General features: G+C 66.7%; 98 protein-coding genes and 7 pseudogenes (2 of these 105 only partly in view). 36 read left to right on the top strand and 69 right to left on the bottom strand.

Annotation, left to right across the window (positions count from 1 at the left end; all coding sequences use genetic code 11):
• The 6 genes from MPSD_RS11065 to MPSD_RS11040 form a co-directional block, all read right to left on the bottom strand.
• Nucleotides 1–596 carry the 5' portion of an HNH endonuclease signature motif containing protein gene (locus tag MPSD_RS11065; RefSeq protein WP_020787831.1) on the bottom strand. Its footprint begins 874 nt before the window's first position, so the window shows 596 of its 1,470 coding nt (coding positions 1–596); its start codon is at nt 594–596; the stop codon falls past the left edge of the window.
• A gap of 45 nt (nt 597–641) precedes the next feature.
• Nucleotides 642–1,295: a hypothetical protein gene (locus MPSD_RS11060; protein WP_086084668.1), complete on the bottom strand. Its 654-nt coding sequence runs from the start codon at nt 1,293–1,295 to the stop codon at nt 642–644.
• A 19-nt stretch (nt 1,296–1,314) separates the two neighbouring features.
• Nucleotides 1,315–1,785 (bottom strand): PH domain-containing protein, encoded by a 471-nt coding sequence (locus MPSD_RS11055; protein WP_020787832.1) that lies wholly within the window; start codon nt 1,783–1,785, stop codon nt 1,315–1,317.
• Complete coding sequence (gene ribH / locus MPSD_RS11050; protein WP_020787833.1) at nt 1,782–2,264, bottom strand: 6,7-dimethyl-8-ribityllumazine synthase; 483 nt, start codon at nt 2,262–2,264, stop codon at nt 1,782–1,784. The genes MPSD_RS11055 and ribH overlap by 4 nt, the downstream gene beginning before the upstream one ends.
• Entirely contained in the window at nt 2,261–3,538 is a 1,278-nt protein-coding gene (locus MPSD_RS11045; RefSeq protein ID WP_086084667.1) for a bifunctional 3,4-dihydroxy-2-butanone-4-phosphate synthase/GTP cyclohydrolase II, read from the bottom strand. The genes ribH and MPSD_RS11045 overlap by 4 nt, the downstream gene beginning before the upstream one ends.
• A 138-nt stretch (nt 3,539–3,676) precedes the next feature.
• The gene (locus tag MPSD_RS11040) at nt 3,677–4,300 is read right to left on the bottom strand and encodes a riboflavin synthase (protein ID WP_011739904.1); all 624 of its coding nucleotides are present in this window, start codon (nt 4,298–4,300) and stop codon (nt 3,677–3,679) included.
• A 108-nt stretch (nt 4,301–4,408) separates the two neighbouring features.
• Between MPSD_RS11040 and MPSD_RS11035 the strand changes: the two genes are divergently transcribed.
• Both MPSD_RS11035 and MPSD_RS11030 read left to right on the top strand, forming a co-directional pair.
• A complete protein-coding gene (locus MPSD_RS11035) occupies nt 4,409–5,110 on the top strand; it encodes an LppX_LprAFG lipoprotein (RefSeq protein WP_036426705.1) in 702 nt (233 codons plus the stop codon).
• The gene (locus tag MPSD_RS11030; protein WP_020787835.1) at nt 5,110–6,663 is read left to right on the top strand and encodes an MFS transporter; all 1,554 of its coding nucleotides are present in this window, start codon (nt 5,110–5,112) and stop codon (nt 6,661–6,663) included. Before MPSD_RS11035 ends, MPSD_RS11030 begins: the two co-directional genes overlap by 1 nt.
• A gap of 7 nt (nt 6,664–6,670) precedes the next feature.
• Here the strand turns inward: MPSD_RS11030 and ribD are convergent.
• From ribD to fmt, 4 genes and pseudogenes are all read right to left on the bottom strand, one after another.
• Nucleotides 6,671–7,687: pseudogene (gene ribD / locus MPSD_RS11025) on the bottom strand (bifunctional diaminohydroxyphosphoribosylaminopyrimidine deaminase/5-amino-6-(5-phosphoribosylamino)uracil reductase RibD); the annotation flags it as partial.
• Nucleotides 7,688–7,694: 7 nt separating this feature from the next.
• Nucleotides 7,695–8,393: a ribulose-phosphate 3-epimerase gene (gene rpe / locus MPSD_RS11020; protein ID WP_086084666.1), complete on the bottom strand. Its 699-nt coding sequence runs from the start codon at nt 8,391–8,393 to the stop codon at nt 7,695–7,697.
• 57 nt (nt 8,394–8,450) lie between these two features.
• The gene (locus MPSD_RS11015; RefSeq protein ID WP_262491669.1) at nt 8,451–9,896 is read right to left on the bottom strand and encodes an RsmB/NOP family class I SAM-dependent RNA methyltransferase; all 1,446 of its coding nucleotides are present in this window, start codon (nt 9,894–9,896) and stop codon (nt 8,451–8,453) included.
• A complete protein-coding gene (gene fmt, locus MPSD_RS11010) occupies nt 9,893–10,831 on the bottom strand; it encodes a methionyl-tRNA formyltransferase (RefSeq protein ID WP_020787838.1) in 939 nt (312 codons plus the stop codon). Before fmt ends, MPSD_RS11015 begins: the two co-directional genes overlap by 4 nt.
• 201 nt (nt 10,832–11,032) lie before the next feature.
• Here fmt and MPSD_RS11005 point away from each other — a divergent pair, with 201 nt between their 5' ends.
• Nucleotides 11,033–11,857 carry a class I SAM-dependent methyltransferase gene (locus MPSD_RS11005; protein WP_086084665.1) on the top strand — a complete coding sequence of 275 codons (825 nt, stop codon included), beginning with the start codon at nt 11,033–11,035 and terminating at the stop codon, nt 11,855–11,857.
• 123 nt (nt 11,858–11,980) lie between these two features.
• On the opposite strand, the gene MPSD_RS11000 is transcribed toward MPSD_RS11005, so the two are convergent.
• Nucleotides 11,981–12,463, bottom strand: a complete 483-nt coding sequence (locus MPSD_RS11000) for a MarR family winged helix-turn-helix transcriptional regulator (RefSeq protein WP_020787839.1) — start codon at nt 12,461–12,463, stop codon at nt 11,981–11,983.
• A 223-nt stretch (nt 12,464–12,686) separates the two neighbouring features.
• Between MPSD_RS11000 and MPSD_RS10995 the strand changes: the two genes are divergently transcribed.
• The gene (locus MPSD_RS10995; protein ID WP_086084664.1) at nt 12,687–13,511 is read left to right on the top strand and encodes a class I SAM-dependent methyltransferase; all 825 of its coding nucleotides are present in this window, start codon (nt 12,687–12,689) and stop codon (nt 13,509–13,511) included.
• A gap of 17 nt (nt 13,512–13,528) precedes the next feature.
• Here the strand turns inward: MPSD_RS10995 and MPSD_RS10990 are convergent, their stop codons facing one another.
• Together MPSD_RS10990 and MPSD_RS10985 are read right to left on the bottom strand one after the other, a co-directional pair.
• A complete protein-coding gene (locus MPSD_RS10990; protein ID WP_020787841.1) occupies nt 13,529–15,475 on the bottom strand; it encodes a primosomal protein N' in 1,947 nt (648 codons plus the stop codon).
• A 110-nt stretch (nt 15,476–15,585) separates the two neighbouring features.
• A complete protein-coding gene (locus MPSD_RS10985) occupies nt 15,586–16,323 on the bottom strand; it encodes a lysoplasmalogenase (protein ID WP_020724949.1) in 738 nt (245 codons plus the stop codon).
• Between MPSD_RS10985 and MPSD_RS10980 the strand changes: the two genes are divergently transcribed.
• The 4 genes from MPSD_RS10980 to MPSD_RS10965 all read left to right on the top strand — a co-directional run bounded on the left by MPSD_RS10980 (nt 16,322) and on the right by MPSD_RS10965 (nt 20,591).
• A complete protein-coding gene (locus MPSD_RS10980; protein ID WP_012393973.1) occupies nt 16,322–17,296 on the top strand; it encodes an alpha/beta hydrolase in 975 nt (324 codons plus the stop codon). The two genes, MPSD_RS10985 and MPSD_RS10980, sit on opposite strands and share 2 nt — an antisense overlap.
• A gap of 27 nt (nt 17,297–17,323) precedes the next feature.
• Complete coding sequence (locus tag MPSD_RS10975) at nt 17,324–18,295, top strand: alpha/beta hydrolase (protein ID WP_012393972.1); 972 nt, start codon at nt 17,324–17,326, stop codon at nt 18,293–18,295.
• Nucleotides 18,296–18,445: 150 nt separating this feature from the next.
• Nucleotides 18,446–19,924: a flavin-containing monooxygenase gene (locus MPSD_RS10970; protein ID WP_085981920.1), complete on the top strand. Its 1,479-nt coding sequence runs from the start codon at nt 18,446–18,448 to the stop codon at nt 19,922–19,924.
• Between the two features lie 91 nt (nt 19,925–20,015).
• On the top strand, nt 20,016–20,591 hold the full coding sequence (locus MPSD_RS10965) for a pyridoxamine 5'-phosphate oxidase family protein (protein ID WP_015355816.1): 576 nt from the start codon (nt 20,016–20,018) through the stop codon (nt 20,589–20,591).
• Nucleotides 20,592–20,672: 81 nt separating this feature from the next.
• On the opposite strand, the gene metK is transcribed toward MPSD_RS10965, so the two are convergent.
• The 12 genes from metK to pyrR all read right to left on the bottom strand — a co-directional run bounded on the left by metK (nt 20,673) and on the right by pyrR (nt 34,446).
• Nucleotides 20,673–21,884 (bottom strand): methionine adenosyltransferase, encoded by a 1,212-nt coding sequence (gene metK, locus MPSD_RS10960; protein WP_012393969.1) that lies wholly within the window; start codon nt 21,882–21,884, stop codon nt 20,673–20,675.
• Between the two features lie 128 nt (nt 21,885–22,012).
• Nucleotides 22,013–23,254 (bottom strand): bifunctional phosphopantothenoylcysteine decarboxylase/phosphopantothenate--cysteine ligase CoaBC, encoded by a 1,242-nt coding sequence (coaBC, locus tag MPSD_RS10955; RefSeq protein WP_020787842.1) that lies wholly within the window; start codon nt 23,252–23,254, stop codon nt 22,013–22,015.
• Nucleotides 23,255–23,269: 15 nt separating this feature from the next.
• Nucleotides 23,270–23,602, bottom strand: a complete 333-nt coding sequence (gene rpoZ, locus MPSD_RS10950) for a DNA-directed RNA polymerase subunit omega (protein WP_012393967.1) — start codon at nt 23,600–23,602, stop codon at nt 23,270–23,272.
• Between the two features lie 86 nt (nt 23,603–23,688).
• Nucleotides 23,689–24,282 (bottom strand): guanylate kinase, encoded by a 594-nt coding sequence (gene gmk / locus MPSD_RS10945; protein WP_020787843.1) that lies wholly within the window; start codon nt 24,280–24,282, stop codon nt 23,689–23,691.
• 129 nt (nt 24,283–24,411) lie between these two features.
• Complete coding sequence (gene mihF, locus MPSD_RS10940) at nt 24,412–24,729, bottom strand: integration host factor, actinobacterial type (RefSeq protein ID WP_015355818.1); 318 nt, start codon at nt 24,727–24,729, stop codon at nt 24,412–24,414.
• A 973-nt stretch (nt 24,730–25,702) separates the two neighbouring features.
• A complete protein-coding gene (gene pyrF, locus MPSD_RS10935) occupies nt 25,703–26,539 on the bottom strand; it encodes an orotidine-5'-phosphate decarboxylase (protein WP_086084663.1) in 837 nt (278 codons plus the stop codon).
• Nucleotides 26,536–29,901: a carbamoyl-phosphate synthase large subunit gene (carB, locus tag MPSD_RS10930; protein WP_015355819.1), complete on the bottom strand. Its 3,366-nt coding sequence runs from the start codon at nt 29,899–29,901 to the stop codon at nt 26,536–26,538. Before carB ends, pyrF begins: the two co-directional genes overlap by 4 nt.
• Before the next feature lie 91 nt (nt 29,902–29,992).
• Nucleotides 29,993–31,120, bottom strand: a complete 1,128-nt coding sequence (gene carA, locus MPSD_RS10925; RefSeq protein ID WP_020787847.1) for a glutamine-hydrolyzing carbamoyl-phosphate synthase small subunit — start codon at nt 31,118–31,120, stop codon at nt 29,993–29,995.
• Nucleotides 31,117–31,638 carry a PH-like domain-containing protein gene (locus MPSD_RS10920; RefSeq protein WP_012393961.1) on the bottom strand — a complete coding sequence of 174 codons (522 nt, stop codon included), beginning with the start codon at nt 31,636–31,638 and terminating at the stop codon, nt 31,117–31,119. The genes carA and MPSD_RS10920 overlap by 4 nt, the downstream gene beginning before the upstream one ends.
• The gene (locus tag MPSD_RS10915; protein ID WP_020787848.1) at nt 31,635–32,927 is read right to left on the bottom strand and encodes a dihydroorotase; all 1,293 of its coding nucleotides are present in this window, start codon (nt 32,925–32,927) and stop codon (nt 31,635–31,637) included. The genes MPSD_RS10920 and MPSD_RS10915 overlap by 4 nt, the downstream gene beginning before the upstream one ends.
• Nucleotides 32,924–33,886, bottom strand: a complete 963-nt coding sequence (locus MPSD_RS10910) for an aspartate carbamoyltransferase catalytic subunit (protein ID WP_020787849.1) — start codon at nt 33,884–33,886, stop codon at nt 32,924–32,926. Before MPSD_RS10910 ends, MPSD_RS10915 begins: the two co-directional genes overlap by 4 nt.
• A complete protein-coding gene (gene pyrR / locus MPSD_RS10905; protein ID WP_020787850.1) occupies nt 33,883–34,446 on the bottom strand; it encodes a bifunctional pyr operon transcriptional regulator/uracil phosphoribosyltransferase PyrR in 564 nt (187 codons plus the stop codon). The genes MPSD_RS10910 and pyrR overlap by 4 nt, the downstream gene beginning before the upstream one ends.
• Nucleotides 34,447–34,620: 174 nt before the next feature.
• Here pyrR and MPSD_RS10895 point away from each other — a divergent pair, with 174 nt between their 5' ends.
• Entirely contained in the window at nt 34,621–35,265 is a 645-nt protein-coding gene (locus tag MPSD_RS10895; RefSeq protein WP_085981921.1) for a class I SAM-dependent methyltransferase, read from the top strand.
• A 6-nt stretch (nt 35,266–35,271) separates the two neighbouring features.
• Here the strand turns inward: MPSD_RS10895 and MPSD_RS10890 are convergent, their stop codons facing one another.
• The 5 genes and pseudogenes from MPSD_RS10890 to MPSD_RS10870 form a co-directional block, all read right to left on the bottom strand.
• Entirely contained in the window at nt 35,272–36,285 is a 1,014-nt protein-coding gene (locus tag MPSD_RS10890) for a sulfotransferase domain-containing protein (protein WP_167470895.1), read from the bottom strand.
• Entirely contained in the window at nt 36,285–37,220 is a 936-nt protein-coding gene (locus MPSD_RS10885; RefSeq protein ID WP_232022810.1) for a sulfotransferase domain-containing protein, read from the bottom strand. The genes MPSD_RS10890 and MPSD_RS10885 overlap by 1 nt, the downstream gene beginning before the upstream one ends.
• A gap of 157 nt (nt 37,221–37,377) precedes the next feature.
• Nucleotides 37,378–38,559, bottom strand: a pseudogene (locus MPSD_RS10880) (type III polyketide synthase).
• The gene (locus tag MPSD_RS10875) at nt 38,556–40,019 is read right to left on the bottom strand and encodes a fatty acid desaturase (protein WP_086084662.1); all 1,464 of its coding nucleotides are present in this window, start codon (nt 40,017–40,019) and stop codon (nt 38,556–38,558) included. Before MPSD_RS10875 ends, MPSD_RS10880 begins: the two are co-directional and overlap by 4 nt.
• A 266-nt stretch (nt 40,020–40,285) precedes the next feature.
• A complete protein-coding gene (locus MPSD_RS10870; RefSeq protein ID WP_036427401.1) occupies nt 40,286–41,164 on the bottom strand; it encodes an LppX_LprAFG lipoprotein in 879 nt (292 codons plus the stop codon).
• Nucleotides 41,165–41,572: 408 nt separating this feature from the next.
• On the opposite strand from MPSD_RS10870, the gene MPSD_RS10865 reads away from it, so the two are divergent.
• The 3 genes from MPSD_RS10865 to MPSD_RS10855 are packed head-to-tail and all read left to right on the top strand — an operon-like array spanning nt 41,573 to nt 44,632.
• Nucleotides 41,573–42,778: a serine hydrolase domain-containing protein gene (locus tag MPSD_RS10865; RefSeq protein WP_020787858.1), complete on the top strand. Its 1,206-nt coding sequence runs from the start codon at nt 41,573–41,575 to the stop codon at nt 42,776–42,778.
• A 15-nt stretch (nt 42,779–42,793) separates the two neighbouring features.
• Nucleotides 42,794–43,366 carry a GNAT family N-acetyltransferase gene (locus tag MPSD_RS10860; protein WP_011739869.1) on the top strand — a complete coding sequence of 191 codons (573 nt, stop codon included), beginning with the start codon at nt 42,794–42,796 and terminating at the stop codon, nt 43,364–43,366.
• Between the two features lie 45 nt (nt 43,367–43,411).
• Complete coding sequence (locus MPSD_RS10855) at nt 43,412–44,632, top strand: FAD-dependent monooxygenase (RefSeq protein WP_015355831.1); 1,221 nt, start codon at nt 43,412–43,414, stop codon at nt 44,630–44,632.
• Nucleotides 44,633–44,637: 5 nt separating this feature from the next.
• Here the strand turns inward: MPSD_RS10855 and MPSD_RS10850 are convergent, their stop codons facing one another.
• The 5 genes from MPSD_RS10850 to MPSD_RS10830 form a co-directional block, all read right to left on the bottom strand.
• The gene (locus MPSD_RS10850) at nt 44,638–47,469 is read right to left on the bottom strand and encodes an aminotransferase class I/II-fold pyridoxal phosphate-dependent enzyme (RefSeq protein WP_020787860.1); all 2,832 of its coding nucleotides are present in this window, start codon (nt 47,467–47,469) and stop codon (nt 44,638–44,640) included.
• A gap of 181 nt (nt 47,470–47,650) precedes the next feature.
• A complete protein-coding gene (locus MPSD_RS10845; protein WP_012393948.1) occupies nt 47,651–48,058 on the bottom strand; it encodes a hypothetical protein in 408 nt (135 codons plus the stop codon).
• Nucleotides 48,058–48,579 carry a transcription antitermination factor NusB gene (gene nusB, locus MPSD_RS10840; protein ID WP_015355834.1) on the bottom strand — a complete coding sequence of 174 codons (522 nt, stop codon included), beginning with the start codon at nt 48,577–48,579 and terminating at the stop codon, nt 48,058–48,060. The genes MPSD_RS10845 and nusB overlap by 1 nt, the downstream gene beginning before the upstream one ends.
• A 2-nt stretch (nt 48,580–48,581) precedes the next feature.
• Nucleotides 48,582–49,145, bottom strand: coding sequence for an elongation factor P (gene efp / locus MPSD_RS10835; RefSeq protein WP_012393946.1), 564 nt, complete (start codon nt 49,143–49,145; stop codon nt 48,582–48,584).
• A gap of 14 nt (nt 49,146–49,159) precedes the next feature.
• Nucleotides 49,160–50,278, bottom strand: a complete 1,119-nt coding sequence (locus tag MPSD_RS10830; protein WP_020724921.1) for a M24 family metallopeptidase — start codon at nt 50,276–50,278, stop codon at nt 49,160–49,162.
• 33 nt (nt 50,279–50,311) lie between these two features.
• Here MPSD_RS10830 and MPSD_RS10825 point away from each other — a divergent pair, with 33 nt between their 5' ends.
• Entirely contained in the window at nt 50,312–51,070 is a 759-nt protein-coding gene (locus MPSD_RS10825) for a B-4DMT family transporter (RefSeq protein WP_015355836.1), read from the top strand.
• Here the strand turns inward: MPSD_RS10825 and aroQ are convergent.
• From aroQ to MPSD_RS10775, 10 genes are all read right to left on the bottom strand, one after another.
• Complete coding sequence (gene aroQ, locus MPSD_RS10820; RefSeq protein WP_012393943.1) at nt 51,067–51,507, bottom strand: type II 3-dehydroquinate dehydratase; 441 nt, start codon at nt 51,505–51,507, stop codon at nt 51,067–51,069. The two genes, MPSD_RS10825 and aroQ, sit on opposite strands and share 4 nt — an antisense overlap.
• Complete coding sequence (gene aroB, locus MPSD_RS10815) at nt 51,504–52,592, bottom strand: 3-dehydroquinate synthase (protein ID WP_012393942.1); 1,089 nt, start codon at nt 52,590–52,592, stop codon at nt 51,504–51,506. The genes aroQ and aroB overlap by 4 nt, the downstream gene beginning before the upstream one ends.
• Nucleotides 52,589–53,143 (bottom strand): shikimate kinase, encoded by a 555-nt coding sequence (locus tag MPSD_RS10810; protein WP_015355839.1) that lies wholly within the window; start codon nt 53,141–53,143, stop codon nt 52,589–52,591. Before MPSD_RS10810 ends, aroB begins: the two co-directional genes overlap by 4 nt.
• Before the next feature lie 8 nt (nt 53,144–53,151).
• Nucleotides 53,152–54,375, bottom strand: coding sequence for a chorismate synthase (aroC, locus tag MPSD_RS10805; protein ID WP_020787863.1), 1,224 nt, complete (start codon nt 54,373–54,375; stop codon nt 53,152–53,154).
• A 76-nt stretch (nt 54,376–54,451) separates the two neighbouring features.
• On the bottom strand, nt 54,452–54,895 hold the full coding sequence (locus MPSD_RS10800) for a prepilin peptidase (protein ID WP_012393939.1): 444 nt from the start codon (nt 54,893–54,895) through the stop codon (nt 54,452–54,454).
• Nucleotides 54,896–54,906: 11 nt separating this feature from the next.
• A complete protein-coding gene (locus MPSD_RS10795) occupies nt 54,907–55,740 on the bottom strand; it encodes a shikimate dehydrogenase (protein ID WP_086084661.1) in 834 nt (277 codons plus the stop codon).
• A complete protein-coding gene (gene mltG, locus MPSD_RS10790) occupies nt 55,737–56,993 on the bottom strand; it encodes an endolytic transglycosylase MltG (RefSeq protein WP_086084660.1) in 1,257 nt (418 codons plus the stop codon). Before mltG ends, MPSD_RS10795 begins: the two co-directional genes overlap by 4 nt.
• Complete coding sequence (gene ruvX, locus MPSD_RS10785) at nt 56,986–57,498, bottom strand: Holliday junction resolvase RuvX (RefSeq protein ID WP_011739856.1); 513 nt, start codon at nt 57,496–57,498, stop codon at nt 56,986–56,988. Before ruvX ends, mltG begins: the two co-directional genes overlap by 8 nt.
• The gene (gene alaS / locus MPSD_RS10780) at nt 57,499–60,204 is read right to left on the bottom strand and encodes an alanine--tRNA ligase (protein WP_086084659.1); all 2,706 of its coding nucleotides are present in this window, start codon (nt 60,202–60,204) and stop codon (nt 57,499–57,501) included. It abuts the gene before it with no gap.
• A gap of 118 nt (nt 60,205–60,322) precedes the next feature.
• On the bottom strand, nt 60,323–60,724 hold the full coding sequence (locus MPSD_RS10775) for a secondary thiamine-phosphate synthase enzyme YjbQ (protein ID WP_012393935.1): 402 nt from the start codon (nt 60,722–60,724) through the stop codon (nt 60,323–60,325).
• A gap of 212 nt (nt 60,725–60,936) precedes the next feature.
• On the opposite strand from MPSD_RS10775, the gene MPSD_RS10770 reads away from it, so the two are divergent.
• Nucleotides 60,937–61,560 carry a hypothetical protein gene (locus MPSD_RS10770; RefSeq protein WP_086084658.1) on the top strand — a complete coding sequence of 208 codons (624 nt, stop codon included), beginning with the start codon at nt 60,937–60,939 and terminating at the stop codon, nt 61,558–61,560.
• Between the two features lie 45 nt (nt 61,561–61,605).
• Here MPSD_RS10770 and MPSD_RS10765 read toward each other — a convergent pair whose 3' ends face one another.
• Entirely contained in the window at nt 61,606–62,964 is a 1,359-nt protein-coding gene (locus tag MPSD_RS10765; protein WP_012393933.1) for a replication-associated recombination protein A, read from the bottom strand.
• A gap of 190 nt (nt 62,965–63,154) precedes the next feature.
• Here MPSD_RS10765 and MPSD_RS10760 point away from each other — a divergent pair.
• From MPSD_RS10760 to MPSD_RS10750, 3 genes and pseudogenes are all read left to right on the top strand, one after another.
• A pseudogene (locus MPSD_RS10760) lies at nt 63,155–64,287 on the top strand (hypothetical protein).
• Between the two features lie 153 nt (nt 64,288–64,440).
• Entirely contained in the window at nt 64,441–67,776 is a 3,336-nt protein-coding gene (locus MPSD_RS10755; protein ID WP_179953035.1) for a transglutaminase family protein, read from the top strand.
• 45 nt (nt 67,777–67,821) lie between these two features.
• A complete protein-coding gene (locus tag MPSD_RS10750) occupies nt 67,822–70,497 on the top strand; it encodes a circularly permuted type 2 ATP-grasp protein (RefSeq protein WP_020724911.1) in 2,676 nt (891 codons plus the stop codon).
• A 23-nt stretch (nt 70,498–70,520) separates the two neighbouring features.
• On the opposite strand, the gene MPSD_RS10745 is transcribed toward MPSD_RS10750, so the two are convergent.
• Nucleotides 70,521–71,576: a zinc-binding metallopeptidase family protein gene (locus MPSD_RS10745; protein ID WP_015355849.1), complete on the bottom strand. Its 1,056-nt coding sequence runs from the start codon at nt 71,574–71,576 to the stop codon at nt 70,521–70,523.
• The gene (locus tag MPSD_RS10740; RefSeq protein ID WP_086084675.1) at nt 71,569–72,513 is read right to left on the bottom strand and encodes a transglutaminase family protein; all 945 of its coding nucleotides are present in this window, start codon (nt 72,511–72,513) and stop codon (nt 71,569–71,571) included. Before MPSD_RS10740 ends, MPSD_RS10745 begins: the two co-directional genes overlap by 8 nt.
• Before the next feature lie 133 nt (nt 72,514–72,646).
• Here MPSD_RS10740 and MPSD_RS10735 point away from each other — a divergent pair, with 133 nt between their 5' ends.
• Nucleotides 72,647–73,045: an MmcQ/YjbR family DNA-binding protein gene (locus tag MPSD_RS10735; protein WP_020787873.1), complete on the top strand. Its 399-nt coding sequence runs from the start codon at nt 72,647–72,649 to the stop codon at nt 73,043–73,045.
• A 6-nt stretch (nt 73,046–73,051) separates the two neighbouring features.
• Here MPSD_RS10735 and MPSD_RS10730 read toward each other — a convergent pair.
• The 3 genes and pseudogenes from MPSD_RS10730 to aspS form a co-directional block, all read right to left on the bottom strand.
• Nucleotides 73,052–74,111: pseudogene (locus tag MPSD_RS10730) on the bottom strand (FUSC family protein).
• A 19-nt stretch (nt 74,112–74,130) separates the two neighbouring features.
• Nucleotides 74,131–74,566 (bottom strand): annotated as a pseudogene (locus tag MPSD_RS10725) (nitroreductase family deazaflavin-dependent oxidoreductase).
• Complete coding sequence (aspS, locus tag MPSD_RS10720) at nt 74,563–76,344, bottom strand: aspartate--tRNA ligase (RefSeq protein WP_012393924.1); 1,782 nt, start codon at nt 76,342–76,344, stop codon at nt 74,563–74,565. Before aspS ends, MPSD_RS10725 begins: the two are co-directional and overlap by 4 nt.
• A gap of 91 nt (nt 76,345–76,435) precedes the next feature.
• Here aspS and MPSD_RS10715 point away from each other — a divergent pair, with 91 nt between their 5' ends.
• From MPSD_RS10715 to ypfJ, 3 genes are all read left to right on the top strand, one after another.
• Nucleotides 76,436–77,323: an oxidoreductase gene (locus MPSD_RS10715; RefSeq protein WP_231395687.1), complete on the top strand. Its 888-nt coding sequence runs from the start codon at nt 76,436–76,438 to the stop codon at nt 77,321–77,323.
• Nucleotides 77,324–77,341: 18 nt separating this feature from the next.
• Complete coding sequence (locus MPSD_RS10710; protein ID WP_086084656.1) at nt 77,342–77,857, top strand: SRPBCC family protein; 516 nt, start codon at nt 77,342–77,344, stop codon at nt 77,855–77,857.
• Nucleotides 77,858–77,918: 61 nt separating this feature from the next.
• Entirely contained in the window at nt 77,919–78,803 is an 885-nt protein-coding gene (gene ypfJ / locus MPSD_RS10705) for a KPN_02809 family neutral zinc metallopeptidase (RefSeq protein ID WP_086084655.1), read from the top strand.
• A 49-nt stretch (nt 78,804–78,852) separates the two neighbouring features.
• On the opposite strand, the gene MPSD_RS10700 is transcribed toward ypfJ, so the two are convergent.
• Entirely contained in the window at nt 78,853–79,743 is an 891-nt protein-coding gene (locus MPSD_RS10700; RefSeq protein WP_020787879.1) for a dihydrodipicolinate synthase family protein, read from the bottom strand.
• Between the two features lie 37 nt (nt 79,744–79,780).
• Nucleotides 79,781–80,566, bottom strand: a complete 786-nt coding sequence (locus tag MPSD_RS10695) for an aldolase (protein ID WP_020787880.1) — start codon at nt 80,564–80,566, stop codon at nt 79,781–79,783.
• Nucleotides 80,567–80,658: 92 nt separating this feature from the next.
• Here MPSD_RS10695 and MPSD_RS10690 point away from each other — a divergent pair.
• Nucleotides 80,659–81,201 (top strand): annotated as a pseudogene (locus MPSD_RS10690) (helix-turn-helix domain-containing protein).
• A gap of 11 nt (nt 81,202–81,212) precedes the next feature.
• Here the strand turns inward: MPSD_RS10690 and MPSD_RS10685 are convergent.
• A complete protein-coding gene (locus tag MPSD_RS10685) occupies nt 81,213–81,695 on the bottom strand; it encodes a hypothetical protein (RefSeq protein ID WP_174524046.1) in 483 nt (160 codons plus the stop codon).
• A gap of 28 nt (nt 81,696–81,723) precedes the next feature.
• Here MPSD_RS10685 and MPSD_RS10680 point away from each other — a divergent pair, with 28 nt between their 5' ends.
• Both MPSD_RS10680 and MPSD_RS10675 read left to right on the top strand, forming a co-directional pair.
• Nucleotides 81,724–82,569 (top strand): patatin-like phospholipase family protein, encoded by an 846-nt coding sequence (locus MPSD_RS10680; RefSeq protein WP_036427405.1) that lies wholly within the window; start codon nt 81,724–81,726, stop codon nt 82,567–82,569.
• Between the two features lie 38 nt (nt 82,570–82,607).
• Entirely contained in the window at nt 82,608–84,191 is a 1,584-nt protein-coding gene (locus MPSD_RS10675; RefSeq protein ID WP_086084654.1) for a purple acid phosphatase family protein, read from the top strand.
• A gap of 7 nt (nt 84,192–84,198) precedes the next feature.
• Here MPSD_RS10675 and MPSD_RS10670 read toward each other — a convergent pair whose 3' ends face one another.
• The 4 genes from MPSD_RS10670 to MPSD_RS10655 form a co-directional block, all read right to left on the bottom strand.
• Nucleotides 84,199–85,227: an Rv2578c family radical SAM protein gene (locus MPSD_RS10670; RefSeq protein WP_020787885.1), complete on the bottom strand. Its 1,029-nt coding sequence runs from the start codon at nt 85,225–85,227 to the stop codon at nt 84,199–84,201.
• 280 nt (nt 85,228–85,507) lie between these two features.
• Nucleotides 85,508–86,971: an HNH endonuclease signature motif containing protein gene (locus tag MPSD_RS10665; protein ID WP_020787887.1), complete on the bottom strand. Its 1,464-nt coding sequence runs from the start codon at nt 86,969–86,971 to the stop codon at nt 85,508–85,510.
• Nucleotides 86,972–87,035: 64 nt separating this feature from the next.
• The gene (hisS, locus tag MPSD_RS10660; RefSeq protein WP_015355863.1) at nt 87,036–88,298 is read right to left on the bottom strand and encodes a histidine--tRNA ligase; all 1,263 of its coding nucleotides are present in this window, start codon (nt 88,296–88,298) and stop codon (nt 87,036–87,038) included.
• Nucleotides 88,295–88,969, bottom strand: coding sequence for an MBL fold metallo-hydrolase (locus MPSD_RS10655; protein ID WP_020787888.1), 675 nt, complete (start codon nt 88,967–88,969; stop codon nt 88,295–88,297). Before MPSD_RS10655 ends, hisS begins: the two co-directional genes overlap by 4 nt.
• A 140-nt stretch (nt 88,970–89,109) precedes the next feature.
• Here MPSD_RS10655 and MPSD_RS10650 point away from each other — a divergent pair, with 140 nt between their 5' ends.
• Nucleotides 89,110–89,997 carry a peptidylprolyl isomerase gene (locus MPSD_RS10650; RefSeq protein WP_020787889.1) on the top strand — a complete coding sequence of 296 codons (888 nt, stop codon included), beginning with the start codon at nt 89,110–89,112 and terminating at the stop codon, nt 89,995–89,997.
• A gap of 56 nt (nt 89,998–90,053) precedes the next feature.
• Here the strand turns inward: MPSD_RS10650 and MPSD_RS10645 are convergent, their stop codons facing one another.
• From MPSD_RS10645 to yajC, 6 genes are all read right to left on the bottom strand, one after another.
• The gene (locus MPSD_RS10645) at nt 90,054–92,417 is read right to left on the bottom strand and encodes a RelA/SpoT family protein (protein ID WP_020787890.1); all 2,364 of its coding nucleotides are present in this window, start codon (nt 92,415–92,417) and stop codon (nt 90,054–90,056) included.
• A gap of 76 nt (nt 92,418–92,493) precedes the next feature.
• Nucleotides 92,494–93,063 (bottom strand): adenine phosphoribosyltransferase, encoded by a 570-nt coding sequence (locus tag MPSD_RS10640; RefSeq protein WP_015355866.1) that lies wholly within the window; start codon nt 93,061–93,063, stop codon nt 92,494–92,496.
• Entirely contained in the window at nt 93,045–94,757 is a 1,713-nt protein-coding gene (locus MPSD_RS10635) for an ABC transporter substrate-binding protein (RefSeq protein ID WP_232022809.1), read from the bottom strand. Before MPSD_RS10635 ends, MPSD_RS10640 begins: the two co-directional genes overlap by 19 nt.
• Nucleotides 94,758–94,762: 5 nt before the next feature.
• Nucleotides 94,763–96,103 carry a protein translocase subunit SecF gene (secF, locus tag MPSD_RS10630; RefSeq protein ID WP_020787893.1) on the bottom strand — a complete coding sequence of 447 codons (1,341 nt, stop codon included), beginning with the start codon at nt 96,101–96,103 and terminating at the stop codon, nt 94,763–94,765.
• Nucleotides 96,104–96,107: 4 nt separating this feature from the next.
• Nucleotides 96,108–97,955 carry a protein translocase subunit SecD gene (secD, locus tag MPSD_RS10625; protein ID WP_020787894.1) on the bottom strand — a complete coding sequence of 616 codons (1,848 nt, stop codon included), beginning with the start codon at nt 97,953–97,955 and terminating at the stop codon, nt 96,108–96,110.
• Between the two features lie 111 nt (nt 97,956–98,066).
• Nucleotides 98,067–98,399, bottom strand: a complete 333-nt coding sequence (gene yajC, locus MPSD_RS10620; protein ID WP_015355869.1) for a preprotein translocase subunit YajC — start codon at nt 98,397–98,399, stop codon at nt 98,067–98,069.
• Nucleotides 98,400–98,628: 229 nt separating this feature from the next.
• On the opposite strand from yajC, the gene gabT reads away from it, so the two are divergent.
• The 4 genes and pseudogenes from gabT to MPSD_RS28400 all read left to right on the top strand — a co-directional run bounded on the left by gabT (nt 98,629) and on the right by MPSD_RS28400 (nt 105,862).
• Nucleotides 98,629–99,969, top strand: coding sequence for a 4-aminobutyrate--2-oxoglutarate transaminase (gene gabT / locus MPSD_RS10615; protein WP_020787896.1), 1,341 nt, complete (start codon nt 98,629–98,631; stop codon nt 99,967–99,969).
• A gap of 180 nt (nt 99,970–100,149) precedes the next feature.
• Nucleotides 100,150–103,674: a carboxylic acid reductase gene (gene car / locus MPSD_RS10610; RefSeq protein ID WP_086084652.1), complete on the top strand. Its 3,525-nt coding sequence runs from the start codon at nt 100,150–100,152 to the stop codon at nt 103,672–103,674.
• 153 nt (nt 103,675–103,827) lie between these two features.
• Nucleotides 103,828–104,840 (top strand): annotated as a pseudogene (locus tag MPSD_RS29205) (PE family protein); the annotation flags it as partial.
• Nucleotides 104,841–105,694: 854 nt separating this feature from the next.
• Complete coding sequence (locus MPSD_RS28400; protein ID WP_020724894.1) at nt 105,695–105,862, top strand: hypothetical protein; 168 nt, start codon at nt 105,695–105,697, stop codon at nt 105,860–105,862.
• A 37-nt stretch (nt 105,863–105,899) separates the two neighbouring features.
• Here the strand turns inward: MPSD_RS28400 and MPSD_RS10595 are convergent, their stop codons facing one another.
• Both MPSD_RS10595 and MPSD_RS10590 read right to left on the bottom strand, forming a co-directional pair.
• Nucleotides 105,900–106,586, bottom strand: a complete 687-nt coding sequence (locus MPSD_RS10595) for a hypothetical protein (protein ID WP_086084650.1) — start codon at nt 106,584–106,586, stop codon at nt 105,900–105,902.
• A gap of 89 nt (nt 106,587–106,675) precedes the next feature.
• On the bottom strand, nt 106,676–107,062 hold the full coding sequence (locus tag MPSD_RS10590) for a DUF1304 domain-containing protein (protein WP_036427408.1): 387 nt from the start codon (nt 107,060–107,062) through the stop codon (nt 106,676–106,678).
• 194 nt (nt 107,063–107,256) lie between these two features.
• On the opposite strand from MPSD_RS10590, the gene MPSD_RS10585 reads away from it, so the two are divergent.
• Both MPSD_RS10585 and MPSD_RS10580 read left to right on the top strand, forming a co-directional pair.
• Complete coding sequence (locus MPSD_RS10585) at nt 107,257–108,486, top strand: PE family protein (RefSeq protein ID WP_232022807.1); 1,230 nt, start codon at nt 107,257–107,259, stop codon at nt 108,484–108,486.
• A gap of 363 nt (nt 108,487–108,849) precedes the next feature.
• Nucleotides 108,850–110,565: a PE family protein gene (locus MPSD_RS10580; protein WP_086084673.1), complete on the top strand. Its 1,716-nt coding sequence runs from the start codon at nt 108,850–108,852 to the stop codon at nt 110,563–110,565.
• Between the two features lie 25 nt (nt 110,566–110,590).
• On the opposite strand, the gene ruvB is transcribed toward MPSD_RS10580, so the two are convergent.
• The 3 genes from ruvB to ruvC are packed head-to-tail and all read right to left on the bottom strand — an operon-like array spanning nt 110,591 to nt 112,776.
• On the bottom strand, nt 110,591–111,628 hold the full coding sequence (ruvB, locus tag MPSD_RS10575; RefSeq protein WP_012393880.1) for a Holliday junction branch migration DNA helicase RuvB: 1,038 nt from the start codon (nt 111,626–111,628) through the stop codon (nt 110,591–110,593).
• Nucleotides 111,629–111,631: 3 nt separating this feature from the next.
• Nucleotides 111,632–112,225, bottom strand: a complete 594-nt coding sequence (gene ruvA, locus MPSD_RS10570; protein ID WP_011739821.1) for a Holliday junction branch migration protein RuvA — start codon at nt 112,223–112,225, stop codon at nt 111,632–111,634.
• Nucleotides 112,222–112,776 (bottom strand): crossover junction endodeoxyribonuclease RuvC, encoded by a 555-nt coding sequence (gene ruvC, locus MPSD_RS10565; RefSeq protein WP_011739820.1) that lies wholly within the window; start codon nt 112,774–112,776, stop codon nt 112,222–112,224. The genes ruvA and ruvC overlap by 4 nt, the downstream gene beginning before the upstream one ends.
• Nucleotides 112,777–112,990: 214 nt before the next feature.
• Between ruvC and MPSD_RS10560 the strand changes: the two genes are divergently transcribed.
• The 5 genes in view from MPSD_RS10560 to MPSD_RS10540 are tightly spaced (at most 33 nt apart) and all read left to right on the top strand, a layout consistent with a single transcriptional unit that may run on beyond the window.
• Nucleotides 112,991–113,599 carry a DUF4178 domain-containing protein gene (locus MPSD_RS10560; RefSeq protein WP_020787902.1) on the top strand — a complete coding sequence of 203 codons (609 nt, stop codon included), beginning with the start codon at nt 112,991–112,993 and terminating at the stop codon, nt 113,597–113,599.
• A 9-nt stretch (nt 113,600–113,608) separates the two neighbouring features.
• Nucleotides 113,609–114,121: a DUF2617 family protein gene (locus tag MPSD_RS10555; protein WP_012393878.1), complete on the top strand. Its 513-nt coding sequence runs from the start codon at nt 113,609–113,611 to the stop codon at nt 114,119–114,121.
• Entirely contained in the window at nt 114,118–114,549 is a 432-nt protein-coding gene (locus MPSD_RS10550; RefSeq protein ID WP_020787903.1) for a DUF4247 domain-containing protein, read from the top strand. The genes MPSD_RS10555 and MPSD_RS10550 overlap by 4 nt, the downstream gene beginning before the upstream one ends.
• Nucleotides 114,550–114,582: 33 nt before the next feature.
• Nucleotides 114,583–115,053, top strand: coding sequence for a DUF350 domain-containing protein (locus MPSD_RS10545; protein ID WP_086084649.1), 471 nt, complete (start codon nt 114,583–114,585; stop codon nt 115,051–115,053).
• On the top strand, nt 115,050–115,343 hold the 5' end (the start) of the coding sequence (locus tag MPSD_RS10540) for a polyamine aminopropyltransferase (protein WP_086084648.1). It continues 1,287 nt past the right edge of the window; the window shows 294 of its 1,581 coding nt (coding positions 1–294); its start codon is at nt 115,050–115,052; its stop codon lies off the right edge, out of view. Before MPSD_RS10545 ends, MPSD_RS10540 begins: the two co-directional genes overlap by 4 nt.

Genomic DNA, 115,343 nt, shown 5'->3' with positions numbered 1-115,343 from the left:
CCCGCGGTCGCGAGCACGCTTCCGGCCAGCGCGGCCAAGCCCGAACCGTCGGCGATCACATCCACATCGACGAATCGACCGTCGGCCGCCTCGGCAACGCGGCGCACGGCATCGCGATCGACATCGGCCACCACTTGATCGATCGCAACGGACAGCCGACCTCGAGTTACCGCAGGACATCGCGCCAACAGCGCGGCGAGCTGTGCGTCCACCTTCGCCAGCACCTCGGCGTCGGTGATGAGGTCGGTGCGAAACACGATCGTCTGGAATGCCCGGTAATCGATATCTCCGGCGCGAAAGGCCTGCCCCACCTTCGGCAATCGGTTGCGCATCGCCATCGCATAACGCAAATAGCTCGAGCCTATCGCCACGCTGGTTCGCAATGCGGCAGCCACCTGCGCGGCGACCGCCTCCCAAGTATCCGTCGCCCATTCGGCACGGTCGCCGGACTCCCGGCACCGCAGCACGAACAATGCACCGACCACGTCCAGCCGTTCGGCCGCGGCCGCAGCCTCCCGGCGAGATGCCTCTCGCGCCCTCTCCAACAGCGCATTCGACTCCGCCGTCGGACGGGAGGCATACCAGTACTCGAACATACGTTCGACCCTAGCGGCCGATGGCGACACTTCCCCCGACTCGTGTCAGACCCGGTCGTCGAGCTGCGCCCGTCGGGTGACCGCCCACTCCGCCATCGGAAATCCGGAATTTTGGTCACACGCGGATATGACCAGAGCGGCCCGCGGCACCACCGCCAGTCCGTAGTCGCAGTTCCAATCCGAACGGCCCATGCTCCACACCAGCACACCCTCAGCCGGAGTGCCGAAGGACTTGAGCGTGATCGGCCCGAACTCCCCCGCCGGATACCCGGCAAATGCATCGCCATGGCATTGCGACACCGTGCGGAATCCGTTCTGCACCACGTCGTGAGGATTCAACGGGCTGTTGTAGACATCGACCGACTCGGCATACATCGCCGTAGCCTGCACTCGGTATGCGGACTCGGCGAAGTCCGCCGAGCCCGGTGGCCGTAGCGGCGAACCTTTGAACAACACCGCGGCCGTGCATTCGGGTGGCCGGGCGCTGGTGAAATAGGTTTCGCCCACCCGAGTCGAAGACGCCGGCCCCAGCGGCGTGTTGTCCCCATCCTGCAACAACAAGTCACGAGCCGAGATGTGGGCACGCGGCTGACCGGAGGCCCGAATCGCGCGACCGGCAACGGAATTGGTGCACGCGGCCATCGCCACCACCACGACGAGCAACACCACCGCCGCGCAGCTACGCCCAAGACGCGTCATCGGTAGATCGTAGCGCGGCTCAGCGGGTGGGCAGGTCCGGGCGATATTGGGTCAGCAGGGAGCGCACCGCGTCCATTGACGCCACCGCACGCTCCTTGTCCACGGCCTGAATCGCCATCACCGGGATGTACTCGTCATCGGGCAAGTCGATTCGCGCCCAGCGACTCCCCCCAGGAAACGACACACCGACCACGTCTTTCCAAGGAATCAGCTTATAGCCCAACAGATTACGCACCGAGATGCCCGCAGCACCGATCCTTAGCAGCGGTCGGGTGAACAGCAGCACAGCACCGGCGAGAATGAGCCCGAGGGCGCCCATCGCCACTTGATCACCGGTCTGAAATATCATCCCGCTCGAGCCTACCTTGAGGAACAATCCACCGGCTACATGCGCCGCCACGATCAGGATCGCCGCGGTGTACGCGACAACCGGTGTCCAGTAGGGACGCAAGACGACGTCCCACTCGGCGCGTTGTGCTTCGTCGGTCATGACTCAGCACGCAGCTCGCGCAGGGTCAACGCGGTGGTCAACGCCGCCGCGGTCGCCTGCGCGCCCTTGTCCTCATCTGAGGTTGGCAGGCCAGCCCGGTTGAGCGCCTGTTCCTCGGAGTTGGTGGTCAAAACCCCATTGGCCACCGGCGTGGAGGAGTCCAGCGAGACCCGGGTCAGACCCTGGGTCACCGCATCACAAACGTAGTCGAAATGCGGTGTCTCACCACGTATTACCACACCCAACGCGACCACAGCGTCGTGATTTCGAGTCAGTTCCTGTGCCACCACCGGAATTTCCATCGCCCCCAGGACGCGCACCACCGTCGGGTTGTCGATTCCGGAATCGGCAGCCGTGTTGCGCGCACCGGCGAGCAGGGCATCACAAATCTTGGTGTGCCAGGTGCTGGCGACGATAGCCAGCCGAACGCCGGAAGCGTCGAACGCCGGCACGTCCGGAATGCCGGCGCCACCGCTCACAAAGCACCACCGAATTCCCCTGGCAGGTGCACCGATTCGTGAAAGTCGTCTAATCCGGTCAAGTCATGTCCCATCCGGTCGCGCTTGGTCATCAGATAGCGAATGTTCTCCGCATTGGCCCGCACCGGCAACGGGACCCGCTCGATGATGTGCAAACCGTAACCGTCCAGCCCTACCCGCTTTGCCGGGTTGTTGGTCAGCAGCCGCATCGAACGGACCCCCAGATCAACCAGAATCTGGGCCCCGATCCCATAGTCGCGTGCATCAGCGGGCAGACCGAGCTTGAGGTTGGCGTCGACGGTGTCATCCCCGGCGTCCTGGAGTTGATAGGCCTGCAGCTTGTGCAACAACCCGATGCCGCGGCCCTCGTGTCCGCGCATGTACAGCACCACCCCACGCCCCTCCCTGGCGACCATGGCCATGGCCGCGTCGAGCTGGGACCCGCAGTCACAACGACGTGACCCGAAAACGTCGCCGGTCAGACACTCCGAGTGCACCCGCACCAATACGTCGTCGCCGTCGCTGCTCGGCCCGGCGATCTCGCCGCGCACCAGTGCAACGTGCTCGACGTCTTCATAGATGCTAGTGTATCCGATGGCGCGAAACTCCCCGTGCCGGGCCGGAATCCGGGCCTCGGCAACGCGCTCGATGTGTTTCTCGTGCTTACGCCGCCATTCGATCAGGTCGGCGATGGTAATCAGTGCCAGCCCGTGTTCGTCGGCGAAGACCCGCAGCTCGTCGGTCTGGGCCATCGACCCTTCATCTTTTTGGCTGACGATCTCACAGATCGCGCCCGCGGGCTGCAGGCCAGCCATCCTGGCCAGGTCCACCGCGGCCTCGGTATGGCCCGGGCGGCGTAACACCCCGCCGTCCTTGGCGCGCAACGGAACGACGTGACCGGGACGGGTGAAGTCTTCGGCCACACTCGCCGGATCCGCAAGCAGCCGCATCGTGGTCGCTCGGTCGGAAGCTGAAATACCAGTTCCCACGCCATTTTTCGCATCCACCGTAACGGTGTAGGCGGTACCGTGCTTGTCCTGGTTGACCGCGTACATTGGCAGCAGTCCCAGCCGGTCACACACCGCTCCATCCAGCGGGACGCACAGGTACCCAGAGGTGTAGCGCACCATGAACGCCACCAGCTCCGGTGTTGCCTTCTCAGCGGCGAAGATCAGGTCGCCCTCGTTCTCGCGGTCCTCGTCATCGATGACGATGACAGCCTTGCCCGCACCAATGTCGGCAACCGCTCGCTCGACGGAGTCCAACCTCGTCATCTTTGCTACCTTGCTGTCAGACCTACTCACACGAGATGTTTCACGTGCTGCAATCAGTATGGACTACCGCACCGCCACAGTTACTGTCTTGCGGCTTTGAGGTCCCTGCCCGCTGATTCTGACCGGTTTCCTACCGCGCTAGTGCGCCGGGTCGGCTGTCGGTCCGGATTGCATCAGTCGTTCGACATATTTGGCGATCACGTCCACCTCCAGGTTTACCTGCGTACCCACCGGCGCTTGTCCCAGCGTGGTGAGCTCTCGGGTGGTCGGAATCAGCGAAACCTCGAACCAGTCCCGAGGCTGCGCACCTAGATCGGAGACGGTCAGGGAAATGCCGTCGACGGTGATCGATCCCTTCTCCACGACATAGCGGGCCACCGTCGCTGGGACCTGAATGCGCACCACTTCCCAGTGCTCCGACGGGCTCCGGGCGATGATCTCGCCGGTCCCGTCGACATGGCCCTGGACGATGTGCCCACCGAGGCGGCTGTTGACGGCCGCGGCACGCTCCAAATTGACCTGGCTACCGACCTGTAGTTCCCCCAGGTTGGACCGGTTCAGCGTCTCGGCCATCACATCGGCGGTGAACTGGCCGTCGGCGAGCACCTCCACCACCGTCAGGCAGACACCGTTGACTGCGATCGAATCACCATGACCGGCGTCGGCGGTAACGATCGGGCCACGAATGGTCAAGCGTGCCGCATCGGTGAGGGTGCTCCGGTCGGTGATTTCGCCGAGTTCCTCGACTATTCCGGTGAACATTGCACCAGGCTAATTGGCCCTCGCGGGCCGCGACAAACGCCGTTGTGTAGCGCGCTGCACACCCCGCGTTGCCCGACCCGGTCGGCGGCCCCCTCTACGATGCAGGGTATGCAGACCCGCCGCCGTCTATTCGCTGTCCTCGCCGCCCTCGGCACCGCCACCGCCCTGGTTGCCGGCTGCTCGTCGGGCACGAAGGACAGCGGCGGACCACTACCCGATGCGACACCGTTGGTGAAGCAAGCAACCGAGCTCACCAGGAACCTCAAGAGCGCGCACCTGGTCCTCACCGTGAACGGCAAGATCCCCGGCCTGTCGATGAAGACGCTCTCCGGCGATCTGACCACCAACCCGACCGCCGCGAAGGGAAACGTCGAGCTCACGCTCGGCGGATCTGCGATCGACGCCGATTTCGTGGTGGTGGACGGAACCCTGTATGCCACCCTCACCCCGAACAAGTGGAGTGATTTCGGCCCGGCTGCCGACATCTACGACCCGTCGCAGATCCTGAACCCGCAAGTTGGCCTGGCCAATGTGCTGGCCAATCTCCAGGACGCCAAGGCCGACGGTCGCGACACCATCGACGGACAGACCACGATCCGGATCACCGGAAAGGTCACTGCCGAGGCGGTGAACCAGATCGCGCCCCCGTTCAATGCAACAGAACCCGTGCCGGGCACCGTGTGGATTCAGGAGAACGGTGACCATCAGCTGGTGCAAGCCAAACTGGATCGCGGGTCGGGCAATTCCGTCGAGATGACCTTGTCCAAGTGGGGCGAGCAGGTCAGCGTCAGCAAGCCCCCGGTGAGCTGATGAGCACGCAGACAGGGCGCCGCGTCGCCATCAGCGCCGGCAGCCTGGCGGTATTGTTGGGCGCCCTCGACACCTACGTCGTGGTCACCATCATGCGCGACATCATGGGCAGCGTCGGCATCCCGGTTAACCAATTGCAGCGGATCACCTGGATCGTCACCTGGTATCTGCTCGGCTACATCGCCGCGATGCCGCTGCTGGGACGGGCTTCCGACCGGTTCGGCCGCAAGCTGATGCTGCAGGTCAGCTTGCTCGGCTTCGCCGCCGGCTCGGTGGTCACCGCGCTGGCGGGGCATTTCGGCGATTTCCATATGCTGCTCGCCGGCCGGGCACTTCAAGGTGTGGCCAGCGGTGCGCTGCTGCCGATCACCTTGGCGCTGGGTGCGGATCTGTGGGCACAACGAAACCGCGCCGGCGTCCTCGGCGGTATCGGAGCCGCCCAGGAACTCGGCAGCGTGCTGGGGCCGCTCTACGGGATTTTCATCGTCTGGTTGTTCCATGACTGGCGAGACGTCTTCTGGATCAACGTCCCCCTGACCGCGATCGCCATGCTGATGATCCAATTCAGCCTGCCGGCGCACGACAAGAACGCAGAGCCGGAGAAGATCGACCTGGTTGGCGGTGCGCTGCTGGCAATCGCGTTGGGGCTCGCCGTCATCGGGCTGTACAACCCCAACCCGGACGGCAAAGAGGTGTTGCCGAGCTACGGACTACCGGTGCTGACCGGCGCGATCGTGGCCGCGGTGGCGTTCTTCGCCTGGGAGCGGTTCGCTCGAACCCGGCTGATCGACCCGAATGGGGTGCACTTCCGGCCGTTCTTGGCCGCCCTGGGTTCATCGGTGGCCGCGGGTGCCGCGCTGATGGTGACTCTGGTGAACGTGGAGTTGTTCGGCCAGGGCGTGCTGAGCATGGACCAGACCCAGGCGGCGGGGATGCTGCTGTGGTTCCTGATCGCCCTTCCGATCGGCGCGGTGACCGGCGGGTGGATTGCCACCAGAGTCGGCGACCGGGCGGTGACGTTTGTCGGGCTACTGATCGCCGCCGGCGGCTATTTGCTGATTTCGCATTGGCCCGTCGATCTGCCGGATTATCGGCACATCATCTTCGGCTTGTTCACCGTGCCCGCCATGCACGCCGACCTGCTGGTGGCCGGCCTAGGGCTTGGCCTGGTGATTGGGCCGCTGTCGTCGGCCACGCTGCGAGTTGTACCGGCCGCCCAACATGGCATCGCCTCGGCGGCGGTGGTGGTCGCGCGGATGACCGGCATGTTGATCGGTGTGGCCGCGCTGAGCGCCTGGGGTCTGTACCGGTTCAACCAGATCCTGGCGGGATTGTCGGCGGCCGTACCGCCCGACGCGACCTTGCTCGAGCGCGCGGCCGCGATCGGAGCCCAATACCAACAGGCATTCGCCTTGATGTACGGCGAAATCTTCACGATCACCGCGTTTGTGTGCGTCTTTGGTGCGGTGCTGGGTCTGCTGGTCAGCGAACGCAAGGAGCACGCGGAAGAACCGGAGATCTCGGAGGAACCGGCCGTAGCGCCCCGGCCGTGAGTCGCTCGCGCGACACCAGGCTGAGCAACAGGTCGGGGCCGCACCGCTCGACGCCGTCGAACTGCCAGCGCAATGCGTGCGCGATGCTGGACACGCCCACGTCGTCAACGGCGGTGACCGGGCCGCCGAGCAGGATCGGCGCCACGTAGGCCAGGATGCGGTTGATGGCTCCGGCCCGTAAGAAGGCCCCGGCCAGGGTCGGACCCCCTTCTAGCAACACGTCGGTGCGGTCGGAGAGGGCTCGCAGGACCTCCACCGGCTCGTGGGTCTTGATCATCATCGTTCGCGCATCGTCGTTGAGCACCTTGGCTTCGGGCGGAATGTCACGCTTGCCCACCACCACGCGCAGCGGCTGCTCGGCCGCCAAGGAACCATCCGACAGCCGGGCGGTCAGGGTTGGATCGTCAACCAGCACGGTGCCGGTACCGACCACGATCGCATCGGAAATGGCGCGGCGCCGATGCAGATCCGCACGGGCCGCCTCGCTGGAAATCCACTGGCTGGAACCGTCGGCGGCAGCGCTACGGCCATCGATACTCGTGGCGTACTTCCAGGTCACATGCGGCAACCCGGTGCGCTGCTTGTGCAACCACTCCCGCAACGGTCCGGCCGCCACATGATCGGCCAGCACGCCGGATCGCACCTTCAGGCCGGCGGCCGACAGCCGCCCCGCGCCCCCACCTGCGATCCCATTGGGGTCGGCGACGCCGTATATCACCGTTCCGACCCTGGCTTCGATCAACGCGTTCACACATGGCGGAGTCTTGCCGAAGTGGTTACAGGGCTCCATGGTGACCACCGCTATGGCGCCGGCCGCCAAGCCACCCGCCTTGCGCAGCGCCACCACCTCGGCATGATCACCACCGGAGGGCTGGGTGCCGCCGATGCCGACGACCCGGCCTTCCTGGTCGACAATGACAGCGCCGACCGGCGGGTTCGGGTACGTCGCGCCTTTGACCAGCATCGACTGCTCGATCGCCAGACGCATCGCCTCTTCGAGGCTCTTGACCTGTTCGACTGTCATCTGGCGCTCACCGGCCGTGATGGCTGGAAACGGCCCCGGCCTGTCGCCGAAGTGCCTCCACCGCGGCAGCGGGATCCTGGGCCCCATACACCGCCGACCCGGCGACGAAGCAGTCCACGCCGGCCTCCGCCGCTTGCTCGATGGTGTCTGCGTTGATGCCGCCGTCGATCTCGATCAGGATCGTCAACTCACCCGAATCGACCAGCTTGCGTACCGTCCGCACCTTGCTGAGCACCTCGGGAATGAAACTCTGTCCGCCGAAGCCGGGCTCCACCGACATCACCAGCAGGGTGTCGAAGTGCGGCAGGATCTCGAGGTAGGGATCCAGCGGGGTTCCCGGTTTCACACTGAACCCGGCTTTCGCACCGGCCGCGCGAATGTCGCGGGCCACCGCGATCGGGTTGTCGGTGGCCTCGGCGTGAAACGTGACGTTGTAAGCCCCGGCCTCGGCGTAGGGCGGAGCCCACCGATCCGGGTTGTCGATCATGAGATGGCAATCCATTGGAATGTCGCTGGCCGCCAGCAGACTCTCCACCACGGGAAGCCCGAGCGTCAGATTGGGCACGAAGTGACCATCCATCACGTCGACGTGCAACCAATCGGCACCGCGCACCGCAGCGGCTTCGTCGGCTAGCCGGGCAAAGTCAGCTGACAGGATCGACGACGCGATCATGGGACCCCCGATGCTGTTAGGCATGAGCGACACACTACTGAGCCGCGCGGCGCGACGCGCGACGCACGTCGGCGATTCGCTCCCGCTGCCTCATGCCCGCCTGCGCAGCGCCGCGGCGAACATGGCGTCGGTGCCGTGCCGGTGCGGCCACAGCTGCACGTACGGCCCCTCCCCCAGGCCCTCGGTGATGGGCTCGAAGAGTGCTCGGGTATCCAGCGCATCCACCGGGTGCCGGCGTAGCGCGTCGGCGACGACCCCGACGGTTTCGGCCAGGTGCGGCGAACAGGTGGCATAGAGCACCACCCCGCCCGGACGAGTCAGGTTGATCGCCGCGGCCAGCAGCTCACGCTGCAGCTTGACCAGGGTGGGCACGTCCGACGGTTGCCGGCGCCAGCGGGCTTCCGGCCGCCGGCGCAAGGCGCCCAGGCCGGTGCAGGGCGCATCGACGAGCACCCGGTCGAAAACCGGTTCCAGGTCGGTGTAGCGCCCGTCACCACGGACGAGATCCACCGGCAGCCCGCCGGTGTTGTCCGCCACCAGGTCGGCGCGATGCGACGACGGCTCCACGGCGGTCACCCGGGCCCCCGTTGCCACGCCCAGCGCGGCCAGCAGCGCCGTCTTGCCGCCCGGCCCCGCGCACAGGTCCAGCCACCGGCCCGAGTCGCCCTCGACCGGGGCCAGCGTCAACGCCCGCGCCACCAATTGACTGCCCTCGTCCTGCACCAGCGCCTGACCGTCGCGCACGGGCGCCAGCAGCCCCGGGTCACCACCGAGCAGGTACACGGCGTACGGCGAATACCTGCCCACGGTGCCGCGCACCTCATCGGCCAATGCGGCGGCCGTCAGCACCCCCGGACGAGCCGCCAGGTGCACTTGTGGACGCTCGTCATCGCTGGCCAGCACCGCATCGAGTTCCGCCGCCGACGGGCCCAGCGCGTCAGCGAAGGCCTGCGCGATCCAGCGTGGGTGAGCATGGACGAAGGCCGCGTGCCCGACGGGGTCGCGGCGCGGGTCTGGCGCCAGCTCCTGGACCCACGATTGCTCATCGCGATCAGCGATCGTGCGCAGCACTGCGTTGACAAAACCCGCCCGCGCCGAATCGAATTCGATGCCGGCTTGTTCGACCGTGGTGGACACCGCGGCGTGGGCGTCCACCCGGGTGCGCAACAGCTGATAGGCACCTAGCCGCAACAAGTCCAGCAGGAAGGGGTCGATCGCCTCGGGCGAACGTCCGGCCGCCGCTCCGATGATGGCGTCGAGCAGTCCCCTGGCCCGGCAGGCGCCATAGGTCAACTCGGTGGCGAAGGCGGCGTCGCGGCCGGTGATGCCGCGCTCCCTCAGCAGCGCGGGTAGCACCAGGTTGGCGTAGGCGTTGCGCTCACTCACCGCCCGCAAGGCGTTGAACGCGGCGCCGCGCGCCGGGTCCAGCGGCCGCCGGCGCGGGCCCCTGCGCTGGTTCGGCACGCCCGTGCCCTCGGAGCGTCGCGGCTTTCGGTCCGGCCGATTTCGCTGTCGTTTGTCCTGGCCGGGGCTCATGATGCACGCACGCTGGGGTCCAGGCGGGCACCGCGTGCCCAGTCGGCGGCGTTCATCAGCTTCTTGCCCGGCGGCTGGACCTGGCCCAATCGCAAAGGTTCCGAGCCAGTGCCGACCCACACGTGCTTGCGATCCACCTGAATCGCACCTGGGGGCAAGGGGCCGGGAGGTTCGACCGCGGCATCGAGATACACCGGCCCCAACTTGACCCGCAGGTCACCGATGAGCGTCCAGGCGCCCGGATTGGGAGTAACGGCCCGGATCCGACGCTCGATGATGGGCACCGGCAACTCCCACCGCACCCTGGCCTGCTCGACGGAGATTTTCGGCGCCAGCGTGACTCCGTCCGCAGGTTGCGGGCGCGCTGTCAAAGCCCCCTCGGCGATCCCGTCCAGGGTGGCCGAGAGCAGCTCGGCACCCGAAACCGCAAGTCGCCCAAGCAGATCGCCAGCGGTATCGGTGGGCCGGATGGTCTCGGTGACCACCCCGTACACCGGTCCGGAGTCCAGACTGGGCTCGATCTGGAAGGTCGTGGCCCCAGTGACCGCGTCACCCGCGGCAATGGCGGCTTGCACCGGCGCCGCACCACGCCATGCCGGCAGCAGCGAAAAATGCAGGTTGACCCAGCCCTGTGGCGGCACCCCGAGCAGCGCGTCACCCAGGAGCGCGCCGTAGGCGACCACCGCACAGCACTGTGGCGCCAATTCGGATAGTTCAGCGACAAACTCCGCCGAGTTCGGCCGTGACGGCCGCAGCACCGGGATGCCCCGTTCCAGCGCCGCACGCGCCACGGGCGACGGTTCTGGCTTACCGCGCCGACCCGAAGCGGCATCGGGCCTGGTCAACACCGCGATCACCTCGTGTCGCGGCGAATCGATGAGCTGATGGAGCGCTGGCAGCGCAGTTTCGGGGGTACCGGCAAAAACGAGACGCACCGGGACAGTCTAGGAAGTGCCTGTAAAGTGGCGTGGACCACAATCTTCAATGGCCAGATTCTCAGCCGTTTATAAACTTGCTATTGCATACTATGTCCTGCGGAAACGTTCTGCGAGCAAGCAGTCGAGTTTTCCCGCCGCGCCTGCGACGACGATGTCGAAGTAACGCAGCCCTTTCCCTTTCCTTTTGAGGAGCTCTGAATGACTATCGACACACCCATCCGCGAGGACGTATCGCTCGCGGCTACACACCGGGCGATGTGGGCACTGGGCGACTACGCATTGATGGCCGAAGAGGTGATGGCTCCGCTCGGCCCGATCCTGGTCGCTGCCGCCGGCATTGGGCCCGGCGTGCGCGTGCTCGACGTTGCGGCCGGCTCCGGCAACATCTCGCTTCCGGCGGCCAAGTCGGGCGCCACGGTGGTATCGACGGACCTGACACCCGAACTGCTGCAACGGTCCAAGGCGCGCGCCGCAGCCCAGGGATTGACCCTTGACTACCAGGAGGCCAACGCACAGGCACTGCCGTTCGGCGACAGCGAGTTCGACACCGTGATCTCGGCGATCGGCGTGATGTTCGCCCCGGATCACCAGTGCTCAGCCAACGAACTGGCCCGCGTCTGCAAGACCGGCGGAACCATCGGCGTGATCAGCTGGACGCCAGAAGGTTTCTTCGGCCGCATGCTGGCCACCATCCGGCCCTACCGCCCGAGCCTGTCGGCGGCCCTGCCCCCGTCTGCGCTATGGGGACGGGAAGCCTACGCCCGCGGCCTGTTTGGGCACCACGTCTCCGACATCCAAACGCAGCGCGGACAGTTGGAGGTCACACGCTTCCAAACGGCGCAGGCCGTGCACGACTACTTCAAGAATCACTACGGCCCGACGATCGAGGCCTACGCGAACATCGGCGACAACGCGGTGCTGGCGGCCGAACTCGACGCCCAGCTGGTTGAACTCGCCGACCAATACCTGACCGACGGCGTCATGGAATGGGAGTACCTGGTTCTGACCGGCACCAAGAAGTAAGCCGCTCCGCAACCGGGCCGGGGCCGCCCGCCAATTCGGCGGGCGGCCTGGAACGGCTGAATCCCGACGTCTTCGAGAGGACCCCAAAGACCCAAAGCCCAAATGGGCACCAAAAGGCTGAGCCTATAGATCCATCTCGACATTTGCGTCCGGCTCACCGCCGGCCGCGGTGAACGCGGTCAGCGCGCGAACCAACCCCTGCCGTTCGGCCGGCGGCATCTGCTCGACGATACGAGCGATTTCGTCGCGCCGGTGCGCGGTGACCCGGCGGACGAGATCACGACCACGCTTGGTCAACACCGCGAGTAGTTCACGACGCGAGGTCGGGTGCGGCTGTCGGTCGATCATCCCGGCGCTGACGAGACGGTCGACCATCCGGCCGGTCGCCGACAGCTGCACCCCAAGCAGGTTCGCCAGCGTGGCCAGATTGACCGGTCCCCGATTGGACAGAATGACCAGGGTCCTAAATTGCGGGATGGTGATGTTCTCATCGACCTGCGCGATCGAATGCGCCGAGATGCCTACCAACAGCCGAGACGCCGTTAGCAGCGCATCGGTAATCATGTCCAGTGACTCTTCAGCTGCCGTCGCGTTCTCGGTGGACATTAATGGCCCCCTTCCCCGGATTTCGCTGGGCTTTTCAAGTTCGTTGTCGCACAAAACAGGCTGCAGCAAGGGAAGAATCTAGCAGCGCCCTACATTCGTAGACAGCGATTATTGATCACGTATACAATTGCCGCCGGGCAACGATCGGAAGTGGTTTCCCTGCGCCTGCCTTGCGCCGACGATGGTGTCGCAGCAAATTTCCCGAATTCGGTCAGGAGGGGCAATGGCTCTTGACACACCAATCAGCGATCGGCGGGCCCCGGCAACCACGCATCGGGCCATGTGGGCGTTGGGCGACTATGCGGTACTGGCCGATGAAGTACTGGCCCCGCTGGGGCCAATCCTGTTCTCCACCAGCGGCATTCGCCCCGGAGGTCGCGTCCTCGACGTTGCCGCGGGTTCGGGGAATGCGTCGATCGCCGCGGCGGTTGCGGGTGCTCATGTCGTCGCCTGTGACCTCACGCCGGAACTGCTGCGCAGCGCTCAGCGACGCGCCGCGGCAGCGGGAGTACACCTCAGCTGGCGGGAAGCCAATGCCGAGACCCTGCCCTTCGGGTTCAACGAGTTCGACGCGGTGCTTTCGACGATCGGGGCGATGTTCGCTCCGCGTCATCAGCGCACGGCCGACGAGCTGGCCCGGGTATGTCGCAGGGGCGGCAAGATCAGTGTGCTGAGTTGGACGCCGGAGGGGTTCTACGGCCAGTTTCTCTCCACCCTCCGGCCGTACCGGCCGACGCTGCCGATGGGCGCCCCGCATGAGGTGTGGTGGGGGCGCGAAGAGTACATCGGCGACCTGTTCAGCGACCACGTGTGCGATGTCCGGACGCAGCGGGGCTCGTTGCGGGTAAAGCGGTTCGGGCAACCCGAAGAATGCGTCGATTACTTCAAGGATTACTACGGACCGACGATCAACGCCTACCGCAATATCAGCGACGACCCCCAACGAGTTGCCCAGCTCGACGCCGAACTCATCGAACTCAGCCGCGAATACCTCACCGACGGCGTGATGGAGTGGGAGTACCTGATTTTCACCGCGCGCAAGCGCTGACGATGGATCAATGCAGGTTAGCCGATGTGCAGCGGGTCGATCTGTACCCGGACCGGTTCATGAGTCTGGCGTGCGCTGAGCACACCGACTCCGCGGCGCAGACACCCGGCTAGTTCCAGACCCTGTTCCCGGCGTACCCGCACCAGCATCCTGGTCACGGGCACGCCGTCGGGGGTGCCTGCCGGGCGGCGTACCCCCGGCGGCAGGTCGACCGGGCCGAGCATGTCTGCGTCTTCGGGCAACCGGGCCTGATCCAGCAAGGCCAGGACCGCCTCCGCGGTGCCATCGATGGCGGCGATGTGCACGCTCGGCGGCAGCCCGACTTCGCTACGGGCCTCCAGCTCGGCTTCGGCGTGCCCCACCGGGTCCCAGCGGATCAGCGATTGCACCGTCGGGATAGACGATTCGGCGACCACCGCCACCACGCCTCCGTCGGCACGCGAGCGCACCAGGGCCGCTGCAGCCATCCAACGGCAGAGCGCTTCCTCGGCCGCGCGCAGATCTTGACGGCCCAACAACGCCCAGGTATCCAGCAACAGGGCGGCCCCGTATCCCCCGGCTGCCCGGGGCTCAGCGCCCGGGGTGGCCACGACCAGCGCCGGGCGAGCATCGACGTCGGGCACGATCGCATCGCCCGCCGAGGTGATCACCGACGTACCGGGGAAGGCGCGTCCCAGCTCTTCGGCGGTGCGCCGGGCTCCAACGACGACGGCCCGCACGGTGTCCGACCCACAGCGCGTGCAGCGCAGCAGCGGTTCCCCATGCCCGCACCATCGACAGACCGCGCCGGGCGCGCCGCGTTCCGGCAGGGACAGCGGCCCCGTGCAATGTCGGCACCGCGCGATTGCCCGGCAGCGCCCACAAGCCAGGGAGGGCACGTACCCGCGCCGTGGCACCTGGACCAGTACGGGCACCCCCGCCTGCAACGACGAGCGGGCGGCGTGCAGGGCGATCGATGGCAGACGCGCGGTCCGTGCGGCCGGGTCGCGTTCGTCGGCGTAGCCGCTGTCATCGAGGGCAATGACGCGCGGGGTGCGCGCCCGAACCACCTGCCGGGCCGCGACGATGTCATGCGCCCACCCGCTTCGCACCAGGGCGTAGGCCTCGGCGGTTCGGGCGTAGCCGCCGATCAACGCCGCGCACCGGGCTTGATGTGCCCGCAGCATCGCCACCTCCCGGGCGTGCGGGTAGGGCGCCCGCGGCTCGGCCAGGGTGTCGTCGCCGTCCGCCCAGACCATGACCAACCCCAGGTCGCTCAGCGGCGCGAACACGGCGCTGCGGGTACCGATCACCAGTCGTGCACCACCCCGCAGCGCGGCCAACCAGCGTCGGTAGCGGGCGGCCGGACCCAATCCGGCCGACAATGCCGCCACGCTGCGCTCATCGATGCGGGTTGTCGCCGCTCGCCACAGCTCGTCGAGGTCCCGCTGGTCGGGAACGATCGCCAGCACCGCCCGGCCGGTGCGCACCGTCTGCGCGGCGGCCTCGGCGAATCGATCGGCCCACGGCTCGCCGGGTAGCGCCTGCCAGACGGCACGCGCCGCCCGCGCCTCGCCGAGGGCGTCCAAGAATTGGCCGCCCCTGCCGTACCCCGCCCAGCCGGCCCCATCGACCGGAGCCACCTCCGGCAGGTCCGGCCGCGTTGCGACTTCGCGCTCCACCCGCGCATGCCGGGCCGGCACCGCCAGCCGCAAGACGTCCGGCCGGGTGCCTGCATAGCGAGCGGCCACGGCGTCGACCAATCGGCGGATCTCCGGCGTGAGCACCTGTTCGGCCGATACCACCCGATCCAGCCAGCCCAGCTTGCCCTGGTGGTCGGTGTCGTTGCGGCGCTCGAGCACAAACCCGTCGACCAATCGGCCGTGGAACCGCACCCGGACCCGCACCCCGGGCTGGGCATCGTCGGACTGCTCGGCGGACACCAAGTAGTCGAATTCACGATCGAGGTGGGGCACCGAAAGCATCGGTAGTACCCTCGCGATCGGCTCTACCTCGATCGGTACGCGCTCGCAGCCTCGAGATGATTTGCTAGACAATCTTTTTCTTGCTTTTTCGCAACAGCGGACGCGGCGCCTCAGCCGTCGACAGCGGCCGGCCCGTTATCCGAAATATCCCGGCCAAAGAAGAACCCGGCGGTAATCAAGATCTCCGCGGCGGCATATGCCCACCAGATCGGCACCGCCAGGGCCTCGTTACCGAGGATGAACCGGCTGATCGCGATCATCGAGTCCGATACCGCGAAACTCAACGCCCCCACCGCTGTCCATATCGTCGGAAGCCTGGTGACGAAAGCCGTGCACACCATGGCGGTCAGCACCAGGATGTAGACCGTCACCGGAATCGTCAGATTTTCCTGACCGAGGTGCGGCCAAAACCAAATCAACAGCCCCACTGAGACCACGCACATCAACGCCGCCGCAGCGATCCGTGGACGCGATGGAACCGCCCCCCAGGCCATCGGCAGCATGGCTCCGAGAAAGCACAAGTGGGCCAACAAGAACGAACCAAGCCCCAGCACAAATGACTGGGTCCACCACGGGATTGCCAACAACCAGTCACCGGCGGCGGAAAACAGCAACGCCGCTATCAGCCACCGTCGCTCGCGCGCGATCGGGTGGGCGGCCGCCGCTAGCGCGAGCAGCACCGCCATCGATGCCTTGAACGGCGGCTGCAGGATCCAATGCCCGGTCAGTTCCATACCCTGCGGGCGGCGCATCGCGATGATGGTCAGGTACACGCCGTAGCCGAGGCCGGCCCATCCGGCGAGCACCCAGCCGCCGGTCACCAACCGAGGTGCGTACGGTACGTCCATGCCCAGTTTGGACAAAACCGCAGACGAGAAACCCGCTATCGACCCCATCATGCAGAAGGTACTGGATGCGGTTCCGTTTCGGCTATCCACCGAGGACGGAATCGATGCGGTACGTCAGCGGCTGCGGGACTTGCCACGCCGGCCCGTGCACCCCGAGCTTCGCGTCGAGGACCGGGCCATCGACGGACCGGGTGGATCCATCCCCATTCGGATCTATTGGCCACCAATCAGTCCCGATGCCACCGATCCACTACCGGTGGTGCTGTTCTTTCACGGCGGCGGCTTTGTCATGGGCGACCTGGACACTCACGACGGAACCTGTCGTCAGCATGCCGTCGGGGCCGACACGCTGGTCGTTTCAGTCGATTACCGCTTGGCCCCAGAGCACCCCTACCCCGCGGCCATCCAAGATGCTTGGGCCGCAACGCGATGGGTCGCCGACCACGGATCCACTATCGGCGCTGACCTCAACCGGGTAGCCGTGGCCGGTGATTCAGCAGGTGGAACCATCGCTGCGGTGATCGCACAACAGGCCCGGGACAATGCCGATGGCCCCATACCGCCGATCGCCTTTCAACTGCTGTGGTATCCGTCCACGATGTGGGATCAGACATTGCCGTCGTTCACCGAAAACGCCACCGGCGAGGTTCTCGACGTCAAGGCCATCGCCGACTTTTCCCGCTGGTATGCAGGCGATACCGACCTGTCTAACCCACCAGCGGGCATGGCTCCGGGCCGCGCCGAGAACCTGGCGAATCTACCGGCCGCCTACATCGCGGTGGCCGGCCACGACCCGCTACGTGACGACGGCATCCGGTACGGCGAATTGCTGGCCGCTGCCGGCGTCTCGGTTGAAGTTCACAACGCCGGATCCCTGGTACACGGCTACATCGGCTATGCCGGCGTGGTGCCCGCGGCCACCACCGCCATGGAGCGCGGGCTGGCGGCATTGCGCGTTGCGCTGCACGGATAGGCCACAAGTGCGTACCGTGTAGGACCCATGACGGAGCAGATCAGCACCCGCCCCGGCATCGATCCCATCCTGAAGATGCTGCTCGACGCGGTTCCGATGACCTTTTGCGCCGCAGACGGCGTCGAATTGGCCCGCGAACGGCTCGCCGCGCTCAAAGCACCACCGGAACTGCTCCCCGATTTGCGGACCGAGGACCGCAAGATCGGCTATGGCGAGCTTACCGACATCCCCGTCCGAATCTATTGGCCCACCGTGGAGCCCGACCGGGTCCTTCCGGTCGTCGTGTACTACCACGGCGGCGGCTGGGCGCTGGGCAGCTTGGATACCCACGACCACGTCGCGCGGGCGCATGCGGTGGGCGCGGAGGCCATCGTGGTCTCCGTCGACTACCGGCTCGCTCCGGAGCATCCCTACCCGGCCGGGATCGAAGACAGCTGGGCCGCGTTGCGGTGGGTCGGTGAGCACGCTCACGAGTTGGGCGGGGACCCGAACCGGATCGCCGTAGCCGGCGACTCCGCTGGCGGCAACATCTCGGCGATCATGGCGCAGCTGGCCCGTGACCATGCCGGTAATGGCGCTCCGAACCTGGTCTTCCAGTTGCTGTGGTACCCGTCGTGCGTCGGCGACCTGGCCCTGCCGTCCTTCAGCGAAAACGCCACCGCGCCCATCCTGGATCTCGAGGTCATCGACGCGTTCCTGTCGTGGTATGTGCCCGACCTTGACGTCAGCGACCACACGGCGCTGCCTGCCACGCTCGCGCCGGGCAACGGCGACCTGACCGGGCTACCTCCGGCCTTCATCGGCACCGCCGAACACGACCCGCTGCGTGACGACGGGGCCCGTTATGCCGAGTTGCTCACTGCCGCGGGGATAGCGGCCGAGTGGTGCAACGAGCCCAACCTGGTGCATGGCTACGTCAGCTTCGCCGTGGTGGTGCCCTCAGCCGCCGAAGCAACCAGCCGCGGCTTGGCGGCACTGCGCAAAGTGTTGCATTACTAACAAGAACTAGCAGGGACTCGAAAGACCCGGGAGTCCGGCCCTTACCGGCCACCGCCGTCAGCCATACAGTGGTGCCATGGCCCTCGAGGCGGCGCTGATCCTGCGGCCCGAGCACGGAGTTCTCGGCATCGGAGGGGAACGCTAGTGAGCATCGAACCGGACTACCAGATCGTGATCGTCGGCGCCGGATTCTCCGGCATCGGTGCCGCGATCAGCCTCGACAAGGCGGGATTCGGCGACTACCTCGTGATCGAAGCCGGCGACGGCGTCGGCGGAACCTGGTTCTGGAATACCTATCCCGGCATAGCCGTGGATATTCCGTCGTTCTCCTACCAGTTCTCGTTCGAGCAGAGCCCGGACTGGTCGCGCAGCTACGCACCCGGCCGCGAGCTCAGGGCCTACGCCGAGCACTGCGCCGACAAGTACGGCATCAGGCCCCGAATCAGGTTCAACACCAAGGTCCTTGGTGCCGAGTTCGATGACGAGCGCAGTCTGTGGCGTCTGCAGACGGATCCCGGCGGCGAACTGACCACCCGATTCATCATCAATGCCAGCGGCGTTTTGACCGTGCCAAAGCTTCCTGACATTGCCGGCGTCGACTCCTTCGCCGGCGTCACCATGCACACCGCGCGCTGGGATCACAGCCAGGAGCTGACCGGCAAACGCGTCGGGATCATCGGCACCGGCGCGTCGGCGGTCCAGGTCATCCCGGAAATCGCACCAATCGTGAAACACCTCACGGTGTTTCAGCGAACTCCGATCTGGTGTTTTCCGAAATTCGACTTTCCGTTGCCGGCAGCGCTGCGCTGGGCAATGCGCATCCCGGGCGGAAAAGCGCTGCAGCGGCTACTCAGCCAGGCCTATGTGGAGGCGACCTTCCCAATCTCGGCGCACTACTTCACGGTGTTTCCGTTGGCGCGCTGGAGCGCGGTGCTGGGACGGCGCTATTTGCGACAGCGGGTCGACGATCCGGTGGTGCGCGACCAACTCACCCCACGCTATGCGGTCGGCTGCAAACGACCCGGATTCCACAACGGCTACCTGTCCACCTTCAACCGCGACAACGTGCAGCTGGTCACCGAGCCGATCGAGAAGATCACCCCGACATCGGTGGCCACCGATGACGGCACCGACCACGAGATAGACGTGCTGATCCTGGCCACCGGCTTCAAGGTGCTCGACACCGACGATGTGCTGACCTATCCGGTCATCGGACGCGCAGGTCGATCACTGAGCCAGTTCTGGGAAGAGCATCGCGCGCAGGCCTACCAAGGCGTCAGCGTTCCCGGATACCCCAATTTCTTCGCCGTGTTCGGCCCGTATGGCTACGTGGGTTCGTCGTATTTCGCGCTCATCGAGACCCAGACCCACCACATCCTGCGCTGCCTGAAGCGGGCCCGACGCGACGGCGCGACCCGGGTCGAGGTGACCGAGGAAGCCAACGCCCGCTACTTCGCCGAGATGATGCGGCGCCGGTACCGCCAAGTGTTCTGGCAGGACAGTTGCCGCCGGGCCAACAGCTACTACTTCGACAAGAACGGCGACGTGCCGCTGCGTCCCACCACCACCGTGGAAGCCTACTGGCGTGGCAGGCATTTCGATCTCGACGACTACCGCTTCGGACGCTGAGAGCTCCCCCGAGACAAAACTCACGTCGCCGACCTCGCTGGCCGGCGTTAGGCTCGAACGTGCGGCTTCGAATGAGCAAAAGGAGATTTCGGTGGCCAAAGAGTTCTCGCACATCGACGAGTCGATCCGCGAGTTCATCGGCAACCAGGCCATGTTCTTCGTTGCCACCGCGCCGTCCGACGGAGGCCGAGTCAACCTCTCCCCCAAGGGTTATCGCGACACTTTCGCGGTGCTGGACGACCACACGGTCGTCTACATCGACCTATTCGGCAGCGGCGCCGAAACCATTGCGCACCTGCGCGACAACGGCCGGATCACGATCATGTTCTGCTCGTTCACCCGCAACTCGCGGATCCTGCGGCTCTATGGGACCGGACGAGTGGTGCGCCCCGATGACGGCGAATTCCAAACCCTGAGAGAACATTTCAAGACTCTTCATCCGGGCACGCGCTCCGCCGTCGTGATCGACGTCGACCGCATCGCGGATGCGTGCGGATTCGCGGTTCCCTATTACGACCTCGTCGATGAACGACCGGTGCTGGACGCCCACTTCCGCAAAGCGACCGAGGAAACCTTCTCTGGTGTCATCGATCGCAACCAGCACAGCATCGATGGCCTGCCGGCGTTGGACTCCGACCATCCCCTGCCGCCCAGCGCGCAAAACTGAGCCACCACACGCGCGAGCAGACGCGGAATCGCATTGCGCGGGGATCCCGCGCGCGATTCCGCGTCTGCTCGTGCCGGAAACCTAGATGGCGCGCTTGAGGTCGTCGACCTTGTCGAGCCGCTCCCACGGCAGGTCGACATCGGTGCGACCGAAGTGCCCGTAAGCGGCGGTGGGCGCATAGATGGGCCGCAGCAGGTTCAGGTCGCGAATGATCGCGCCAGGCCGCAGGTCGAACACCTCACCGATGGCCTTCTCGATCTTGACCGGGTCGACAGCCTCGGAGCCGAATGTCTCCACGAACAGGCCGACCGGGGCGGCTTTGCCGATAGCGTAGGCCACCTGTACCTCGACCCGCTCGGCCAGTCCTGCTGCGACCACGTTTTTGGCCACCCAGCGCATCGCGTACGCCGCCGAGCGGTCCACCTTGGACGGATCCTTGCCGGAGAATGCGCCACCACCGTGCCGGGCCCACCCGCCGTAGGTGTCGACGATGATCTTGCGGCCGGTGAGGCCCGCATCGCCCATCGGTCCGCCAAGGACGAACTTTCCGGTCGGGTTGACCAGCACCCGCACCGCCGAGGCATCCAGGGTGTCGTGGGCCAGGTCGTCGAGCACGGTCTTGAGCACCTGCTCTCGAATGTCGGGATCCAGCGTCTTCACCAGGTCGATGTCGTCCGCATGCTGGGTCGAAATGACCACCGTGTCCAGCCGCACCGGCACCCGGTCCTCGTAGGCGATGGTGACCTGAGTCTTGCCATCCGGGCGCAAGTAGGGCAGCACACCGTTCTTGCGGACCTCGGTCAGTCGCCGCGACAACCGGTGAGCCAGCGCGATCGGCAGCGGCATCAGCTCCGGGGTGTCGTTGATCGCGTAACCGAACATCAGGCCCTGGTCGCCGGCGCCTTGCGCGTCCAACGGATCCGCAGCGCCCTCGACGCGGGCCTCATGGGCGGTATCAACACCTTGTGCGATGTCGGGCGACTGGGCTCCGATACCGATGTTCACTCCGCAGGATGCCCCGTCGAAGCCCTTGTCCGACGAGTCGTAGCCGATGTCGAGGATGCGTTCGCGAACGATATTGGTGATGTCAGCGAACGCCTCCTTGGCGGTCGTCGTGACCTCACCCACCACGTGCACCTGCCCGGTGGTCACCAGGGTCTCAACTGCAACACGCGAGCGGGGGTCCGCCGCCAGAAGCGCGTCGAGGACCGAGTCGCTGACCGCGTCACAGATCTTGTCGGGATGTCCTTCCGTCACCGACTCACTGGTAAAAAGGCGACCCTTTTCACTCACTATCTGCATCCTTCCGATAATTAGTTAGCCGAATTATATCCTCAGGCATCAATTTGCGCTCGTCCACTCGAGCAAGGCATCGTTCAGGACCTGTCCAGCCGCTGTACAGCACCGAGCCCGTGGATCGACTACCCGCGACAGCTATCCAGGAACGTAACTATTGCGTCAACGATACGGCTTGCCATCAGCGTCTTCGACCCGTGCTGCAGCGCCGCCTCGGTTCCATCGGCGGCCAATAGCCAGCCGTCGTTGTTGTCCACCTCAAAGGCCCTGTCACCGCCCACGGCGTTGACGACCAGCAAGTCGCAGCCTTTTCGCCGCAGCTTCTGTCGGGCGTGAAACAGCACATCCCCGTTGGCGTCACCGGTCTCGGCGGCAAAACCAACGATGGCACGCATCTTGGGCAGCTGCCCATCCTCGCGCGCACGCACCGCACCGGCCAACACATCGTCGTTGCGCAGGAGTTCGATCACCGGTGGACTGTCGGCAGTCTTTTTGATCTTGGCGGTGGAAACTTGCGCCGGCCGAAAGTCGGCAACGGCGGCGGCCATCACCAGCACGTCCGCGGTGGGTGCGTGCTTGGAGACGGCGTCATCGAGTTGCTGCGCGGTGCTGACGTGCACCACCTCGACACCGGCCGGGTCGATCAACCCGGTGGTGTGCCCCGCGATCAACGTCACCTCGGCGCCCCGCTGGGCAGCGACGCGCGCGACGGCGTAACCCTGCTTACCGGAGCTGCGGTTGCCCACGAAGCGCACCGGATCGATCGGCTCCCGGGTGCCACCGGCGGTCACCAACACCTTGCGGCCGGCCAGGTCGTAGGGCAACGCATCATGGCGTTCCAGCAGCAGCTGGGCCAGGGTGGTGATCTCCTCGGCCTCGGGCAAGCGTCCGGCGCCGGTGTCACTGCCGGTCAGCCGCCCGGATGCGGGTTCGAGCACCACCGCGCCACGACGGCGCAGCGTGGCCACATTGTCGGCGGTGGCCGGATGCAGCCACATCTCGGTGTGCATCGCTGGAGCGAACATCACCGGACACCGGGCCGTGAGCAGAGTTGCTGTCAGCAGGTCGTCTCCGCGCCCGGCTACCGCCCGGGCCAGCAGATCAGCCGTCGCCGGGGCGACCACGACCAGGTCAGCCTGCTGACCGATTTGAACATGCGGCACCGCCGGCACGTCGTCGAACACCCCGGTGTGCACGGGCTGACCGGAGAGCGCCTCGAAGGTGGCCGCCCCGATAAAACGGAGCGCAGATTCGGTGGGGATGACCCGGACGTGATGACCGGCCTCAGTCAGTTGACGGACGACCGTGCACGCCTTGTACGCGGCGATACCCCCAGAGACGCCGACGACGATCCGCTTACGGTCCATCCGGGGCCTGCCCTGTTACTCGCCCTCAGTGTGCTCGAGCAGATCGGCGTGGATCTCACGCATCGCGATCGATAGCGGCTTTTCCTGCAGGCCCGGCTCCACCAACGGCCCGACGTATTCCAGGATGCCCTCGCCGAGCTGGTTGTAGTAGTCGTTGATCTGCCGAGCCCGCTTCGCCGCATAAATCACCAGGGCGTATTTGCTCGAGACGCGATCCAGCAACTCGTCAATGGGCGGATTGGTGATGCCCAGCGGGGTGTCGTAGGCACCGACCCCGCCAGAGGAAGGATCGAATTGATCCACGGCGGAAACGGCGGCCAACGGCGCATCGGACTGCGGAATACTCACTTAAGACTTTCTCCTGGCGGCGTAAATCGTTGCGAAGACGGTAAAGATCTCAATTCTGAATTCTGGCTCTTTGCCTGGCTGATGACTCACCCAGAGCCGGGCACAGTTCTCACCAGCAAGGATACCAATTCAGCGCATGCGGATTCCAATCGACCGTTTACCACGACCTTGTCGAAGTCGGGTTGGGCTGCCAGTTCGGTCTGCGCGGTCTGTAACCGGCGACGAATAACGTCCGGCGTCTCAGTGCGCCGACCGACCAGCCTGGCCTTGAGGTCCTCCCAACTGGGCGGCGCCAAAAACACGCTGATGGCCTCGGGCATCGCCTTCTTGACAGCCCTGGCCCCGGCCAGATCGACCTCGATCAGCACCGGAACTCCGGAGGCCGTGGCCTCCCGCACCGGTTGAGCCGGGGTGCCCGATCGGTGCAATCCCCCGTGAATCTCGGCCCACTCCAGCAACTCGCCCTGGTCGATCATCTGCTGGAAGCTCTCCGGGGTGACGAAGTGGTAGTCCACGCCGTCCACCTCCCCCGGCCGCGGCGCCCGGGTGGTGGCCGAGACGCTGAAGTGCAGGTTTGGGATCCGCTCACGCAAGCAGCGGACCACCGTCGACTTGCCGACAGCGGAAGGACCGGACAGCACGACCACATGTCCTGTGCCCGGTCCTCCGCCGGCGCTCATCGGCGCTCCTGAGTCGGCACCCCCACCAGGCACTGCAGCCTGGATCCTTGGGCGCTGATTGCCCGCACCACCCCTGCTAGCGGGTGATACCCCACCTCAGGCCCAGCGGCCTGCATCGTCGGCAGCGGGCTAGGCGGAGCCGAACTTTTCCAGCAGGGCCTTGCGCTGACGGTCACCAAGACCACGCAGCCGCCGGGTCGGGGCGATTTCGAGCTCGGTCATGATTTCCTGCGCCTTGACCTTGCCCACCTTCGGCAAAGCCTCGAGCAGCGCAGACACCTTCATCTTGCCCAAGACTTCGTCGGTCTCGGCGTCCTTGAGCACCTGGGTGAGGTTGGTGCCGCCGCGCTTCAGCCGGTCCTTGAGCTCTGCTCGCGCTCGACGTGCGGCAGCAGCCTTCTCCAACGCGGCCGCGCGCTGCTCGTCGGTCAACTGGGGAAGGGCCACGATTCCTCCGTCTCTCATCGATATCAATCGATCATTTGTTTGTCTTGGCTGGTACTACAGCCAGCGGAGACGACCGTACTCACGGTTCCTGACGAAATCTAACCCGACCCCCTGGTTTGGGTGACAAATCCCCAGCGTGGGCCCCGGCCGCGAGACGAATCAGCGCTCCGCCGCCACGCCCGAGCGGCCACAAACCACGGGGTCGAGCGCCCAGCGGGATGGTCCGGCCACACCCCCAGATATTGATGCCTAGCTGCGGTTATTTGCGATTTGACTGGAATCTGCGGGCGGCGCCGCCCGACGATCGCACCGCCCGCCGGCCGGTTTGGGCCGCCCCGGGCCACCCCGAGCAACCCCCGCGACCAACGTGCCATGGATCACGCATTTCGGTGGCGTGTCGCGCGTGTCGGGCGGTTCGGGGCAAATGGAGCGAATCAGCAGGCCAGCGCATGCTCGAACCGTGCGGTGGGCCCGTCCACGTTGCCGGAACGGGGCGGACCCTAGACCCCACCACGCCGACTCACGACGCGGGCGTCGCGCCGCATTCACCGACGGACGAACATCGGTCCATTTCGACTGCCCAGCAAATCTGGTACGGATGTCCAGCCGAATGCGGCCAGCAACGTCGGGGTTTCCCGAACAACAGCGCGGCGCGGGCGCCCAAACGGCCACACGCAGTTGATCGCGCCGGCACCAATGCGAACGTGCCGACGCCGACTCGGGCAGTTTGGCGGGCCGCGACGAAGCCCCGGTGACCACGGAAATCTGACGATTTTCCTTTTACTGCAAGCCTTTTCAGAGTGGATTCCGGCAAGCATGGAGCCCGGCTGCCGCGCACGGTTGCCGAGCGCCGACGTGTGAGGTGGCAAGCGGGCTGGGATTCCGGCGGCGCTCAGACGCAGATCGACCCCGGGCGTCAGCGGCTACAGAAACTCCAACAGCAACGGGCGCCGAGCGTGCTTGACCCGAAGACCTAGACCGCTGAAAGGTACGCGACGGAGTCCAGCATCCGCTCGGCCGCCGCCCGGACTTCAGAAATGCTGGGGCCGGCGCGCAGGACCTCGCGCGACACCGCGGGCAACAGCTGTTGTGGCGCCGCGCCGCCGAGGCCGCCCAGCGCCTCCGGCCGGCCGCCCTGCACCCCGACGCCGGGAACCAATACGGGTCCGCCCAGCCCGCTCACATCCAGCGGATTCAGCACCGTTGCACCGACGACCACACCAACTGATCCGGGCTCCGGCCCCGTCACTTCGCCAACTTCACTATTGAAGAGTCCGACTTGATCGACGATCAGTTGGGCCACCGTGCGGCCATCCGCGTCGGCGCGTTGAATGGTGGCGCCCTCCGGATTGGAGGTAGCCGCGAGCACGAACACACCCCGATCATTGGCCGTCGCAACCTCGAGCAGGGGCCGCAGCGAGCCGAACCCCAGAAAGGGCGAGACAGTCACGGCATCGGCCGCCAGCGGCGAGTCGCCCGCCCAGGCCGCCGCGTAGGCCGCCATCGTCGACCCGATGTCGCCACGCTTGGCGTCCGCCAGGACCAGCACACCATTGGCCCGTAGCGCGGCCATCGTGCCTTCCAGCACCGCAAATCCCGCGGCACCGTACGCTTCGAAAAACGCCACCTGCGGCTTGACCACCGCAAATCCCGCGAAGGCCGCCACGCAGATATCGCAGAACGCGGCCAATCCGTCGGCGGTGGCCGGCAGATCCCAGGCCCGAAGTAACTCGGGGTGGGGATCGATCCCCAAACACAGCGGCCCGCGGTGTGCCTTGGCCTCTGCCAAGCGTGCGCCGAATCCGGTCACCGGGCCCCGCCGTCGGCCGCGCTCTGTTGTTCGATGGCGCGGTGCAGCTCTTGCAGCGACCTGACCCCGATATCGCCGCGGATCCCGGCTTCGATGCCCTGCACCGCGGCCGACGCGCCCTGCACGGTGGTGACGCACGGGATGTTGACGGACACGGCAACCGAGCGGATTTCGTAGCCGTCGACACGCGGGCCGGAGTTCCCGTATGGGGTATTGATCACCATGTCGACCTCGCCGGCCCGGATCGCGTCGACGGCGGATATCGCCGGGCGTCCGGGTTGTGGCGCCTCGAAATGCTTGCGAACCTCGTCGCAGGGAATCCCATTGCGTCGCAGCATCTCTGCCGTGCCCTCGGTAGCGAGCACCCGAAAGCCCAGGTCGGCGAGCCGCTTGACGGGGAACACGAGTGAGCGTTTGTCCCGGTTGGCGGCCGAAACGAACACGGTCCCCGCCGCGGGCAACGAACCGTACGCGGCGGTCTGGCTCTTGGCAAAGGCGCTGCCGAAGTCCCGGTCGATCCCCATCACCTCGCCCGTCGACTTCATCTCCGGTCCAAGCAGCGAATCGATGGCCGCGCCGTCCGCGCGCCGGAAGCGGTGGAAAGGCAGCACAGCCTCTTTGACGGCTATCGGGGCACGCGGGTCGGCGTTGGCGCCGTCCCCGGTACGCGCCAGCATCCCTTCGGCGCGCAACTGGGAAATACTGGCGCCCAACATGACCCGGGCACATGCCTTGGCCAGCGGGACGGCGGTGGCCTTGGACACGAAGGGCACGGTGCGGCTGGCGCGCGGATTGGCCTCCAAGACATACAAGATGTCGTCTTTGAGCGCATACTGCACATTGAGCAGACCCACCACACCGATGCCATGCGCGATGGCTTCCGTGGCTTTGCGAACCTTTTCAATGTCGCTGCGGCCCAAGGTCACCGGCGGCAGGGCACACGCCGAGTCACCGGAGTGGATCCCGGCCTCCTCGATGTGCTCCATGACCCCGCCGATGTAGACCTCGGTCCCGTCGCACAACGCGTCCACGTCGATCTCGACAGCGTCTTCGAGGAAGCGGTCGACCAGCACCGGATGTGCCGGCGAGAGTTCGGTCGCGCGGGTGATGTAGCCGCGCAGCGTCTCCTCGTCGTAGACGATCTCCATCCCCCGGCCACCCAGCACGTACGACGGCCGCACCAGCACCGGATAGCCGATGTCTTCGGCGATACGGCGGGCTTGCGCGAAGGTGGTTGCGGTGCCATAGCGTGGCGCGGGCAGTCCCGCCGCGGTCAGCACATCGCCGAACGCCCCGCGGTCTTCGGCCAGGTCGATGGCGGCGGGCGGGGTGCCGACGATCGGCACCCCCGCGTTGGCCAGCCGTTCTGCCAGCCCGAGCGGCGTCTGGCCGCCGAGTTGCACGATGACTCCCACCACGCCGGCCCCACCGGCGGCCGACTGCTCCTCGGCATGAAATACCTCGAGCACGTCCTCGAACGTCAGCGGCTCGAAGTACAGCCGATCCGCGGTGTCATAGTCGGTGGATACCGTCTCCGGATTGCAGTTGATCATCACCGTCTCGAAACCGGCCTGGCTCAACGTGGTTGCCGCATGCACGCAGCTGTAGTCGAACTCGATCCCCTGGCCGATGCGGTTAGGCCCGGACCCGAGGATCAGAACCTTCGGTTTGTCGATCTGCGGAGCCACTTCGGTCTCGGCCGCCGGATCCAGCTCGTAGCTGCTGTAGTGGTACGGAGTCTTGGCCTCGAACTCGGCGGCACAGGTGTCCACCGTCTTGTACACCGGGTGGATGCCCAGCCGCTCGCGCAGTGAGCGCACACCGTCTTCCCCGGCCAGTTCGGGTCGCAGCGAGGCGATCTGCCGATCGGATAGCCCACTGTGTTTGGCGTGGCGCAGCAGATCCGCGTCGAGCACCGGCGCGTCGACCAATTCGGCACGCAAACCGACCAGCTCGTCGATCTGCGCGACGAACCACGGGTCCACGCCGCTGGCCTCGGCCACCCGATCGACCGAGGCCCCCAGCCGCAGCGCCAGTTCCAGGTCGTAGAGCCGACCTTCGGTCGGGGTTTGCAGCCTGGTCAGGACGTCGTCGAGGCCGCCTTCGGGATCGGTGGCGGTCCAGAACCCGGCCCGGCTGGTTTCCAGCGAACGCATCACCTTGCCGAGCGCCTCGACGAAGTTGCGGCCCAACAACATCGCCTCGCCCACCGATTTCATGGTGGTGGTCAGCGTGGCATCGGCACCCGGGAACTTCTCGAAGGCGAACCGCGGCGCCTTGACCACGACGTAGTCCAGGGTGGGTTCGAAGCAGGCCGGCGTTTCTTTGGTGATGTCGTTGACGATCTCGTCGAGCGTGTATCCGATGGCCAGTTTCGCGGCGATCTTGGCGATCGGAAACCCGGTCGCCTTGGACGCCAACGCACTTGACCGCGATACTCGCGGGTTCATCTCGATGACGATCAGCCGGCCGTCTCGGGGGTTGACCGCAAACTGAATGTTGCAGCCGCCGGTGTCCACCCCGACCTCGCGCAGGATCGCAATCCCCAAGTCACGCAGCCGCTGGTATTCCCGATCGGTCAGCGTCATGGCCGGCGCAACGGTGACCGAGTCGCCGGTGTGCACGCCCATCGGGTCGAGGTTCTCGATCGAGCACACCACCACCACGTTGTCGTGGCCATCGCGCATCAGCTCGAGTTCGAATTCTTTCCAGCCGTAGATCGATTCCTCGATGAGCACATTGGCGCTGGGCGAGGCGGCCAGCCCGGCGCCGGCCATCCGATCCACCTCGTCGGCGGAGTAAGCCATACCCGAGCCCAACCCGCCCATGGTGAAGCTGGGCCGCACCACCACTGGAAGGCCCAGCTCGGCAACGGTCTCGCGAACCTCGTCCATGGTGAAACACACTCGGCTGCGGGCGGATTCACCCCCGACCTTGGCAACGATGTCCTTGAACCGCTGCCGGTCCTCGCCGCGCTGAATGGCTTCGAAATCGGCACCGATCAGCTCGACGCCGTAGCGTTCCAGCGCCCCGTTCTCGTGTAGAGCGACGGCGGTGTTCAGGGCGGTCTGCCCACCCAGGGTGGCCAGCACGGCGTCAATCTTGTTGCCGCGCTCGGCTTGCTGAGCGATGACCCGCTCGACGAACTCTGGGGTAATTGGCTCGACGTAGGTGAAGTCGGCATACTCGGGGTCGGTCATGATCGTCGCCGGATTGGAGTTGACCAGACTGACCTGTAGGCCCTCGGCGCGCAGTACCCGGCACGCCTGGGTTCCGGAGTAGTCGAACTCGCAAGCCTGGCCGATGACGATCGGCCCCGAGCCGATGACCAGAATGTGGTGTAAATCGGTGCGGCGCGGCACTAGCAGCCCCCTAAGGTTTGGACGCGAAGGTGCGCGGTCTTGCGCCGAACCCAGCGTGTCAGCTGGGGGCACCCGCTCGCGGCGATGAGCATCAGCGGTCCCCCGCCATCAGGTCAACAAACTGATCGAACAGGTACTCGGCATCGTGTGGGCCCGCCGCGGCCTCGGGGTGGTACTGCACCGAGAATGCGCGGCCGTCAACCAGTCTGACCCCCTCGACCACACCGTCATTGGCGCAGGTGTGGCTGACAGCGGCCCGGCCGAACGGCGTCTCGAAAGACTGCCCGGCCTCCCCTTCCAGCGCGAAACCGTGGTTCTGCGCGGTTACCGCGACTCTCCCGGTGGCGTGGTCGATGACCGGAATGTTGATGCCCCGGTGCCCGAACACCATCTTGTAGGTCGATAATCCCAGCGCTCGGCCGAGGATCTGGTTGCCGAAGCAGATACCGAACAGCGGGATTCCGGCACCGAGCACCTCACGGGTCAGCGACACGACATGGTCTGCGGTCGCCGGATCGCCGGGTCCGTTGGACAAGAACACGCCGTCTGGCTTGATATCGGCGATCTGATCGAAGGTCACCGACGAGGGCAGCACATGGCTGCGAACGCCGCGCCGGGCGAAGTTGCGCGGCGTGTTGGTCTTGATACCGAGGTCCAGGGCAACCACGGTAAAACGCTGCGGTCCTTCTGGTTCGACGATGTACGCCTCGGGGGTGCTGACCTCTCCGGCGAGATCGGCACCCAGCATCGGGGGTTGGGCAGCCACCCGCTCGACCAGCTCGGCTACTTGCGTGCCGGCGGCCAGGGCCGCACCGGAGAACACACCGGCCTTCATCGAGCCGCGGCTGCGTAGATGACGCACCACTGCGCGGGTGTCGATGCCGGCGATCCCCACGATGCGCTGGCGGATGAGCTCGTCTTCCAGTGTCGTCGATGAGCGCCAGTTGGAGGCGCGCGGCGACGGGTCACGTACCGCGTAGCCCGCGACCCAGATCTTGTCGCCGCGGCTCTCGCCGTCCTCGTCGTTCCAGCCGGTGTTGCCGATCTGCGGGGCGGTGGCCACCACGATCTGGCGGTGGTAACTGGGATCGGTCAGCGTCTCCTGATAGCCGGACATGCCGGTGCTGAAAACGGCTTCCCCCAGTGTTTGGCCAACCGCACCGAATGACATTCCGGTGAAGACTCGGCCATCTTCAAGTACGAGCAAGGCTTTGCTCACACGATTCCCTCCGTTCGGGGCTGAAGCCAGCCTGCTAGCCAGCCGTCGTACTCGTCACGATTGTCTGCCCGGAACCCGGTGTCGATCTCAGTACCTGATGGCAGTCGCCACCGGATTGCCAGTATCCCGTCGCGCGCCGCGATCTTGCCGGCGATTCCGCGCTCGGTGCGTACCGCGGTGATCGAATCCTGTGGGATCCAAATCGGCTGCGCCCGCGCACGTTTCACCAGAATTCCGTCCGGATGACGGGTCAGTTCCGCCCGGCTGCGGTACCCGAGGTCGCCGACCACAACCCGATGGTTGGACGCCGGCGCCAGGGTGCAACCGACGTACATGCCGCAAGTGATGACCGACGCGGGACCCACCGCGGCGGGCAGGTCGGGCAACGCACCGATCAGCTCGCTTTGCAGTCGCGCGCGACGCCGCCAGCCCCTGATCATCAGCGCGATCACCATCGCGATCAACACCGCCAGCACGGCCGCAAAGATCAGGGAGCCGATCAGCGTGCCTGAGTTCATGCCGGGCTCTTTCCGTCCCTGGCGGTGATCTTTCCACGCAACAGCGTCGCCGTGACCCGGGCGGGCAAGGTCATCGACTCGTACGGGGTGTTGGCCGAGCGGCTGGCCAGGTCGGCCCCGGTGACAGTCCAGGTGGCGTCGGGATCAATCACGGTCAGGTTGGCCGGCTCCCCTACCTCGAGCGGCCGGCCATGATCGGGCAGCCCCACGATTCCCGCCGGGTTCTCGCTCATCACCCGCGCGACATCGCGCCAGCTCAGCAGACCCGGCTGCACCATCGTCTGCACCACCACCGACAGCGCGGTCTGCAGCCCGAGCATGCCCGGGCGCGCCGCGGAGAACTCGACGCATTTCTCGTGCTCGGCGTGCGGCGCGTGATCGGTGGCCACACAATCGATGATCCCGTCGGCCAGCGCCTGTCGCAGCGCCATCGCATCAGACGCCTCGCGCAGCGGTGGATTGACCCGATTCACCCCGTCGTAGCCGGACAGTCTGCGGTCATCGAGCAGCAGGTGATGCGAAGTAACCTCCGCTGTGATCGAAATACCTTGTGATTTAGCCCATTTCAATATTTCAACGGTTCCCACGGTGGAGGCGTGGCAGATGTGAACCCGCGCGCCCGCGTCTCGGGCCAGCAGCGCGTCGCGGGCCACAATCGATTCCTCAGCCGCCCTGGGCCAACCCGCCAGGCCCAACTGCGCGGCATTCGGGCCTTCGTGGGCGACCGCACCGACGGTCAGCCTGGGCTCCTCGGCGTGCTGGGCGATCAGCACACCCAGGCCGGTGGCGTATTCGAGAGCGCGGCGCATGATCAGCGGGTCGTGCACGCAGATCCCGTCGTCGGAGAACATCCGCACCGCGGCGACACCGGCATTCATCATGCCCATCTCGGTGAGTTCAGTTCCGGCGAGCCCGATCGTGACGGCGCCGACGGGATGTACGTCGACCAAACCGACCTGCTGTCCCCGGTGCCAGACGTGGTCGGTGACCACCGGACTGTCGGCCACCGGATGGGTGTTGGCCATCGCGAACACCGCCGTGTAGCCACCCAGCGCTGCTGCCGCCGAACCGGTCTCGATGTCCTCGGCATATTCGCGGCCCGGCTCGCGCAGGTGGGTGTGCAGGTCGACCAGCCCCGGCAGCAGCACGTGATCGGTGGCATCGATGACATCCGCCGTATCGGGGATGGCCAGTCCGGTCCCGATGTCAGCGATCTGGTTGTCGTCGACGAGCACGTCGACCCGTTCGCCCTCGCCGTACAACCGCACTCCGCGCAGCAGAACGCTCACGCCGCACCCTCTTCCCCAGCCGACTCGAGTCCAACCAGGACATGGAACAGCACCGCCATGCGTATGTGGACTCCGTTGGAAACCTGTTGCAACACAGCCGACTGTGACGAGTCGGCAACCGATGAGGCGATCTCCATGCCGCGCAGCATCGGCCCGGGATGCAGCACCACCGCGTGACCGCCCAGCATCGCCTGCCGACGGTCGGACAGACCGTACAAGGTCGAGTACTCCCGCACCGAGGGGAAGAATCCGCCGTTCATCCGCTCGGCCTGCACCCGCAGCATCAGCACCGCGTCGGCGGCGGGAAGCTCGGCGTCAAGGTCATGGGATACGGTGACCGGCCAATCCGCGACACCCACCGGCAGCAAGGTGGGCGGCGCCACCAGCACCACCTCGGCACCCAGCGTGTGCAGCAGCATGACGTTGGAGCGGGCCACCCGGCTGTGCAGGATGTCGCCGACGATGACGACGCGCCGGCCCTCGATGCCACCGAGCCGCTGCCGGATGGTCAGGGCGTCCAGCAGCGCCTGCGTCGGGTGCTCGTGAGTGCCGTCGCCGGCGTTGATCACCGAAGGGCCACCGTCGGATTGGCCGGCGGTCCAATCGGCGAGCAGCCGCGCCGCCCCGGACGCGGGGTGCCGGATGATCAGGGCGTCGGCGCCAGCCGCACGCAGGGTCAGCGCGGTGTCGCGCAGCGACTCGCCCTTACTGACCGAGGACCCGCTCGCGCTGACATTGATCACGTCCGCGCTCATCCACTTACCGGCCACCTCGAAGGACACCCGGGTTCGTGTCGAGTTCTCGTAAAACATCGTCACCACGGTGCGACCGCGCAGCGTCGGCAACTTCTTGACCTCACGGCCAACCAGGGCCTGCGCGAAGCGGTCGGCGTCGTCAAGGATCGAAATGGCGTAGTCGCGGCTCAAGTCGCCCGCCGCCAGCAGATGCCTGGGTGTCATCGAGAGATCACCACCCCATCGTGGCCGTCGTGTTCGCTGAATTGGACATGCACGCTTTCGCTGCGGGCGGTGGGCACGTTCTTGCCCACGTAGTCCGCGCGCACCGGCAGTTCCCGGTGCCCGCGGTCGACCAACACGGCCAGCTGGACCGATCGCGGCCGCCCGACATCGCGCAACGCGTCCAGCGCCGAGCGCACCGAGCGCCCGGAGTAAAGCACGTCATCGACCAGAATCACCAAGGCGTCGTCGACGCCGCCGGCCGGGATCTCGGTCTCCTCCAGCGGCCGCGGCGGTTTGCTCATCAGATCATCGCGATACAGCGTGATGTCCAGCGCACCATGGTCGACCTCGATGCCACTGTATTCACCGATGTTGGCCGCCAACCGCGACGCCAGGATCACACCGCGAGTCGGGATCCCGAGCAACACGACGCGTGGCGAGTCCGGGCTATCCAGCGCGGTGTTTTCGATGATCTGGTGCGCAATGCGGGAAATAGTTCGACCGACGTCGGCCGCGGACATCAACTCCCTGCCATCCACGGCATCATTGGCGGCACCCATGCGAGAACCTGACCTCCTTCTCCGCCTCTCCGGACGGGTCGTTAAAGGATGTCGACTGCCCGACACCGTAGCATTGCGCGCCCGCGGCCACGATGCGGGGCCCGCCGTGGGGATACCCTGGCATAGGTGAGGGACTCCACCGCTTCTGGGGATTCCACCGGTTTTCCCGCCGGGCTGCAACAGATGGATTTTGATGCGCTGTACCGCGGCGAGAGCCCGCGCCCGGGCGTTGCGCCGATGACGACGCCCCCGTGGGATACCAAGGCTCCCAAAGAAAATGTCATCGCCTGGCAAGCCGGCGGCTGGGTGCACGGCGACGTGCTGGACATCGGTTGTGGGCTGGGCGACAACGCGATCTACCTGGCTGCGCACGGACACCCGGTGACCGGCCTGGACATTTCCCCGACCGCGCTGATCACCGCGGCGCGCCGAGCCGATGACGCGGGCGTGCACGTCACGTTTGCGGTGGCCGACGCCACCAAGCTCGACGGTTACACCGACGCCTTCGACACCGTGATCGACAGCGGCATGTTCCACTGCCTCGACGACGAGGGCAAGCGCAGCTATGCGGCCGCGGTGCACCGCGCCACCAGACCTGGCGCCACCCTGCTGATGAGTTGCTTCTGCGATGCCAACCCGCCCAACGAACAACAGCCGCGCCCGGCGGTGCCCGAGCAGACGCTGCGCGACGTGCTAGGCGGTGCGGGCTGGGAGATCGCGGCGCTGGATCCGGTCACGGTGAACCGCCAACTCGGTGGATCCGACGGGCAGCCCATCGAGCTGGCCTTCTGGTACGTCCGCGCGCGGCGGCAAAACTAGCGCAGCTCAGCCCACCGGCCCGGCGGGATCACAGCCCCGGCGACCCTCATGCGCCCAGGCCAGCAGATCCGGCGCGGCCAGCTGGTTGATGCGATCGTAGTAGCGGCGATAGACGCGCTCGTCGAAGAACTCCTGCCATTCGCCGCTACCACCGGCCCGGAAAAAGCGCTCGTTGCTGCGCCAAATGCCTTCGGTGGACTCGGGGGCGAGTTCGGCGGCGCGCGCACGCATCGAGTTCAGCTTGGCATGCTGCGCGAGCTCCTCGGCACGATCGCGGCCAAGGGAGCAGCCCAGGACCCCCGCCAGGCGGATCAGCTCACCCACGAGGTCGGCGCGGTAGTCGGTGTAATGGAACATCGACACGTTGGGCAGCTGACGTCGCGACCAGACCGTGTTGAAGTGATGCAGGATGTTGGACAGCGAGCCGATGTGTTTGGCCATGGGCGGCATGGGGCCCGGTCCCCCGTGCGGAGGCGGGAATCCGGGGCCGGGGGGCGGCGCGATCGCCGAAGGTGGGGGTGCAACCGGGCCTTCCGGGGGCATGATCGGCCCTTCCATCCAGGCCCGGAAGGCCTGGATGGGCGTGGGATCATCCTGTCGATCGCCGGCGGCGGACCCCCTCCGGTTGAGGTTGGCGTGGTTCATGTTGTCCCACTGGAAAAGCTCCGACATCGCGGCGTCGCGCGGGTCGCGGCCCACACCGATGTAGGTGACCCGGTCATCGAGCACCAGGCCGTCCAGCGGCGTGTGGGTCTTGATGAATCGGCGGTGGCCCTGCGCGTTGAGGGCGGCAACAACCTCGTTCACCGGCCGGACCGTCCTATCCAGCCATGGCGAAACCTCGGCCAGCGGCCCCGGCAACTGCGGTCCATCGAAGACCAGCAGCGACACCAGGCGCTGGGTCAACGTGACGCCGCACTTCGACGGTGCCGAAATCACGATGTCGCCCTCGCGCAGCTCCAGCGCGTCCCAACGCCGGTTGTCGCTGATCCACGAGCGATACCCAACTCGGGTGGCCATCAGGACTCCCCCCGCCCGACGGGGCCACGGCGGTCCCCGCGACCCCGGTGAGCCCAGTCGAGGAACTCCGGGCCGCCCAGATTCCCGGCCAATTCGGCCGCGCGTTCGCCGTAACGCCGATGCTCGGCGGCGGTGAAAATGTCGTGCCACTGGCCACGTCCACCGGCCCGGAAGAAGGGGGCTTCGGTACGCGGCTGGTGCCCGGGTAAGACGCCGCGGGTGGCCGCGGGAGCAAGCGCATCGGCGTGCGCGCGCATGGCGTCGAGGGTGGCGTGTTCGGCCAACTCCGCGGCGCGATCGGGACCCAGCTCGATACCCAGGACCGAGCCGAGGCGCAACAGTTCACCGACGAGGTCCGCCCGGTAGTCCGCGTAGTGGAACATCGCGACGTTGGGCTGCCTGCGCCGGTCCCAGAACGTGGCGAAGTGATGCAGGATGGTGGCCAACGAAGCGACCCCCTCGGTGGGTACGTTGGGCCCTTCCAGCCAGCGCCGCATCACATCGAGCGGGCTGAACTCGCCGTCGAAGTCCAAACCCGGGGGCGCGAATCGCTCACCTGGCGGCCCCAGCACCTCGTGCAGCGCCCGCATCCGGTGCTGGTCCATCAGCATCGAGACCGCGGCATCGCGGGGATCGCGCCCCACCCCGATATAGGTGACCCGATCCTCGAGCACCAAGCCGTCCAGCGGCGTGTGGGTCTTGATGAACCGGCGATGGGGCTGGGCGTCGAGTGCGGCGGCGACCTCCTGCACCGGCCGGGCGGTCAAGTCCAGCCACGGCGACACCAAGTGCATCGGCGCCGGCAGCTGCGGCCCATCGAAGATGAGCAGGGAAATCAGGCGTTGCGTCCAGGTGGTGCCGCACTTCGGCGGTGCCGAGATCACGATGTCGCCGTCCCGCAACGTCAAGCTATCCCAGCGCAGGTTGTCGCTCATCCAGGAGCGGTGGCAACCCGGTCATCGGTCCGGAACTGACCGGATGACGGCGCCGGAGGCGGGTGATTGTTGCCCATTTCATCGGATGCGATTGGCACGACACTTCTCCTGCTCAGCATGGTCTCGGCTGGTTGGGTTCTCGGCTGGGCAGCGGCCATCAGCGGCGGATGATGTCGAACAGCATGCCTTCGACCGTGACACCCGGGGCGAAGGCGAACGCCACACCCGTTGAGATGGGTTTGTCCGACTCGGCCTGCGCAACCATCATTTCCAGCACGAAGATCAGCGATACGCTCAACATGTTGCCGAACTGGGCTAGTACATCCCAGCTCTGCACGGCTCGCCCGACGGGAATCCCCAACGAGCGTGCCGACTGCTCGATGATCTTCGGCCCACCCGGATGTATCGCCCACAGATCGATATCGGCCTTGCTCAACCCGTTGTCCCGCAACATCTCTGCGACCACCGGGTCGGCCGAACGGTAGATGTAGCTGGGCAGATTCTCCGACAGCTCACACGTGATGCCGTCGTGATTGACCCCAAGCACGATCCCGTCCTCGGAGTCGTCGAGCAGCTGGCTGAAGCTGCTGCGGATCACCACGTTGCCAGCGGGCAGCGGCTGCTGGACCTGGCTGGCTCCAATGACCAATGCGCCGCAGCCATCTCCGAACAAACTGTGGATTACGACGTCGTTGATGTCATCGGCGAAAACCGCATTCACCGAGGACAATTCGATGCACACCACCAATGCCTTCATGCTCGGGTGGGCTCGGACGTAGTTCGTCGCGGTGCGAATGGCGTTCATTGCGGCAGCACAACCCATGAAGTTGACCACCACCCGCGATATCGACCGGGGCAGACCGAGCTACTTGACGATCTCTACATCCACGCCCGGTGCAATGAAACCGGTGCTGGTGACGAACACCAGCTGGCCGATCTCGTCGGGGGCGTATGGGAGGCCGTCGAGGGCACGGGCGGCCACGTCGACCGCCAGCGGTACGGCGTGCTGATAGAATAGGTTCATCCGGTCCCGGATCGTTGCCGGCTCGCGCCGGAACTCGTCGAACTCGTCGTCGAGCGGATCCACTGCCATCCTGCGGGTATCAATCCGGGTCTTGTCATATATCCGCGAAATTCGTTCCCGCTGTTGCGGATCAACAAACAACTCAGAAACACGAGCGGCGGCGTCGGCCTGAGCAACCACCCGTTGCGGGGCGCCGGTGGCCATGCCTTCGATAACGGCCACCGTGGTGGGCGGTGCCGGCGGCAATTGCGCGAGGTCGTAACGCGGCTCGTGGCCGGCCCGGCGGATTGCGCCGCCCTCGGCTGCGGTGCTCATACCGACCCGATTCCGACGAAGCCGGCGACCACGTAGCTGGCGCTGGCTTTCCAGGCTGCGGGTGAGCAATGCTCACGGATCAGGCCCCAACCTTGCTCCCTGGCCTGCCGGAACGGTGCCAACAGATATGAGCGGCAGAGCTTGGGCAGTCGGTCCGCGACGAAGCTCTTCGGCGCAAGCCACTCGACACCGAACCTTGCAGCCTCTTCCCGCAACACGTCCTCGGTGACAATGTTGGCAAATCCGCTGCGCTGGAACGGCAGCACGTGATGAACGCGGTGCGAACTCAACCCCGCGGACAAAAAGCAGTCAACGTAGCGATTCCCGATCACCGTGAGGTCGTTGGCGTGCACGACTTGGTCCACACCCCAGTCCTCACCCTGCTCGACACCCTCCGCCGAGTCGTCCTCGAACTCGTGGCTGGCGACCACCAAGAAGGTGCTGACCCACAGCGTCACGATGAATTGCAGGGCCCAGGCCCAAAAATCGCCCGCCAGGGTGAACACCACCAGCTCGGTGACCAACAGCAGCCGCACTCCCGACGAGCCGAGGAAGTGCGGCAGCGCCGCACGCCAGCTTCCGTAGGACTCTTGTACACCTACCTTGCGGGTGATTTTCCATACGTCGGCAATCCGAATGGCCATGCCGGTGAACATGTGGCCGAACTTGTGAATGGTATGCACCGGGATCCGATACAACCGGGGCAGTCCCATCATCATGGTGAACACGTTCTTCTTGATGTCCACATCGCTTTGCGTGTACGGGTGGTGCAGCAGGGTATGTCCGTCAGCGGTCACCAAAGCCAGTGCCACATAGTTCATATCGAAGCTATTCCCGAGCACCCTGTTGACGCCCCGTTGGGCGCGGTGCAAGGCGTAGTGACCGAAGCCGGCAAGCGAGCTGCGCAACAACACCATCGCGATCACGAAGGCCGGCAACGGCATCCATCGGGTGTCGAGCAATCGCAGACCCTGCACGGCGAAATAGGCAACCGCCAGCAGCGCCACAACGATGTTGAAAAGTCGATCCATGCGCTTGATCCGGGCGGCCAGCGCGGGCTCGTTCAGCCGGGCTTTGACGCGGTGCATCAGGTCGTTCCGGTCGTCAAAGCGGTACTTGGGGGTATCGCGCCAACTGTTGAAATCGTCTTTGAACAAGAACGCCGGCGCGTTGTGCTTGGGATGGATATCTCTGGGAGTCGCGTCGCGCCCCAACGCATATCGTTGCAGCATCCGCTCGATCTTGGCCGGGTCGCGATGGTAGGCGGCGATGATGGCGGTGATGTCGCGGTTCTTGGTCCGCCCGATGAAGAAGGCGCCGCCGGGGTGTTTGGAAATCCAATCGCTGAGGTCGTAGGCCCTTCCGTTGTAGACCCATACGTCGGCCATCGGCGGCCCTCCGGGCGGAGGAGCAGGACGTAGCCCAGGGCGCTCCTGAACTTCTGAGAGGTCGTTCGGCATTCGTATTCCTCCAGGTGTGGTCGGGTGAGATCGGTTGCTAATCGCCATTTCCGGCGAAGTGACCCCAATACTGGAGCGACGACCTTGGAGGATTCTCAACGGAATTCCGGATCGCGGAACTGGGGTGTCTGCAACGACGCGGCACCAGATCTGTTGCGCCCGCACGGCGAACCACCGACGAGAGCCGGCCCGGAAACTACCGGCAGCCCTTTCCCCCATGCTGCGTTTCCGGGCCGGTTCTCAATCCGAAGTCCACCGCTACCGTGTTACCCCGTCGGGTTGGGGATGGTCACCGGGACACCCCAGTTGGACAGGGTTATCTCGACGTTGCCCTGGCCTTTGTCGACCACCATCCGGACCAGGTTTGCCGCCGGCGGCTCCGGTGCCGGCGACTCGGCGGTCGAACTCGCCGGAGCCTGGGCACTGGTGTCAACGATCAACAGGGTGATCGGCATCGTCCTCCCGTCCTTACCCAACTGAGGCACGATCGGATCGATCACCGCGCCGTCGATGGTGCCCGACACCTTGACGGTTGCCATGCCGTCGACCGTTTCGTTTCCTTCGATCTTCGGGTTCTGCACCTGTGCGATCACCGCACCCAGGCCACGGTCCTTGTCCAGGATGATGCCCGGGTCGTAGATCCTCTGGGCCGGACCGACCGACGTGTAGGTCTCGCCGTTCTTGGTGTACATGATCTTGTTCGTGACCAGGAAGTCGGTCGCGACGGCCGGAGCATCCGGCTGCATCCGGACCTTGGCATTGCCTACCGCCTGGCCGTTGCCCTGCGGCTGATTGGTCACGTCGGCATTCACGCTTTCGAACGGCAGCTTCGGTAGATCGGTGACGTTCACCGCGACGTGAACCGAATGCAGGCCCTTGGTCGCCTTGGAACTGTCTTGCAAGATCTGCTGGGCTTGTGGTGATGGGGCGCCCGTGGCCCCGGATGTCGCCGTGGTGGCAGAGGTTCCCGACGCCCCTGGGGTTTGCGAGGTTGCCGTTGTGGATTTGTGCCCGCACCCGGTCATGACCGTTGCGACAAGTGCCGTCGCAAACAGGATTGCGACAGACGTCGGGGTCGAGAATCGACGGCAGGGACGGGAGAGAAGTCGGTGGGAGGTGCGCGCTTGGGAGATCAAGCCATTCATGGCCAACCTTTGCTGAGTTATCCGACCGGTGGTAATGAGCAGCGGGTCGCTACCCTCGTCGTAGCACATGGACAGCGCCAGCCAGTTCGGCCCCGTCCATGGTGGCGGGTCTTGGTGACTGCACCCCGCACCCTGGTTCACCAGCAACAACACTGCAGTCATTCGCGCGCCATTGCCCTCACAGCATGTTCCCCAGATCGCATTTGCCGGAGAGCGCGACAGTAACACGCGACCACTGACCGAGAAGGCCTTTCGCAGAACTAGCAATCAATCCGGCACCACCGCGAAGCCGTGGGCGTTGCCCGACCTCGTTGGCGCGGTCCACGCGCGGCGTGGTTCGCCGGCGCCCGCAAACCATCGGACGGCCGCCGCCTGACCCGCCGACCGCCAGCGGCTAACCTCAATCCGGTGAATCTCGACGCCAACCAGGCTGGTATCCGCGAGGTCTGCGATGCCGGATTGCTCTCCGGCGCAGTGACCGTGGTTTGGCAGCACGGAGAAGTACTGCAGGTCAACGAAATCGGCTACCGAGACGTCGAGGCGGGCCTGCCGATGCAGCGCGACACGCTGTTTCGCATCGCGTCCATGACCAAACCCGTCACCGTTGCCGCGGCCATGAGCATGGTCGACGAGGGCAAAATAGCCCTGCGTGACCCGATCACACGCTGGGCGCCCGAGTTGCGCGACATCCGGGTGCTTGACGACCCGCACGGCCCGTTGGACCGCACGCACCCCACCCGACGGCCGATCCTCATCGAGGACCTGCTGACCCACACCAGCGGGCTGGCCTACAGTTTTTCGGTGTCCGGGGACATTTCGCGGGCGTACATGCGATTGCCATTTGGTCATGGTTCCGACGCCTGGCTGGCCGAACTCGCCGCGCTGCCACTGGTGCACCAGCCCGGCGAGCGGGTCACCTACAGCCACGCCATCGATCTGCTCGGCGTCATCATGTCCCGCATCGACGACAAGCCTTTCTACCAGGTGCTCGACGAGCGAATACTGGGCCCGGCCGGCATGACCGACACCGGCTTCTTCGTGTCGACACAGGCCCAGCGCCGCGCCGCAACCATGTACCGCCTCGACGAGCTGGACCAGCTACGGCACGACGTCATGGGCCCGCCGCACGTGCGGCCTCCGTCGTTCTGCAACGCCGGCGGCGGATTGTGGTCAACCGCCGACGACTACCTGAGATTTGTCCGGCTACTGCTCGGCGACGGGACGATCGACGGCGTTCGGGTTCTCTCACCGGAGTCGGTGCGGCTGATGCGCACCGACCGGCTCAGCGACGAGCACAAGCGACACAACTTTCTCGGGGCGCCCTTCTGGGTGGGCCGCGGGTTCGGGCTGAACCTGTCGGTGGTGACCGACCCGGTTCAGTCCACTCCACTGTTCGGCCCGGGCGGGCTTGGCACCTTCAGCTGGCCCGGTGCCTACGGGACCTGGTGGCAGGCCGATCCTGGCGCCGACCTGATCCTGCTGTATCTGATTCAGCATTGTCCCGACTTGTCCGTGAACGCGGCGGCTGCGGTCGCGGGCAACCCGGGGCTGGCCAAACTGCGCACGGCACAACCCCGGTTCGTCCGGCGCACCTACCGCGCGCTCGGACTGTAGCGGCGCGAGGTCGAGATGGCCCACTTCCCCCCTCGATACCTGGACAGCCGGCGTCTGCTGCTGCGGCCACCCAAACTCGACGACGCCGGCCCGATATACAAGAAGATCGCCAAAGATCCCGAAGTCACCCGCTTCCTGCTGTGGAGAGCACACCGCAACGTGGCGGAAACCCGCCGAGTGCTGATCAACCAGCTCAGCCGGAGCCGCTACGAACGCAATTGGGTGATCTCGCTACACGGCAGCGGCGAGATCGTCGGCCTGATCAGCTGCCGAAGCGACGCGCCCCGCTCGATCGAGGTTGGCTACTGTCTGGGCCGGCAATGGTGGGACATGGGTTTCATGTCCGAGGCGCTGAGCCTGTTGCTGGCCGGGCTGCCGGCCGACGCCGCCGGATGCCGCGTCTGGGCAACATGCCACGTCGACAACGCCCGGTCGGCGCGGCTGCTGCAGCGCGCCGGGTTCGTCCTGGAGGCCAGACTCTGCCGTCACGCCGTCTATCCGACCATGGGTCCCGAACCCAACGACAGTCTGCTGTACACCAGGATCCTGCGGCTCAACCGCGCCCCGATGCCACGGTTTGCCCCCTGAGCACAGCTTCGCACCCACTGGAACCGCTGCCCTAGGCTGAGCCCCATGGCGAAGCCGATCGTCCTGATCAGCGGCGCGGGGATCGCCGGCCCGGCGCTGGCATTCTGGCTCACCCACAGCGGATACCAGGTGGTGGTGACCGAACTCGCCGACGACATCCGCCCGGGCGGTCAGACCGTCGACTTGCGGGGGGCCGGACGGCTGGTCATCGAACGGATGGGACTGCTGGAGCAGATGCGCCAGCGCAGCCTGCGCCAGCGCGGCATCGCCTGGATACGGGCGGACGGCCGGCGCCGCGCCGAGATGCCGGTTGAGGCCTTCCACGGCAACGGACCGGTCAGCGAGCTCGAGATTCTGCGCGGTGACCTGGCTGCGGTGCTCTACCGGGCCACCGCCGCCGGCACCGACTACCGATTCGGTACCCGCATCACCGATCTGGCACCGTCGGGCGACGCGGTCCAGGCGAGGCTGTCCGACGGGACGACGGTGCGGGCGGATCTGGTGGTCGGCGCCGACGGTCCACACTCGGGTGTCCGACGGCTGGCCTTTGGCCCCGAAGAGCAGTTCGCCCGGCCGCTGGGCGGCTACAACGCCTGGTTCAGCGCACCCGACACGGTCGGCCTCAACGGCTGGTACCTGATGTACCAGGCCCCCGGAGGGCTCAACGCGTCGATGCGCCCGTCGCACGATCCCGCGACAGCCAAGGCCGGACTGGCATTTCGCTCCGCTCCGATCCGCTACGACCGTGCCGACCTGGACGCCCAACGCGATCTGCTCGCCGCCCGCTTCGCCGGTGCCGGCTGGCAATCCGACGCGCTGATCGCCGCGGCGCGCGAGGCCGATGACTTCTACCTGGACGCAATCGTCCAGATTCATCTGGACGCGTGGTCACGCGGACGGGTCACGCTGGTCGGCGACGCCGGCTACTGCGCATCGCCGCTGAGCGGCATGGGCACCAGCCTGGCGCTGGTGGGTGCATACGTGCTGGCCGGCGAGTTGGGCCCGGCCCACGGCGACGGCATCGACGAGGCCGCGCTGGCGGCCGCGTTGGCCCGCTACGAGACCGTGCTGCGGCCGTATGTAGCCAACTGTCAGGACCTGCCGAACAGCATCGATCGCTTTCTGCCGATGTCGGAGTCCGAGATCCGGTCAAACGCTGCGGCGATGAAGTACATGCAGCGCTGGCCGTTTCGCTTCTTCGCCGAAAGAAAGTGGTTCACCATCGCCGAGTCCATCGAGCTGCCCCGGTATCCGCGGCTGCCCTAGCTGCGTCAGGCGTCGTCGGCGACGGCCTGAAGCACACCGTCACCGTTGACAACCGAAGAAGCCGGCGCAAGCTCGAAGGCCGGCAGCTCCGCGCCCGCCGAGGCGATCACATTGCGAGCCGCCTCCATCCGTTTCAGCGCGACGTCGGTGAACACCGACAACCCGAGTTCGTGGTTGTAGCCATGGATTTCTTTGACGTCGAGCTGAGCCAGGAAGTAGACGATCTCTTTGGACACCACCTGGCCCGGGACCAGCACCGGGAAGCCCGGAGGGTAAGGCACGACGAATGTGGTGGAGACCAATGTTCTGCCCTCGGCCAGGCGGCGCCCGGCCATGCCGATCTGGACGTACTCGCGGTCGGATTCGTCATAGCCGGCGTAGAAGGCCGACCGCATGTCGCCGAAACTGCTCGCATCATCGGGGCGGAACGCAATGTCGAACTCGCTGAAGTCGGGCAGATGCGGCAAGTCCTGGGTGATCTCCTCAACGCGACGCTCATGCAGCGCCCAGTCGGCCGCGCTGGCCGCCCGCTGGCTCCGATCGAAGTCCGTGGCGATCCGGCGCAACACGTCGAGCAGGTAGTGAACGCTCGACCAGGTCACTCCGATGGTGAAGATCAGCAGCACGCTGTTGATCGACGTCTTGTTGATCTGGATCCCGAATCGCTCCATCAAGATCTTCTCGCGGAAGTCGTATCCGTTCATCCCGGTGCTCCCGATGAACAGGGTGACCCGGGTGGCGTCCAGCACGAACTGATCCGATCGCCATGCCTCGTTCCACTCGGCCAGAGCTCCCTGTCTGACTTGGCGGTAGGAGCTGACCGATGAGGCCCGGAACTCCTCGGGAACCAGATCGGCTTCGTCGAGAATGCGGAACCACTTACTGATCAGGCGGTCTTTACGAACACGGTGCCGAAACACCAGCGCCATGTCGTAGACCTGCCGGACCAATTGGAATCCCTCGATATCGACCTGGCGGCGCGCCAGGTCCAGCGAGGCCAGCAGTTGCTGGTTGGGCGAGGTCGAGGTGTGAGTCAAAAACGCCTCGCCGAACGCGTCGCGGGTCAGGGCGTTGAAGTCCTGGTCACGGACGTGGATCATCGATGCCTGCCGCAGCGCCGAGAGCGACTTGTGGGTGGAGTGCGTGGCGTAGACGCGCACCCGTGCCCGTTTCGGATCCGGCAGCAATCGGTGCTCGGCCCACTGCGACCGCGGAATCCCTTGCATGGAGGCGCGCCACTTCTCGTATACGGCGCCGTATTCGTCAGAGGCCAACATTGATTCGAGGTACTCCGCGGACACCATCGCGGTGCGCTGCCGGGCCCATGGGACCGCGGTGGCAAACGCGTACCAGGCCTCGTCCCAGAGGAAACAGATATCCGGCTTGATCGCCAGCACCTCCTCCATGACCAGCCGCGGGTTGCAGACGACGCCGTCGAAGGTGCAGTTGGTCAACAGCAGCATGCGCACCTTGTGCAGCTGTCCGGCCGCCTCCAGGTCGAGCAGCACCTGCTTGATCGTGTGCAGCGATACCGCCCCATAGATGGCGAACGGGGGCAGCGGATAGGCGTCCAGATACAGCGGGTAGGCACCGGCGAGCACCAGGCCGTAGTGGTGCGACTTGTGACAGTTGCGGTCGATCAGCACGATGTCGCCCGGTCGGGTGAGGGACTGCACGACAATCTTGTTCGCGGTCGAGGTGCCGTTGGTGACGAAATAGGTGTGGTCGGCGTTCCAGGTACTGGCGGCCTTGTCCATGGCCTTCTTGATGTTGCCGTGCGGGTCCAGCAGCGAATCCAGACCGCCCGACGTGGTCGACGTCTCGGCCATGAAGATGTTGCGGCCGTAGAACTCCCCCATGTCCTGCAGCGACTTGGAGTTGAAGATGCTGGCGCCGCGCGCGACCGGAAGCGCGTGGAACTGGCCTACCGGAGCCGCGGCGTAGGCCCGCAGAGCATCGAAAAACGGTGTGGCGAACCGGTTCCGTAGTCCGGCCAGCACCGTACTGTGCAGATCGGTGACATCGTTGAGCCGGTAGAAAGTCCGGTCGTATACGTCCGGATCGTCCTCGGCCCCGGCTGCGATCGACTCGTCGGTGAGCAGGTAGAGGTCGATGTGCGGGCGCAGCTCCCTGATCCATTCCCCACATTCGATCCAGTCGTGCGGGCTATCGGGGGCAACCACGTCATCGTTGGCCCCCAGCAGTGCGTTCATCAGCGGCAGCCGGTCCCGGGACCGAAGTGGCAGGTCGTGCCGGATGATTGCGGCCTGTATCTCGCCGTTGAGTGCGACCGCGGTGATCGCGTCCTCGACACTCGGGGCGAGCAGGACTTCGAACTGGACGTCGTCAGACGGATTGTGCAATGCCCGAAGGTGCTCGGCCAACGAGTCGGGCGCCGATGTGGGCGCATCATCGGCGACCAGCACGGTGTAGAACTGCTGCTGCTTGGCCTGGGCCACCAGTTCCTGCTCGGCCAGCGGCGCCGAAGTATCGAAAAGTGCTGTGCGGTCACCATATTCACCCAGCAGACGGACCGCCAGGGAGACCTCTTCTTTGAGCCGCACCGTGGACTTGCTTTCCAGGTGTGCGCGAAAATTTGCCAGGTTCTGTGCGCCCGGATAAAGCCAATACCGTTCGTAGGCGCCGATGCGGTCCATCAGCCGCCGCACTTTCGCCATGTCGTGGGTGATGTCCATCCCGGCCAGGTCGACCTCGGCGAGGTGACAGCACGCGTCGTCGAGCAGGTTCCACGTATCAACACGTGCGTATGACGGGTTGGCTACCGCAGCCAGAGCGGAGACACGAAGTCGTCGCGGGCGGGTGCTGTATCGCTTCATATCGTCACCTGTTCTAGTGGTGCGGGACGCGCCGGCGGGCGGCTTAGGTATCGCCCGCGGCGTACCTTTCATACCCGAAAACTCACCCTTGCAGGTTATCGAGTCATGGGGCCGGATCTAGCCCCAATCCGGCACCGAATGTTCGCCCTGACCGCGGCGCTTGAGGGTGCGATCCGTTCGGTCAGGCTTCGAACTCGTCGTCGCTGTCGACGACCCGCCGGTTTCCCCGGCCGCTGTCCACCCAGCGCAGCACCGGAAGCTGCGGGAACTGGGGAAGCTCCCAGCGGCGCGCGGGCAAGTCCGTGACATCGCCCAACGAGCGCACCACCGCCTGGGTCAGACCCATGATGGCGGCCATCACGGGAAGCAACGGCTGTAACGGCCTGGCCGCGGTACGAACCGTACTGATCCGGCGGGCCAGAATCAGCCGCTCGACCGAGTGGTACAGCCAGGCACCCACGCCCAGGGCGTAGATCGACAGTGCGGAGGCGACGATGGCCCACCCGTAGGCGGCGCATATGACCGCGCCGAGGATCACCGCCGCTGCCATCCAGGCCGCGACCACGACACGCAACTCGAGCCTGCTCATCAGCACGATCCCTGGTTTTCCGGCAGGCGCGACGATTCATCCGGGACCGCCTGCCGGACCGCCGCGGCAGCCGCCCGAATCTGCGGCCTCACCAGCATGACCTGTCCCAGCACACCGTTGACGAAGCTCGGCGAGTCGTCGGTGGACAATTCCTTGGCCAGCTCGACGGCTTCATCGACGGCGACCGGTTCGGGCACGTCGTCGGCATACAACAGTTCCCACACCGCGACTCGCAGGATGGCACGATCCACGGCCGGCAACCGGTCCAGCGTCCAGCCCTGCAGTTGCGACGTGATCAGGTCGTCGATGTGAGCGGCGTGCTCGCCAATCCCGCGCGCCACCGCCGCCGTGTACGGGTGCAGCGGCGCCACGTCCGGCTTCGTCTCGGCCAGCTCGGTGCGCAGGTCCGCGATCTCGCCCGGGCCCAGGCCCCGCGCCTCAGCCTCGAACATCAGGTCCACCGCACGCTTGCGGGCCTGGTGACGTCCTTTAACCGGTTTGCCCGGCCTTCCCTCAGGCATACTCAGGCGTTGACCCTGCCCAGGTAGCCGCCGTCACGCGAATCCACCTTCAGCTTGTCCCCGGTGTTGATGAACAGCGGCACGTTGATCTGGGCGCCCGTCTCCAGGGTGGCCGGCTTGGTGCCGGCGCTGGAGCGGTCGCCCTGCAAACCCGGCTCGGTATGGGTGACCACGATCTCGACGGTCACCGGCAGCTCGATGTACAGCGGCGCTCCGTCGTGAAACGCCACCTGCACCGGCATGCCCTCCAGCAGGAATCGGGCGGCATCTCCCACCAGCGACTCCGGCAATGGGTGCTGCTCGTAGTCCTGGCTGTCCATGAACACGAAGTCGGAGCCATCGCGGTAGAGGTAGGTGGTGTCGCGCCGGTCGACGGTGGCGGTCTCCACCTTCACGCCGGCGTTGTAGGTCTTGTCGACAACCTTGCCCGAGAGCACGTTCTTGAGCTTGGTACGCACGAAGGCCGGACCCTTACCGGGCTTAACGTGCTGGAATTCCACGATGGACCACAGCTGTCCATCGATCTGCAGAACAAGTCCGTTCTTGAAGTCAGCAGTGCTCGCCACGATCGGTAAATCTCCTACAAGATGGTCAGTTCCTTCGGGAACCGGGTCAACAATTCCGGGGTCTGCGCGGCGCTTCTCGGTGTCTTCGGGCCCCCATTGGGCACTACCAACGTGTCCTCGATGCGGACACCGCCGCGGCCGGGCAAATAAACGCCGGGCTCCACGGTAACCACGGAGCCCGCCAGTAGTGTACCGACGGATGTGGCCCCGATGCCCGGTGCTTCGTGTATCTGCAGGCCAACACCGTGTCCCAGACCGTGACCGAAGTTATCTCCATGCCCCGCGTCGACGATCATCTGTCGCGCGGCGCCATCCACGTCGCGCAACTCGGCGCCCGCAGACAACGCCTCTCGACCGGCCTTTTGCGCCGCGGCGACCAGCTCATAGATCTCCAACTGCCAGTCGGCCGCCTTGTCCAGCACGAAGGTGCGGGTCATGTCCGAGTGATAGCCGGCAACCAGCGCACCGAAGTCGATCTTGACGAAATCACCCTTGGCCAGCACCGCGTCGGTGGGCCGGTGGTGTGGGATGGCCGAGTTCGGCCCGGCAGCCACAATCGTCTCGAACGACACCGCGTCGGCACCATGGTCGAGCATCAGGCCCTCAAGATCGCGGGCCACCTCGCGCTCGGTGCGGCCCGGCCGCAGCCCGCCGCGCTTGATCAAGTCCGACAGCGCGGCGTCGGCCGCCTCGCACGCCAGCCGCAATAACGCAAGCTCACCGGCATCTTTGATCTCGCGCAGTGCCTCCACGGTGCCGGAGGCGCGGACCAACTCGGTGTTGGTGTCCGCCAGCGCACCCGTGAGCGCATCAAAGCCGTCCACCGTGACCACATGGCTTTCGAAGCCCAGCCGGCCAACACCGTCATCGGCAGCCCGGCAGCTCAGGTGTCGCCCGATGGCGCGTTCGATGGCCACCTCGAGGTCCGGCGCCTGATGGGCGGCCTGCGTGCGGTATCGACCGTCGGTGGCCAGCACGGCTTCACGCTCGTCGGCGAATACCAGCAACGCACCGTTGGATCCGCTGAACCCGGAGAGATATCGCACATTGATCAAATCGGTGACCAGCATCGCGTCCAGTCCGGCGGCACTGATTTTGGATTTGAGGTTGTGTCGACGCTGGGAATGTGTCACGACCCTTGACGGTACTCGCTACGCTGACCATTCATGACTAACTGGATGCTGCGTGGACTAGCGTTCGCCGCCGCGATGGTCGTTCTCCGCCTCTTCCAGGGGGCCTTGATCAACGCATGGCAGACGCAAGCCGGACTGATAAGCCTGGTGTTGCTGCTGCTGTACGTCATCGCCGTCATTGTGTGGGGCACACTCGACGGCCGTGCCGACGCCAAGGCGAATCCGGACCCGGATCGCCGCGCAGATCTGGCCATGACCTGGCTGGTGGCCGGCCTGGTGGCCGGTATCCTCAGCGGCGCGGTCGCCTGGATCATCGCGTTGTTCTACAAGGGCATCTATGTCGGCGGGCTGATCAACGAGGTTACGACGTTTGCCGCCTTCACCGCGTTGATCATCTTCCTGCCGGGAATTTCCGGTGTGGCCGTGGGCAGGTGGCGGGTGGACCGCAATGCTCCCCCGGTGCCCACCCACGACGGAACCGGCGGCCGCGCCGACACTGATGTGTTCGCCGCGGTGCGCGCCGACGACAGTCCTACCGGGGAGATGCCGGTGGCCTCCAACCAGGCGCAGGCAACGGCTCCCACCGCGGTTGCCACCGTCGAACGCGATGCCCCGACCGAGGTGATCGCCACCACCGAGCAAGAGTCACCGACCGAGGTGATCCGCACGGCCGAGCCGGAGGCAAAAACCGAGACGATCGCCACCACCGAAAGTGAGGCGAGCACCGAGGTGATCCAGCTCGACGAGGACGAGACCAAGACGGACGAAGTGCCGAAAAAGAAGAAGGACTAGTAGCTGGCCAGGTACCGCAGGGCCAGCAGGTAACCCTGGATGCCCAGCCCGACGATCACCCCGGTTGCGACCGGGCTCAGGTAAGAGTGGCGCCGGAACTCCTCGCGGGCGTGGACATTTGAGATGTGCACCTCGATCAGCGGCGCGCTCAATTCCGCACAGGCGTCGCGCAGCGCCACCGAGGTGTGCGTCAACCCGCCGGCATTGAGGATCACGGGCTGGCCGGCGTCGGCGGCCCGATGAATCCAGTCCAGCAGTTCTGCCTCGCTATCACTTTGCCGAACAACCGCCTGCAGTCCCAGCCCGGCGGCCTCCCGCTCGATCAGGGCCGCGAGTTCGGCGTGCGTGGTGCTGCCGTAGACGTCGGGCTCACGCCGGCCCAGCCGGCCCAGGTTGGGACCATTGAGAACGTTGACGACGGTCATCGGCTCGCTCATGGGGCACAGATTCCCGCGTAGGCGGTCACCAGCAACCCCGGATCCGGACCCACCATCCGTCCCGGCTTGGCCAGCCCGTCGAGCACCACGAACCGCAGCACTCCGGCCCGGGTCTTCTTGTCGCCGGTCATGAATTCCAGCAACTGCGGCAGCGCATCGGCGTCGTAGCTGACCGGCAGGCCCAGCGCCGACAGGATGGTGCGATGACGCAGCGCCGTGGCGTCGTCGAGGCGCCCGGAAAGCCGGGCGAGTTCGGCCGCGAAGACCAGACCCACCGACACCGCGGCACCGTGTCGCCACTGATAACGCTCCCGGCGCTCGATCGCATGAGCCAAAGTGTGTCCGTAGTTGAGGATTTCGCGCAGCTCGGATTCTTTCTCGTCGGCCGCGACAACCTCCGCCTTGACCGCAATCGAACGCCGGATCAATTCCGGCATCACATCACCGGACGGATCCAATGCGGCCTGCGGATCGGCTTCGATGAGGTCCAGGATAACCGGATCGGCGATGAAGCCCGCCTTGACCACTTCGGCCATCCCACAGACGATTTCGTTTTGCGGCAAGGTCTGCAGCGTGGCCAGGTCGGCGAGCACCGCGAGCGGCTGGTGGAAGGCTCCGACCAGGTTCTTGCCGGCGTCGGTGTTGATACCGGTCTTGCCTCCGACGGCCGCATCAACCATGCCCAGCAACGTGGTTGGCACGTGCACGATCGAGACACCACGCAGCCAGGTGGCGGCCGCGAACCCGGCGACGTCGGTGGCCGCGCCGCCGCCCAGGCTCACCAGAGCGTCCTTTCGCCCGATCCCGATGCGCCCCAGCACTTCCCAGATGAATCCCACGACCGGCAGCTCCTTACCAGCCTCGGCGTCGGGGATCTCGATGCGGTGCGCGTCGATCCCCTTGTCGGCAAGGTGGTTACGGATGGCCTCGGCAGTCTCGGTCAGCACCGGCTGATGCAGGATGGCGACCTTGTGCCGGCCGGCGAGCAGTTCCTCCAGCTCGGTCAGCAACCCGGTACCGATCACCACCGGGTACGGCGGGTCGACGGCCACCTGCACGGTGACCGGTTCTTTGTTGTCGCTCATGTGGCGGCCCCGCTGGCGGTGGAGGAGGGACTCGTGTTCGGTGTGGGGTCGTCCAGGCGCGACATGATGTAGCGCACCACCGCACCGGGATTGCGGCGATTGGTGTCGACACGAATGGTCGACACCCGCCGATACAACGGAATCCGCTGGGACATCAGCGCGCGGAACTTCTCCGCCCGATCGGGCCCGGCCAACAGCGGCCGTACGTTGCTGCCGCCGGTGCGGCGCACCCCTTCGGCGGCACTGATCTCCAGGTAGACGACGGTGTGGCCGTCCAGCGCCGAGCGAACCCCGGGGCTGGTGACCGCGCCGCCGCCCAGCGACAGCACTCCGTCATGATCGGCTAAAGCCGCGCGCACCACTTCCTCCTCGATACGTCGGAACTCCTCTTCCCCGTCGGTGGCGAAGATCTCGGCAATGCTGCGCCCGGCCTGCTGCTCAATCGCCGCATCGGTGTCGAGCAGACTCACTCCGAGCGCCTTGGCCAGCCGACGCCCGATGGTCGACTTGCCGGAACCCGGCAATCCCACCAATACCGCTTTGGGTGCCATCGTGGCGCCTAACCCCGGATGGCCCGGGCCCGGGCGGCCGGTGCTTCCCGGTCGGCAACGCTGCGCTGATACGCCTCGATGTTGCGGCGGGTCTCGGCCAGCGAATCGCCACCGAATTTCTCCAGCGTCACTCTGGCCAGCACCAGCGCCACCATGGTCTCGACCACCACTGCCGCGGCCGGCACGGCGCACACGTCGGAACGCTGATGGATGGCGACGGCTTCATCGCCGGTGGCCAGGTCAACGGTGGCCAGCGCCTTGGGGACGGTGGAGATGGGCTTCATCGCCGCACGCACCCGCAGCGGCTGGCCATTGGTCATCCCGCCTTCCAGACCCCCGGCCCGGTTGGTGGAGCGCACCACACCGTCGGTGCCGGGGTACATCTCGTCGTGGGCGCGACTACCGCGGCGACGCGCGGTCTCGAACCCGTCACCGATCTCCACGCCCTTGATGGCCTGGATGCCCATCACCGCCGCGGCGAGCTGGCTGTCCAGCCGGTTCTCACCGCTGGTGAACGACCCCAGCCCCACCGGCAGCCCCAGCGCTACCACCTCGACGACGCCGCCGAGGGTGTCGCCGTCCTTCTTGGCCGTCTCGATCTCGGCGATCATGGATTTTTCGGCTTGCCCGTCGAACGCGCGCACCGGGCTGGCGTCGATGGCGGGCAGGTCCTCGGGCTGCGGCGGCGGGCCGTCGTAGGGCGCCGACGCGCCGATCGAGACGACGTGCGACAGCACTTCCACGCCCAGGGCCTGACGCAGGAAGGCCCGCGCTACGGTGCCCGCGGCGACTCGGGCGGCGGTCTCGCGGGCACTAGCCCGTTCCAGCACCGGCCGGGCGTCGTCGAAGCCGTACTTGAGCATGCCCGCATAGTCGGCATGCCCCGGCCGCGGCCGGGTCAGCGGCGCGTTGCGGGCGGAATTCTCCAGCTCGGCCGCGGCGGCCGGGTCCAGCGGGTCGGCCGCCATCACCGCTTCCCACTTCGGCCATTCGGTGTTACCGATCTCGATCGCGATCGGGCCGCCCAGCGTGCTGCCGTGGCGTATTCCGGAGAGCACGGTCACCGCGTCACGCTCGAACGCCATCCGGGCGCCACGTCCGTAGCCGAGCCGGCGGCGGGCCAACTGATCGGCGATCTCCGTCGAGGTGACCTCTACCCCGGCAACCATTCCGTCGACCAGGGCCACCAACGCACGGCCATGGGATTCCCCCGCAGTTATCCAGCGCAACACCCGAACATCTTCCCACGATGGCCGTGCACGCCCGGCCATGGCTCGGCTGCCGGCCGCCCGAACCGGCCGGGCCCAACTACCCGAGCAGCGCCAGCCCGGCGGCCACGGCGGTCGCCAGGCACATCGACGGACCGTGCGGGACGGCCAGGGCACCGGTGCGCAGCCGTGCGCCGACCGCCCACAGCGCAGTCATCAGCGGGGCCGCCAACGCCGCCAGGAACCACACCTCGACCCCGAGCGAGCCGGCCAGAGCACCCAGACCGATCGCCAGTTTCACGTCGCCGGCACCCAGCGCGGCTGGAGCCAGCAGATGCACCAGCAGGTAGACACTTGTCAGCGCGGCCGCCCCGGCCAGTGCCGCCGTCCCCCGCCCGGCCACCAGGGCACCGAGCAGCATCGCGCCCGCGCCGGGCAGCGTGAAACGGTTGGGCAGCCGCCGATGTCGAATGTCGGTGTAGCTCAACACCAGCAGCCAGGCCACCACGACGGCCACTACCGGGGTTCGGATCACCAGCCACATTCCCAGGCAGGCTAGTCCAGCGCCTCCAATGCGCAAGTCATCGCCGCACGGGGGGCGGGTAACCCGGTGAATTGCTCCACCTGGGCAAATGCCTGATGCAAAAGCATGTGCAGGCCACTGATCACCCGGCCACGCGCGGCGGCCACGGCGGCCGCCAGCGGTGTCGGCCACGGGTTGTAGATCGCATCCAGCACCACCGGGACCGTGGCGAAGATGGCCGCGTAACGTGACGCCACCTCGGCCGGAATGGTGCTGACCAGCGCCGCCGCGGATGCGGCCCGCTCGCCCAGCTCGGGCTCATCCAGTCCGCAGAACCGGCTGGCCACCCCGAGCCGGGCGCCCAGGTCGACCAATCGGGCGGCTTTGTCCGCGTTGCGCGCCGCGATCGTGATCTCTGTGACGCCGAGTTCGGCCAGCCCCACCACGGCTGCCGGTGCGGTGCCGCCCGAACCGCAGACAATGGCCGGTCCGGATGCCTGCCCCAGCGCCCCCGCGACACCGTCGATGTCGGTGTTGTCTGCCCGCCACCCGCGTGGGGTGCGGACCAGGGTGTTGGCCGATCCAACCAGCTCGGCGCGGGCGGTGCGCTCGTCGGCAAACTGCAACGCGGCGAACTTGCCCGGCATGGTCACCGATACGCCGACCCACTCCGGCCCGAAACCACCCACCACCGCGGGCAATTGCGCGGCGTCGCACTCGATCCGCTGGTATGTCCAGTCGGTCAGGCCCAGCGCCCGGTAGGCAGCCAGATGCAGCTGCGGGGACCGCGAATGAGCGATCGGCGAACCGAGGACGGCCGCTTTCCTACCGCGCGGTGGTTGATTGTGCTCCTGGCCGCTGCTCATCGCGCGCTATCGAGGACACCGTTACGTTTGGCCAGCTCGATATTCGCCAGGTGTTGCTGGTAATCCCTGGTGAACAGCGTCGTGCCTTGGCTATCGATGGTGACGAAGTACAACCAGTCCCCGGGTTGCGGATGCTCGGCCGCGTGCAGCGCTTCGACCCCGGGCGAGCAGATCGCGGTGGCCGGCAACCCTTCGGACATGTAGGTGTTCCACGGAGTCCGCATCGCGCGGTCGGCGTCGCTGGTGGCCACCTCGCGACGATCCAGCGAGTAGTTCACCGTGGAGTCGAACTCGAGGGCGCGGTGCTCGTTGAGGCGGTTGTAGATGACCCGCGCGACTTTCGGGAAATCTTGGGCGTTGGACTCCTGCTGCACCAATGACGCCACCACCAGGATGTCGTAGGGCGACAGGCCCAGCGACTTGGCGTTGTCCACCAAACCGGATTTCAAGTACTCCACGGCACCGGCGCTGATCAGCGAGGCCAGGATCTTGTCCGCCGATCCCGCGGGATCGATGTTGAAGGTCCCCGGGGCGATCAGGCCCTCGATCCGGCGATGATCAGCGCCGAGTTCGAGCACCGGTTCGACGGCCCACGACGGCACCGCCAACGTGGCGGGCGTGCTCTTGGTCGCCGCCGTACGCAAGTCGGCCATCGAGATGCAGTGCTTCTTGCCGTCCAGGTCCACGCACGTGGCACGCGAAATGAAGGTCAGAATGCCGGGCGTCACCACATTGGTCTTCATGTCGGTGGTGTCGTCGAGCTGACGGCCCTCCGGGATGACCAGCTTGCCGACGCGGTTCTTGGGGTCCGCGAGCCGGGCGACCGCATCGGCCGCCGGGATCTCGGTACGCACCAGGTAGAAGCCCGGCTGGATCGCCGCGATCACGGCGTTGCCGTGGGCCGCGTCCACGAATGCCCGCACCGTGGCGACCACGTGGTTGTTGTACAACGTTTCGCCGACCGCGGTGGTGGAGTCGCCCGGGCTGATGTGGATGACGACGTCGCGCTTGCCCGGACCGGCGTAGTCACCGCCGGTGCCGAACATGACATTCCATAGCTTGGTGCCGAAGACGACGACCACCACCACGAACACGACCAGCAGTCCGAAGACGAATCCCCCGAGGACGCGCCGCCGCCGGCGTCGGTTGTGTTGTTCGCGATTGCGCTTGAGCCGGTCAACCCGGCTCATCCGGTGCCGGTTGGGCCCCACCGCGACCGGCTCAGCCCGAGACCGATACACATCCTCAGCCATCGGCGCGGCCCCCGGCCAGGGTGCGCCGCTGGTCCAGCCAGGCCTGCAGGATCGCGACCGCCGCGGCCTGGTCAATCACCGCACGCTGATTCTTGGCCCGGACACCCGCCTCGCGCAGCGATCGCTGCGCACTGACGGTGGTCAGCCGTTCGTCGGCAAGCCGCACCGGTATCGGAGCCACCCGCGCCGCCAGCTCATCAGCCAGGTCGATCGCGTCCTGCGCCGAGGAGCCGATGCGGTCGGCCAGGGTCCGCGGCAGGCCGACGATGACTTCGACCGCCTCCGTTTCACCGACCAGCGTGGCCAGCCGACGCAGGTGCTTGCCGGAGCGCTCGCGCCGCACCGTTTCCAGCGGAGTCGCCAGGATGCCATCCGGATCGCTGGACGCCACCCCGATGCGCACCGTTCCCACATCGATACCCAAGCGTCGGCCTCGGCCCGTCCCGGGTTCGAGGCCCTCTGGATCACCGGGCCGGTCGGGCGAGCGGTGCGATGCGGCGACCACTCAACCGACCCGCGCTATCTCTGCACGTAATGCTTCGAGCGCGGCGTCGATGCCAGCCGGTTTCTTTCCCGACCCCTGGGCCAGGTCCGCTTTGCCGCCACCGCGGCCGTCGACTGCCGCGGCTAGGTGTTTGATCAGTTCATTGGCACCGAGGCCGAGTCCCTGGGCGGCCTGGTTGGCCGCGACCACATAGGGCACGGTGGAGGACTCTCCCCCGGCCGGGGCGGCGATCAGCGCCACCACCGCGGGGTCGCTGCCCAGCTTGCCGCGGATGTCGCCGACCAGGGTGCGCAGGTCCGCCGGCGTCATCTCGCTGGACATGCGCTGCGCCACCAGCCGGACGTTGCCGATGCGCTCGGCGCCGGCGGCGGCGTTGACCGCGGCCGCCCGCACACTGGCGAGCCGGGCACGCTCGAGTTCCTTCTCGGCGGCCTTGAGCCGCTCGACCAGGCTGGCCACCCGGGCCGGGACCTCTTCGGAGGGCACCTTCAGTGACGAGGCGAGCCCGGCCATCAGGGCGCGCTCCTTGGCCAGGTGGCGGAAGGAGTCCAGGCCGACGTAGGCCTCCACCCGCCGCACCCCCGAGCCAATCGAGGACTCGCCCAGGATCGTCACCGGACCGATCTGCGCCGAGGTGGCTACGTGGGTACCGCCGCAGAGCTCGATCGAGAACGGCCCGCCGATCTCGACCACCCGGACTTCGTCCGGATAGCTTTCGCCGAACAGCGCCATCGCGCCCATGGCCTTGGCCTTCTCCAGCTGCTCGGTGAAGGTGTGCACGGCGAAATCGGCTTGCACCGCTCGATTGGTGACTTCTTCGATTTGGCCCCGCTGCTCTTCGGTGAGCGGACCCTGCCAGTTGAAGTCGAATCGCAGGTAACCGGGACGGTTCAGGGACCCGGCCTGTACCGCGTTGGGCCCCAGCACCTGCCGCAGGGCGGCATGCACCATGTGGGTGCCCGAATGGCCCTGGGTAGCGCCCTTGCGCCAGCCCGCGTCCGCGGCCGCGACGACACCGTCGCCCTCGACGAATTCCCCGGATTCGACGTTGACCCGGTGTAGCCAGAGGGTCTTGGCGATCTTCTGGACATCGGTCACCGCCGCGCGGGCGCTGCTGCCCGACCCCGTTCCGCTGATGGTTCCGACGTCGGCGATCTGGCCGCCCGACTCGGCGTACAGCGGGGTGCGGTCCAGCACCAGCTCCACCCGATCGGCGTCGACGGCCTGGCCGTGGGCCACCACCGGAACCCGCTTGCCGTCGACGAAGATGCCCAGGATCCGCGCTTCGGAGGTGAGCTCATCGAACCCGGTGAACTCGGTAGGTCCGGCATCGACCAGTTCCCGGTAGGCCGTCAGGTCGGCGTGGGCATGTTTGCGCGCGGCCGCGTCGGCCTTGGCCCGCCGGCGCTGCTGCGCCATCAGTTCGCGGAAGCCGCCCTCGTCCACCGTCAGGCCGGCTTCGGAGGCCATCTCCAGGGTCAGCTCGATCGGGAATCCGTAGGTGTCATGCAGGGTGAACGCGTCCGAACCGGACACCACGCTGACACCGGAGGACCTGGTGGCGCCGGCCACCTCGTCGAACAGCCGCGAGCCCGACGCCAGCGTGCGGTTGAACGCGGTCTCTTCGGCAACGGCGATGCGGTTGATCCGGTCGGAGTCGCTGGCCAATTCGGGATAGGAGGGCCCCATCGCATCGCGCACGGTGGCCATCAGATCTCCGACGATCGCGGTGTCGATGTTGAGCAGCTTGGCCGACCGGATGACGCGGCGCAGCAGTCTGCGCAACACGTAGCCGCGGCCGTCGTTGCCGGGGCTCACCCCGTCGGCGATCAGGATCGCGGCGGTGCGGCTGTGGTCGGCGATGATCCGGTAGCGCACATCGTCAGCGTGATTGCCCTGGTCATAACCGCGGGGCGCGCGGGCGGCAACCAAGTCGATGATCGGGCGCAGCAGATCGGTCTCGTAGACGTTGGGAACCCCCTGCAGGATCAGCGCGACGCGCTCCACACCCATCCCGGTGTCGATGTTCTTGCGAGGCAACGGGCCGAGGATCTCGTAGTCCTCTTTGGTGGTTCCCTCGCCCCGCTCGTTCTGCATGAACACGAGGTTCCAGATCTCGAGGTAGCGGTCCTCGTTGACGACGGGGCCGCCCTCGGGCCCGTAGTCCGGGCCCCGGTCGTAGTAGATCTCCGACGACGGCCCGCAGGGACCGGGAATGCCCATCGACCAGTAGTTGTCGGCCATGCCGCGGCGCTGGATCCGATCGGCCGGTAGACCGGCCACTTCACGCCACAAGCCGGCGGCCTCGTCGTCGTCGAGGTAGACGGTGGCCCAGAGCTTCTCCGGGTCCAGCCCGTAACCTCCGTCGGCGACGCTGTTGGTCAGCAGCGCCCAGGCAAGTTCGATCGCCCCGCGTTTGAAGTAGTCACCGAACGAGAAATTGCCGGCCATCTGAAAGAACGTGTTGTGCCGGGTGGTGATGCCCACCTCGTCGATATCGGGGGTACGTATGCACTTCTGGATGCTGGTGGCCGTCGCATACGGCGGGGTGCGCTGTCCGAGGAAGAACGGCACGAACTGCACCATGCCCGCGTTGACGAACAACAGGTTGGGGTCATCGAGTATCACCGAAGCGCTGGGCACCTCGGTGTGACCCGCCTTCACGAAATGATCAAGGAACCGCTTCCTGATCTCGTGTGTTTGCACCGTCGTTGTTTCCTTAAGTTTCCTTGGTTTTTCTCTAGCAGAGATCGATTGCCAGCCTATTCGCCGGACTATTAGAAGGCTGTCCAAAGACGCATTCCGGGTCCGCTCAGCCTTCCACCTAGCCTTCCAGGAAGCTCAGGCGGACCGACCGCCGCGGGTTGTCCTGATTCAGGTCGACCAGAACGACGCTTTGCCAGATACCCAACAGCGGCTCGCCCGACGACACCGGCACCGTCACCGACGGCGACACCAGGGCCGGCAACACGTGATCGGCACCGTGCCCGCGCGACCCATGCGCGTGGCGGTAGCGGTCGTCGCGCGGCAGCAATGTCTGCAGGGTGTCGACCAGGTCGTGGTCGGAACCGGCGCCCGTCTCGATGATGGCGACACCCGCCGTCGCGTGCGGGACGAAAACGTTGCACAGCCCATCACCATGGTTGGCGCAGAAGGCCCGCACCGCGTCGGTGAGATCGACGGTGCGGCGACGCGATGTGTCAACGTCGAGGACATCGGTATCCATCCAGACCAGCCTACGGTGGGCGCTCGGCGACCTGCCAATCCGTTCCCTCCCGCCGCACCATCGCCACGATCGCCCGTGAGCTGGTGGGCGGATCCCCCCGAGATCTCCCGAGATCCCCTCAGGTCATTGCCAGGCCGAATCGGCAGGAGGAAGGTAATTGGTGGGACCGGTGGCGCCACCGGGGCGCCGCCCCGACAGAGGAGGGGCCGATCGTGTACGCACGCTCCACCACCATCCAGGCGCAACCCTTGTCGGTCGACATCGGAATTGCCCATGCTCGCGATGTCGTCATGCCCGCTCTGCAGGCGATCGACGGTTACGTCGGGTTGTCACTGCTGGTCGACCGCCAGTCCGGCACCTGCATCGCGACCAGCGCGTGGGAGACCTTGCAGGCCATGCGCTCGCGCGCACCGGCGGTGGCTCCCATCCGGGACCGGGCCGCGATGATGTTCTCCGACAATGCGCGGGTCGAGGAATGGGACATCGCCATGCTGCACCGTGACCACCGTTCCCGGCAGGGTGCATGCGTGCGGGCCACCTGGCTCAAGGTGGTGCCGGATCAGATCGAGCGATCCCTGGACTTCTACGGGATGTACGTGTTGCCCGAGCTGGAGGGCCTGGACGGGTTCTGCAGCGCCAGCCTGATGGTCGATCACCCGGCCTGCCGGCGTGCGGTCTCGTGCGCCACCTTCGACACCATGGAGGCGATGGCGCGAAACCGCGATCAGGCTTCCGAACTGCGCAGCAGGCGGGTCCGTGAATTGGGCGCCGAGGTGCTCGAAGTGGCCAAGTTCGAGCTGGCGATCGCTCACCTGCGGGTGCCCGAGCTGGTCTGAGTGGGCTGAGGCCGCTATTGCGGCAGGGCAACGCCCGCCAACCGGTCAGGCACGCTTTCGGCGGATGATGGCCCGCAGCCGCTCCAGGCGGCCGCCGATCTCGCGTTCGCCGCCGCGGCCGGTCGGCCGGTAATAGTTGGTGCCCACCAATTCGTCGGGCGGATACTGTTGGGCCACCACCCCGTCCGGGTCGTCATGGGAGTACTTGTAGCCCTGTGCGTGGCCCAGCGCGGCCGCCCCGGAGTAGTGCCCATCGCGTAGGTGTGGCGGCACCAGGCCGGCCTTGCCCGCCTTGATATCGGCCATCGCCGCGGCCAGCGCGGTGGTGACCGCATTCGACTTCGGCGCGGTCGCCAGATGGATGGTGGCGTGCGCCAGCGTGAGCTGCGCCTCGGGCAGGCCGATCAGGGCGACCGTCTGCGCGGCGGCCACCGCGGTCGGAAGCGCCGTCGGATCCGCCAGGCCGATGTCCTCGCTGGCCAGGATCATCAGGCGGCGGGCAACGAACCTGGGGTCTTCACCGGCCACCAGCATCCGAGCAAGGTAATGCAGCGCGGCGTCGACATCGGAGCCCCGCACCGACTTGATGAAGGCGCTGACCACGTCGTAGTGCTGGTCACCGTCACGGTCATAGCGGACCGCGGCTTTGTCCAGCGACTGCTCGATGATCTCGACGCTTACCTGCGACCCGGCCGCCTGGGCCGCCTCGGCCGCCACCTCCAGCGCGGTCAGCGCGCGGCGCGCGTCACCGGCGGACAATTGCACCAGCAGGTCGGTGGCATCGGGGGCGATCGCGACTCGCCCACCAAGCCCGCGTGGATCCTGTGCCGCGCGCTGCACGACCGCGCGAATGTCGTCGGCGCCCAGCGGGTGCAACTGCAGAATCAGCGATCGCGACAGCAACGGGGCCACCACCGAGAAGGACGGGTTCTCGGTGGTCGCGGCCACCAGCAACACCACCCGGTTCTCGACGGCCGACAGCAGGGCGTCCTGCTGGGTCTTGGAGAACCGGTGCACCTCGTCGATGAACAGCACCGTCTGCTCGCCGCGACGGAGCACCTGCCGGGCAGTCTCTATCACCGCCCGCACATCCTTGACTCCGGCCGACAACGCCGACAGCGCCTCGAACCTTCGTCCGGTGGCGTGCGAGATCAACGCCGCCAGCGTCGTCTTCCCGCTACCTGGCGGGCCATAGAGGATCACCGAGGCGACGCCGGAGCCCTCCACCAGCCGGCGCAGCGGCGCCCCCGGAGCAAGCAAGTGGCCCTGCCCCACCACTTCGTCCAGCGACTCCGGGCGCATCCGCACCGCCAGCGGCGCGCCGGCCGACACTTCCAGACCATGATCGCTGTGTTGCGGTGCGCCGGGCAGGTCGAACAGACCGTCGGACACGGGTTCAGACATACCACTTCGCAATATCGCCAGTTGCGCCGCATCACCGGTTGAGCAGCACATCCGAGGGGATGCGCCGGCGCCGATTACAGGCGCCGCGCGACCAATGCGCGCGCCTGCCACACATATTTGCTAAGTTCCGGTTTGCTTGATTCGCCCGTGCGCACCGCGCGGGCGAACTACGGAAGCACTTAGGAAAGCGATGAGCCAGCCGCCAGAAAATCCGGGCAATCAGGCCGACCCCCAGGGCGGCGATCAGAGCACTCCGGGCTACCCGCCACCACCGAACTACGGCACGCCTCCACCGCCTCCCCCACCGGGTTACGGCGCACCACCGGCCGGGCCTCCCGGCTACGGCGCCCCGCCCCCGCCTCCTGGTTACGGCACCCCACCACCGCCTCCTGGTTACGGCACCCCACCACCGCCTCCGCCTCCCGGTTACGGCTAGGCGCCCGGCGGGTATGCGCCCCCGGGGTACAACCCGCCGCCACCCCCGCCCCCGGCTACGGCCCACCGCCGGCCGGCTACCCGGCCCAGCCGGGATTCGGCGGCCCGGCCAAGCCGCCCTTCAGCGTGGGCGAAGCCATCAGCTGGGCGTGGAACCGGTTCACCCAGAACGCAATGGCCCTGGTGGTTCCGATCGTCATCTACGGCTTGATCCTGAGCGCTGTCGGCGGCGTGATGGTCGGGCTCTTCTTCGCTTTCTCCGACCGCACCAGCACGACCTATACCGACGCTTACGGCAACACGTCGGAAACCGTGAACATGACCATGAGCCCGCTGGCGAGCATCGTGATGTTCATCGGCTACCTGGCCGTGTTCGCGGTGGTGCTGTTCATGCACGCCGGCATCACCACGGGCTGCCTGGACATCGCCGACGGAAAGCCGGTGACCATCGGATCGTTCTTCAAACCGCGCAACCTCGGCATGGTGATCCTCACCGGCCTGCTGGTGATCGTCTTGACCGCGATCGGCTCGGTGCTGTGCATCGTTCCTGGCCTGATTTTCGGCTTCCTGGCGCAGTTCGCGATCATCGCTGCCGTGGACCGATCGCTGTCGCCGATCGATTCCATCAAGTCCAGTTTCGCGACGGTCCGTGCCGAACTCGGTAACACCGCGTTGTCCTGGCTGGTGCAGTACGCGGTGGTGCTCGCCGGTGAGCTGCTATGTTTTGTCGGCATGCTCGTCGGCGTTCCGGTTGCCTCGCTCATCCAGACCTACACCTGGCGCAAGCTGTCCGGTGGCCAGGTTGTCGAGCTGAGCCAGCCCGGGCCTCCGGCGGGTCTGCCGCCCGGTCCGCCCCCAGGGGCGCCGCGGGGACCGCAGTTCGGGTAGGACCCCGGTCCACCCCGCAACACCAACCGTAAAGCCACCGAAACGCCGTTGTTACACGCGACGGCGTGACGCTGCCCATGGCCGTCAAGCCCACGGCGACACCGAATTTCGAAGCGCTGCGGGCAGCAGAGTCTTATGATGGGATCAGCTTCTATGAGCATCAAAGTTGCGCTGGAGCACCGCACCAGTTACACCTTTGACAAGCTGGTGCAGGTTTATCCGCACGTTGTGCGGCTGCGCCCAGCACCGCACTCTCGCACCCCCATCGAGGCTTATTCGTTGCGGGTTGAGCCAACCGAGCACTTCGTCAACTGGCAGCAGGACGCGCTGGGAAACTTCATGGCCCGGTTGGTCTTTCCCAAACCAATGCAGCACCTGACCATCACCGTCGGGCTGATCGCCGACCTGAAGGTGATCAACCCGTTCGACTTCTTCATCGAAGAATGGGCCGAAACCTGGCCGGCCGAAGGCCTGACCTACCCCAAGGCACTGGCCGATGACCTCAAGCCGTACTTGCGGCCGGTCGACGAGACCGGCGAGGAGTCCGGCCCCGGGGACCTGGTTCGGGCTTGGGTCACCAACTTCAGCGTGCCCGAGGGCACCCGCACCATCGACTTCCTGGTCGCGATCAACCACGCGGTCAACGCCGACGTCGGGTACAGCGTGCGGATGGAACCCGGTGTCCAGACACCGGATTTCACGCTGCGCACCGGCATCGGATCGTGCCGCGACTCGGCGTGGTTGTTGGTGTCGATCCTGCGCCAATTCGGGTTGGCCGCCCGGTTTGTGTCGGGCTACCTGGTCCAGCTGGCCTCCGACATCGAGGCCCTCGACGGACCCTCGGGCCCCACGGCAGACTTCACCGACCTGCATGCCTGGACCGAGGTCTACATTCCCGGTGCGGGCTGGATCGGGCTGGACCCGACCTCGGGGCTGTTCGCCGGTGAGGGCCACATTCCGCTCGCGGCCACGCCCCACCCCGCCAGCGCGGCTCCCATCAGCGGGGGCACCGGCGTGTGCAACACGGTGCTGGAATTCTCGAACACCGTCACCCGGGTGCATGAAGACCCGCGGGTCACCCTGCCCTACACCGATGAGGCGTGGCAGACGATCTGCGATGTAGGCCGCCGTGTGGACGAACGCCTGGCGGCCGGTGATGTCCGGCTGACCATGGGCGGCGAGCCCACCTTCGTGTCGGTGGACAACCAGACCGATAAGGAGTGGCGCACCGCCGCCGACGGTCCGCATAAGCGATCACGGGCATCCGATCTGGCCGCGCGCCTCAAGGCCCGGTGGGCTCCTGAGGGGTTGGTCCAACGCAGCCAGGGCAGGTGGTATCCCGGGGAGCCATTGCCGCGCTGGCAGATTGCGCTGTATCGGCGCACCGATGGACGTCCGCTGTGGACCGACCCCACGCTGCTGGCCGATCCCTGGCTGGACCCGCCGACTCCGGTCGATTCCGACGCCGCCCACCAGGTGCTCAGCGCATTTGCCGAGGGAATGGGACTGCCCCTGTCGCAGGTACGCCCGGCCTACGAGGACCCGCTGGCGCGGCTGGCGGCCACGGTGCGACTGCCGTCCGGCGACCCCGTCGACCCGATCGACGACCTCGACCCCGAAACCGACTCCGACACCCCTGTCGGCCGCGCCGAGCTATTGGCCCGCCTCGACGCCTCGGTCACGTCCGCGGCCGCCCACGTGCTCCCGCTACACCGCCGCGAGGACGGCTCGGGCTGGGCCAGCGCGGACTGGCGGCTGCGCCGCGGCCGGCTGGTCTTGATCGAAGGGGATTCACCGGCCGGGCTGCGGCTGCCCCTGAACTCCATCAGCTGGCAACCGCCGCGGACATCCTTTGACGTCGACCCGGTGACGGTGGGGTACGCACTGCCGGAACCCGCCACCGCCGAGGCCGTGGATGCGGTGCTTGACGACTCCGAAAATGCGCCGCCGACCGCGATCGTCGCCGAGGTTCGCGAGGGGCTGCTGTACATCTTCATCCCGCCCACCGAAGCGCTTGAAGACTTCGTGGACCTCGTCACCCGCATCGAGGCCGCGGCGGCGAAGGCCAACTGCCCGCTGGTGCTCGAGGGTTACGGCCCGCCACCGGACCCGCGGCTGGAATCGACGACGATCACCCCCGACCCGGGCGTCATCGAGGTCAACGTCGCACCGACCGCCAGCTTCGAAGAACAGCGCCAGCAACTGGAAACGCTGTACGAAGAAGCCCGGCTCGCCCGGCTCTCCACCGAGTCGTTCAACGTGGACGGATCCCACGGCGGCACCGGTGGCGGCAATCACATCACGCTGGGCGGCGTCACGCCCGCGGACTCGCCACTGTTGCGCCGCCCGGATTTACTGGTGTCCTTGCTGACCTACTGGCAGCGGCACCCCTCTCTGTCCTACGTGTTCGCCGGGCGCTTTGTCGGCACCACCTCCCAGGCGCCGCGAGTCGACGAGGGCCGCGCCGAGGCACTGTACGAGCTAGAGATCGCATTCGCCGAAATCGCTCGGCTGTCGGCTGGCGGTGCGGCCAAGCCCTGGGTGACCGATCGTGCGCTGCGCCATCTGCTGACCGACATCACCGGCAACACCCATCGCGCCGAGTTCTGCATTGACAAGCTCTACAGTCCCGAAGGCACCCGCGGCAGGCTCGGGCTGCTAGAGCTGCGCGGTTTCGAGATGCCGCCACATCTGCGCATGGCAATGGTGCAGTCGCTGCTGGTGCGTTCGCTGGTGGCGTGGTTCTGGGAGCAACCGCTGCGCGCTCCACTGATCCGCCACGGCGCCAACCTGCATGGGCGATATCTGCTGCCGCATTTTTTGATCCACGACATCGCCGATGTGGCCGCAGACTTGCGAGCCAACGGCATCGACTTCGAGACCAGCTGGCTGGACCCATTCACCGAATACCGCTTCCCGCGCATCGGCACCGCCGTGTTCGACGGTGTCGAGATCGAGCTGCGCGGGGCGATCGAGCCCTGGAACACCCTTGGCGAGGAGTCGACCGCCAGCGGCACTGCCCGTTACGTCGACTCATCGGTCGAGCGCCTCCAGATCCGCGTGATCGGGGCCGACCGCCACCGCTACGTGGTCACCTGCAACGGCTACCCGGTGCCCCTGCTGGCCACCGACAACCCTGATATCCACGTCGGTGGCGTGCGATTCAAGGCCTGGCAACCGCCCAGCGCGCTGCACCCGACCATCTCCGCCGACGGGCCGTTGCAGTTCGAGCTCATCGACCTGACCGCCGGAACCTCTCGCGGCGGGTGCACCTATCACGTCACCCATCCCGGCGGGCTCGCCTACGATGAGCCACCCGTCAACGCTGTCACAGCGGAGTCGCGCCGCGCCCGGCGTTTCGAGGCAACCGGCTTCACTCCGGGCAAACTCGACTTGTCCGACATCCGAGAGAAGCAGGCTCGGATGTTCACCGATATCGGCGCGCCTGGCATTCTCGACCTGCGACGCGTGCGTACCGTGCAACAGTAATGGTCCTGCAATCCGGCATCGAATTGACGCGTGATGGTACTTGGCATGAGTAGGCCGGCGGCTGTTGCCGCCGCCGAACCCTACGACGTCGACCGGCTGCTGGCCGGCTACCGCACCGCGCGTGCTCAGGAAGCACTGTTCGATGTGCGCGACAGCCCGGGCATCGGTTACGACGAGTTCGTCGACGCCGACGGCAATGTGCGGCCGGCCTGGACCGAGCTGGCCGACGCGGTCGCCGAACGCGGGCGAACCGGCCTGGACCGGCTGCGTTCGGTGGTGCACAGCCTGATCGACCACGACGGCATCACCTACACCGGAGTCGATTCCGGGCGCGAGGATCACGGCGTGCACGGGCTGGAGCCCGGACCGTGGCGTCTGGACACGCTGCCGCTGGTGGTGTCCGCTCAGGACTGGGAAGTTCTCGAAGCCGGACTCGTGCAACGGTCGCGCCTGCTCGATGCGGTGCTCGCGGACCTGTATGGCCCGCGCAGGTTACTCACCGAGGGTCTGCTGCCATCCGAACTGGTCTTCGGCCATCCCGCCTATGTGCGCGGCGCCAATGGCATCGAGGTGCCTGGGCATCATCAACTTTTCCTGCACGGCTGCGACATCAGCCGGATACCCGACGGCAGCTACCAGGTCAACGCCGACTGGACCCAGGCGCCTTCGGGAGCCGGCTATGCGCTGGCCGACCGGCGCGTGGTCGCCCACGCCATCCCCGATCTGTACGAGAACATCGCGCCCCGGCCGACCACGCCGTTCGCGCAGGCGTTGCGTCTGGCGCTGATCGATGCGGCGCCCGACGTCGCCCAGGACCCGGTGGTCGTGGTGCTCAGCCCGGGCATCTATTCGGAGACCGCGTTCGACCAGGCCTACCTGGCTACACTGCTGGGTTTCCCGCTGGTAGAGAGCGCGGATCTGGTGGTCCGCGACGGCAAGCTTTGGATGCGCTCGCTGGGGACGCTCAAACGCGTCGACGTGGTGCTGCGCCGGGTCGACGCCGCCTACGCGGACCCGTTGGATCTTCGTGCCGATTCCCGGCTCGGCGTGGTGGGTCTGGTCGAGGCGCAACACCGCGGTGCCGTGACCGTGGTCAACACGCTGGGCAGCGGCATCCTGGAGAGCCCCGGCCTGATGCGTTTCCTGCCGGGGCTGGCCGAGCGCCTGCTGGGTGAGGAACCGATGCTGCAGAGCGCGCCCATGTACTGGGGTGGCATCGCCACCGAGCGTTCCCACCTTTTGGCGAATCTGTCGTCGCTGCTGATCAAGTCCACCGTCGGGGGGAAGACCCGGGTCGGGCCGACGCTCTCATCCGCGCAGCTGGCCGAGTTGGCCGCGCGAATCGAAGCGATGCCCTGGCAGTGGGTGGGACAGGAGCTCCCGGCCTTCTCCTCGGCGCCCACCGATCACGCGGGTGTTCTGTCTTCAGCCGGGGTTGGCATGCGGTTGTTCACCGTCGCACAGCGCAGCGGTTACTCGCCGATGATCGGTGGCCTGGGCTATGTCCTGGCGCCCGGACCGGCCGCGTACACGCTGAGATCGGTTGCAGCAAAAGATATTTGGGTCCGCCCGACCGAACGCGCCATCGTCGAGACCGTTGCGGCGCCGGTCACCGGCCCGATTGTGCAGCCGATATTGGAGCCGTCGGCGCTGGTGCCGATCAAGACCGGTGCGGGCACCCTGGGGGTCAGTTCCCCTCGCGTGCTCTCCGACCTGTTCTGGATGGGCCGCTATGGCGAGCGCGCCGAGAACATGGCCCGCCTGCTGATGGTCGCCCGCGAGCGCTATCACCTGTTCCGACACCATCAGGACACCGAGGAATCCGAATGCGTGCCGGTGCTGATGGCCGCGCTCGGCAACATCACCGGGACCGATACCGGGGCCGCCAACGACCACGCCGAAATGATCGCCGTCGCTCCCTCGATGCTGTGGTCGATGACGGTGGACCTGGAGTGGCCGGGCTCGCTGGTTCAGTCGGTGGAGGGACTGGCGCTGGCCGCACGGGCGGTGCGCGACCAGTTGTCCAACGACACCTGGATAGTGCTGGCCGACGTGGAACGCGCCGTCACACTCAGGTCGGATCCGCCACAGTCGCTGGCCGAAGCCGATGGGCTACTGGCCGAGGCCCAGGCGCAAACGCTGGCCGGGATGCTCACCCTCTCCGGGGTGGCCAGCGAATCGATGGTGCGCGACGTGGGCTGGACCATGATGGACATCGGCAAGCGCATCGAACGGGGCCTGTGGCTGACCGCGCTGCTGGCGGACACCCTGACCACGGTGCGCGGCGTCGTCGCCGAGCAGACCATCATCGAGTCGACGCTGGAAGTCTGTGAGTCGTCGGTGATCTACCGGCGCCGCACCGTCGGAAAGTTCAGCGTTACCGCCGTCAATGAATTGATGCTTTTCGACGCGCACAATCCGCGTTCGCTCATCTACCAGTTGGAGCGGCTGCGGGCCAATCTCAAGGATCTGCCCGGCACCTCGGGCTCCTCGCGCCCCGAGCGAATGGTGGATGAGATCAGCGCCCGGCTACGCCGGTCGCATCCGGCCGAGCTGGAAGAAATCACCGACGGGCGGCGCACCGAGTTGGCCGAACTGTTGAACGGCATCCACGTTTCGCTGCGCGAGCTGGCCGAAGTCATCACCGACACCCAGCTGGCCCTGCCCGGCGGCATGCAGCCGCTGTGGGGGCCCGAGGAACGACGGACGATGCCCGCCTAAGCAGGCGGGCACGAGGCCCTCCCCTAACCGCTGAGTGCGGCGGGACCGCACGGAGCTTGCGTCACCTGGTCGACGACCGTATGGACGAATCGCATCTTCTCCAGGACCGCGACCGGTAGCACAAATGGATACAGGTCATCGTGCCCCATGGACCGGTTGACCATGTTCAACGACCACGACAGCGGCAGCCACATGTCGATGATGGTGGGAAAGGCGCTGGGGCCCAACGCCGGCCGATCAAAGGTTGCCGATGCCGGCGCGAAACCGCACCAGGCCGCCGTGTCCAGGGTGTCGCGGATGTGCAGGTAATGCGCGAACGTCTCCGCCCAGTCCTCGGCGGGATGCATGGTGGCATACGACGACACATACCGTTCCTGCCAATTCTCCGGGGCGCCGTCGCTGTAGTGCCGGTCTAGCGCAGCCTGGTAGTCGGCGTCCGGGTCCCCGAACAACTCCCTGAATCGCGCCAGATGGTCATCGGAGGGGGCAATCAGCCGATAGAAGTAGTAGTGCCCGATCTCGTGGCGGAAGTGGCCCAGCAGGGTGCGGTAGGGCTCCTCCATCTCGACGCGGAGTTGTTCGCGGTGCACGTCGTCGCCCTCGGCCAGATCCAGGGTGATGACTCCGTCTTCGTGCCCGGTGATCACATTCTCGTGGGCACTGGACAGCAGCCGGAATGCCAGTCCGTAGGCGGGATCCTCGTCACGTCCGATGATGGGCAACTTCAGCTCGTGCAGTTCGGCGATCAGCCGCCGCTTGGCCGCCTCGGCGCGGGCGAACTCCGTGAGTCCCACGGTGTCGCCGTCGTGGGGCCGCAGCACGGTCAGTACGCAGGACTCGCACAGACCGTCGCGCTGACCGACTGGAACCAGCCAGTTGCATTCGGCCAGGTGCAGGTTCTTGCACAGCTGGTAATCGTCGGCGGCCACCGCGCCGGCGTGTTCGCTTTGGTCGCGCCCGGTGATGACCATCAGCGCCATCTGGTCCAGGGAGAAGCCCAGCGCGCTGCCGCACGACAGGCACGCGGAGTTCTCGAAGGTCAGGCGCTGGCCACAGTTGGGACAGTGGAAATCACGCATCGAGCACATCACCTTCGAACGGCACCACGTCCACACCGACGTCGATCACGCTGTGTTCCGAATTGGTGTAGATGATGCCGCGCACCGGCGGCACATCCGCATAGTCCCGGCCCCGGCCTACCACGATGTAGCGCTCATCGACCAGCTGGTCATTGGTGGGGTCCAGCCCCATCCACTCGAACTGGCCTGGTTGTTGGGGTGTCCACACCGCTGCCCAGGCGTGGGTGGCGTCAATACCGATCATCCGATCCTTTCCCGGCGGTGGGTCGGTGGCCAGATACCCGGACACGTAGCAGGCCGCCAACCCGTTGGCTCGCAGGCAGGCGATCGCCAGCCGCGCAAAGTCTTGGCATACCCCTTCGCGCGCCTGCAGAACCTCATTGACTCGGGTGGAAACCGTGGTCGACCCGGATCGGTAGGTGAAGTCGTTGTAGATCCGCGTGGTGAGATCGCGCAGCGCCTCCACCAACGGACGTTCCGGCAGGAAACTGACGGCCGCGTACTCACGTACCTCGTCGGTGATCTCGGCGGGATCCAGGTCCAGCGCGAAGTCGACGGCCAGCGCCCCTTGCATGCCGCTGGGCCGGGCCGCTTCCCAGGGCAGCAATGCCGGCCCGCTGGTGTAGAGGCCGGAATCCGGCGGTGCCACGTCGACGATGGAGTCGCTGGTGATGCCCAGCACCCGGTGCGGTTCGGTGACATGGAAATAGGAGCTGATGTTGCCGTAGGTGTCGCGGCTGGTGGAGCTGTCCGCCGGCGTCGGATCAATGGTGATTTGGTGTGTGACGCAACGCTGCCGCAGCGAGTCGCGTGGGGTCAGAAACCCGCGTCCGTAGGAGCTGGTCACGATGTCCGAGTAGCGGTATTCGGTGCGGTGCGTGACGCGATAGCGCTTGGTGTCCGGAGAGCCGAACAACGCGTCGGAAAGCAACGACAAGAGCTGACTCCTGACTTCTCGACCGTCAACCACGGCCACCACACCGGTAATAGCAAGGCTGATCACAACACATCTGGGTCCGGTGCAGGCGAATGCGCCACCGAGCGCACCTCATCCGGAGCACAATCAGCATATGGCGACCTGGAGCGATGTCGCGCGCATCGTCAGTGAGCCGCCGCTCACAGAAGAGCGATCTGCGCACAACTGGCGGGTCGGCAAGAAACCGTTGGCGTGGGAGCGACCGCTGCGCAAGTCCGACTTGGCGGCCTTGGCGGCCTCCGGCAGGCAACCACCAGACGGCGATATTCTCGGCGTCCGGGTGGCCGACGAAGGCGTGAAGTTCGCCCTGGTCGCCGACGAGCCGACGGTGTACTTCACCACCCCACATTTCGACGGGTATCCGGCGGTGCTGGTGGTGTTATCCGAGATAGAGGCGATAGGCCTCGAGGAGCTGCTCACCGAGGCCTGGCTGACGCAGGCGCCGAAAAGGCTGGCAAAGGAGTTTCTGACGGGGTCAGCCAAGTCCTGTTGACGTTACTCAATGGTCGCCGCCGGGTACGTCGATGACCCGCTGTAAATCGACTCCGCATGCGTCCACGATGTCGGCGAGCACCACCTCGGTGCGGTCGCGAGCCTGCGATAGCAATTCTTGGGCCCGATCGCGGGCAGCGGCGGCATGGGCGATCGCGGCCGCTGGTTCGTCGTCGGCGACGGCCAGCGCGGCGGCCAGTTCGGCCAGCGCGATGCGCACCGGGCGCGGTACCTGTTGCTCAGGAAGTCGGGTGATGGCGCGGACCAGATTCAAGACGCCGCTGACCAGCATCCCCAGTCGCGCCGATTGCCGCTCGATGTCGGCAATGGCGTCGCGGGCGGCCCACCGCCGGGGCGCCCGCCGCGACACCAAGACCGCCGTGGCGCGGGCCTCGATCAGCCCACCAAGCTGGTTGTGCAACCGGTCGAAGGTGGCCAGCAGCCAGTCCGGAGCGGCGCCGCCGGGATTGTCGATGAACTTGATCACCTCGACCAGGGTGTCGTGCAGGGCGGCCAGCGCGCCGGTACGCGCGTCGCGCAGTATCCGCACCGGATCGGCCGGGAACAGCAACATCGCGACCACCAGCGCCAATCCCCCGCCGATCAGCGCGTCGAAGAGGCGCTCGGCCACCACATCGCCGGTGGGGGCGAACACCAGGACCAGCACCGCGGAAACTGCGGTCTGGTTCACGAACATCAGGCCCTGGACGACGAAGCCGCGCACGGCCAGGACCGCGACCGACAATGCGGCGAACACCGCCACGCCCATCGCGGTTGGGCCGGTGCCCAGGACGGCTTGCACGCCGGCACCCACAACGATGCCCAGCGCCACCCCGCCAACCATCTGGACGGCGCGTCGCGCGCGCAGCACCGTTGGTCGCCGACATGCACACCGCGGCCGAGATCGGTGCGAAGAACGGCTGCGGGTGGTCGAGCACATCGTGGGTGAGAAACCAGGCCAGGCCGGCGGTCACCGACGCCTGCGTGATCGACCACAAGGCGGTGCGCAGCTGCCGGACGGCCGCGAGACTTCCGTCGGCCGCCCTGGTCAGTAGCGAAATCTCCACGTCGTGTCGGATACCCCGGTCAGGCCCGCTGCAGCTCGAACAGGGGGATTACCCGGCTGGTTTTCGCTTGATAGTCGCCGAACCCCGCGGCGGCGGCGGCCACCTTCGGAAAAAGCTCGTCACGCTCTGCCGGGGGCAGTTCGCGGGCGGTCACGTCGAACGCGTCGGTACCCACCTCGACGTGTGCACGCGCGTCGGACCTGAGGTTATGCACCCAGGCCGGGTCGACATCGGCACCGGCGGAAGGAACCGACGATGAACATCTTGCCGTCGATGCGCAGGTACACCAGCGGCGCCAGCCGAGGCCGCCCGGACTTGGCCCCGGTGGTTGTGAGCAGCAACAGATCCGAGCCGGCGAACGGGCCGCCCACCTTGCCCCCATTGGCCCGGAACTCATCGACGATGTTGCTGTTGAACGCCTTGATCGTCTCGGCGTCGGGGATCCCTCGCGTCATGTCCCCTCAACTTGTTTGGGCTTGGCGTCTATTCCAGCCTCCTTGCGCTGCTGGGCGGTGATCGGCGCGGGGGCCTCGGTAAGCGGGTCGACACCGCCACCGGTTTTGGGGAACGCGATCACATCGCGGATCGAATCGGCTCCGGCCAGCAACGTGCTGACCCGGTCCCACCCGAACGCGATGCCGCCATGCGGCGGGGCGCCGAAGGTGAAAGCCTCCAGCAGGAAGCCGAACTTCTCTTCGGCCTCAGCCTTGCTCAGACCCATGACCGCGAACACCCGCTCCTGAATGTCGCGACGATGGATACGGATCGATCCACCCCCGATCTCGTGGCCATTGCAAACGATGTCGTAGGCATCGGCCAACACGCTGCCGGGGTCCGATTCGATACGGTCTTCGAGCTCTGGCTTGGGCGCGGTAAACGCGTGATGCACCGCCGTCCACGCGCCGGATCCAACGGCCACGTCGCCGGAGGCGGTAGCGTCCTCGGCGGGCTCGAACAGGGGCGGATCAACCACCCAAACGAACTCCCAGGCGCTGGGGTCGATCAGGTTGAGCCGCTCGGCGATCTCGATGCGCGCCGCCCCCAGCAGCGCCCGCGACGCCTTCACCGGTCCCGCCGAGAAGAAGATGCAGTCCCCCGGACTGGCGCCCACGTGAGCGGCCAGTCCGTCACGCTCGGCATCGGTCAGGTTCTTGGCCACCGGGCCGCCCAGCGTCCCGTCCTCGCCGACCAGCACGTAGGCCAGCCCGCGGTGACCGCGCTGTTTGGCCCACTCTTGCCAGCCATCCAGCGTGCGCCGCGGCTGCGAGGCTCCGCCGGGCATCACCACCGCGCCGACGTAGGGCGCTTGGAACACCCGGAATGTGGTGTCTTTGAAGAACTCTGCGCACTCCACGAGTTCGAGGCCGAACCGCAGGTCGGGTTTGTCGGACCCGAACCGGCGCATCGCGTCGGCGTAGCTGATCCGTGGGATGGGGGTCGGAATCCGGTAGCCGATCAGCGCCCACAGCGCGGTCAGGATCTCCTCGGAGACCGCGATGATGTCCTCGACGTCGACAAAGCTCAATTCCATGTCGAGCTGGGTGAACTCGGGCTGGCGATCGGCCCGGAAGTCCTCGTCGCGGTAGCACCGGGCGATCTGGTAATAGCGCTCCATCCCGGCCACCATGAGCAGCTGTTTGAACAGCTGCGGGCTTTGCGGCAGCGCGTAGAACATGCCCGGGTGCAGCCGGGCGGGCACCAGAAAGTCGCGGGCGCCCTCCGGGGTGGAGCGGGTGATCGTCGGTGTTTCGATCTCGACGAAGTCGTGTCCGGCCAGCACCGCGCGGGCGGCGGCATTGACCTTGGAACGCAACCGAATCGCCGATGCCGGACCGTCGCGGCGCAGGTCGAGGTAGCGGTATTTCAGCCGCAACTCCTCCCCAGCGGGCTCGTCGAGCTGGAACGGAAGTGGCGCGCATTCGCCGAGCACCGTCAATGAAGAGGCGTTGACCTCGATGTCGCCGGTCGCGATCTCGGGGTTGGCGTTGCCTTCGGGACGGATCTCGACGACACCGGTGACCGCGACGCAGAACTCGGCACGCAGCCGATGCGCCTGGGCCAACACGTCGGCTTCGCGGAATACGACCTGGGCAATGCCGGAGGCGTCGCGCAGGTCGATGAAGATGACGCCGCCATGGTCGCGGCGGCGGGCCACCCAACCGGCCAGCGTCACCTGTCGCCCGGCATCGCTATCCCGTAATGCCCCAGCGGCGTGGCTACGCAGCACAAACACTCCCCTTCACCCGGCTTTGGAACGACCTAAAACGACTGCTCAGTCTAGAGGGCCGGGCCACTGGCCCACCCAACCCGGTACTTTTGGCTGCATCGCACCCAGAATCGCACTCGTAGGCCCCGGCGCCGTCGGCACGACGGTCGCCGCGCTGCTGCATGCCGCGGGGAACCCGGTGCTGCTGTGCGGCCACACGGCTCGCGACAGCATCGAGCTGCGGCCCGACGGGGCATCTCCGATCGTGGTGCCCGGTCCGGTACACACCGACCCGCAGCAGCTGTCCGGACCGGTCGATGTGCTGATATTCGCGGTCAAAGCCACTCAGACCGGCGCCGCGCGCGAATGGCTGGCCCGCCTGTGTGGTGAGCACACCGTGGTAGCCGTCCTGCAAAACGGTGTCGAACAAGTCGAGCAGGTGCAGCCGCACTGTCCGTCCTCATCCATCGTCGCGGGCAGTGTGTGGTTTGCGGCCGAGACTCAGCCGGGCGGCTGGGTACGGTTGCGCGGAGATGCCGCGTTGGTGTTGCCCACCGGGGCTGCGGCGGAGACGCTGGCCGGGTTGCTGCGTGCCGCCGGTTGCCGGGTGGACTGCGATCCCGACTTCACCACCGTCATCTGGCGCAAACTCGTACTCAATGCGCTGGCCGGACTGATGGCGCTGTCCGGGCGGCGCTCCGGAATGTTCCGGCGCGACGACATCGCCGAACTGTCTCGTCACTACGTCGCCGAATGTCTGGCGGTGGCACGCGCCGAGGGCGCGCGACTCGATGACGACGTGATCGATGAGATGGTTGATCTGTTCGCATCCGCACCCGAGGACATGGGCACCTCGATCCTGGCCGATCGAGAAGCCCACCGGCGGTTGGAATGGGACCTGCGCAACGGTGTGATCATCCGCAAGGCCCGCGCCCACGGCCTGGCGACCCCGATCAGCCAGGTGCTGGTGCCATTATTGGCCGCAGCCAGCGACGGACCCGGATAGCTGGTTAGGGTCTAGTTCATGTTCCCGTGCGAGCGCGTCGACCTGAGCTTTGTCGACCCGGATTCCGGTCAAGCGCCCTTTCTCTACCGCAACAGCGTCGACCTCGCCATCACCCCCGAGCAGCTGTTTGAGGTGCTTTCCGACGCGGAGTCCTGGCCGAGCTGGGCACCGGTGATCACCAAGGTGACCTGGACCAGTCCCCCGCCCTTCCGCGTCGGCACCACACGTACCGTCGAGATGCGCGGGGGCCTGGTCGGCAACGAGGAGTTCATCGCCTGGGAGCCGTTCAGCCACATGGCGTTTCGGTTCAATGAATGCTCGACGCAGGCCGTCGCGGCATTCGCCGAGGATTACCGGGTCGAGGTCATCCCGGGCGGTTGCCGACTGACCTGGACCATGGCGCAAAAGCCCGCCGGCCCGGCGCGGCTGGGCATGATGTTGTCCGGTCCGCTGCTCAACCTGGGATTACGGCGCTTCTTACGCAAACTGCGCAGTTACACCGACGCCCGGTTCGAGGTGCCGCAGCAGCGTTAGGCTGGTGCCGCCCGGGTAGCCCAGCGCCCAGCCCGACGGCGGGCCAGATTTGGAGCGTGCGATGACCTTTAACGAGGGTATGCAGATCGACACCAGCGCCACGTCATCCTCGGGCGGTGGCGGGTTTGGCCGGATGGCCATCGGCGGCGGCATCGGCGGCCTGTTGATCGTCGTGGTCGCGATGTTTCTCGGTGTCGATCCGGGTGGCGTGCTGAGCCAGCAACCCATGGACGACCGCGACGTGGTGGCTCCCGGATTCGACCTGAGCCAGTGCAAGACGGGCGCCGACGCCAACAAGTACGTGCAGTGCCGGGTGGTGGCCACCGGAAACTCTCTGGACGCGGTGTGGACGCAGCTGATGCCCGATCGGTACACGCGCCCGCATCTGCGCCTATTCAGCGGCCAGGTCAGCACCGGGTGCGGGCCGGCCAGCAGCGAAGTCGGCCCGTTCTACTGCCCGGTGGACCAGACGGCATATTTCGACACCGACTTCTTTCAGCTGCTTGTCACCGAATTCGGTTCCAGTGGTGGGCCGTTCGCGCAGGAATACGTGGTGGCCCATGAATACGGCCATCACGTGCAGAACCTGCTGGGCGTGCTGGGCCGCGCCCAACAGGGAGCCAAAGGCGCCGGGGGCAATGGCGTGCGCACCGAGTTGCAGGCCGACTGTTACGCGGGGGTCTGGGCACACTATGCGTCTACCGTCCGGCAAGAAAGTACCGGCGTCCCCTTCCTGGAGCCGTTGAGCGACAAGGATATCCAAGACGCGCTCTCAGCCGCGGCATCGGTGGGCGACGATCGCATCCAGCAGCAGGTGGCCGGACGCAGCAACCCCGAGACGTGGACGCACGGCTCCTCGGCGCAACGGCAGAAGTGGTTCACCGTCGGGTATCAGACCGTCGACCCCAACAAATGTGACACCTTCAGCGCCACCAACCTGGGCTAGAGATCGGTTGCCCAATAACGCAACCGACGCCGACCAATCGCTTCGCGGCTCAGCAGCCGGCTAGTAGGCGGCCCAGCTTGGCCCGTCCGTGCTCGTCGAGCGGCAGCAACGGCGAGCGCGGATCCCCGACCGGGAATCCGAGCAGCCCCAGACCGGCTTTCACCGTGGTGGCCAGCCTGCCCGCGACGATGAACTCCAGCAGCGGCTTGAGGTCGTCGTAGAGAATCTGGGCCTTCTCCAGATCCCCGGCGCACACCGCTTCGTACAGATCGATGCATGGCTGGGGCCACAAGTTGGGTGCGGCCGTGCACCATCCGGCGGCACCAACTTTCAACGCGTCGAGCACCAGCGGGTTGGAGCCGTTGTAGAACGGCAGCCGGCCGCCACTGAGTTCGGCGATGCGCCGCATCCGGGACAGGTCGCCGGTGGACTCCTTGACCATGGTGAGGTTGTCGATGCTTTCAAACATCCTGACCAACAGTTCGGGGCGCATGTCCACACCGCTGGTGGCCGGGTTGTTGTAAGCCATGATCGGGATGGTGATGGCGTCGCCAACGCTGCGGTAGTGCTGGAAGATCTCGTGTTCGTTGAGCTTCCAGTAGGACACCGGCAGGATCATCACCGCGTCAGCACCGACGTGTTGCGCGTAGCGCGCGCGCCGAATGGTCTTGGCAGTAGTGACATCCGAGACGCCCACGACAACGGGTAGCCGGCCGCTGACCGCCGCGACCGCGGTGTCAACCGCGGTATCGAACTCGGCCTCGTCGAGGTAGGCCAGTTCCCCGGTGCTGCCCAGCGCGGCGATCGCATGGACTCCCGAGCACACCAGCCGATCGACAAGTGCCGCCAGCCGGCGCGCATCGACGTCGCCCTCGGCGGTAAAGGGCGTGACCGGGTAGGCGATGATCCCGTGAATCGTGGGCTCACCAGGTTCTGCCATAGCTAGCTCCTTTGGCTTTGGTGAACGGATTGACCAATCAGCTGCTCAGCGCATCGGGGTGACGGGCCAGTGCGCGACGCGCGTAGTAGGCAAAGTTCGCCCGGCTGCGGGAAGGTGTCAGGGTCCAATCGTGAGCCTCGCGGGCCAGTTGGTCCGGTAGTTCGGCGATTGTTCCCGCACTCATGGCCGCCAGTTGCAGTTTGGCGGCGCGTTCGATCAGGACCGCCAGCGTGCAGGCCTCCTCGATGCTGACGCCGGCTATCAACTGCCCGTGGTGCGCAAGAAGGATCGCCTTCTTGTTTCCCAATGCGGCGCTGATGATCTCGCCTTCCTCGTTACCCACCGGCACGCCTGGCCAGTCGGCGAGGAAAGCGCAGTCGTCATAGAGCGGCGTGGTGTCCATGTGCGAAACGACCAGCGGCACCTTCAGCATCGACAACGCCGCGGTGTGGAACCCGTGGGTATGAACGATGCACTGCACGTCCGGCCGTTCGCGGTAGATCCAGCTGTGAAATCGATTTGCCGGGTTGGCCATTGCGGAGCCCTCGAGAACATTGAGGTCCTCGTCGACCAACAGCAAGTTGTCTTCGGTGATCTCGTCGAATCTCAAGCCGAGTTGTTGGGTGTAATAGGTGCCGGGCCGCTGCGCACGCGCGGTGATCTGCCCGGCCAGACCGGAATCGTGGCCGGCGTCGAACAATGCCCGGCAGGTCAACGCGACCTTTTGCCGGGTGGTCAGCTGAGATTCGGGCGTCTGGGCATCGAGGCGTTCCTGGGCCCGTCGCATCAATTCGGACTTGGAATCGGAGAAAGTGGTTGCCATCCGAGGCTCCCTTGCATATCGTTGATATGACACGATAGTAGCACTATAGGAAACTTTGTGTCCTCGAATTTTGGCGGGTTAGGAGCTGGACAGTGACAGCACTGCTGCGCGCGGTCCGCCGGCAGCGCGGGCTCGCCCTGGAACAACTCGCCCAGCGAGCCGGGCTCACCAAGAGCTACCTGTCCAAGATCGAGCGGGGACAGAGCACGCCCTCGATCGCGGTGGCGCTCAAGGTCGCGCGGGGACTCGACGTCGACGTCGGGCGGCTCTTCTCAGACGAGTCCGCCCACGAGACGATCACCGTCGACCGCGCCCACGACCGTCTAGGGCCCTAATCCGGGCGCTACCACGTGCTGGCGTCGACGCAACTTGGAAAAACCATGTCGCCGTTTGTTGTTCGGCCGACCGCCGGGCAGGACTGCGCCTCCGACGGTCCGCATCCGGAGCACACCGGCCAGGAGTTCGTCTTTGTGCACACGGGCAGCGTCGAACTCGACTACGGCGACCAGACCATCACGCTCGGCACCGGCGACAGCGCCTACTTCGACGCCTCGGTCGGCCACAAGCTAAGGGCGGTCGGCACCGAACGGGCCGAAGTCGTGGTGGTCGCGGGGGCCGAACTCGGCGGCCGGTGACTAGCGGAGCGTTACCACGGCCGGGTCGAGCAGGTGACTCCGCTGCCACCGTTCTGCGACACCACCACCTGTCCGTCGACGGCGATCTCGCAGTGGAATTCGGGATTGATCCGAAGGCCACCGCTGGCCGTGACGATGGCCCACTGACTCGGGTTCTGCAGTGTGGCCGTGTAGACCAACGGTTGGCCGCCGGTGATCGGGGTGTGCACGGAGGTCAGGTATTTCGAGGAATCGGCATCAAACGCCGACTGGCTGGGCGGATCGACATTCATGTACTGAATGTTGGCGGTCAGATCGCTGGTGGTCGTGACCGTGTAAGTCACCTGATGCCCAGCTGGATCTGCATGAGCGATCGCGGGCGTAGCTACCACCGCGGCAATCGCGACCACCGCCCCCGTCACTGAGACCGCGCTCGCCCTCTTTCGCACGTTCGTCATATCGAAAACGCTACCGGATTCGTTACCGATGGCCGCGGTCCGCAATTCGTCCGACATGGCGGGTAATCGTCCCTACGATGCAAGCGTGACCACCGCATTCGTCTTGTCCGGCGGCGCAAGCCTCGGAGCGATACAGGTCGGGATGCTGCAAGCCTTGGCCGACGAAGGCATCACACCAGACCTGATCATCGGCACCTCGGTCGGCGCGCTCAACGGTGGGTGGATCGCGTCGCGGCCCGATGCTGCCGGGATTCGGGCTCTGGCCGGATTGTGGCGGTCCCTCACCCGAAAAGAGATATTTCCCACTCAACCGGTCACCGGGGTGATGGGCTTCCTCGGCCGGCGCCAGCACTTGGTCCCCAACACGGGTCTGCGGCGCATCCTCAGCAGGGAACTTGAATTCACCAATCTCGAGGATGCACCGATCCCGCTGCACGTGGTGGCCACCGACGTCATCTCCGGCACCGACGTATTGCTGTCCTCCGGCAACGCCGTCGATGCGATCGCAGCCAGCGCAGCCATTCCCGGGATATTCCCCCCGGTCAGCATCAACGGGCGTGAGCTCATCGACGGCGGTGTGGTGAACAACACCCCGGTGTCGCACGCGGTGGCGCTGGGGGCCGACAAGATCTGGGTATTGCCGACCGGCTATTCGTGCGATCTGCAGACCTTGCCAGCCTCGGCGGTCACAATGGTCCTGCACGCGATGACGCTGGCGGTCAACCACCGCCTCGCCGTCGATATCGAGCGCTTCGAGCAGACCGTCGATCTGCGCGTCATTCGGCCGCTTTGTCCGGTATCCATATCCGGAGCCGACTTCTCGCAATCGGCAACCCTTATCCCGCGCTCGCACCAGGCCACCCGCGAGTGGCTGGCGACGAATCCGGCGCGCATCGGACAGGCCGCACTACTCAAGCCGCACCTGCACTAGCCAACCGGTGTTAACCCGACTGGGGTATGAAGGCAGTAATGCCCGACGATCTGGATCAACCCGATGACCCGCAACCCGTGGGACCCAGCCGCCGCAAGTTGCTGACGACGGGTCTTGCGTCGGCCGCCGTCGGAGCGGGCATCGGCCTGGGCGGGGCGGCACTGCTGCGGCCCGGGCGCGGTCCCAGTGTCTGGTATCAGCCCGATCGCACCAGCGCGCAACCGGTTGGCGGTCTGCATCTGCAATATGGCAAGAACGCCGCCACCGAGGTCGTCGTGTCGTGGCACAGCGTTGACGCGGTCCAGAATCCGCGAGTCATGCGGGAAATCCCCGCGTCCGGGTTCGGCCGCGTCGTCAGCGCCGAGACCCGAACCTATCGGGATGCGAAGTCCAATACCGAGGTTCGCGTCAACCACGCCCGGCTAACCAACCTCACACCAGATAGCGACTACGTATACGCCGCGGTCCACGACGGCGCGGATCCACAACTGGGCACCGTGCGAACCGCGCCATTGGGGCGAAAACCGCTGCGCTTCAACAGCTTCGGGGATCAGGGCACGCCAACACTGGGCAGGTTCTCCGACGGTCGATACGTGAGCGACAACGGCGGAACGCCTGCCGCGGGCGACATCACCATCGCGATCGAGCGCATGGCCCCGTTGTTCAACCTAGTCAACGGCGACCTGTGCTACGCAAACATGGCACACGACCGCATTCGCACCTGGTCGGACTGGCTGGAAACCAACGGCCGTTCAGCGCGTTACCGGCCATGGATGCCCGCGGCCGGCAATCACGAAAATGAATTGGGCAATGGGCCAATCGGTTACGGCGCCTACCAAACCTATTTCTCGGTGCCCGACTCTGGGGCCAGCCAGGAGTTGCGCGGGCTGCGGTACTCCTTCACCGCCGGCTCGGTGCGGGTGATCAGCCTGAGCAACGATGATGTGTGTTTTCAGGACGCCGGCAGCTCCTACGTACACGGCTATTCGGGTGGTGAGCAAAGACGTTGGCTGCAAACCGAACTCGCCGCGGCGCGCCGCGACCCGGCGGTCGACTGGGTGATCGTGTGCATGCACCAGACGGCCATCTCGACCGCCGATCATTTCAACGGCGCCGACCTGGGCATCCGACAGGAGTGGCTGCCGTTGTTCGACCAATACGAGGTCGATCTCGTGTTGTGCGGCCATGAGCACCACTACGAGCGGTCACATCCGCTGCGCGGCGCGATGGACACCCAGACCCGAACGCCGATCCCCGTGGACACCCGCGGTGACGTGATCGACGCGACCCGGGGAACGGTGCACCTGGTCATCGGTTGCGGGGGGCGGTCGCTGACCAGCAACCAGTTGTTCTTCCCCGAACCCCGCTGCCGGGTCGTGACCGCGGTCGGCCCATACGATCCCGGCGAGCGGTCCCGGCCATCGATCTACGTGCTCGAGGACGCACCATGGTCGGCGTTCCGTGACCACGACAACCCCTACGGCTTTGCGGCCTTCGATGTCGATCCCGGCCAACCCGGCGGCCACACATCGATCAAGGCGACGCACTACGCGGTGACCGGGTTGTTCGGGGCGACCACGGTTGTCGACGAATTCACGCTGACCAAGCCGCGTGGTGATTAACGCCGCGTCAAAATAGGGTCGCCTGCTCGGGAACGGGCATGACCTCCGCTTCGGCGACCGGCGAGGACGGGCGCGGGGTACCGCCCAGCCGATGCTTGGCGACCAGTGGCGCCACGCGTTGCCTGAGCATGTCGCGGTAGTACGGCGGCAAGTAGGCGCCGCGCAGATGCAGCTCCCGATAGGTGCCGACGAGGTCCGGGTGCGCCCGGGCCAGCCAGGACATGAACCAACCGCGCGTCGCTCCGCGCAGATGCAGCCCGAAAGCCGTGACACCGGTAGCACCGGCCGCCGCGATCTGGCCGAGCAAGAGATCGAGGTGCGCAGCGGAGTCGGTGAGGTGCGGTAGTACCGGGGCAACCATCACATGACAATCCAGACCGGCGTCGCGGATTGCGGCGATCAGACCCAGCCGGGCCTGCGGGGCCGGCGTGCCGGGCTCGATCTCCTTGTGCAGGTCCGGGTCGGCGATGGCCAGCGACACGGCCACCGACACCGGCACCTGCCCGGACACCTCGTCCAGCAGTGGCAGATCCCGGCGCAGCAGTGTGCCCTTGGTCAGGATGGACAGCGGGGTTCCCGATCCGGCGAGCGCGCCAATGATTCCCGGCATCAGCGCGTAACGGCCCTCCGCGCGCTGGTAGGGATCGGTGTTGGTGCCGAGCGCGACGGTCTCGCGCCGCCACGATGGCCGGCGCAACTCGCGGCGCAGCACTTCGGCGACATTGGTCTTGACCACGATCTGGGTATCGAAATCCGCACCCGAGTCGAAGTCGAGGTACTCATGGGTGGGACGGGCGAAACAGTAACGACAGGCATGCATGCAGCCGCGGTAGCCGTTGACGGTGTAGCGGAAAGGCAACGCGGCGGCGTTGGGCACCTTGTTCAGCGCGGACTTGCAGAGCACTTCATGAAACGTCATGCCCTCGAAGTGCGGCGAGCGGACGCTTCGAACCAACCCGATGCGCTGCAGCCCGGGTAGCGCTCCGTCATCGACGGGCTCCCCGTTGACCGCCAGGGCCTGGGCACACCAGCGCATACCACATATTCGAACACTAGTTCGATTTCTAGTCAAGCGCCCGACTAACTCGCTTTTGCCGCCCGGGATAGTCACCTAGACCTGCCCGTCGAGCGCGCATCAGGCGGGTCTCGGCGGTGGCGTTTGCAATGAAGCCGGCGCCGACCCGCCCATGAACTCGATGAAGTTCGCGAAAGGTGGCTTGCTACCGGAATTCAGGTCGCAGCGATAGTCGTCTGAGCTCGACAACACAGAACGAAGTACATCGCTTGCACGCATCTTTGACGGCGCAACGAGCCAGCTAGAAGGGCGGCGGTTCCTCGGCAGCGGCGCAGGTGCGGGTCTGCAAGTCCGAACCCTGCGCGAACACGGTGCGGGGTTGGCGCGCCTGCCGGTTGCGACGGCGTTCGGTAGCGATCAGATGGGCCCGTTGCTGAGCCCGAGTGCGACGCCGTTGGGGCATCATCGCGCCCCGACCGTCGCCACAAGCGCCCTGCGCGGCCGACCTCGTGGGCACGCGGCCGGTGGGTGCACACAGCGAGGGGAACAACCACGCGCTACCCGGGGTGGTGACATAGACATGCCCGTCGGGCAGACCCCAGATCACGGTTCCATCGGGCAACTGCTGGTCGCGCCAACCCCAGAACGTCTTCAGCAGATGGTGTTTGCGGCATAGGCATTTCAGGTTCGAGGGGTGCGTGAGGCCGCCAGCCGCGTAGGGCACCGTGTGGTCGACGTCGCAGTCGGCGGCCGGGCGGTCACACCCGGGAGCCCGGCAAGTGAGGTCGCGACAGCGCACAAAGTCAGCCAGTTGCGCCGATGGGGTGTATCTCGGTTCGGCAATCTCGGCCGGCCGGATCACGGGCACCAGCCTGGCGGACTTGGCTAGCTCGGCGACCAACTCGGCCGGGACAAGCCACTCCGACCCCGCCAGCACGCCCGGCGCGGTCCCCGCGCCCTCGACGCTGGCCCGCTCGGCAATGACATGTATCACGATGTTGCTCGAACGCTCCGGTTCCGACACCGCGCACTGAGCCGACCCACAACCGCACACCAGCCGCTCGATACCGGCGGCCAGCGCCCCCAACGCGTCGGCGCGCCGCTGCTTGCGCGTGCGCGGATCGGCCGCACACACGGTGGCCACCAACTCATCGAGTCGCCGATCAAGGGCTTGCCCAGCGGTGGCAACCACACTGCCCTCCACCCAGGCCATTCCCGAACCATTCCCAATGACGTCGACGTACCGGTCCGAGGCCGCCTTGTGCGCCTGGCGCACCGCGTCATGATCGACCTTGGTGACAATCTGGTCGACCGCCGCGCCCAGCCCACCGCGCGTCAGCGAGGGGCGACGCGATACCAGCGCCGCCACCTGGGCATCCACCTTGGCCAACACGTCGGCATCGGCGATCAGATCGGTGCGAAACACAATTGTCTGAAAGCTCCGATAGTCGATGTCACCGGACTCGAACACCTTGCCGACCAGCGGCAGCCGATCCCGCATCGCCATCGCATAGCGCAGATAGCTCGCCCCCATCGCCACGCTGCAGCGCAACCTGGCCGATACCTGGGCGGCGACCGCCTCCCAGGTATCGGTTGCCCACTGGGCCCGCTCCCCCGACTCGCGGCACCGCAGTACGAACAACTCCCCGATCGCCACCAGGCGCCCGGCCGCTGACTGCGCCTCTGACCGCGCGGCCTCACCCACCCGATCCAGCAACGCCGCCGACTCGGATGTCGCACGACTGGCGTACCAGAATTCGAACATACATTCGATACTACCACGGGGGTACGACACGAACGGCGATCGCCCCGACGGGGGCGCGGCCGGGCTAGCGTCCGAGCTTGGAAATCACGTCGTCGACAACCGAATCCGTCGACACCGATACCTGCTCGCCGGTACCGAGGTCCTTCACCCCGACCGTGCCCGCCTCGATGTCGCGATCCCCGGCGACCAGCGCAACGCGCGCACCGGAGCGGTCAGCCGCACGCATCGCGCCCTTGAGCCCACGGTCACCGTAGGCGAGGTCGACGCGAACACCCGAGGCCCGGAGCTGCCCGGCCAGCACCGCCAGCGTCAGCTTCGCCTGCTCGCTCAATGGCACCCCGAACACGTCGCAGCGGGCGCTCTCCCCCACGCTCTTGCCTTCGGCGCGCAACGCCAGCATCGTCCGATCGACACCCAGCCCGAACCCGATGCCCGACAGGTCCTGCCCGCCCAACTGCTTCATCAGGCCGTCGTAGCGGCCCCCGCCACCGATGCCGGACTGTGCGCCCAACCCGTCGTGCACGAATTCGAAGGTGGTCTTGGTGTAGTAGTCGAGCCCGCGCACCATGCGCGGGTTGATGACATAGGGCACCCTGAGCGCGTCCAGATGCGCCAGCACCGTGTCAAAGTGCTGCTTGGCGACATCGGAGAGGTGGTCGAGCAGCACCGGGGCCTCGGCGGTCATCGCCCGCACCTCCGGGCGCTTGTCGTCGAGCACCCGCAATGGGTTGAGTGCAGCGCGCCGGCGGGTCTCATCGTCGAGGTCCAAACCGAACAGAAACTCCTGCAACAGTTCTCGGTACTGCGGCCGACAGGTCTCATCACCGAGCGAAGTGATTTCCAACCGGAACCCGTCCAGCCCCAGCGAACGGAAGCCCGCGTCGGCGATGGCGATCACCTCGGCGTCCAGCGCCGGATCGTCCACCCCGATCGCCTCCACGCCAACCTGCTGCAACTGGCGATACCGGCCGGCCTGCGGACGCTCGTAGCGGAAGAACGGACCCGCGTAACACAGCTTGACCGGCAGCGCCCCACGGTCCAGGCCGTGTTCGATCACCGCCCGCACCACCCCAGCGGTGCCCTCGGGCCGCAGCGTCACCGAACGGTCACCACGGTCGGCAAACGTGTACATCTCTTTGGACACCACGTCGGTTGATTCACCCACGCCACGGGCAAACAGCGCGGTGTCCTCGAAGATCGGCAGTTCGATGTGGCCGTAGCCGGCCCGGCGGGCGGCCGTCAGCAGGCCGTCGCGCACCGCCACAAACTGCGCCGAGTCCGGTGGCACGTAGTCCGGCACGCCTTTGGGAGCACAGAATTCCGTCACGTGCTCAACCCTTCCAGGAACGGGTTGAAGCGCCGTTCGGCACCGATGCTGGTGGAGTTGCCGTGCCCGGGAAGCACCACGGTCTTGTCGTCGAGCACCAGCAGCTTGTCGACGATCGAACGCAGCAGGTCACGGCCGCTGCCTCCGAACAGATCGGAGCGGCCGATGGAGCGCTCGAACAGCGTGTCGCCGGTGAATACGACGTCGCGGTCATCTTTGGCCGCCTGCGGCACCCGAAAGCACACCGATCCGCGGGTGTGCCCGGGTGTGTGATCCACGTTGACGCAGATGTTGCCGAGGTCGATCTTGTCGCCGTCGCAGTCCAGTTCGACGACCTGTTTGGGCTCACGGAAGAAGGCACCGGCGAACAGCTGTGCCACCCGCGGCCCCAGGCCGTAGATGGGGTCTTTGAGCATGAATCGGTCCTCGGGATGGATGTAGGTCGGGCAGCCGAACGTATCCGAGACCTTCTGAGCGGACCACATGTGGTCGATGTGCCCGTGGGTGATCAACACCGCGGCCGGAGTCAGCCGGTTCTTGTCCAGAATGCGACGCAGTTGGCCCATCGCACGCTGGCCGGGGTCGACGATGATAGCGTCCGTTCCAGGCCGCTCGGCCAGCACGTAACAATTGCACTGCAACACGCCGGCGGGAAATCCGGTGATCAACACGATTCCCAGTTTCCCATTCCCGCGGACCGGCGACGATATGGGCCAACACCGTGGGGTGCTTGACAAGGATTTCGGCGCTGACATTAGCCTGGGCTGGCCACTCGGCCCGATTCACCGGACAAGCAGGGAGGCCATCGGCCGTGCCGACCAACCAGCAGCGACGTGCCACAGCCAAGCGCAAACTAGAGCGGCAGCTGGAGCGCCGCGCCAAGCAGGCCAAGCGCCGGCGGATCCTGATGATCGTGGGTAGCGCAGTGGCCGCGGTCGCCGTGATCGCCGCCGTAGTGGTCGTTGTGGTGATCAACAAGGGCGATCACAAGACCACCGCCTCCGCGAGCCCCAGCAGTTCCGAGCCGACCAGCTCCGCCGCTGCACCCGCCGACGACTCGGTACCGCCGCTGCCGGCGTTCAAGCCTTCGGCCAACCTCGGTGCCAACTGCCAATACCCGGCATCCCTGGACAAGGCCGCCAAGCCGGCCAAGCCGCCGCGGTCGGGCAAGGTGCCGACCGAACCGGCCCAGGTGAGCGCGAGCATGATGACCAGCCAAGGAAAGGTCGGCCTCATGCTGGCCAACAACGAATCACCTTGCACGGTAAACAGTTTCGCCAGCCTGGCGCAGCAGGGCTTCTTCAAGGACACCAAGTGCCATCGGCTGACCACCTCGCCGACGCTGTCGGTGCTGCAGTGCGGCGACCCGAAGGGCGACGGAACGGGCGGTCCGGGTTACCAATTCGCCAACGAGTACCCCACCGACCAGTACCCGCCCAACGACCCGGCACTGCGCCAGCCGGTGATCTATCCGCGCGGCACCCTGGCCATGGCCAATGCCGGCCCGGATACCAACAGCAGCCAGTTCTTCATGGTCTATCGCGACTCGCAGCTACCGCCGCAGTACACCGTGTTCGGCACCATCCAAGCCGACGGGCTGGAAACGCTGGACAAGATCGCCAAGGCCGGTGTCGCCGGTGGCGGCGAGGACGGACCGCCAGCACTTGATGTGACCATCAAGTCGGTGTTCCTCGACTAGCCGGAAAGCGCCGTGAACGGCCTCGGTAGCCGCCGCTAGGCGGCTCCAGGCCGTCTCTAGGCGGCCGAAGTCACCCGGTAGACGTCGTACACGCCCTCCACGTTGCGCACGACGTTGAGTAGATGCCCCAGGTGCTTGGGGTCGCCCATTTCGAAGGTGAACCGGCTGATCGCCACCCGGTCACCCGAGGTGGTCACCGACGCCGACAGGATGTTGACCTTCTCGTCGGCCAGCACTCGGGTCACATCCGACAGCAACCGGTGCCGGTCCAGTGCCTCCACCTGAATGGCGACCAGGAACACCGACGACGGCGACGGCGCCCAATGCACCTCGATAATGCGCTCGGACTGCTGTTTGAGCGACTCCGCGTTGGTGCAGTCGGTGCGATGCACGCTGACTCCGCCACCGCGGGTCACAAAACCCATGATGTTGTCGCCGGGAACCGGTGTGCAGCACTTAGCCAGCTTGGTCATTACGCCCGGGGCACCGGGCACCGAGACCCCGACATCGTCGGAGCTGCGCGGACGGCGCGGGATGGTGGTCGGCGTGGCCCGCTCGGCGAGCTCCTCCTCGGCCTGGTCGATGCCGCCAAGCTCGGCCAGCAGCCGTTGCATGGCATGGCGGGCAGACACGTGCCCCTCGCCAATGGCGGTGTAGAGCGCCGACACATCGGTGTAGTGCAGCTCACGGGCAACCGCCCCCATGGACTCGCCATTGACCAAGCGCTGCAACGGAAGCCCACCGCGGCGCACTTCGCGCGCAATCGCCTCCTTACCCGCCTCCAGCGCCTCCTCACGCCGCTCTTTGGCGAACCACTGCCGGATCTTGGTCTCGGCGCGTGGCGAGACGACGAACTGCTGCCAGTCCCGCGATGGCCCGGCATTGGGCGCCTTGGAGGTGAAAACCTCTACCACTTCGCCGTTTTCCAGCTGGCGTTCCAGTGCCACCAGCCGCCCGTTGACCCTGGCGCCGATGCAGCGGTGGCCAACCTCGGTGTGCACCGCATAGGCGAAGTCCACCGGTGTCGATCCGGTGGGCAAGGTGATGACATCACCCTTGGGTGTGAACACAAAAATCTCTTGTACGGCAAGGTCGTAACGCAACGACTCCAGGAACTCGCCCGGGTCGGCGGCCTCCCGCTGCCAGTCGAGCAGTTGACGCATCCACGCCATGTCGTCGATCTCGGCTGCCGCATGTGGATGGGGAACACCGTTGCGGCCCTTGGCCTCTTTGTAGCGCCAGTGCGCGGCGATGCCGTATTCGGCGGTGCGGTGCATGTCGCGGGTGCGGATCTGCACCTCCAGCGGCTTGCCCTCCGGGCCGACCACGGTGGTGTGCAACGACTGGTACACACCGTATCTGGGCTGGGCGATGTAGTCCTTGAACCGCCCCGCCATCGGCTGCCACAGCGAATGCACCACGCCCACAGCGGCATAGCAGTCCCGGATCTCGTCGCACAGGATGCGGATGCCGACCAGGTCGTGGATGTCGTCGAAGTCGCGGCCCTTGACGATCATCTTCTGGTAGATCGACCAATAGTGCTTGGGGCGCCCCTCCACGGTGGCCTTGATCTTCGATGCACTCAGCGTGGCGATGATCTCGGCACGGACCTTGGCCAGGTAGGTGTCGCGCGACGGCGCTCGGCCGGCCACCAGACGCACGATCTCGTCATACTTCTTGGGATGCAGGATGGCGAACGACAGGTCTTCGAGCTCCCACTTGACGCTGGCCATCCCCAGTCGATGCGCCAGGGGGGCAATGACTTCCAATGTCTCGCGGGCCTTGCGTGCCTGCTTCTCCGGGGGCAGAAAGCGCATGGTGCGCATGTTGTGCAACCGGTCGGCCACCTTGATCACCAGCACCCGCGGATCGCGAGCCATGGCGGTGATCATTTTGCGGATGGTCTCGCCTTCGGCGGCGCTACCGAGCACGACCCGGTCCAGCTTGGTCACCCCGTCGACAAGATGGCCCACCTCCTCGCCGAACTCTTCGGAAAGCGCCTCGAGGGTGTATCCGGTGTCTTCGACGGTGTCGTGCAGCAGCGCCGCCACCAGGGTGGTGCTGTCCATGCCCAACTCGGCCAGGATGTTGGCAACCGCCAGCGGGTGGGTGATGTAAGGATCACCGGAATGCCGGAACTGGCCGGCGTGGCGCTGGTCGGCGACCTCGTAAGCCCGCTGCAGCAGCGAAAGGTCGGCCTTGGGGTACACCTCGCGGTGCACCGCCACCAATGGCTCGAGAACCGGGTTGATGGCGCTGCGCTGAGCGGTTATCCGGCGGGCCAGCCGGGCACGCACCCGACGGGAGGCGCTGCTGGTTGTCTTGAGGGTCTCAGCCGGCGCCGCCTCGGGCGCCTCTACCACCGGTGGCGACTCGACGGACGGCACGACTGCCTGCGTCGTGCTTTGGTCATCGGCCACCGTCGTCACCTCCGACCTAGAGGATATCTCCAAAGTTGGACTTGCCCCGCTCGTTCTCGGCCGCTGCCGGCGCAGACTAGGCCCGGCTCAGACTGTGCACCCGCAACGGCGCGATCGCCTCGCGACCGCGCAGCGCCGTCAGTTCGACCACCACCGCCGCCCCGGTCACCCTGGCGCCAGTGCGCTCCAGCAAGCGCGTTGCCGCCCCGAGGGTCCCACCCGTGGCCAACACATCATCGATGATCATCACGCTGCGGCCCCGCAGCTCGAGGCTGTCGGCGGGAATCTCCATGCTGGCAGCGCCATATTCCCTGTCGTATTCCTCGGTGAGCACCGGCGGTGGCAGCTTGCCGCTCTTGCGAATGGACAGCACGCCGGTGCCCAGGCGTGCGGCCAGGGCCGCGGCAACCAGCGACCCACGCGACTCGATACCGGCCACCAGGTCGGTGCCGGCCGCAATGTCGGCCAGCGCGTCGATCACCGCAGCCATCGCCTCACGGTCGGCAAACAGCGGAGTCAGATCCTTGAACTGAATGCCAGGCTTGGGGAAATCTGCCACGTCCCTGGTAAGCGACGAGATCAGATCCGCGACGGGGGCGCTCCCCCGCCCAGTTACCACTAAATCTGTCACTGCATCAACGCCCATCGGTCCATGTTCCAGCCTGCCCCCCAGCGAGTCGGATTCCTGCTCACGGCATACATCTTTTTTGACATCAGCAACATGCGCTCCTGCCGATACAACGGCAACGTTGGCATATCATCCCAGAGTACCGGCGCCCCCTCGGCGAGCAACCTGACACGCTCTGCCGGATCAGCGGACACCGCAAGTGCACTGATGATGCCGTCAATTTGCGGATTTGCGTAGCCCGACAGGTTGTTTCCGTTACCGCTGTGCAGGTCATATGCATCCATCGACGACGAACCCGTGGACCCGCTACCGGAGGCCCCACCGGTACTGGCCAGCAAAACATCGATCTTGCCGTCCCGAAGCGCCCCGGGCCCCACTGTGTCCAGCGTCACATCAGAAACCGAGATGCCGGCCGGCCCGCACGATTTGGCGATGGCGCCGATGATGGCCGCCAGCCGTGCATTGGGCCCGTGGTAGCCGATGCGCAGGGTCAGCGGCGCACCGCCGAGCGCATCGCGTGCGGCGCCCGGATCACCCTTGGTGAACTTGCCCCCCTCCGTGGTGCCGTCGGCCCCGGCGATGGCGTCCTCGGTGGCCGGATTGAGCCGCGAGTTGGCGATCGGAACTCCGGCGTCGCGCGAAATCGCGTCCCGTGGCGTACACAACGCGACGGCGCGACGATTCCGAACATCGGCCAGCGGCCCCTTCGGCGAGAAGATCAGCTGTTGGATTCCCTCCGATGGCGAATCCGTGCGCTGGTAATTGTCGGGGGTGGTCAAGGTCCCCGAGGACCCGGCCGCGACGTCGACCACGTCGACGTCACGATTGTTGACCCGGTCTTGGATGTCGGCCCCCTGCGGCCGGACGATGACCCGCTTGGTGATCGCCTTGGCGCCCCACCAACGGTCGTTGGCGACGAGCACCACGCCACCATCGTCGAGAATCGACTCGATCTTGTACGGCCCCGAAGACGGGAAGTGTTTGAGATCCACACCCCGCTTGAGATCCCAGGTGGTATTCCACAGTCGCGCGATCTGCTCCACCTGGGGAGCCTTGTTGTCCAGCAGCGCCGCGGTGACGTCGATGCCAAGCTCATCGGCCAGGACGTGCGACGGCATCAATGATGTCGCGGTGAACAGCTGGGCGTAGTCGACGACCGCGCGATCCGGGATGAAGGACACTCGGGCCTTCTTCTGCCCGGGCGTGCATTCGATGTTGGCGATGTCGACGTAACCGGCCTGCGTTGCGGCATCGAAACCCGCGTAACGCCCGGATTCTGCGGCCCAGGCCAGCACCAGGTCGTCACAAGTCACCTGCTTGCCATCGGAATAGACGGCGTCGTCGGCGATTTGATAATCGAGCACCAAGGGCGCGCCGCCCACTACCGAGATCGTTCCGAAGTCGTGGTCGGCCACCACCTGGCCGTCGGGTCCGTGGTACCCGAACCCCGTCAGCACTCGGGCAAATGCCTGCGCTCCGGCGGATGCGGCTCCGGTGACGGTGTTGGTGTTGTAGGTGGGCAGCGGACCATCAACCACATAGTCGATCTGCCCCGCCGCACTACCCGAGCACGCGCTCAGCGAGGATGCCGCAGCCAGCGCGGCGACGCCGACAGCGGCGATCTTGTGCCCATTGCCCCCGAAACCGCGCCGCAGGACGTTGCGCAATCCCGACCACCGGCTGAAGTTGCGTTCACGACGACAGCTGGCCATCGCGACTACCGACGGCCGGCGTTGCGCTTGCCGGTCGGACGTTTGGTAGCGGTGGGGCGCACCGGGCGCGCACCTGACGCCGGCTTGTTCGATGCGGCCGGCTTCGCGTCAGCCTTCTCACTCGGGCGCGCAGTCTCTGTCGATGTCTCGGCGGCGGTGGTCTCGGTGAGCTCCTGCCCCGACTCGGCATCGGCTTCTGCGCGCTCGCCGGCCGCACGCGAAGCCGGAGTGCGACGCTTGATCACCTTGCGGGTGTGGGACCGCACCAGCTCGGTGCGCTCACGCAGGGTCACCAGCAACGGAGTGGCGAAGAAGATCGATGAGTAGGTGCCCACAATGATGCCGATCAACTGCACCAGCGCCAGGTCCTTCAACGTCCCGACGCCCAGCAGCCAGACCGCCACCACCATCAGTGACAGCACCGGCAATACGGAGATCAGGCTGGTATTGATCGAGCGCATGAATGTCTGGTTCACCGCCAGGTTGGCCTGCTCGGCGAAGGTGCGCCGAGTGGTGTGCTGAAAGCCGTGCGTGTTTTCTTCGACCTTGTCGAACACGATCACGGTGTCATAGAGCGAGAACCCGAGGATTGTCAGCAGTCCGATGACGGTGGCTGGGGTGACTTCGAAGCCCACCAGCGAGTACACCCCTGCGGTGACGGTCAGGTCGAAAATCATCGCCGCGATCGCCGAGATCGTCATGTACCGCTCATAGCGCACGGTGATGTAGGTGGCGACCAGCACCAGGAACACCACCAGGGCGATCACCGCCTTCTTGGTGATCTGCCCACCCCAGGTCTCCGATACCGCGGCGTCGCTGATGGCTTTCTTGCTGGGCTTGCCGTCGGCCCCCTTGGGGTGGAACGCGTCGAACAGGGCGTCGCGCAGCTTTTCCGTCTGTTCGTTGGACAGCGTCTCGGACCGGATCTGCACGGTCGCCGAAGCGCCGCTACCCACGGTGACGACCGATTCGGGATCGCTGCCCACGACGTTGTGGAAAACCTCTTCAACCTGAGTGACCTGGCTGTCGCCTCGCGGGAACGACACCGTGGTGCCGCCCTTGAAATCGATCCCGAACGTGAAGCCGCGCACGATGATGCTCAGGATCGCGATCGCCATGATCGCCCCGCTGATGCCGTACCAGAGCTTGCGCCGTCCCACCACCTCGAAGGCCCCGGTACCGGTGTAGAGCCGGGAGAGCAGGTTGTGGTGCGGCAGCCCAGTGGCCTTCTCGCTGCCCGAGCCGCTCAGTTCGGCCGAGCCCTCGGAGGCTTCGGTGAGTTCGACCGCCGAAGCGCCCTTCTTGTCGTTTTTGGCTGTGGTTTCGGCCTTGGTCTCCGACGCCATGGCGTTATCCCCGTCCCGTCTTCGCGATGCCCGATCGAGTCCTCGAGTCGGAGGCACGCCGTTCGCGAGCAACCTGCTGAACCGCACCCAAGCCGTTGTAAGCCGGCTTCGCCAACCGTGGCGACTTAGAGGCCAAGTAGACCAGCGGCCAGGTCACCAGGAAGACCACGACGATGTCCAGAATCGTGGTAAGGCCCAGCGTGAATGCGAAACCCTTCACCTGCCCGATTGCCAGGAAGTACAGCACCGCGGCGGCCAGGAAGGTGACCGCGTTACCCGACACGATCGTCTTGCGGGCGCGCGCCCAACCTCGTGGCACCGCCGAGCGGAACGAACGACCCTCACGGATCTCGTCCTTGATTCGTTCGAAGAACACCACGAACGAGTCGGCGGTGGTGCCGATACCGATGATCAGACCCGCGATACCCGCCAGGTCAAGGGTGTAGTTGATATAGCGACCCAACAACACCAGGATCGCGAAAACCATTGCACCAGAGGCGATTAGCGATAGCGCCGTGAGCAACCCGAGCACCCGGTAATACAGCAGGGAGTAGAGCAGCACCAACGCCAGACCGATCGCGCCCGCGATCAGGCCCGCTCGCAGCGACGTCAAACCCAATGTCGCCGAAACCGTTTGTGCCTCAGACGACTCGAAAGACAGCGGCAGCGAACCATATTTCAGGACGTTGGCCAGCTGGCGTGCGGTCGATGCGCTAAATGGTGGCTCTCCCCCACTGATCTGGGTCCGGCCGCCGGGTATCGCCTCCAGAATCTGCGGTGCGCTCACGACCTGCGAGTCCAAGGTGAAGGCGGTCTGAGTACCGATGTGAGCGGCCGTGTAGTCAGCCCAGGTGTTGGCCGCCTGGCTCTTGAACTGCAGATCCACCACGTAGCCGATGCTGCGCTGATCCATTCCGGAGGTGGCGTTTTGAATCTGATCGCCGCTGATGATCGACGGCGCCAGCAGGTAGGCGGTCTTGTGGTCGGTGGAGCAGGTCACCAGGGGCAACTTCGGGTCATCGTTGCCGGCCAGGATGTCGTCCTTGCCGCACTGGGTGGCCTCGAATTGCAGAGCGACCATCTGGATGTACTGGTTGGTGCTCTGCCGCCACTTCTTCTCCTTCGCAATCCGCTCAGCGAGATCCTTGCGCGGATCCGGCAGCGCGGGCTCTTCGCCCGGCGGCAAGTCCGCCGGCTGCTGGGCCCCGGTGGCGGGTGGCGCGGGGCTGCCCGTCGGGGCCGGGCTGGGAGCGGGAGCCGGCGACGGCGGTGGGTCCTGCGGATAGGGCCGCGGCTGCGCCCCCGGGCGGCCCGGAGTTCCCGATTGCGGGGCAGCCGGGGCGCCGGATTGCGGCGAAGCGGGAGCACCGGATTCGGGCGGTTGCCCCGCATTCGGCGCCGGTCCGCCTGGGGCGGGCGCAGTGCCGCCCGGCTGCTGCGGTTCCTGCTGCGGTTCTTGGGCAGCGGGCTGGGCAGGCATCGAGTTCATCACCGGCCGGATGTACAGCCGTGCGGTCTGCCCGAGGTTGCGAGCTTCGTTGCCGTCGTTTCCGGGAACCGTAATGACCAGGTTGTCCCCGTCCACAACGACCTCGGAGCCAGACACACCGAGCCCGTTGACCCGGGCGCTGATGATCTGCTGGGCCTGGGCCAGCGCCTCGCGGCTGGGGGCCGAGCCGTCCGGGGTCCGCGCGGTCAGCGTGACCCGGGTGCCGCCCTGCAGGTCAATACCCAGTTTGGGGGCCGCCTTCTTGTCCCCGGTGAGGAAAACCAGCAGGTAGACGCCGATCAACAGGACCAGAAACACCGACAGGTAGCGGGCAGGATGCACCGGCGCAGAAGACGACGCCACGTTCCGTTTATCTCCTTGAAATTCCGTTCTTACCCCCGACAGAGCCTACGTGGCGCTGCGGGGCGCGTGCGTCACGCACGCGGCTTGCCATGTTCGGACCCCGAACCCCGATCACAGCTCCTTGGCTGTGTGGCTTTCCGAGATTTCTGGGCTTTCTGCATCGAGGTCGCCGTCGGAGTCGTCATCGGGCAGGATCCGGTCGCGTACGGCCAGCTTCATCCAGGTCGTGACCACACCGGGGGCGATCTCGAGGTCGACGGTGTCCTCGGTGATGCCGACGACGGTGGCCTGTAGGCCAGAAGTAGTGTGCACCCGGTCGCCAGGCTCGAGCGACTCGTGCAGGTCAATGGTGGCCTGCATGGCCTTGCGCTGCCGTCGCGAGGCGAAGTACATGAAGCCGCCCATGATGAGCAGGAACGGCAAAAATAGGACGAAACTCTCCATCAACACGCCTGTCTTTCGAATCGGCATTCCCTCGGCATTCGAGGACGGCGCCGAGCGTGACACCGGGCTCGCGCGCCTCGTAACGGTCCAGTCTGCCATTCCCGCAGGTCGCACCCCGACGGGCACCCGCCCCATTGCCGTCCCGCCCCACAGGGATCGCCGGGCTGCGGTGAGCAGATACGCTTTTACCCGCGACGCGACCCCCGCGCCGCGCGAGAGGAGAACACCCGTGGCCAGCCTCGATCAAAGTCGTCTCTTGGTCACCGAAATCCCCGGCCCCGCGTCGTTGGAGCTCAACAAGCGCCGGGCCACGGCGGTGTCGGGTGGCGTCGGGGTCACCCTGCCGGTGTTCGTGGTTCGCGCGGGTGGCGGAATCGTGGAGGACGCCGACGGCAACCGGCTGATCGACCTCGGCTCCGGCATCGCCGTCACGACTATCGGCAATTCGGCGCCCCGCGTGGTGGACGCGGTACGGGACCAGGTGGAGCAGTTCACCCACACCTGCTTCATGGTGACCCCCTACGAGCATTACGTGGCCGTCGCCGAACAGCTCAATCGGATCACCCCGGGCTCCGGCGAGAAGCGGACGGTGCTGTTCAACTCCGGCGCCGAGGCGGTGGAGAACTCCATCAAGGTCGCCCGCGCGCACACCCGTAAGCAGGCCGTGGTCGCGTTCGACTACGCCTACCACGGCCGCACCAACCTGACGATGGCGCTGACCGCCAAGTCCATGCCGTACAAGAGCGGCTTCGGCCCCTTTGCGCCGGAGATCTACCGCGCACCGGTGTCCTACCCCTACCGGGACAACCTGCTCGACAAAGACATCGCCACCGACGGTGAGCTTGCCGCCGAACGCGCCATCAACCTCATCGACAAGCAGATCGGCGCCGCCAACCTGGCCGCGGTCATCATCGAACCGATCGCGGGCGAGGGCGGCTTCATCGTTCCGGCCGACGGTTTCCTGCCCGCGCTGCAGCGGTGGTGCCGCGACAACGACGTGGTGTTCATCGCCGACGAGGTGCAGACCGGATTTGCCCGCACCGGCGCCATGTTCGCGTGCGACCACGAGAACGTCGAGCCCGACCTGATCGTCACCGCCAAAGGCATCGCCGACGGATTCCCCTTGTCGGCGGTCACCGGCCGGGCCGAGATCATGGACGCCCCGCACACCAGCGGCTTGGGCGGCACCTTCGGCGGCAACCCGGTCGCGTGTGCGGCGGCCCTGGCCACCATCGAAACGATCGAACGCGACGGCATGGTCGAACGGGCCCGCCAGATCGAACGACTGGTGATGGACCGATTGCTGCGCCTGCAAGCCGCCGATGACCGTCTCGGCGATGTGCGCGGCCGCGGCGCCATGATCGCCATGGAGCTGGTGAAATCGGGCACTGCCGAACCCGACGCTGCGCTCACCCAAAAGCTGGCCGCCGCCGCCCATGCTGCCGGCGTAATTGTCTTGACGTGCGGAATGTTCGGCAACGTGATCCGGCTGCTGCCACCACTGACGATCAGCGACGAGCTGCTGTCCGAAGGCCTCGACATCCTGTGCCAGATCCTGGCCGACCTCTAGCCGGCCCGTCCCCCATCCGTCGACACCCGGACTCGGCGGTGGGGTAGATCACACCCTTTGGCGACACTTGGCCCGGCCGAGGCATTGAGAAAGTTATTTACTTTAGCTAACGTTCTAGTTGTCTAGCGCAACGTCGCGCGGTCAAATTCTCGATTTTCTGAGCTATTGCAAGGATCTGCCATGTCGCCAATCACGCGTGAAGAGCGGCTCGAGCGCCGCATCCAGGACCTCTACGCCAACGACCCGCAGTTCGCCGCCGCCAAACCCGCCACGGCGATCACCGCAGCAATCGAGCGGCCGGGTCTACCGCTACCCCAGATCATCGAGACCGTCATGACCGGATACGCCGATCGGCCGGCTCTCGCTCAGCGCTCGGTCGAATTCGTGACCGATGCCGGCACCGGCCACACCACGCTGCGACTGCTCCCCCACTTCGAAACCATCAGCTACGGCGAGCTTTGGGACCGCATCAGCGCACTGGCCGACGTGCTCAGCACCGAACAGACGGTGAAACCGGGCGACCGGGTCTGCTTGTTGGGCTTCAACAGCGTCGACTACGCCGCGATCGACATGACTTTGGCGCGGCTGGGCGCGGTGGCCGTACCACTGCAGACCAGCGCGGCGATAACCCAGCTGCAGCCGATCGTCGCCGAGACCCAGCCCACCATGATCGCGGCCAGCGTCGACGCACTCGCTGACGCCACCGAATTGGCTCTGTCCGGTCAGACCGCTACCCGAGTACTGGTGTTCGACCACCACCGGCAGGTTGACGCACACCGCGCAGCGGTCGAATCCGCCCGGGAGCGCCTGGCTGGCTCGGCGGTCGTCGAAACCCTGGCCGAGGCCATCGCGCGCGGCGACGTGCCCCGCGGTGCGTCCGCCGGCTCGGCGCCCGGCACCGATGTGTCCGACGACTCGCTCGCGCTACTGATCTACACCTCGGGCAGCACCGGTGCGCCCAAGGGCGCGATGTACCCCCGACGCAACGTTGCGGCCTTCTGGCGCAAGCGCACCTGGTTCGAAGGCGGCTACGAGCCGTCGATCACGCTGAACTTCATGCCAATGAGCCACGTCATGGGCCGCCAAATCCTGTACGGCACGCTGTGCAATGGCGGCACCGCCTACTTCGTGGCGAAAAGCGATCTCTCCACCTTGTTCGAAGACCTGGCGCTGGTGCGGCCCACCGAGCTGACCTTCGTGCCGCGCGTGTGGGACATGGTGTTCGACGAGTTTCAGAGTGAGGTCGACCGCCGCCTGGTCGACGGCGCCGACCGGGTCGCGCTCGAAGCCCAGGTCAAGGCCGAGATACGCAACGACGTGCTCGGTGGACGGTATACCAGCGCACTGACCGGCTCCGCCCCGATCTCCGACGAGATGAAGGCGTGGGTCGAGGAGCTGCTCGACATGCATCTGGTCGAGGGCTACGGCTCCACCGAGGCCGGGATGATCCTGATCGACGGAGCCATTCGGCGCCCGGCGGTACTCGACTACAAGCTGGTCGATGTTCCCGACCTGGGTTACTTCCTGACCGACCGGCCACATCCGCGGGGCGAGTTGCTGGTCAAGACCGATAGTTTGTTCCCGGGCTACTACCAGCGAGCCGAAGTCACCGCCGACGTGTTCGATGCTGACGGCTTCTACCGGACCGGCGACATCATGGCCGAGGTCGGCCCCGGACAGTTCGTGTACCTCGACCGCCGCAACAACGTGTTGAAGCTGTCGCAGGGCGAGTTCGTCACCGTCTCCAAACTCGAAGCGGTGTTTGGCGACAGCCCACTGGTACGGCAGATCTACATCTACGGCAACAGCGCCCGTGCCTACCTGTTGGCGGTGATCGTCCCCACCCAGGAGGCGCTGGACGCCGTGCCTGTCGAGGAGCTCAAGGCGCGGCTGGGCGACTCGCTGCAAGAGGTCGCAAAGGCCGCCGGCCTGCAGTCCTACGAGATCCCGCGCGACTTCATCATCGAAACAACACCATGGACGCTGGAGAACGGCCTGCTCACCGGCATCCGCAAGTTGGCCAGGCCGCAGCTGAAAAAGCATTACGGCGAGCTTCTCGAGCAGATCTACACGGACCTGGCACACGGCCAGGCCGACGAACTGCGCTCGCTGCGCCAAAGCGGTGCCGATGCGCCGGTGCTGGTGACGGTGTGCCGCGCGGCGGCCGCGCTGTTGGGCGGCAGCGCCTCTGACGTCCAGCCCGATGCGCACTTCACCGATTTGGGCGGCGACTCGCTGTCGGCGCTGTCGTTCACCAACCTGCTGCACGAGATCTTCGACATCGAAGTGCCGGTGGGCGTCATCGTCAGCCCCGCCAACGACTTGCAGGCCCTGGCCGACTACGTCGAGGCGGCTCGCAAACCCGGCTCGTCACGGCCGACCTTCGCCTCGGTCCACGACGCCTCGAATGAGCAGGTCACCGAGGTGCATGCCGGTGACCTGTCCCTGGACAAATTCATCGATGCCGCAACCCTGGCCGAAGCTCCCCGGCTGCCCGCCGCAAACACCCAAGTGCGCACCGTGCTGCTGACCGGCGCCACCGGCTTCCTCGGGCGCTACCTGGCCCTGGAATGGCTGGAGCGGATGGACCTGGTCGACGGCAAACTGATCTGCCTGGTCCGGGCCAAGTCCGACACCGAAGCACGGGCGCGGCTGGACAAGACGTTCGACAGCGGCGCCCCCGAACTGCTGGCCCACTACCGCGCACTGGCCGGCGACCACCTCGAGGTGCTCGCCGGTGACAAGGGCGAAGCCGACCTCGGACTGGACCGGCAGACCTGGCAACGCCTGGCCGACACGGTCGACCTGATCGTCGACCCCGCGGCCCTGGTCAACCACGTACTGCCATACAGCCAGCTGTTCGGGCCCAACGCGCTGGGCACCGCCGAGCTGCTGCGGCTGGCGCTCACCTCCAAGATCAAGCCCTACAGCTACACCTCGACAATCGGTGTCGCCGACCAGATCCCGCCGTCGGCGTTCACCGAGGACGCCGACATCCGGGTCATCAGCGCCACCCGCGCGGTCGACGACAGCTACGCCAATGGCTATTCGAACAGCAAGTGGGCCGGCGAGGTGCTGTTGCGCGAGGCGCATGTCCTGTGTGGCCTGCCGGTTGCGGTGTTCCGCTGCGACATGATCCTGGCCGACACCACATGGGCGGGACAGCTCAACGTGCCGGACATGTTCACCCGGATGATCCTGAGCCTGGCGGCCACCGGTATCGCGCCGGGTTCGTTCTATGAGCTTGCGGCCGACGGCGCCCGGCAACGCGCCCACTATGACGGTCTGCCCGTCGAGTTCATCGCCGAGGCGATTTCGACTTTGGGTGCGCAGAGCCAGGATGGGTTCCACACGTATCACGTGATGAACCCTTACGACGACGGCATCGGACTCGACGAGTTCGTCGACTGGCTCAACGAGTCCGGTTGCCCCATCCAGCGCATCGCTGACTATGGCGACTGGCTGCAGCGCTTCGAAACCGCACTGCGCGCACTGCCCGATCGGCAGCGGCACAGCTCACTGCTGCCGCTGTTGCACAACTATCGGCAGCCGGAGCGGCCCGTCCGCGGGTCGATCGCCCCTACCGATCGCTTCCGGGCAGCGGTGCAAGAGGCCAAGATCGGCCCCGACAAAGACATTCCGCACGTCGGCGCGCCGATCATCGTGAAGTACGTCAGCGACCTGCGCCTACTCGGCCTGCTCTGAGGACGGGGACAAGTCCAACGGCCCGAACCCATCGTGGAGCTGGGCGGTGTTTGCAAATTTTTTGCTAACAATGTGAATTTTCTATGCGCTGCGCGTGAGGTGGGTGTCACATTCTTATAGGAGACTGACCGCCCTACCGCAGGAGCGCCAACGATGTCGTCTTTTGTAATCGCAACACCTGAGTTCTTGACCGCGGCAGCAAACGATTTGAGTGGGATCGGGGATGCCGTGCGGGCGGCTACCGGGGCAGCGGCGCCGTCGACCACGGCGATAGCCCCGCTGGCCGGCGACGAGGTATCAGCGGCTGTCACCCGAATGTTTGGCGCCTACGCGCAAGAATTTCAAACGCTCAGCGCGCGCATGGAGCAGTTCCATACCGACTTTGTGCGGGCACTACTTACCGGCGCAGGAGCCTATTCGGGGGCTGAGGCCGCCAACGCCTCGCCGCTGCAAACCCTGGAGCAGGACCTGCTGGCGGGCATCAACGCCCCCAGCCAAATGCTGACCGGGCGCCCGCTGATCGGCAACGGCGCCAATGGGGTGGACGGCACCGGGGCGGCCGGCGGGGACGGCGGGTGGCTGGTAGGCAACGGCGGCAACGGCGGGTCGGGCGCGCCCGGGCAGGCTGGTGGCGCGGGCGGATCAGCGGGCCTGTGGGTGCCGGCGGGGCCGGCGGCGCCGGCGGCAGCGCGACCACTCCCGGCGGGGCTGGCGGAGCCGGCGGGACCGGCGGCGCCAACGGGCTCATCGGCGGCGGCAACGGCGGGGTCGGTGGCGCCGGTGGAGCGGGTGCGGCCGGTGGAGCCGGTGCGGTCGGCAGCACCGCGCAAGCGGGTGGGACTGGCGGTGACGGCGGGGCCGGTGGGGCCAATAGGCAACTGGTGTCGTTGTTCGGGGCCGGCGGGGCTGGCGGGGCCGGCGGGGCCGGCGCGGACGGAGCCGCGGGAACGTTGGGCTCGGCCGGCGTGACCGGACAAATCGGTGGTTTCGGCGGGACCGGCGGGGCCGGCGGGGCCGACCAGTCGCTGATCGGCGGGTCCAGTGGTGGCGGCGGGGCCGGCGGCCTGGGCGGGGCCGGCGGCCTAGGCGGCAACGGCGGCGACGCAACGGGCTTTGGCATGACCGGTGGCGACGGCGCAATGGGCGGCGCCGGCGGCGCCGCCGGCGCCGCGGGGGCCGCCGGCGCCGTGACCGTGCCAGTCAATTTCTTGGCGCATGCCGGCTCCGACGGCGGCATCGGTACCGGCGGCAACGGCGGTCTCGGCGGCAACGGCGGTCTCGGCGGCAACGGTGGGGCCGGCAGCATCGGCACCACCGGCACCGACGGCACCGCCCCGACCACGGGCGGCCCCGGTGGCGCCGGGGGTGACGGAGGCGCTGGCGGCGCCGGTATCGGTGGGGTCGGCGGCGGGTCCGGTGGCAACGGCGGTATCAACACCGGCACCGGCGGCACCGCCAGCGCGAGCGGCGGTACCGGCGGCAATGGCGGTGCCGGCGGCAATGGCGGGGCGCCCGGCGCCGCCAACGCCATCGGCGGTCAGGGCGGCCAAGGCGGTATTGGCGGAAATGGCGGAAATGGCGGCAACAACACCTCTGGCATCGATACCGCCGTCGGATATGCCGGCGGTGGCGGAGGAGGTGGCGCGGGCGGCCACGGCGGCAACGGCGGAGGCAACGGTGCCCTCGGCGGCCAAGGCGGCACCGGCGGCACCGGCGGCACCGCATCCAGTAGCAACACCGGCCCGACCCCAGCGCCGGTACCGGCGGAGGCGGTACCGGCGGAGGCGGTGGCGGAGGAGGCGCGGGTGCCGCCGCCGGGACGGGTGCCGTCGGCGGGGGCGGCGGTGGAGGTGGCGCCGCCGGCGGCGCCGGTGGCGCCGCCGGAAATGGAGGCGCGGGAGGCAACGCCATAGCGTTCGCCGGCAGCACCACCTTCAGCAGCGCCTTCGGCGGCTCCGGAGGCACCGGGGCTCCCGGGGGCACCGGCGGCGGGGGCGGCGGCGGTCCCCTGGCCTCCACCTTGAGCCTTGACGCTGGTAACGGCGCCGATGGAGTCAACGGCGGCACCGGAGGAACGGGCACCACCAGCGGCGGCTCGGGCGGCACGGGTGGGGGCGCGGGCGGCCAGGGCGGCAATTCCTTCCAATTTGTGCCCAGCGCCGCGGGCGGCGCCGGCCAGTCCGGTTAGTACCGGCGCCGGCCGGCGGCCAGGTCGCTCTACCCGGCTACACGCCGGCGCGGTGTCGGCGGAACGGGTGAAACGCCAGGCCGTGATGCTCGGCCTCGGCCTCGCTCTCCTCGGGTTCCTTCGGCGCTTCCTCTTCCGTTGCCTCGTCCTTTGACTTGGGATCCTTGGACTCGGGCTCGTCCTGCGGCTCCTCCTCGGCTGTCTGGTCCGCCTCGGGCGCGTAGGCCGCATAGGCCGGCGCGGGTACCGGTTGGATATCGCGCGCCAATCGCGCCACCAGCCTTGCCAAGACGGCACCGGCCATGAACACGATCACCACACCCAGGCCCGAAAAGTACGAGACCTCGATGAGGGCGCGTTTGAAGTTCGTGGCCGCGACCGGGTCGCCAACGGAGCCGATCCTCAACAGTGGGGCGAGCGAAACTCCGACCACAAACCAGGCTCCGGCAAGACCGGCCAGCCAGCCACCGAACACCGCACTGGCGCGGTTTGTGGAAATGATCAATAGCAGACCAGCGACCACGGTCACGATGCCAGGCAACACCTCCAGCCAGCCGCGGGCGGCGGTCCACGCGTGGCCGGGGGTATAGCCGAAATCGAAGCTAGGCCCGACAAATGGGATCAGCGCTCCCCAGGCGCCCAGAACCACTAGAAGTATCCCGGTCACCGCGCCGCGCGAGCGTGGCATGCCCAACCGGGCGGGGCGATCTTCTGTGTGCGTCATCGCAATCTCCTCTTCCGATACCTTTTCGGGTACCCGAAAGCTGAGGCGATGTAACGCCCGTCACAGGATCAAGGCAGCAGCGAATCGCCCTACGACGCGAGCCCGAGCCCGAGCAGGACCAGGCTGATCACCGGAAACAGGCCCTGCGTCACCGCGGCTCGCGCCTTGTCCGGCGCCGAGATCAACAACACGACCGCCGCCGCGGCCATCGATCCGACGCCGGCGAAGATGAGTGCGGCTCCGATCCCGTTGTGGCCCATGGCCACACCGGCGATGCCCAATCCGCCGACAATCGCCAGAAACAGGTTGTAGAAGCCCTGATTGAAGGCCAGCAGCTTGGTGGTTTCAGCTTCCTCCGCCGTCGTGCCAAACGTCGCGCAGGTGCGCGGCGAGGTCCAGGTCAGCGACTCCATGGTGAAGATATAGACGTGCAGCAGTCCCGCCAGCGCGGCAAATATCAACCCGGCGATGATCATCATCACGGCCTTCCACTCGAACTACTCGAACGGCACCGGCTCGGTTCACCCGGCGGGTGGAGTCGGGTATGCGCGACCATACCGGCCCGGACCTGGCTCGAAACGCCAGGTTGGGAGCAGATCGGGAAACGGCGCCCCAAAAGCCCCACGCATTCCTAGTATGTGTAAGGCACATCACACAGGTGGAGGTTGAAATGGCGTTTGTGATCGCGGCCCCGGAGCTGGTGAGCGCGGCAGCCGAGAACGTGGCGAGTATCGGCACTTCGTTGGGCGCGGCCAACGCCGCCGTCGCGGCGTCGACCACCAGCGTGCTCTCGGCGGGCGCCGATGACGTGTCGCAGGCCATCGCCGCACTACTGAGTAGTCACGGCGCGCAATATCAAGCGCTCAGCGCTCAGGCCGCGCAGTTCCACCAGGGCTTCATGCAGCTACTCAACTCTGCCGGCGGAGCCTACGCCGGCGCAGAAGCCGCCAACGTCTCCCCACTGCAGACCTTGGAATCCAACGTGGTGGGCGCACTGAACACACCCACCCAGGCGATCTTCGGACGGCCACTGATCGGCGACGGCGCCAACGGAACCGCGACGAGCCCCAACGGCGGTGCCGGCGGATTCTTGTACGGCAACGGCGGCAACGGCTACAGCTTCACCAGCGGGGGCACCCAGAGTGGCGGCACCGGCGGCTCGGCCGGACTGATCGGCAACGGCGGCAACGGCGGCAACGGCTTCCTCGGCGGGGCCGGCGGAGCCGCGGGCAGCGGCGGCTGGCTCGCCGGTAGCGGCGGCAACGGAGGTGCCGGGGGCTCGGTGACCGGCGTCGGCGAGGTCGGCGGCGCAGGCGGGGCTGGCGGCAGCGCTCCCTTGCTGGGCTGGGGCGGCAATGGCGGGGCTGGCGGTGACTCCACTCAGGGCGCCGGTGGGATGGGCGGTGCGGGCGGCGGCCTGCTGTTCGGCCTGGGCGGCTCCGGTGGGGCCGGCGGCGTTGCCACCGATGCCACCGGCATCGGCGGCACCGGCGGCACCGGTGGCGAGAGCGGCGTGATCATCGGCTACGCCCAGTCCGGGGCCGGCGGCATCGGTGGCTACGGCGGCGACATCGGTGGCACCGGCGGCGCCGGCGGCGTGGCCGGTGTGTTCGTCGGCGCGGGTGTCGGAGGGTTCGGCGGCATGGGCGGCGCCGGCACAACCGGTGGCGCGGTCGGTGTCGGCGGCCAGGGCGTCACACTCACGGGACTGGGCGTCGGTGGCATCGGCGGCGTTGGCGGATTCGGCACTGCCACCGGCGGGGACGGCGGCGCGGGCGGCCCCAAGGCGCCGCGCTGTGGGGCGCGGGCTTCGGCGGCGATGGTGCTGTCGGTGGCAACAGTTTCGTCGGAGCAGGCGGCAACGGCGGTGACGGCGGCAACGGCGGCAACATCGGGGTAGTTGCCAACGGCACCTTCACCCAAACGCTTTTCGGTGACGGCGGCAACGGCGGCAACGGCGGCACCGGCGGCACCCCTGGCACCGGCGGCGCCGGCGGCAGCGGCGGCATATTGATCGGCGCCGACGGGACGAACGGATCCTGATATCGGGCTGGCCGCGGCGCGCGGACACACGCGCCACCCCGCTGCGGCCACTCGTCACACCCATTTGGCGGACAAAAGCGCCGGTTGACCCAGGTCGGCCGGGGCGGCACAAAACCTGAGACAAATAGTCTCACCAAACGAAGGCAACCCCAACCAAGTTCAGTAAGAATGGCTTCTTTCGCTTGTTGGTGCGGGTGACCTGACTTGGGTGGAGGCCTCGATGGCGTTTGTGTTCGCGACTCCGGAGCTAGTGAGCGCGGCGGCGCAAGATGTGGCAAACATCGGCACATCGTTGGGCGCGGCCAACGCCGCCGTCGCAGCACCGACCACCAGCGTGCTGGCAGCGGGTGGCGATGAGGTGTCGCACGCCATCGCCACAATGCTGAGGAATCACGGAGCGCAATACCAAGCGCTCAGCGCCCAGGGCGCCCAGGTACACCAGCGCATTGTCCAGCTGCTCAACTCGGCCAGCGGAGTCTACGCAAGCGCAGAGGCCGCCAACGCCTCCCCACTGCAGACCCTGGAATCCACCGTGCTGGACGCGGTGAACACACCCACCCAGGCGCTGTTCGGACGCCCGCTGATCGGCAACGGCGCCAACGGAACCGCGACAAGCCCCAACGGCGGTGCCGGCGGCATCCTGTACGGCAACGGCGGCAACGGCTACAGCTTCACCAGCGGGGGCCTCCAAAACGGCGGCAGCGGCGGCTCGGCCGGACTGATCGGCAACGGCGGCAACGGCGGCAACGGCTTCCTCGGCGGGACCGGCGGAGCCGGTGGCAGCGGCGGCTGGCTCGCCGGCAGCGGCGGCAACGGGGGTGCCGGAGGTTCGGTGAGCGGCATCGGCGAGATCGCGGGTGCAGGCGGGGCCGGCGGCAACGCGCCCTTGCTGGGCTGGGGCGGCAACGGCGGGGTCGGCGGCAACGCTCCCCAGGGCACCGGCGGTATCGGCGGGGCCGGCGGCGCGCTCTCGGCCGTCGGCGGCACCGGCGGAACCGGCGGGAGCGGCGGCGTGGCCGGAGGGGACGGCGGCGCCGGCGGTGCCGGGCGCGGTCTGTTCTATGGCCTGGGCGGCGCCGGCGGCATGGGCGGTTCAGCCACCGCCGTTACCCCCCACACCGGAGGTACCGGCGGTGTGGGCGGTGAGGGCGGCGCCGTGTTCGGCTACGCCCAGGGCGGCACCGGCGGCATCGGCGGTTTCGCCAACGACACCGGCGGCCTGGGCGGCCAGGGCGGTGACGCCACAGCGCTGCTTGGTGTCGGAGTTGGCGGCGCCGGCAGCATCGGCGGCGCCGGCAACGCCGCCGCCAGCGCGGGCGGTGCGGGCCGCGGAGGAGCCGCACTCGTCGGTGTCGGCGTCGGCGGTATCGGTGGTATCGGTGGCTTCGCAAACGGCACCAGCGGCGCCGGGGGCGCGGGTGGTTCCGGCGCGGCCGTGATGGGCTTGGGCGTCGGCGGCGCCGGCAGCATCGGCGGCGCCGCCAACTCCACCGCGGGTGCCGGCGGCGACGGCGGTGAGGGCGTCGCACTCGTCGGCGTCGGCGTCGGCGGCGCCGGCAGCATCGGCGGATTCGCCAACGACTTCGGCGGCGCCGGTGGCCAGGGCGGTCAGGGCGCCGTGCTCATCGGCGCGGGCTTCGGCGGTGCGGGCGGCGACGGCGGCTCGGCAACCGTCAACGCCGTGGGCAATGGCGGCGACGGCGGCAACGCGGGCGCGTTGTTCGGCATCGGCGCCGGTGGACACGGTGGCAACGCCGGCAGTGGCGTAGGGGCGGCCAACGGCGGCAGCGTCGGGGTGATTTCCGACGGCTCGTTCACCCCGACACCCGTGGGCTACGGGGGCAACGGAGGCAACGGCGTCAATGGAGGAACCGGCGGCACCGGCGGCAGCGGCGGCACGCTGATCGGCACCGATGGGACGAACGGCTCTCCCTAGCCAGCACCGCCGCCCGGCCCACTCGCTACTCGAACAGCCCCGGCTGATTCGCTCCCGCCGGTGGCGTCATGCCCAGGTGAGTCCAGGCCAGTGCGGTGGCCACCCGGCCGCGTGGAGTGCGCGCGACCATGCCGGCACGGACCAGGAACGGCTCACACACCTCCTCCACGGTGCTGGCCTCCTCCCCTACCGCCACCGCCAGCGTCGACACACCTACCGGACCCCCACTGAAACTGCGGGTCAGGGCGGAAAGCACGGCACGGTCCAGCCGATCCAGGCCCAGCTCGTCGACGTCGTAAACCGCCAGCGCCGCCTTGGCGACATCACGGGTGATCACCCCGTCGGCACGAACCTCGGCAAAGTCACGGACGCGGCGCAACAGCCGGTTGGCGATCCGCGGAGTCCCGCGTGACCGGCGGGCGATCTCGGCCCCCGCGTCCGCACCGAGTTGGATGCCCAGAATTCCGGCGGAACGGACCAGCACTCGCTCCAGCTCAGCGGGCTCATAAAAATCCATGTGTGCGGTGAAACCGAACCGGTCACGCAGCGGCCCCGTCAACGCGCCGGATCGGGTGGTGGCCCCGACCAGGGTGAACGGCGCGACGTCCAGCGGAATCGATGTCGCCCCCGGCCCTTTGCCGACCACCACGTCGACCCGGAAATCCTCCATGGCCAGATAGAGCATCTCCTCGGCGGGCCGGGCGATGCGGTGAATCTCGTCGATGAACAGCACGTCATGCTCGACCAGGTTGGACAACATCGCGGCCAGATCGCCGGCCCGCTCGAGCGCGGGACCCGATGTCATCCGCAGGGAGGAACCAAGCTCGGCCGCGATGATCATCGCCAGCGAGGTCTTCCCGAGCCCGGGCGGACCGGACAACAGAATGTGATCCGGTGTGCCGCCGCGATTCTTGGCGCCCTGAATCACCAGCTGAAGTTGTTCGCGCACCCGTGGCTGGCCGATGAACTCACGCAATGAGCGCGGCCGCAGGCTGACGTCGACATCGCCATCGCCAACGGTCAGCGCCGGTGAGACCTCGCGCTCATCGGGATCGGTGCTCATCGACTATCGTGCCTTCCCCAACAACGACAGGGCGGCACGCAGCGCGCTCGATGTCGTCGCCTCGCCGTCGCCGGCCAACACCTTGTCGGTGGCTTCCTCGGCCTGCTTGGCGGCGAACCCGAGGCCGACCAGGGCTTCGACCACCGGAGCGCGCACGGTGTGACCGTTTACCGCGGGCGCGGTGGCGGCCGAACCCGCTGGACCGACTTTGTCGCGCAGCTCCACCACCATTCGCTCGGCGCCGCGTTTGCCAATTCCGGGTACCCGGGTCAGCGCGGTGACATCGCCGTCGGCCAACGCCTGCCGAAGCCCGTTGGCATCGTGCACCGACAGCGTCGCCATCGCCAACCGGGGCCCCACTCCAGACACCGACAGCAGTGTCAGGAACAGATCGCGGGTCTCCCCGTCAACGAAGCCGTACAGGGTCATCGAATCCTCGCGCACGATCATCGCGGTGATCAGGCGGGCATCGGTCCCCTGCCGCAGCGTCGCCAGAGTCGACGGCGTCGCGTTCACCCGATAGCCGACACCGGCGGCCTCGATGACCACGTGATCGAGTGCCACCTCGAGTACCTCACCGCGCAGCGACGAGATCATCGGGCGGCCTTGAGTTTGGCGGTATAGCTGCGCCGTTGTTGTTCGGCCAGCGCATGTGCTTTGGCCATCTGGGCGATCATAGGCGCCCTCCAGCAATGACAGATTGCCAACGCCAGTGCGTCGGCGGCGTCGGCCGGCGTCGGTTTGGTCTGCAGCGCAAGAATTCTGGTGACCATCGCGGTGACCTGTGCCTTGTCGGCGGTACCGTTGCCGGTGACCGCCGCCTTCACCTCGCTCGGGGTATGAAAGTGCACCTCCACACCACGCTTGGCCGCCGCCAGTGCGACCACGCCGCCGGCCTGCGCGGTGCCCATCACGGTCTTCACATTTTGCTGGGAGAACACCCGCTCGATCGCAACCACATCCGGACGATGCGTCTCCAGCCAGTGTTCAACGGCCTCGTTGATGGCCAGCAGCCGACTCGACAACGGGGCATCTGACGGCGTGCGCACCACGTCGACGTCCAGCGCAGTGAGCTGCCGACCCTGGCCGCTCTCGATCAGAGACAGCCCACACCGCGTCAACCCGGGGTCGACACCCATCACCCGCACTGCATGCTCCCACCTTCAGCCCTGCCGGGTCCGAACAATTGTTCGATAGCCTAGCGGCTGGCCGCCACACCGGCCGGCAGGACACGCGCGAGTTGCTCACCCAATCAATGCGGTTTGGCTGCACCCGGCCCCGGCGAAGCTGTTACGTTTGAGCACCATCGATGCGCCGTGATTGGCAAACCACTTCGCGGCAGCGCGGTACTGGAGGGTATGCGTGGGAACTCTGCTGGTTCTGCTGGCCGTGATGCTATTCATCGCCTCCATCATCGTTCTCACGGTGGCGCTGCGGCGGCCCAAGACACCAGCCAGACCCGGCCAGCGCCAAGATCCGCTCGCCTTCAACGCGATGCCGCAGTTCGGCCCACGGCAACTGGGCCCGGGTGCGATCGTCAGTTACGGCGGCGTCGACTATGTGGTGCGCGGATCGGTGACGTTCCGCGTGGGCCCCTTCGTGTGGTGGGAGCATCTGCTCGAAGGCGGCGACGAGCCGATCTGGTTCAGTGTCGAAGAGGATGAGGGGCGGCTGGAGCTCGCGATGTGGACCAAGCGCACCGATCTTGCGTTGCAGCCCAGCGGCGTTCACGTGGTCGACGGCGTCACGTTCCGGGAAGAGGAGCGGGGACGTGCCGGCTACACCACCGAGGGAACGACAGGGCTGCCGGCCGGCGGGGACATGGACTATGTCGACTACGTCAGTGCCGACGAGTCCGCGCTGCTGGGTTTCGAGCGCTGGGCGCCGGACATGCCGTGGGAGATCTCCACGGGTAAGACCGTGCTGACCGGCGAGCTGACCGTCTACCCCGCGCCCCCGGCCGCCGACTAGGGATTATCGGTGCCGCTTCATCAGCTCGCCGTGGTTCCGGCCGACGTTTCCGGGGCGCGCCTTGGGCTTGCGCTCAACGCGCCCGCGCCGCCGCCGCTGGCCACCTGCCGGATGGACCACCCCGATGGGGGTACGTTGCTGCTCGGCGTGCTGGGCGCATCACACGTCATCACCGTGGCGCACCGCGACGGCGACTTTTCCGAACAGGTCTCCTGCGCGGTTGGCGGCCACGGTGAAAGCCTTCCCGAGCGCACCGAGGCGCCCGGCTATCGCCTCCAATCACGCATCGAGACGCACGATGAATCGAGCTTCCGCAGCCTTGCGCACGACCTGCGACAGCGTTGCAGCCGCGACAACGGTTGGCTGGGCGGCGTGTTTCCCGGCGACGAGGCCGCGTTGACCGCACTGAGCGCCGAACCCGAGGGCAGGGGCTGGCGCTGGCATACCTGGCATCTGTACCCGCTGCACCCCGGCGGATCCGGCGGGACCGTCGTGCACACTACGAGTTGGTGGCATCCGTGAGCCGCAACCGGTTGTTCGTCATCGCCAGCGCGCTGGCCGTCGCCGCCTTGGTGGCCATGGTTTTCGGAGTATCCCTGTTGAACCGCAACATCGGCTCCTATATCGCCTCGCACTATCAGCAAGAATCACGTGACGTCAACGCAACGCGCTACCTCTGCGAAGGATCGCCCAAGCAGGTGGCCAACACACTGTCCAGATACAAGTCACCGGCCGCGCGTGCGTCTTATGGCGAAACCGAGTACCTGCGCTACCGGCACAACATTGTCAGCGTCGGTCCCGCTGGCACCCATCCGTGCATCATCAAAGTCGAAAACCTCAGCGCCGGATACAACCACGGCTCGTACATCTTTCTCGGCCCCGGGTTCTATCCCGGATCTCCGTCGGGTGGTTCGGGCGGCAACCCCGGCGGCCCGGGCGGCAGCAAGTAAGACCCACTTGGCGCACACGCAAAGGAGACAGCCATGTACCAGGCCATCAACCAGGCCGGAGTCCAGTTCGGCACCCTCAGCGTCGATCCGCTCCTGCGGGGCGTGGTCGCCAGCGTTCTGTACTTCCTGGTCGCCTTCGCCATCCTGATCGTCGGCTTCGTGATGGTCAACCTGCTGACCCCGGGAAATCTGCGCACCCTGGTGTTCGTCGAACGTCGCCCCAACGCGGTCGTGCTGGCCTGCTCCATGTACGCCGCGCTGGCCCTGGTCATCATCAGCGCCATCTTCACCAGCTCCAACCAGCTCGGCGAGGGCCTGCTCGGGGTCGCGCTCTACGGGCTCGTCGGCGTCGCCCTGCAAGGGGCGGCGCTGGTAGTCCTCGAAATTGCAGTGCCGGGCCGCTTTCGGGATCACATCGAGGCGACCCAACTGCATCCGGCAGCCTTTGCCGCCGCGGTGATGCTGCTGTCGGTGGGAGGTGTGATCGCTGCCGCGCTGTCATGACCGCGACTGATCACGCACTGGCACCCGACACCGTCGGGACCGTGACGGCCTCGGGACGCTGGCGGGCACTGCTGCTGGCGGCCGTCGCGGCCTGTGCGGCGTGCGGCATCATCTACGAACTCGCACTGCTCACGCTGTCGACCAGCCTGGATGGTGGCGGCATCGTGGCCACCTCGTTGATCGTGGCCGGCTACATCGCCGCGCTGGGTGCCGGTGCCCTGCTGGTCAAACCGCTGCTGGCGCACGCGGCCATCGCCTTCATCGCGGTCGAAGTCCTGCTGGGCATCATC

The organism is Mycobacterium pseudoshottsii JCM 15466, assembly GCF_003584745.1.
GTDB classification, from domain to species: domain Bacteria; phylum Actinomycetota; class Actinomycetes; order Mycobacteriales; family Mycobacteriaceae; genus Mycobacterium; species Mycobacterium marinum.
This window is presented reverse-complemented; position numbering and strand designations above follow the sequence as displayed.

What these genes read in the sequence shown, in the direction of transcription:
- MPSD_RS10640 (WP_015355866.1), bottom strand. Translation starts at nt 93,063, where the DNA reads ATGGGCGTTGATGCAGTGACAGATTTAGTGGTAACTGGGCGGGGGAGC.
- MPSD_RS10665 (WP_020787887.1), bottom strand. Translation starts at nt 86,971, where the DNA reads ATGTTCGAATTCTGGTACGCCAGTCGTGCGACATCCGAGTCGGCGGCG.
- pyrR (WP_020787850.1), bottom strand. Translation starts at nt 34,446, where the DNA reads ATGGGTGCCGCCAATGATGCCGTGGATGGCAGGGAGTTGATGTCCGCG.
- MPSD_RS10670 (WP_020787885.1), bottom strand. Translation starts at nt 85,227, where the DNA reads ATGCGCTGGTGTGCCCAGGCCCTGGCGGTCAACGGGGAGCCCGTCGAT.
- mltG (WP_086084660.1), bottom strand. Translation starts at nt 56,993, where the DNA reads ATGGCTGAGGATGTGTATCGGTCTCGGGCTGAGCCGGTCGCGGTGGGG.
- MPSD_RS10885 (WP_232022810.1), bottom strand. Translation starts at nt 37,220, where the DNA reads ATGAGCGACAACCTGCGCTGGGATAGCTTGACGTTGCGGGACGGCGAC.
- MPSD_RS10850 (WP_020787860.1), bottom strand. Translation starts at nt 47,469, where the DNA reads ATGAAGCGATACAGCACCCGCCCGCGACGACTTCGTGTCTCCGCTCTG.
- MPSD_RS10590 (WP_036427408.1), bottom strand. Translation starts at nt 107,062, where the DNA reads ATGATCATCGCCGGGTTGATATTTGCCGCGCTGGCGGGACTGCTGCAC.
- MPSD_RS10810 (WP_015355839.1), bottom strand. Translation starts at nt 53,143, where the DNA reads ATGGCACCCAAAGCGGTATTGGTGGGATTGCCGGGTTCCGGCAAGTCG.
- MPSD_RS10545 (WP_086084649.1), top strand. Translation starts at nt 114,583, where the DNA reads ATGTACCAGGCCATCAACCAGGCCGGAGTCCAGTTCGGCACCCTCAGC.
- MPSD_RS10585 (WP_232022807.1), top strand. Translation starts at nt 107,257, where the DNA reads ATGGCGTTTGTGATCGCGGCCCCGGAGCTGGTGAGCGCGGCAGCCGAG.
- MPSD_RS10700 (WP_020787879.1), bottom strand. Translation starts at nt 79,743, where the DNA reads ATGGCAGAACCTGGTGAGCCCACGATTCACGGGATCATCGCCTACCCG.
- ruvA (WP_011739821.1), bottom strand. Translation starts at nt 112,225, where the DNA reads ATGATCTCGTCGCTGCGCGGTGAGGTACTCGAGGTGGCACTCGATCAC.
- MPSD_RS10775 (WP_012393935.1), bottom strand. Translation starts at nt 60,724, where the DNA reads ATGGATACCGATGTCCTCGACGTTGACACATCGCGTCGCCGCACCGTC.
- MPSD_RS10765 (WP_012393933.1), bottom strand. Translation starts at nt 62,964, where the DNA reads ATGTCTGAACCCGTGTCCGACGGTCTGTTCGACCTGCCCGGCGCACCG.
- MPSD_RS11040 (WP_011739904.1), bottom strand. Translation starts at nt 4,300, where the DNA reads ATGTTCACCGGAATAGTCGAGGAACTCGGCGAAATCACCGACCGGAGC.
- MPSD_RS10985 (WP_020724949.1), bottom strand. Translation starts at nt 16,323, where the DNA reads ATGGACGTACCGTACGCACCTCGGTTGGTGACCGGCGGCTGGGTGCTC.
- MPSD_RS11035 (WP_036426705.1), top strand. Translation starts at nt 4,409, where the DNA reads ATGCAGACCCGCCGCCGTCTATTCGCTGTCCTCGCCGCCCTCGGCACC.
- MPSD_RS10695 (WP_020787880.1), bottom strand. Translation starts at nt 80,566, where the DNA reads ATGGCAACCACTTTCTCCGATTCCAAGTCCGAATTGATGCGACGGGCC.
- gmk (WP_020787843.1), bottom strand. Translation starts at nt 24,282, where the DNA reads ATGAGCGCCGGCGGAGGACCGGGCACAGGACATGTGGTCGTGCTGTCC.
- MPSD_RS10580 (WP_086084673.1), top strand. Translation starts at nt 108,850, where the DNA reads ATGGCGTTTGTGTTCGCGACTCCGGAGCTAGTGAGCGCGGCGGCGCAA.
- MPSD_RS10795 (WP_086084661.1), bottom strand. Translation starts at nt 55,740, where the DNA reads ATGAGCAGCGGCCAGGAGCACAATCAACCACCGCGCGGTAGGAAAGCG.
- MPSD_RS10750 (WP_020724911.1), top strand. Translation starts at nt 67,822, where the DNA reads ATGAGTAGGCCGGCGGCTGTTGCCGCCGCCGAACCCTACGACGTCGAC.
- MPSD_RS10755 (WP_179953035.1), top strand. Translation starts at nt 64,441, where the DNA reads ATGAGCATCAAAGTTGCGCTGGAGCACCGCACCAGTTACACCTTTGAC.
- aroQ (WP_012393943.1), bottom strand. Translation starts at nt 51,507, where the DNA reads ATGAGCGAGCCGATGACCGTCGTCAACGTTCTCAATGGTCCCAACCTG.
- ruvB (WP_012393880.1), bottom strand. Translation starts at nt 111,628, where the DNA reads ATGAGCACCGATCCCGATGAGCGCGAGGTCTCACCGGCGCTGACCGTT.
- MPSD_RS10745 (WP_015355849.1), bottom strand. Translation starts at nt 71,576, where the DNA reads ATGCGTGATTTCCACTGTCCCAACTGTGGCCAGCGCCTGACCTTCGAG.
- MPSD_RS11015 (WP_262491669.1), bottom strand. Translation starts at nt 9,896, where the DNA reads ATGAGCCCCGGCCAGGACAAACGACAGCGAAATCGGCCGGACCGAAAG.
- MPSD_RS10735 (WP_020787873.1), top strand. Translation starts at nt 72,647, where the DNA reads ATGGCGACCTGGAGCGATGTCGCGCGCATCGTCAGTGAGCCGCCGCTC.
- MPSD_RS11045 (WP_086084667.1), bottom strand. Translation starts at nt 3,538, where the DNA reads ATGACGAGGTTGGACTCCGTCGAGCGAGCGGTTGCCGACATTGGTGCG.
- MPSD_RS10855 (WP_015355831.1), top strand. Translation starts at nt 43,412, where the DNA reads ATGGCGAAGCCGATCGTCCTGATCAGCGGCGCGGGGATCGCCGGCCCG.
- coaBC (WP_020787842.1), bottom strand. Translation starts at nt 23,254, where the DNA reads ATGGACCGTAAGCGGATCGTCGTCGGCGTCTCTGGGGGTATCGCCGCG.
- MPSD_RS10860 (WP_011739869.1), top strand. Translation starts at nt 42,794, where the DNA reads ATGGCCCACTTCCCCCCTCGATACCTGGACAGCCGGCGTCTGCTGCTG.
- MPSD_RS10710 (WP_086084656.1), top strand. Translation starts at nt 77,342, where the DNA reads ATGTTCCCGTGCGAGCGCGTCGACCTGAGCTTTGTCGACCCGGATTCC.
- MPSD_RS10980 (WP_012393973.1), top strand. Translation starts at nt 16,322, where the DNA reads ATGCCCAGTTTGGACAAAACCGCAGACGAGAAACCCGCTATCGACCCC.
- MPSD_RS10675 (WP_086084654.1), top strand. Translation starts at nt 82,608, where the DNA reads ATGCCCGACGATCTGGATCAACCCGATGACCCGCAACCCGTGGGACCC.
- MPSD_RS10870 (WP_036427401.1), bottom strand. Translation starts at nt 41,164, where the DNA reads ATGAATGGCTTGATCTCCCAAGCGCGCACCTCCCACCGACTTCTCTCC.
- car (WP_086084652.1), top strand. Translation starts at nt 100,150, where the DNA reads ATGTCGCCAATCACGCGTGAAGAGCGGCTCGAGCGCCGCATCCAGGAC.
- nusB (WP_015355834.1), bottom strand. Translation starts at nt 48,579, where the DNA reads ATGCCTGAGGGAAGGCCGGGCAAACCGGTTAAAGGACGTCACCAGGCC.
- MPSD_RS10875 (WP_086084662.1), bottom strand. Translation starts at nt 40,019, where the DNA reads ATGCCGAACGACCTCTCAGAAGTTCAGGAGCGCCCTGGGCTACGTCCT.
- MPSD_RS10995 (WP_086084664.1), top strand. Translation starts at nt 12,687, where the DNA reads ATGGCTCTTGACACACCAATCAGCGATCGGCGGGCCCCGGCAACCACG.
- MPSD_RS10825 (WP_015355836.1), top strand. Translation starts at nt 50,312, where the DNA reads ATGACTAACTGGATGCTGCGTGGACTAGCGTTCGCCGCCGCGATGGTC.
- aroB (WP_012393942.1), bottom strand. Translation starts at nt 52,592, where the DNA reads ATGAGCGACAACAAAGAACCGGTCACCGTGCAGGTGGCCGTCGACCCG.
- secF (WP_020787893.1), bottom strand. Translation starts at nt 96,103, where the DNA reads ATGGCGTCGGAGACCAAGGCCGAAACCACAGCCAAAAACGACAAGAAG.
- MPSD_RS10800 (WP_012393939.1), bottom strand. Translation starts at nt 54,895, where the DNA reads ATGTGGCTGGTGATCCGAACCCCGGTAGTGGCCGTCGTGGTGGCCTGG.
- MPSD_RS11030 (WP_020787835.1), top strand. Translation starts at nt 5,110, where the DNA reads ATGAGCACGCAGACAGGGCGCCGCGTCGCCATCAGCGCCGGCAGCCTG.
- MPSD_RS11060 (WP_086084668.1), bottom strand. Translation starts at nt 1,295, where the DNA reads ATGACGCGTCTTGGGCGTAGCTGCGCGGCGGTGGTGTTGCTCGTCGTG.
- MPSD_RS10845 (WP_012393948.1), bottom strand. Translation starts at nt 48,058, where the DNA reads ATGAGCAGGCTCGAGTTGCGTGTCGTGGTCGCGGCCTGGATGGCAGCG.
- MPSD_RS10890 (WP_167470895.1), bottom strand. Translation starts at nt 36,285, where the DNA reads ATGGCCACCCGAGTTGGGTATCGCTCGTGGATCAGCGACAACCGGCGT.
- MPSD_RS10595 (WP_086084650.1), bottom strand. Translation starts at nt 106,586, where the DNA reads ATGACGCACACAGAAGATCGCCCCGCCCGGTTGGGCATGCCACGCTCG.
- MPSD_RS10990 (WP_020787841.1), bottom strand. Translation starts at nt 15,475, where the DNA reads ATGCTTTCGGTGCCCCACCTCGATCGTGAATTCGACTACTTGGTGTCC.
- MPSD_RS10635 (WP_232022809.1), bottom strand. Translation starts at nt 94,757, where the DNA reads ATGGCCAGCTGTCGTCGTGAACGCAACTTCAGCCGGTGGTCGGGATTG.
- MPSD_RS11005 (WP_086084665.1), top strand. Translation starts at nt 11,033, where the DNA reads ATGACTATCGACACACCCATCCGCGAGGACGTATCGCTCGCGGCTACA.
- MPSD_RS10910 (WP_020787849.1), bottom strand. Translation starts at nt 33,886, where the DNA reads ATGACACCCAGGCATCTGCTGGCGGCGGGCGACTTGAGCCGCGACTAC.
- yajC (WP_015355869.1), bottom strand. Translation starts at nt 98,399, where the DNA reads ATGGAGAGTTTCGTCCTATTTTTGCCGTTCCTGCTCATCATGGGCGGC.
- MPSD_RS10920 (WP_012393961.1), bottom strand. Translation starts at nt 31,638, where the DNA reads ATGAACTCAGGCACGCTGATCGGCTCCCTGATCTTTGCGGCCGTGCTG.
- MPSD_RS10975 (WP_012393972.1), top strand. Translation starts at nt 17,324, where the DNA reads ATGACGGAGCAGATCAGCACCCGCCCCGGCATCGATCCCATCCTGAAG.
- MPSD_RS11000 (WP_020787839.1), bottom strand. Translation starts at nt 12,463, where the DNA reads ATGTCCACCGAGAACGCGACGGCAGCTGAAGAGTCACTGGACATGATT.
- ypfJ (WP_086084655.1), top strand. Translation starts at nt 77,919, where the DNA reads ATGACCTTTAACGAGGGTATGCAGATCGACACCAGCGCCACGTCATCC.
- MPSD_RS11055 (WP_020787832.1), bottom strand. Translation starts at nt 1,785, where the DNA reads ATGACCGACGAAGCACAACGCGCCGAGTGGGACGTCGTCTTGCGTCCC.
- MPSD_RS10685 (WP_174524046.1), bottom strand. Translation starts at nt 81,695, where the DNA reads ATGTCGGACGAATTGCGGACCGCGGCCATCGGTAACGAATCCGGTAGC.